The sequence below is a fragment of the Chitinophaga polysaccharea genome (genome assembly GCF_007829335.1).
Classification (GTDB): domain Bacteria; phylum Bacteroidota; class Bacteroidia; order Chitinophagales; family Chitinophagaceae; genus Chitinophaga; species Chitinophaga polysaccharea_B.
The window spans coordinates 57,672-173,014 of record NZ_VIWO01000012.1; the positions used below are offsets into that span (position 1 = coordinate 57,672).

The 115,343-nt window shown below is 45.3% G+C and carries 91 protein-coding genes (2 of these 91 cut by a window edge); 37 read left to right on the forward strand and 54 right to left on the reverse strand.

The window, feature by feature from the left end; translation table 11 throughout:
• Positions 1-658, forward strand: the 3' portion of a protein-coding gene (locus tag FHW36_RS27745) for an AraC family transcriptional regulator (protein WP_145674197.1). The gene continues 224 nt to the left of window position 1, outside the view; the window shows 658 of its 882 coding nt (coding positions 225-882); the start codon falls outside the window, past its left edge; it ends in the stop codon at positions 656-658.
• 104 nt (positions 659-762) lie between these two features.
• On the forward strand, positions 763-1,425 hold the full coding sequence (locus FHW36_RS27750) for a siderophore-interacting protein (RefSeq protein WP_145674199.1): 663 nt from the start codon (positions 763-765) through the stop codon (positions 1,423-1,425).
• A gap of 12 nt (positions 1,426-1,437) precedes the next feature.
• Here the strand turns inward: FHW36_RS27750 and FHW36_RS27755 are convergent, their stop codons facing one another.
• From FHW36_RS27755 to FHW36_RS27775, 5 genes are all read right to left on the reverse strand, one after another.
• Positions 1,438-2,040: a response regulator transcription factor gene (locus FHW36_RS27755; RefSeq protein ID WP_145674202.1), complete on the reverse strand. Its 603-nt coding sequence runs from the start codon at positions 2,038-2,040 to the stop codon at positions 1,438-1,440.
• A gap of 342 nt (positions 2,041-2,382) precedes the next feature.
• Positions 2,383-3,843 carry a sulfatase family protein gene (locus FHW36_RS27760; RefSeq protein WP_145674204.1) on the reverse strand — a complete coding sequence of 487 codons (1,461 nt, stop codon included), beginning with the start codon at positions 3,841-3,843 and terminating at the stop codon, positions 2,383-2,385.
• Positions 3,844-3,997: 154 nt separating this feature from the next.
• Positions 3,998-5,341: an alpha-L-fucosidase gene (locus FHW36_RS27765; protein ID WP_145674206.1), complete on the reverse strand. Its 1,344-nt coding sequence runs from the start codon at positions 5,339-5,341 to the stop codon at positions 3,998-4,000.
• A 36-nt stretch (positions 5,342-5,377) separates the two neighbouring features.
• Positions 5,378-7,537, reverse strand: coding sequence for an alpha-galactosidase (locus tag FHW36_RS27770; RefSeq protein ID WP_145674209.1), 2,160 nt, complete (start codon positions 7,535-7,537; stop codon positions 5,378-5,380).
• A 20-nt stretch (positions 7,538-7,557) separates the two neighbouring features.
• A complete protein-coding gene (locus tag FHW36_RS27775; RefSeq protein WP_145674211.1) occupies positions 7,558-9,351 on the reverse strand; it encodes an alpha-L-fucosidase in 1,794 nt (597 codons plus the stop codon).
• Positions 9,352-10,004: 653 nt separating this feature from the next.
• Here FHW36_RS27775 and FHW36_RS27780 point away from each other — a divergent pair.
• The 4 genes from FHW36_RS27780 (at position 10,005) to FHW36_RS27795 (ending at position 14,665) form a co-directional block, all read left to right on the forward strand.
• Positions 10,005-10,577 (forward strand): TetR/AcrR family transcriptional regulator, encoded by a 573-nt coding sequence (locus tag FHW36_RS27780; RefSeq protein WP_145674214.1) that lies wholly within the window; start codon positions 10,005-10,007, stop codon positions 10,575-10,577.
• A 40-nt stretch (positions 10,578-10,617) separates the two neighbouring features.
• The gene (locus FHW36_RS27785) at positions 10,618-11,058 is read left to right on the forward strand and encodes a universal stress protein (RefSeq protein ID WP_145674216.1); all 441 of its coding nucleotides are present in this window, start codon (positions 10,618-10,620) and stop codon (positions 11,056-11,058) included.
• Positions 11,059-11,319: 261 nt separating this feature from the next.
• Positions 11,320-13,899, forward strand: a complete 2,580-nt coding sequence (locus FHW36_RS27790; RefSeq protein ID WP_145674218.1) for a phosphatidylglycerol lysyltransferase domain-containing protein — start codon at positions 11,320-11,322, stop codon at positions 13,897-13,899.
• Positions 13,900-14,005: 106 nt separating this feature from the next.
• Positions 14,006-14,665: an AcvB/VirJ family lysyl-phosphatidylglycerol hydrolase gene (locus FHW36_RS27795; RefSeq protein WP_186452638.1), complete on the forward strand. Its 660-nt coding sequence runs from the start codon at positions 14,006-14,008 to the stop codon at positions 14,663-14,665.
• A 10-nt stretch (positions 14,666-14,675) separates the two neighbouring features.
• On the opposite strand, the gene FHW36_RS27800 is transcribed toward FHW36_RS27795, so the two are convergent.
• The 5 genes from FHW36_RS27800 to FHW36_RS27820 all read right to left on the reverse strand — a co-directional run bounded on the left by FHW36_RS27800 (position 14,676) and on the right by FHW36_RS27820 (position 22,827).
• Positions 14,676-15,368, reverse strand: coding sequence for a LytR/AlgR family response regulator transcription factor (locus FHW36_RS27800; protein WP_145674222.1), 693 nt, complete (start codon positions 15,366-15,368; stop codon positions 14,676-14,678).
• 436 nt (positions 15,369-15,804) lie between these two features.
• A complete protein-coding gene (locus FHW36_RS27805; protein WP_145674224.1) occupies positions 15,805-16,080 on the reverse strand; it encodes an HTH domain-containing protein in 276 nt (91 codons plus the stop codon).
• A 221-nt stretch (positions 16,081-16,301) separates the two neighbouring features.
• Complete coding sequence (locus FHW36_RS27810) at positions 16,302-17,669, reverse strand: TlpA family protein disulfide reductase (protein ID WP_186452639.1); 1,368 nt, start codon at positions 17,667-17,669, stop codon at positions 16,302-16,304.
• Positions 17,670-17,866: 197 nt separating this feature from the next.
• Positions 17,867-20,050, reverse strand: coding sequence for a carbohydrate binding family 9 domain-containing protein (locus FHW36_RS27815; RefSeq protein ID WP_145674229.1), 2,184 nt, complete (start codon positions 20,048-20,050; stop codon positions 17,867-17,869).
• Between the two features lie 161 nt (positions 20,051-20,211).
• Entirely contained in the window at positions 20,212-22,827 is a 2,616-nt protein-coding gene (locus FHW36_RS27820; RefSeq protein ID WP_246121243.1) for a family 20 glycosylhydrolase, read from the reverse strand.
• A 239-nt stretch (positions 22,828-23,066) separates the two neighbouring features.
• Here FHW36_RS27820 and FHW36_RS27825 point away from each other — a divergent pair, with 239 nt between their 5' ends.
• Positions 23,067-24,650, forward strand: coding sequence for an FMN-binding glutamate synthase family protein (locus FHW36_RS27825; protein ID WP_145674231.1), 1,584 nt, complete (start codon positions 23,067-23,069; stop codon positions 24,648-24,650).
• A 76-nt stretch (positions 24,651-24,726) separates the two neighbouring features.
• Here the strand turns inward: FHW36_RS27825 and FHW36_RS27830 are convergent, their stop codons facing one another.
• From FHW36_RS27830 to FHW36_RS27855, 6 genes are all read right to left on the reverse strand, one after another.
• Positions 24,727-25,491 (reverse strand): amidohydrolase family protein, encoded by a 765-nt coding sequence (locus FHW36_RS27830; RefSeq protein WP_145674233.1) that lies wholly within the window; start codon positions 25,489-25,491, stop codon positions 24,727-24,729.
• Between the two features lie 62 nt (positions 25,492-25,553).
• A complete protein-coding gene (pgl, locus tag FHW36_RS27835) occupies positions 25,554-26,279 on the reverse strand; it encodes a 6-phosphogluconolactonase (RefSeq protein WP_145674236.1) in 726 nt (241 codons plus the stop codon).
• Between the two features lie 43 nt (positions 26,280-26,322).
• The gene (gene zwf, locus FHW36_RS27840) at positions 26,323-27,828 is read right to left on the reverse strand and encodes a glucose-6-phosphate dehydrogenase (protein ID WP_145674238.1); all 1,506 of its coding nucleotides are present in this window, start codon (positions 27,826-27,828) and stop codon (positions 26,323-26,325) included.
• A gap of 24 nt (positions 27,829-27,852) precedes the next feature.
• The gene (gene gndA / locus FHW36_RS27845; RefSeq protein ID WP_145674240.1) at positions 27,853-29,271 is read right to left on the reverse strand and encodes an NADP-dependent phosphogluconate dehydrogenase; all 1,419 of its coding nucleotides are present in this window, start codon (positions 29,269-29,271) and stop codon (positions 27,853-27,855) included.
• A 154-nt stretch (positions 29,272-29,425) separates the two neighbouring features.
• Positions 29,426-32,005, reverse strand: coding sequence for a phosphoenolpyruvate carboxylase (locus tag FHW36_RS27850; protein ID WP_145674241.1), 2,580 nt, complete (start codon positions 32,003-32,005; stop codon positions 29,426-29,428).
• A gap of 269 nt (positions 32,006-32,274) precedes the next feature.
• A complete protein-coding gene (locus tag FHW36_RS27855; RefSeq protein WP_186452640.1) occupies positions 32,275-33,117 on the reverse strand; it encodes an energy transducer TonB in 843 nt (280 codons plus the stop codon).
• Positions 33,118-34,070: 953 nt separating this feature from the next.
• Here FHW36_RS27855 and FHW36_RS27860 point away from each other — a divergent pair.
• Positions 34,071-34,901: a YitT family protein gene (locus FHW36_RS27860; protein WP_145674243.1), complete on the forward strand. Its 831-nt coding sequence runs from the start codon at positions 34,071-34,073 to the stop codon at positions 34,899-34,901.
• Between the two features lie 34 nt (positions 34,902-34,935).
• On the opposite strand, the gene FHW36_RS27865 is transcribed toward FHW36_RS27860, so the two are convergent.
• From FHW36_RS27865 to FHW36_RS27875, 3 genes are read right to left on the reverse strand one after another with little or no spacing between them, the layout of a single operon-like run.
• Positions 34,936-35,391 carry a cold shock domain-containing protein gene (locus tag FHW36_RS27865; protein ID WP_145674245.1) on the reverse strand — a complete coding sequence of 152 codons (456 nt, stop codon included), beginning with the start codon at positions 35,389-35,391 and terminating at the stop codon, positions 34,936-34,938.
• Positions 35,392-35,445: 54 nt separating this feature from the next.
• Entirely contained in the window at positions 35,446-35,679 is a 234-nt protein-coding gene (locus tag FHW36_RS27870) for an RNA recognition motif domain-containing protein (RefSeq protein WP_145674246.1), read from the reverse strand.
• A gap of 31 nt (positions 35,680-35,710) precedes the next feature.
• Positions 35,711-35,986 (reverse strand): RNA recognition motif domain-containing protein, encoded by a 276-nt coding sequence (locus FHW36_RS27875; protein ID WP_145674247.1) that lies wholly within the window; start codon positions 35,984-35,986, stop codon positions 35,711-35,713.
• A gap of 323 nt (positions 35,987-36,309) precedes the next feature.
• Here FHW36_RS27875 and FHW36_RS27880 point away from each other — a divergent pair, with 323 nt between their 5' ends.
• Both FHW36_RS27880 and FHW36_RS27885 read left to right on the forward strand, forming a co-directional pair.
• Complete coding sequence (locus FHW36_RS27880) at positions 36,310-37,431, forward strand: acyltransferase family protein (protein WP_145674248.1); 1,122 nt, start codon at positions 36,310-36,312, stop codon at positions 37,429-37,431.
• Positions 37,432-37,548: 117 nt separating this feature from the next.
• Positions 37,549-38,334, forward strand: a complete 786-nt coding sequence (locus FHW36_RS27885) for an SDR family oxidoreductase (RefSeq protein ID WP_145674250.1) — start codon at positions 37,549-37,551, stop codon at positions 38,332-38,334.
• A 98-nt stretch (positions 38,335-38,432) separates the two neighbouring features.
• Here the strand turns inward: FHW36_RS27885 and FHW36_RS27890 are convergent, their stop codons facing one another.
• Positions 38,433-39,053 (reverse strand): hypothetical protein, encoded by a 621-nt coding sequence (locus FHW36_RS27890; RefSeq protein WP_145674251.1) that lies wholly within the window; start codon positions 39,051-39,053, stop codon positions 38,433-38,435.
• 164 nt (positions 39,054-39,217) lie between these two features.
• On the opposite strand from FHW36_RS27890, the gene FHW36_RS27895 reads away from it, so the two are divergent.
• A complete protein-coding gene (locus FHW36_RS27895) occupies positions 39,218-40,453 on the forward strand; it encodes a glycoside hydrolase family 88/105 protein (protein ID WP_145674252.1) in 1,236 nt (411 codons plus the stop codon).
• Positions 40,454-40,530: 77 nt separating this feature from the next.
• Here FHW36_RS27895 and FHW36_RS27900 read toward each other — a convergent pair whose 3' ends face one another.
• The 4 genes from FHW36_RS27900 to FHW36_RS27915 all read right to left on the reverse strand — a co-directional run bounded on the left by FHW36_RS27900 (position 40,531) and on the right by FHW36_RS27915 (position 46,844).
• The gene (locus FHW36_RS27900; RefSeq protein WP_145674254.1) at positions 40,531-41,967 is read right to left on the reverse strand and encodes a SusD/RagB family nutrient-binding outer membrane lipoprotein; all 1,437 of its coding nucleotides are present in this window, start codon (positions 41,965-41,967) and stop codon (positions 40,531-40,533) included.
• A gap of 13 nt (positions 41,968-41,980) precedes the next feature.
• Positions 41,981-45,163: a SusC/RagA family TonB-linked outer membrane protein gene (locus tag FHW36_RS27905; RefSeq protein ID WP_145674256.1), complete on the reverse strand. Its 3,183-nt coding sequence runs from the start codon at positions 45,161-45,163 to the stop codon at positions 41,981-41,983.
• A gap of 276 nt (positions 45,164-45,439) precedes the next feature.
• A complete protein-coding gene (locus tag FHW36_RS27910; protein ID WP_145674259.1) occupies positions 45,440-45,829 on the reverse strand; it encodes a hypothetical protein in 390 nt (129 codons plus the stop codon).
• A 181-nt stretch (positions 45,830-46,010) separates the two neighbouring features.
• On the reverse strand, positions 46,011-46,844 hold the full coding sequence (locus tag FHW36_RS27915) for an N-acetylmuramoyl-L-alanine amidase (RefSeq protein WP_145674261.1): 834 nt from the start codon (positions 46,842-46,844) through the stop codon (positions 46,011-46,013).
• Between the two features lie 153 nt (positions 46,845-46,997).
• Here FHW36_RS27915 and FHW36_RS27920 point away from each other — a divergent pair, with 153 nt between their 5' ends.
• Positions 46,998-47,888: a lysophospholipid acyltransferase family protein gene (locus FHW36_RS27920; RefSeq protein WP_246121244.1), complete on the forward strand. Its 891-nt coding sequence runs from the start codon at positions 46,998-47,000 to the stop codon at positions 47,886-47,888.
• A 39-nt stretch (positions 47,889-47,927) separates the two neighbouring features.
• Positions 47,928-48,956 carry a fatty acid desaturase family protein gene (locus FHW36_RS27925; protein WP_145674264.1) on the forward strand — a complete coding sequence of 343 codons (1,029 nt, stop codon included), beginning with the start codon at positions 47,928-47,930 and terminating at the stop codon, positions 48,954-48,956.
• On the opposite strand, the gene FHW36_RS27930 is transcribed toward FHW36_RS27925, so the two are convergent.
• Positions 48,907-49,611 carry a DJ-1/PfpI family protein gene (locus FHW36_RS27930; protein ID WP_145674267.1) on the reverse strand — a complete coding sequence of 235 codons (705 nt, stop codon included), beginning with the start codon at positions 49,609-49,611 and terminating at the stop codon, positions 48,907-48,909. The two genes, FHW36_RS27925 and FHW36_RS27930, sit on opposite strands and share 50 nt — an antisense overlap.
• Positions 49,612-49,751: 140 nt before the next feature.
• A complete protein-coding gene (locus FHW36_RS27935; RefSeq protein ID WP_145674269.1) occupies positions 49,752-50,648 on the reverse strand; it encodes an aldo/keto reductase in 897 nt (298 codons plus the stop codon).
• 1,729 nt (positions 50,649-52,377) lie between these two features.
• Between FHW36_RS27935 and FHW36_RS27940 the strand changes: the two genes are divergently transcribed.
• Entirely contained in the window at positions 52,378-53,331 is a 954-nt protein-coding gene (locus FHW36_RS27940; protein WP_145674271.1) for an ADP-ribosylglycohydrolase family protein, read from the forward strand.
• 134 nt (positions 53,332-53,465) lie between these two features.
• Positions 53,466-54,326, forward strand: coding sequence for a DUF6515 family protein (locus FHW36_RS27945; RefSeq protein WP_145674277.1), 861 nt, complete (start codon positions 53,466-53,468; stop codon positions 54,324-54,326).
• A 68-nt stretch (positions 54,327-54,394) separates the two neighbouring features.
• Here FHW36_RS27945 and FHW36_RS27950 read toward each other — a convergent pair whose 3' ends face one another.
• Entirely contained in the window at positions 54,395-56,032 is a 1,638-nt protein-coding gene (locus tag FHW36_RS27950; protein ID WP_186452641.1) for a TPM domain-containing protein, read from the reverse strand.
• 109 nt (positions 56,033-56,141) lie between these two features.
• On the opposite strand from FHW36_RS27950, the gene FHW36_RS27955 reads away from it, so the two are divergent.
• The 4 genes from FHW36_RS27955 to FHW36_RS27970 all read left to right on the forward strand — a co-directional run bounded on the left by FHW36_RS27955 (position 56,142) and on the right by FHW36_RS27970 (position 59,275).
• Complete coding sequence (locus FHW36_RS27955; protein WP_145674280.1) at positions 56,142-56,669, forward strand: hypothetical protein; 528 nt, start codon at positions 56,142-56,144, stop codon at positions 56,667-56,669.
• Positions 56,670-56,855: 186 nt separating this feature from the next.
• Complete coding sequence (locus FHW36_RS27960) at positions 56,856-57,974, forward strand: hypothetical protein (RefSeq protein ID WP_145674282.1); 1,119 nt, start codon at positions 56,856-56,858, stop codon at positions 57,972-57,974.
• A gap of 37 nt (positions 57,975-58,011) precedes the next feature.
• The gene (locus FHW36_RS27965; protein WP_145674284.1) at positions 58,012-58,476 is read left to right on the forward strand and encodes a VOC family protein; all 465 of its coding nucleotides are present in this window, start codon (positions 58,012-58,014) and stop codon (positions 58,474-58,476) included.
• A 157-nt stretch (positions 58,477-58,633) separates the two neighbouring features.
• Positions 58,634-59,275, forward strand: coding sequence for a hypothetical protein (locus FHW36_RS27970; RefSeq protein WP_145674286.1), 642 nt, complete (start codon positions 58,634-58,636; stop codon positions 59,273-59,275).
• Here FHW36_RS27970 and FHW36_RS27975 read toward each other — a convergent pair whose 3' ends face one another.
• From FHW36_RS27975 to yhdJ, 3 genes are read right to left on the reverse strand one after another with little or no spacing between them, the layout of a single operon-like run.
• Complete coding sequence (locus FHW36_RS27975) at positions 59,276-60,010, reverse strand: hypothetical protein (protein ID WP_145674288.1); 735 nt, start codon at positions 60,008-60,010, stop codon at positions 59,276-59,278.
• Positions 60,011-60,043: 33 nt separating this feature from the next.
• The gene (locus FHW36_RS30785; protein ID WP_222429205.1) at positions 60,044-60,898 is read right to left on the reverse strand and encodes a tetratricopeptide repeat protein; all 855 of its coding nucleotides are present in this window, start codon (positions 60,896-60,898) and stop codon (positions 60,044-60,046) included.
• Positions 60,899-60,958: 60 nt separating this feature from the next.
• Positions 60,959-61,774: an adenine-specific DNA-methyltransferase gene (gene yhdJ / locus FHW36_RS27985; RefSeq protein WP_145674290.1), complete on the reverse strand. Its 816-nt coding sequence runs from the start codon at positions 61,772-61,774 to the stop codon at positions 60,959-60,961.
• Positions 61,775-61,909: 135 nt separating this feature from the next.
• On the opposite strand from yhdJ, the gene FHW36_RS27990 reads away from it, so the two are divergent.
• The 9 genes from FHW36_RS27990 (at position 61,910) to FHW36_RS28030 (ending at position 76,972) form a co-directional block, all read left to right on the forward strand.
• A complete protein-coding gene (locus FHW36_RS27990; protein WP_145674293.1) occupies positions 61,910-62,941 on the forward strand; it encodes an aldo/keto reductase in 1,032 nt (343 codons plus the stop codon).
• A 117-nt stretch (positions 62,942-63,058) separates the two neighbouring features.
• The gene (locus tag FHW36_RS27995) at positions 63,059-64,153 is read left to right on the forward strand and encodes a helix-turn-helix domain-containing protein (protein WP_145674295.1); all 1,095 of its coding nucleotides are present in this window, start codon (positions 63,059-63,061) and stop codon (positions 64,151-64,153) included.
• A 207-nt stretch (positions 64,154-64,360) separates the two neighbouring features.
• Positions 64,361-66,661, forward strand: a complete 2,301-nt coding sequence (locus FHW36_RS28000; protein ID WP_186452642.1) for an outer membrane beta-barrel family protein — start codon at positions 64,361-64,363, stop codon at positions 66,659-66,661.
• A gap of 853 nt (positions 66,662-67,514) precedes the next feature.
• A complete protein-coding gene (locus tag FHW36_RS28005) occupies positions 67,515-70,742 on the forward strand; it encodes a SusC/RagA family TonB-linked outer membrane protein (protein WP_145674299.1) in 3,228 nt (1,075 codons plus the stop codon).
• 14 nt (positions 70,743-70,756) lie between these two features.
• Positions 70,757-72,283 carry a RagB/SusD family nutrient uptake outer membrane protein gene (locus tag FHW36_RS28010; protein WP_145674301.1) on the forward strand — a complete coding sequence of 509 codons (1,527 nt, stop codon included), beginning with the start codon at positions 70,757-70,759 and terminating at the stop codon, positions 72,281-72,283.
• A gap of 185 nt (positions 72,284-72,468) precedes the next feature.
• Positions 72,469-73,413 carry an SDR family NAD(P)-dependent oxidoreductase gene (locus tag FHW36_RS28015; protein ID WP_145674303.1) on the forward strand — a complete coding sequence of 315 codons (945 nt, stop codon included), beginning with the start codon at positions 72,469-72,471 and terminating at the stop codon, positions 73,411-73,413.
• Between the two features lie 29 nt (positions 73,414-73,442).
• Positions 73,443-74,339 (forward strand): AraC family transcriptional regulator, encoded by an 897-nt coding sequence (locus FHW36_RS28020; RefSeq protein ID WP_186452643.1) that lies wholly within the window; start codon positions 73,443-73,445, stop codon positions 74,337-74,339.
• A gap of 77 nt (positions 74,340-74,416) precedes the next feature.
• Positions 74,417-75,454 carry a bifunctional transcriptional activator/DNA repair enzyme AdaA gene (locus tag FHW36_RS28025; RefSeq protein ID WP_145674306.1) on the forward strand — a complete coding sequence of 346 codons (1,038 nt, stop codon included), beginning with the start codon at positions 74,417-74,419 and terminating at the stop codon, positions 75,452-75,454.
• Between the two features lie 90 nt (positions 75,455-75,544).
• Entirely contained in the window at positions 75,545-76,972 is a 1,428-nt protein-coding gene (locus FHW36_RS28030) for an MFS transporter (RefSeq protein ID WP_145674308.1), read from the forward strand.
• Positions 76,973-77,009: 37 nt separating this feature from the next.
• Here FHW36_RS28030 and FHW36_RS28035 read toward each other — a convergent pair whose 3' ends face one another.
• Positions 77,010-77,969 carry a tryptophan 2,3-dioxygenase family protein gene (locus FHW36_RS28035; protein WP_145674310.1) on the reverse strand — a complete coding sequence of 320 codons (960 nt, stop codon included), beginning with the start codon at positions 77,967-77,969 and terminating at the stop codon, positions 77,010-77,012.
• Between the two features lie 7 nt (positions 77,970-77,976).
• Positions 77,977-79,275 (reverse strand): kynureninase, encoded by a 1,299-nt coding sequence (kynU, locus tag FHW36_RS28040; protein ID WP_145674312.1) that lies wholly within the window; start codon positions 79,273-79,275, stop codon positions 77,977-77,979.
• 371 nt (positions 79,276-79,646) lie between these two features.
• Between kynU and FHW36_RS28045 the strand changes: the two genes are divergently transcribed.
• The gene (locus FHW36_RS28045; protein WP_145674314.1) at positions 79,647-82,238 is read left to right on the forward strand and encodes a bifunctional YncE family protein/alkaline phosphatase family protein; all 2,592 of its coding nucleotides are present in this window, start codon (positions 79,647-79,649) and stop codon (positions 82,236-82,238) included.
• Positions 82,239-82,301: 63 nt separating this feature from the next.
• On the opposite strand, the gene FHW36_RS28050 is transcribed toward FHW36_RS28045, so the two are convergent.
• From FHW36_RS28050 to FHW36_RS28085, 8 genes are all read right to left on the reverse strand, one after another.
• On the reverse strand, positions 82,302-82,715 hold the full coding sequence (locus FHW36_RS28050; protein WP_145674315.1) for an LIC_13387 family protein: 414 nt from the start codon (positions 82,713-82,715) through the stop codon (positions 82,302-82,304).
• 3 nt (positions 82,716-82,718) lie between these two features.
• On the reverse strand, positions 82,719-83,414 hold the full coding sequence (locus FHW36_RS28055; protein WP_145674317.1) for a class I SAM-dependent methyltransferase: 696 nt from the start codon (positions 83,412-83,414) through the stop codon (positions 82,719-82,721).
• A 58-nt stretch (positions 83,415-83,472) separates the two neighbouring features.
• Positions 83,473-84,042, reverse strand: coding sequence for a Crp/Fnr family transcriptional regulator (locus FHW36_RS28060; protein WP_145674323.1), 570 nt, complete (start codon positions 84,040-84,042; stop codon positions 83,473-83,475).
• 137 nt (positions 84,043-84,179) lie between these two features.
• Positions 84,180-86,159: a SusD/RagB family nutrient-binding outer membrane lipoprotein gene (locus FHW36_RS28065; RefSeq protein ID WP_145674329.1), complete on the reverse strand. Its 1,980-nt coding sequence runs from the start codon at positions 86,157-86,159 to the stop codon at positions 84,180-84,182.
• A gap of 11 nt (positions 86,160-86,170) precedes the next feature.
• On the reverse strand, positions 86,171-89,506 hold the full coding sequence (locus FHW36_RS28070; RefSeq protein WP_186452644.1) for a SusC/RagA family TonB-linked outer membrane protein: 3,336 nt from the start codon (positions 89,504-89,506) through the stop codon (positions 86,171-86,173).
• Between the two features lie 837 nt (positions 89,507-90,343).
• The gene (locus FHW36_RS28075) at positions 90,344-93,220 is read right to left on the reverse strand and encodes a DUF5107 domain-containing protein (protein ID WP_145674343.1); all 2,877 of its coding nucleotides are present in this window, start codon (positions 93,218-93,220) and stop codon (positions 90,344-90,346) included.
• A gap of 177 nt (positions 93,221-93,397) precedes the next feature.
• Complete coding sequence (locus tag FHW36_RS28080) at positions 93,398-94,249, reverse strand: VOC family protein (protein ID WP_145674348.1); 852 nt, start codon at positions 94,247-94,249, stop codon at positions 93,398-93,400.
• A gap of 61 nt (positions 94,250-94,310) precedes the next feature.
• Positions 94,311-95,105: a helix-turn-helix domain-containing protein gene (locus FHW36_RS28085; protein WP_145674350.1), complete on the reverse strand. Its 795-nt coding sequence runs from the start codon at positions 95,103-95,105 to the stop codon at positions 94,311-94,313.
• 468 nt (positions 95,106-95,573) lie between these two features.
• Between FHW36_RS28085 and FHW36_RS28090 the strand changes: the two genes are divergently transcribed.
• Positions 95,574-96,308 (forward strand): DUF4262 domain-containing protein, encoded by a 735-nt coding sequence (locus FHW36_RS28090; RefSeq protein WP_145674354.1) that lies wholly within the window; start codon positions 95,574-95,576, stop codon positions 96,306-96,308.
• Between the two features lie 159 nt (positions 96,309-96,467).
• Here FHW36_RS28090 and FHW36_RS28095 read toward each other — a convergent pair whose 3' ends face one another.
• From FHW36_RS28095 to FHW36_RS28110, 4 genes are all read right to left on the reverse strand, one after another.
• Complete coding sequence (locus tag FHW36_RS28095) at positions 96,468-97,217, reverse strand: hypothetical protein (RefSeq protein WP_145674361.1); 750 nt, start codon at positions 97,215-97,217, stop codon at positions 96,468-96,470.
• A gap of 140 nt (positions 97,218-97,357) precedes the next feature.
• Positions 97,358-97,750, reverse strand: a complete 393-nt coding sequence (locus FHW36_RS28100; RefSeq protein ID WP_222429206.1) for a hypothetical protein — start codon at positions 97,748-97,750, stop codon at positions 97,358-97,360.
• A gap of 5 nt (positions 97,751-97,755) precedes the next feature.
• A complete protein-coding gene (locus tag FHW36_RS28105; protein ID WP_145674366.1) occupies positions 97,756-98,415 on the reverse strand; it encodes a hypothetical protein in 660 nt (219 codons plus the stop codon).
• 1,472 nt (positions 98,416-99,887) lie between these two features.
• A complete protein-coding gene (locus FHW36_RS28110; protein ID WP_145674370.1) occupies positions 99,888-100,262 on the reverse strand; it encodes a helix-turn-helix domain-containing protein in 375 nt (124 codons plus the stop codon).
• A 113-nt stretch (positions 100,263-100,375) separates the two neighbouring features.
• On the opposite strand from FHW36_RS28110, the gene FHW36_RS28115 reads away from it, so the two are divergent.
• The gene (locus FHW36_RS28115) at positions 100,376-101,038 is read left to right on the forward strand and encodes a hypothetical protein (RefSeq protein ID WP_145674371.1); all 663 of its coding nucleotides are present in this window, start codon (positions 100,376-100,378) and stop codon (positions 101,036-101,038) included.
• Between the two features lie 381 nt (positions 101,039-101,419).
• On the opposite strand, the gene FHW36_RS28120 is transcribed toward FHW36_RS28115, so the two are convergent.
• Positions 101,420-101,716 (reverse strand): hypothetical protein, encoded by a 297-nt coding sequence (locus FHW36_RS28120; RefSeq protein ID WP_145674372.1) that lies wholly within the window; start codon positions 101,714-101,716, stop codon positions 101,420-101,422.
• Between the two features lie 293 nt (positions 101,717-102,009).
• Between FHW36_RS28120 and FHW36_RS28125 the strand changes: the two genes are divergently transcribed.
• Positions 102,010-102,366: a hypothetical protein gene (locus FHW36_RS28125; RefSeq protein WP_145674374.1), complete on the forward strand. Its 357-nt coding sequence runs from the start codon at positions 102,010-102,012 to the stop codon at positions 102,364-102,366.
• Positions 102,367-102,472: 106 nt separating this feature from the next.
• On the opposite strand, the gene FHW36_RS31105 is transcribed toward FHW36_RS28125, so the two are convergent.
• The 3 genes from FHW36_RS31105 to FHW36_RS31110 form a co-directional block, all read right to left on the reverse strand.
• Positions 102,473-102,652, reverse strand: a complete 180-nt coding sequence (locus FHW36_RS31105) for a helix-turn-helix domain-containing protein (RefSeq protein ID WP_145674459.1) — start codon at positions 102,650-102,652, stop codon at positions 102,473-102,475.
• A 119-nt stretch (positions 102,653-102,771) separates the two neighbouring features.
• Positions 102,772-103,914, reverse strand: a complete 1,143-nt coding sequence (locus FHW36_RS28135; protein ID WP_145674380.1) for a site-specific integrase — start codon at positions 103,912-103,914, stop codon at positions 102,772-102,774.
• A gap of 818 nt (positions 103,915-104,732) precedes the next feature.
• Entirely contained in the window at positions 104,733-104,969 is a 237-nt protein-coding gene (locus tag FHW36_RS31110) for a helix-turn-helix domain-containing protein (protein ID WP_186452645.1), read from the reverse strand.
• A gap of 278 nt (positions 104,970-105,247) precedes the next feature.
• Here FHW36_RS31110 and FHW36_RS28145 point away from each other — a divergent pair, with 278 nt between their 5' ends.
• The 3 genes from FHW36_RS28145 to FHW36_RS28155 all read left to right on the forward strand — a co-directional run bounded on the left by FHW36_RS28145 (position 105,248) and on the right by FHW36_RS28155 (position 106,930).
• On the forward strand, positions 105,248-105,634 hold the full coding sequence (locus FHW36_RS28145; RefSeq protein ID WP_145674384.1) for a hypothetical protein: 387 nt from the start codon (positions 105,248-105,250) through the stop codon (positions 105,632-105,634).
• Between the two features lie 632 nt (positions 105,635-106,266).
• The gene (locus FHW36_RS28150; RefSeq protein WP_145674389.1) at positions 106,267-106,503 is read left to right on the forward strand and encodes a hypothetical protein; all 237 of its coding nucleotides are present in this window, start codon (positions 106,267-106,269) and stop codon (positions 106,501-106,503) included.
• A gap of 13 nt (positions 106,504-106,516) precedes the next feature.
• Entirely contained in the window at positions 106,517-106,930 is a 414-nt protein-coding gene (locus FHW36_RS28155; protein WP_145674390.1) for a hypothetical protein, read from the forward strand.
• 164 nt (positions 106,931-107,094) lie between these two features.
• Here the strand turns inward: FHW36_RS28155 and FHW36_RS28160 are convergent, their stop codons facing one another.
• Entirely contained in the window at positions 107,095-107,451 is a 357-nt protein-coding gene (locus FHW36_RS28160; protein WP_145674393.1) for a helix-turn-helix domain-containing protein, read from the reverse strand.
• Between the two features lie 150 nt (positions 107,452-107,601).
• On the opposite strand from FHW36_RS28160, the gene FHW36_RS28165 reads away from it, so the two are divergent.
• Positions 107,602-108,312 carry a trypsin-like peptidase domain-containing protein gene (locus tag FHW36_RS28165; RefSeq protein ID WP_145674395.1) on the forward strand — a complete coding sequence of 237 codons (711 nt, stop codon included), beginning with the start codon at positions 107,602-107,604 and terminating at the stop codon, positions 108,310-108,312.
• A 226-nt stretch (positions 108,313-108,538) separates the two neighbouring features.
• On the opposite strand, the gene mnmE is transcribed toward FHW36_RS28165, so the two are convergent.
• From mnmE to FHW36_RS28190, 5 genes are all read right to left on the reverse strand, one after another.
• Positions 108,539-109,921 (reverse strand): tRNA uridine-5-carboxymethylaminomethyl(34) synthesis GTPase MnmE, encoded by a 1,383-nt coding sequence (gene mnmE / locus FHW36_RS28170; RefSeq protein WP_145674398.1) that lies wholly within the window; start codon positions 109,919-109,921, stop codon positions 108,539-108,541.
• Positions 109,922-110,057: 136 nt separating this feature from the next.
• A complete protein-coding gene (locus FHW36_RS28175) occupies positions 110,058-110,732 on the reverse strand; it encodes an energy transducer TonB (protein ID WP_186452646.1) in 675 nt (224 codons plus the stop codon).
• Between the two features lie 227 nt (positions 110,733-110,959).
• On the reverse strand, positions 110,960-111,550 hold the full coding sequence (locus tag FHW36_RS28180; protein WP_145674411.1) for an ExbD/TolR family protein: 591 nt from the start codon (positions 111,548-111,550) through the stop codon (positions 110,960-110,962).
• 64 nt (positions 111,551-111,614) lie between these two features.
• Positions 111,615-112,274, reverse strand: coding sequence for an ExbD/TolR family protein (locus tag FHW36_RS28185; protein ID WP_145674417.1), 660 nt, complete (start codon positions 112,272-112,274; stop codon positions 111,615-111,617).
• Positions 112,275-112,344: 70 nt separating this feature from the next.
• Positions 112,345-113,199 carry a MotA/TolQ/ExbB proton channel family protein gene (locus FHW36_RS28190; RefSeq protein ID WP_145674423.1) on the reverse strand — a complete coding sequence of 285 codons (855 nt, stop codon included), beginning with the start codon at positions 113,197-113,199 and terminating at the stop codon, positions 112,345-112,347.
• Positions 113,200-113,947: 748 nt separating this feature from the next.
• On the opposite strand from FHW36_RS28190, the gene FHW36_RS28195 reads away from it, so the two are divergent.
• Positions 113,948-115,343, forward strand: the 5' portion of a protein-coding gene (locus tag FHW36_RS28195; protein WP_246121245.1) for a zinc-dependent metalloprotease. It continues 1,160 nt past the right edge of the window; the window shows 1,396 of its 2,556 coding nt (coding positions 1-1,396); the start codon lies at positions 113,948-113,950; its stop codon lies off the right edge, out of view.

Here is a 115,343-nt window from a genome sequence, read left to right on the forward strand (position 1 = left end):
GGAAAGTGTGTTTCTTTTATCGCCCTGGCAGGTGCACATGCCGGGGGATATTGAAACAACAGAAGATCTTTTCCTGATTTCTTTTATGCCTGACTTTATACCGGCAGATATATCTATATCCCCGTTTACGATGAAGGAAGCCATTATTCCGCCTACAGTGGCATTCAACGAAATATGGCATCTATGCGAAGTGTTACAACTGGAAGTCAGCCACCGTTGCGCGCAACAGGAACAGCTACTGCAGCATTACCTGGCAATATTGCTGATAAAATTTATGCGTTGTTTACCCGATCAAAGCACCAGTAATACCCCGCCGCCTGCATTGCTCACCCGCTACCGGGAATTGATGGAGGTGCATTTGCGTCGCTGGATCAGCCCTGCCGACTATGCAGACGCCCTACATGTAAGCGCGGGTTACCTGAATGAAGTGGTGAAGCAGGAAACTGGTCAGACTGCATCCGCCCTGCTGGCGGCCCGGCGTGTATTGGAAGCCAAACGGATGTTATTGCATTCGGCACTTGGTATTAAGGAAATCGCCTGGCACCTGCGATTCAATGAGGTCACTTATTTCAACCGTTTTTTTAAAAAGCATACCCATCAAACACCTATGGCTTTTCGCATTACCAGCCGTGAAAAGTATAATTATAACCCGGAATAGTATAATAATGGGGACCTCCAGGTCCGGTAGCTTTGCTGCCATTAATCCCGCCGGCCCTCCTATTCATTGCCGGTGAATTATTTAATATCCAAAAAGTAGCTTACATGTTTTCAATTAAAGAAAGGGCGACCCATTTATTAATGTCGCGTATACGAAAAACCGCCCAGGTAACCACTGCAAAACGAATTGGCAATTTTCTTTTACAACTTGATCTGCAATTACCACAATCTTTACCCTGCCGTTGTACACAACATCTCAAGTGCGAGGTGGGAACGCATGCTTACCGCGATTATACGGTAGCCAACTGGAATGCTGACACGCAAACCGCCACCTTACTGGTCAATTGCGACCATGAAGGAACCGGCAGCTATTGGGCCATGGACCTGCAACCCGGGGAAGATGTATTTTATATAGGGCCTGGAGGTGGCAGCGCACAGCCAGATACCAGGCATGTGATATGCATTGGCGATGCATGTGCAGCAGGCCATTTTCATTCCCTTTATCAACATATCAGCCCGGAACAGGATTTCCATTGCTTTCTGCAGCTGGATGAGCCGAATACCACCCAGGTGTTGCAAATGCCGGTGCAGCCGTTATCCAATAACGAACATTATTTTACGGATTTGCAGGAATGGCTGTATCATTATCAATTTCCCGTAACAAACACTACTTACTATGTGGCAGGCAATCATCAGCTGGTCAGGTTGGTACGCGCGTCGTTACGTGGACAAGGGGCCTCCGTAAAGTCGCAGGGCTTCTGGGGCTAGTGCCTGGTGGCCTTACACCAGGTGTTCTTTCATCGCCTTTACAATGGCATTGGAACGGGAGTTGACATCCAGTTTGCGGTAAATATTCATGATATGGGAACGTACGGTTCCCACGCTGATATGACATCCATCAGCCACCTGTTTATAGGTGTCGCCATTTACCAGGCATCGTAAAATTTCTTTTTCCCGCGGCGATAGCCCATAAGGGTCCTGGTGCACCTGCTTTTCCTTCCGGAAATAAGCCAGTACCTTGTTGACCGCCACTAAATTCGACTGCAAAGCCGTCTCATAGACCTGAGAAATAAACTCTGACAAAGAAACCGGTGGCATATAATCCGGTTCAAATTCTTTTGTAACTGCCGACACCGTTGTTAGTTCCTGTTCCTTCTCATTCAAGGTGAGCAATAATACATTAATGTCAGGGTACGCTGCTTTTACTATGCTGGCGGCTTCTATCGCAGTCAATCCAGGTATCTCTATATCCATAAAAACCAGGTTGCAGATATCTTTTGCTAATTGTTGTAACATTTCTGATGATTCGCTGTGCAATCCAGACACTTCCAAGACGCGCGCTTCTCCCAAACTACCAGGACTTATAGGCCGCACTTTTTTCATAATATTCCTTTTGGGTTATGTATATTCATATGAAATCTCCCATTGATAACTGCAAGTTTTCGGAAGCTGGTATGGTTGATAATTAAAAATGGAAAGATTACACGGTTTCCATACCCGTAACAAATTTGAAACAATTACATGCAGCAGTCAATCGGATAACTATATGGTTTTTCAATAAATATTAATATACAATTTGTTCTATATTACAAATAAAACAAACGTATAACGTGGTACTCTTCAGTTTTTTGTTGGATTAACAGGAATGTAAAGGTTTCTCAATCAACTCTTTAAAAGTTGGCACTCTCCTCATTTAAAACAAATTATATTTAAATACATATATTACTATTGTACCTTTCCAGCCGCTCTTCGCTCTGTTCCTTTCGCGCCGGTCAGGTCATCTCCCAAATCGTTTCGGTATTTTTCTGCTACCGCCAACAGCGACTTCACCACGTCCGGAAACTGCTTCTGTACATCCAGCGTTTCTCCCGGATCACGGCGCATATCGTACAAAGCCAAAGGCACATCTACCTCTGGTTGCGCACCCGGGAAACCATCATAACCTGGCAAGTTCAACTTATAAGTTCTGGCCCTGTGCGGTAATACCAGCTTCCAGGGGCCTTTACGAATAGCCTGTAAACTATTTACCTGGTAATATACGGCCAGCTCATCGCGTGGGTTTGCATCCGGGTCATTAAATAACAATGACTTCACATCTACTCCATCAATTTTTCTAACCGGTAAACTTGCACCGCACAAGTTGGCAATGGTAGGCAGTAAATCGATGGTGGCCGCCATTTTATTACATACCGTCCCCGCAGGAATCTTACCGGGCCAGCGCATAATACAGGGCACCCTGATTCCCCCTTCCCAGGAAGTGCCTTTGCCCTCCCGCAGTCCACCGGTATTTCCGGCATGATTGCCATACGATAACCAGGGACCATTATCGCTGGTAAACACCACCAGCGTATTATCAGCCAGTCCGTTTTCTTCGAGGGTTTTTAACACCTCTCCTACCGACCAGTCAATTTCTGTGATCACATCTCCAAATAAACCATCTTTACTTTTTCCTTTATGTTTATCTGATACTGCAATAGGCACATGCGGCATACTATGCGCCAGGTAAAGGAAAAAAGGCTGCTGCTTGTTGGCTCTAATAAACTTGCAGGCCCGCTCCGTATAGATAGTCGTCAATTGCGCCTGATCATCGAGCGTACGGATATATTTCAACGGCTTATTTCCTTCTATCAAAGGTAAAGCCGGATAATTTTTACGTGAGTTGGTAGATGTGTCTGCATAAGGCTTTCCATCATAGTGTACCGGCCACATATCATTGGAATAAGGCAATCCCAGGTATTCATCAAACCCATGTTGCAAAGGCAGCCAGGGTACTTTACTACCCAAATGCCATTTCCCCACCATACCGGTATGATATCCCCGCTGTTTCAGGACGGTCGCAATAGTTTGTTCCGCTGTATCCAATGCAATAGGTGCTGTAGGCCACAAAGCACCATTAATCCCCACCCGGTTGGGATAGCAGCCGGTCAGCAAACCTGCCCGGGAAGCAGAACATACCGCCTGCGCTACATAAAAATAAGTGAATCGCATGCCCTGTGCAGCCATGCGGTTAATGTTAGGCGTATGCCAGGGCGTACCTGCATAGCATTCAAGATCCCCATATCCCATATCATCCATAAAGATGATCACAATATTCGGAGGCTTAGCGGCTGGTGATGGCTTTGTAAAACTAAACGAAACCACCGCCAATAACAGCAATATAGCCGTGCAATAATAAGCTCTTCTCATCCGGGATGTTTGACAATAAAAAATGGTGAGCATAAAAATATACATCTTCCGCATAATTTCTACAAAAATCTTTCTGCGCCGGATTTTTAAAAAAATGGGGAAACAGAAATGGCCGACGCCCTTTCCATCTCCCCGATAGCTAACAAAAAACTTTCTATTGCAATACGAGTTCTATCACTGGTATTTCATCATTAGGCTTGCGCACCGGTAAATCCAGCGCCAGGTCTCCTTTATCCGTACCATGCATTTTTATTTCAGAACCATCGCTCAGCAATTGCGCATATTTCACTTTGCCTTTTAAACCTGGCAATTCGAAACGCTGCAAGGGATAATCCAACAGGTGTACATACAACCTTTTTGTGGTAGGATTGTAGGTCAACAGGCTGTTATCCGGACGCTTAAATTCTGCCGGCGCTTCTGTACATCCATAAATAGCACGACCATTTACCTGCATCCATTCTCCCATTCCTTTCAGTCTTTCCTGCGCACGGGTATCGAAAGTGCCACGGGAAGTAGGACCTACATTCAGTAACAGGTTACCGCCTTTGCTTACTGATTCAATCAGGAGTACCAGTAATTGCTTGTTGTCTTTCCAGGAAGTTTCATCACGGTAATATCCCCAGGATCCGGAGAAAGTTTGACAGGTTTCCCAGTGAACACGCTTACCATTACGGGTGGGCCATTCAGATACCTTGTACTGCTCTGGTGTAGCAAAGTCGCCGCCATCCTCGTATTCGCCCAGGTCGAGGCGATCGTTGATGATAATGCCTGGTTGCAGCTTGCGGATCATTTTAATCAGGTCCAGTGAATTCCAGTCGTTATGATCTTTTCCATGCTCACCAGGGAAAGAGAAGTCCGTCCACAGGATATCAATCTTACCATAGTTGGTCATCAACTCTTTCAACTGATTTTTCAGGTAGGCCCGATATTTTTCCATATCACGGCCTTTGTTCAGCCTGTCGTAATCTTTCGGATCGTTAGGGCGCTGCGGATGTACACGATCAATCGTATAATCAGGATGATGCCAGTCGATCAGTGAATAGTAGAATCCAACTTTCAGACCTTCGGCACGAAATGCTTCCACCCATTCTTTTATCAGGTCTTTTTTGGCAGCTGTATTAGTGGCCTTATAGTCGGTAAATTTTGAATCGAACAGGCAGAAACCTTCATGGTGCTTGGTGGTAATCACCGCATATTTCATTCCCGCCGCTTTCGCCTGGCGGGCCCATTCCCGTGGATTGTACAGGTCGGGGTTATAGAGATCGAAATACTTTTGATAGGCACTGTCTGTTAAACGTTCGTAATTCTTTATCCATTCATGACGGGCAGGCATTGAATACAGTCCCCAGTGAATAAACATACCGAAGCGGTCATTTACCCACCAGGCCAGCCTGTCCTCTTTTTGTGCGTCTGTTTCATTAAAGATTTTCTTTTCCTGGGCCTTCCCTTGCAGGAAAAAGCTCAGCAACATGGCAACACAAATTGATAGTTTCTTCATAATGATAATTTATACAGATTTGGTTTGATACACTGTTTATTCTGCTACCAGCCAGGTATATCCACCTGCCGGTATCTTCACCTTTACGTGCGCACAGTACTCACGGTCAAGTGTATACGTTTTTAAGGCGCCTTCTTTCTCCCGGATGCGTACCTGGTTTGTTAAGCCACTGTAATACAGGGGCAATGCTATTTCCCTGGTGATATCTTCCCCGGTGGGATTATACAACATGGCCAGTGCTTTTTGGGGTAACGTTGGGCTAACATGCATAATGCCATCCCAATCGCGCCCATCCGCCCTGCGCAGGTGAATAACATCCGTGTTCAAAATATCGCGGTACTTCTTATACCAGCTGATCATATTTTTTACCAGGGCTTTTGTACTATCGGTGTCGTATAAACGTGGTCCGCGGTAACAGGCCTGTATCCCGGCGCCGTAGTATTGTGCCATCAGTTGTTCGTAGGTGCCCAGGTGATCTTTTAGCGGTTCCAGCGTAGCCGCTGCCCCACCGCCCTGGTATTCGCTGAGCGGCACAAATCCCCAGCCCATGGGAGGCGTTTTTTCCCAGGTGCCATCAAAAATATTTTGCCTGTTGAGAATGAGCTGCTCCGCTCTGGGTAATGAAAAGTTTACTTCCCGATAGCCCAATGCTATTTTGTTGGTGCCATCCAGGAAATACCAGTCAGGTGCATTAACATATACGCCTCTTTCATTCATCCAGTGGTACAACCCTTTCTGCAGCAGCATTTGCTTCCATTGGGAATCGTCCAGGTCAGTATGCCCGGGGTGCTTCATAGAAGCACATACATCGCCCGGGTAAGGGCCGTCATTTTCGAAAATGTCGAAGCCGGTGCTGCTGAAAAAGTACTTTATCTTCTCCAGGTAACTGAGGCCCCACTTACTTCCCAGGCAGGGGGCATTGCCAAAGAAAGCGCCACCTGTTTTGCCTGTAACTGGGTTGATAACATCATCTTCCTCACTGATACGCCTGCTTGAAAAGAGCGAGTAACCGCCCAACATCACATGCTTACTATGTGCATAATCTGCCAGGGCTTTAAACTTGGCGATATTGGCTGCGCTGGTATCTTCCATGTTGAGGCCGCTGCCGAAACTCAGGATTACGCCTTCGTAGCCGGTGGCTGCACATTGGTCGATAATATTTTTTACTTTAACCGGGTCGCTATTAACCAGGTGCATGAAGATGGGATTTTCGGTGGTCCATGGTGCTACGGTACGATAGAAACGGCGTTTGCTCAGGCCATTGCGTTCCCGGTCGTAACTATCCAGCAGTAATTCGTAGGTACGGATAGATTCATAGTGTTCGCCTGCTGCCATACTGATACCTACGGGTACGGTGGGATATACTTCCAGCAAACAAGGCGTTTGATAGTCGTAATTCACCTGGGAAGTATAGGTGCTGTCGGCCTTCCAATGTGTGGTTTGATCACTGAGATTGGCTTTCATGGCATTATTGAAGGCATAATTACTTTCAATATAAATGTTGTGTGGTACCTGCATTTTGGTGACGCTACCTACCACGGCCGATTCTTCTTCTGGTGTAGCCAGTATTTCATTAACCACCTGGTGCAGCTTAATAGGCTGGCCGCTGCCATTGGTAATTTCCAGCCATTTCGCCAGCAAAGGAATGCCATCGAATATTTCGTAATGCACTTTTACCTCGATCCCTTTTAATGCTGGTGCGGCGGTCTGATAACTAAAAATCAGGGCTTTTCCGGTGGGTTGATGCGGGTTGCTATTCCATCCACCTGCTTTCCATTTCAGGTACGGCTGTATACTGGTTACCTGGTGGCCGGTATACTTAAAATCTTTATCGCCTGCCGTCAGTTTGTCGAGCCAGGCGGGTAGCAGGTATGCCTGCTGTGGCTGTCCATAGGCGCCGCCAATCATATAATCATGCCCGTTCACCGTAATACGGGCTTCTGGTTTCACCGCGCGCAGCAACTGGTCACCGTTTACCAGGTTGCGATAGTCGGTGCAAACAACGTTGGGGGTGATACGAAAACTACGGCTCAGTAAACCATTGCTGAGGGTAATTGTCTGATCTTTTTCCACTACTGTGGCTACATACGGCCGATGATCAATTAACCAGTCCTTTGCAGGAGCTTTTACTTGTGCATCAGCCATCCCGGCATACAGGCTGAACGCCCATCCCAGGAAGAGAATTCTTTTTTTCATGTTCTTGTACTGCTTAAAAATTATTTCACGGGCTGCAGGATTACTTTCCTCAACCAACATAGCTCATTTTTATTACCCGATGCCGGCTTCACCGTCAGGTTTTGTTTACCCGCTTTGTCAATATGTATAATGCCAACCGAATGCTGAATAAAGGACATGGGCAGGTGACTGTTATAGGTACCGGTGGTCAGGGAGAGGAAAGGCAGCTGCTGCCCTCCTACCGTTACCAGTCCCTGCCGGGATGCATTGCCTGGCTCGCAGGCATAGTCCAGGATTACCTTATAGTCGCCTGCATCCTGTATATCGAGTGGGAATACCACCGCATCATCGGGCGTAATCATACCAGTGATGCAATTATCGTGTTTCCAATCGCCGAAATAATGTGAATAGGTAAACAGTTTAGTTTTGGCGTTGCCGTTGAATACAGCCCATACGGCGGGGATTTCTGCTGCCGGGTATTCACTGCTCACCGTTTGTGTACGGAGCTGTGACAGGTCGGATTGTTGTCCGCTGTATTCCATCACCAATACGGTATTGCGTGTATCCGGGAGTGTTGCCGGCAGCTGTACGATAGTTTCTTCCGGCAATTGTTTCCAGGAGAGCACCGTGTTGCTGCCCATTATTTTCACCGACTTCACTTTTGCAGTAATGCCGGGTACCCGTAGTTGCCTGTTGGCTGGCGTCTGCCATACATGCAGGAATAGCTTACCGGGCTTGCTGGTGGTAACGCCCCAGGGCTGAGCGGGGATAAGCCCCCAGGTAGTGCCATAAATGCTTTCGCCGTAGGTTTGCAGCCATTTGCCGGTAGCTTTCAGATAAGTGACAGAATAGGCAGGCCATTTACCGTTGCCATCGGGACCGACGTTCAGCATCAGGTTGCCTCCTTTAGACGCCACATTGGCCAGGAGGCGGATAATTTCTGTAGGGGATTTAAAGTTGAGATCGTGTTGAATATAGCCCCAGGAGTCGTTGTGTGTATAAATCGATTCCCAGGCACCGGCGATGGGTACAGGGGGCACTTCAGAGTCGCCGAAGTCCCGGTAATCGCCCAGGTCGTGGCCCACGCGGCTGCTGAACAGGCAATTGGGCTGTAGCACGCGAAGGCTATCTATCATGGTTTTTGTTTGCGCGGAAGAGAGGCCACCGGGCATATCAAACCAGACGATGCCGAGGGGGCCATAGTTTGTCAATAGTTCCTTTAGCTGCGGGATGGATTTACTGCGGTAATATTGCTGATAATCTTTCTCTCCTTTAAAATCCCAGTTATTGCCTCCTCCATTCGGCTCGTGCCAGTCGAGGAACTGGGAATAGTAGAACCCAAACTGGATGCCTTTGGCTTTGCAGGCTGCCGACAAGGCTTTCATGGGATCTTTCTTATAAGGCGATGCGTCTACGATATCGAAGTCGGTTACTTTAGAATCATACATGCTGAAGCCTTCGTGATGTTTGGCGGTGATCACCATGTATTTGATGCCTGCTTCCCTGGCTGTTTCGGCCCATTCATCGGCATCGAAGCCAACGGGATTAAAGGTTTCGGCTACTTTACCATAGACAGCTGCCGGCGCCTGGGCTCTGTACATGATCCACTCGCCGCTGCCGTAGTAGCTGCTGTCGTTCCATCGGCCGCCCAGTTTGGAGTAAAGGCCCCAGTGGATAAACAATCCGAACTTGGCACCGCGAAACCATTGCAGTCCGGGATGGGTGGCATTGGCCACGGCAGATTTATTCCACATATCAGGCATGTCCTGCGCAGTAGCAGGAAACGTAGTACACAAGCATAGTAATAACAACAACCGGGATATGTGGTGGAACATATAAAAGGCTTTATGATAGATGATTAGCCGTAAAAAATATACATATCCTCCCGGATATACAAACGACTGGAAAAATGGTATCAGGGAAAGGGAAAATGGTACAATAACGGGTACCATTAACCAACGGTTAACGAATATTACGGCCAGTATTATCTAATTTAGTTATGCAAGAGGTAAGCGCAATCATAGCATCCTCTTCCACAAAAAATTGTATAAAATAATTAACAGGCTATAATGTGTTAAAAGCATCTGACGCTATGTCGCGGATGCCATGTGAATGTTTTATCTCGCCTCTGCTGTTTGTCATCAGCAGAGGTTTTTTATTTGCGTGCCCATCTCGTTATTTCAGTTCTTGTTTGGATTCTGTTAACTCTCCCCGGACCTCTGGCGCCTAATATTGTGGTATCAGTTTCATGTCATGTTCTGGAAACTAATCATGCATACAACTAAGAAATATCTCAGCAGTCCCTGTCGGCTTTTCCAGGCCGGCAGGCTATTTTTTCCATCGACGCTTGTTTAAACAGGTACCCCTTGTTCTGGCGAACCAGGGGTTTTTGATTTAATCATCATCTAGCTATAGCGCCTTTGCAGTTTCTACTGCGGAGGTTTTTTTCATTTTTGAAAATGAATATTTATTCACTTATATTTGTATAGTGAAACTGAAAGATGATAAAAAGGTAATACAAATATTCCAGGCAGCACTCAAGCTGGTGGCTAAAAAGGGATTATCCGGCATTACGATGGGAGACATTTCCCGGGAAGCAGGCATCGCCACAGGCACGGTGTATGTTTATTTCAAGGGGAAAGATGAACTGATCAATGCCCTGTTTGCCGCCTGCAGGGAAAACTCTGTAAAGGTATCTTTTAAGGGATATCAACCGCAAATGCCTTTCAAGCTGGCCTTTAAGCATATATGGCTGAATATCCTCCGCTATAAGCTGCAAAACTTTGAAGAATGCGTTTTCCTGGAGCAATGCTATCACTCCCCTTTTATTACAACTGAAACCCGTGAAAAGGCCCTGCAGCTGTCGGCTCCCTTTTATGAGCTGATGATGAGAGGACAACAGGAACAACTCATTAAAAGTACAGACGTCGGGCTGTTACTCACCTTCATTATCGGTACCATTAATGAGCTGGTAAAGCAAACGCATTATGGCGGCATTACCCTTAACCGGAGTAAGATCAACACCTCTTTCGACCTCTGTTGGGATGGCCTGAAAGCGTAAATCAAAAATGAATAATCGTTCACAATAAATACATCGGCATATGTCAGACATTATGATCGCAGTAGACCTGAGCAGCTTTTCAGAACAATTGATCACCACCGGATTGGAATGGGCCCGTAAAATGAATGCCAACGTAACCCTTTTTTCTGTCGTGGAAATAGGGATGGGTATAGGCTTGCCGGAAGGTGGTCCTGTATTTACAGATGATATCCCTGCCCGTATCCGCGAAGTAGAAGAAAGACTGGAAACGTACAGACAACATTACCCGGACAGCGACCGGATTAAAATCCTCGTAACTGCCGGCAGCCCTAAAAATGAAACATTAGACCAGGCGCACAGCAACAACATTTCCATGCTGGTGGTAGGCACCCACGGTAGAACCGGCCTGGATCACATGCTGCTGGGCAGCAACGCCGAATACATTATCCGGCACTCCCGCATCCCGGTACTTGTGATACCTTATAACCAATATGAGCACTAATGCTTTAACACTCAACAATCAATAAAACAGTTCAACCTGTTACAACATCCCGGCTGAATAAGCAGGGATGTTGTATAGCCCCTGGCCTAACATTACAAGATAATTTCAGGAGAAAAGTATGCCGCCACTACCGTAATGCAAGGGAACCGCGCCACATTAAAATCCCCTTAAACTCTCGCCTGTATCGGATTTGCTTAAAAAAAGTTGATGTAACTTAGCTGGTTAGTTCGAACAGCTATCTACAACGAAACCTACAGACTTTTGAGAACGAAATTTTTTACTGCAGCATTTTTACGTAAGCTCCACCTGAAAGAGCTGTTAGCAGTGTTATTTATACTTTTAGCTATTTATTTCTTCCGTTCCCAACGCCACGAACTATACTCGCTGATTCCCGCTATCGAAAAAGCCGACCAGGGCTGGGTAGTGATCGGTGTGCTGGTAACGGTGGCTTATATACTATTGCAGGCGGGCATGTACGTATTTAGCTTCCGGGCTGTGGGAGCCAGACTGGATACCTTTAAGAGCGCGGAACTTTTCCTGAAACGCAATTTATTGTCTGTATTCCTGCCGGCAGGAGGCATCAGCTCGCTGGCCTATCTGCCCCAAAGCCTGCGCCGTACAGGGTTACACAAACAACAAATTCACCAGGCTTCCGGTATCTATGGATTTGTAGGCATCCTGTCGGTTTTTCTCGTAGGCATCCCGGTAGTAGGGTATGCTATGTTTCACGCTGCCACTATAAAAGACGCTGTATGGGGCCTGGTGGCCATTTGTGCCCTGCTGGCAGTGGTAGTTTGGCTGGTGCGGTCTATGCAGTCGAAAGGGAAAGCATACCAGTTGCTGGTAAAGTATTTTCCGGGCGCCGCCCACCAGGTAGACGACATCTTTACCTTTCATTTGTCGGTACCTGCTTTCATGAATACCGTGTTGGCCTCTGTGCTGATAGAAGTAGCCGGTGTGGCACATTTATACCTGAGCATGCTGGCAGTAGGAGTTACCCCTTCGCTGGAAGCGGCTTGCGTAGGCTATATTGTGGCTACCATCTTCCTGATCATATCTCCGTTCCTGCGTGGGTTGGGCGCCATAGAACTATCCCTGGCGTATATACTCAACAGTTATGGTTACAGTACATTACAGGCACTGGAAATCACGTTGCTATTCCGTCTTTTCGAATTCTGGCTTCCGTTGATTGCCGGCATATTTGCATTTGCACTGAAAGGCCGGGAGCTGGTATTAAGATTGGTCCCTCCTATCCTGATTTTCCTATTGGGAATGGTCAATATATTTTCGGTGCTTACACCGCCATTGTCTTATCGTATGCACATCTTACGGGCTTATATTCCCGGCACGTCTATACATGCCACTAACCTGTTGGTGGTTTTTCTGGGGTTGGTACTGTTGGTAACGGCTACCTTCCTGATCCGTGGACTGCGGAGTGCATGGATAGTGGCATTGTCGGTGTCGTTGCTGTCGGTAGTGGGTCACATCGGGAAAGCGCTCGACTATGAAGAAGCCTCGCTGGCACTGGTTACCAGCATTATCTTGTTGATTACCGCCAAACAGTACCGGGTAAAAAGTAATCCCCAACTGGTGAATATCGGTGTAGTAACGGCATTGGCAACGTTGCTGGTGGTATTGATCTTCGGGACCATTGGTTTTTATTTTCTGAATGTGCGGCATTTTGGCATTGACTTTACCTGGCAGCAATCTATCCGGCATGCCTTCCACTGTTTTATGCTGCTGGAAGATGACGGACTACAACCTGTAACCCGTTTCGGGAAAGAGTTTATGTCGGCGATCCGCGTATTGGGGGTCAGCTCCTGGGCTTTTCTTTTCTATACTATTATACGTCCTTATCTGCATGTAGCACAACAAACCAATACCAGCCTGGAGAAAGCTCGTTTCTACCTGAGCCAGTACGGCGATTCTCCGATGGATTATTTCAAAGTGGGGCAGGACAAATTGTTATTTATTTCCGAAAAACACGAAGGTTTTATTGCCTACCGGGTGGCGGGCAGCTTTGCAATTGTGCTGGAAGAACCCGTGTGCAGTGAAGATAATAAGCTGATGTTGCTGATTGAATTTGAACAGCAATGCCGTAAGATGGGCCTGCGGCCTGCTTTTTACCGGGTAGATGAAGACAGCACCTATTATTTCAGTCATCTGAAAAAGAAAAAGATGCTGATAGGCCAGGAAGCCATCATGGATATCCGCGATTTTACCCTGAGTGGTAAGGACAAGAAATCATTGCGTAATGGGCTCAACAGCCTGGCCAATAAAGGCTATGTGACCAATTTTCATGCGGCGCCGCAAACGCCGGCCATGCTGGCGGAACTCCGGGCGGTGAGCGATGAATGGCTGCACCAATATGAGGTGAAAGAGCTTACTTTTTCGCAGGGATTATTTGACGAATCCAGCGTTCGTGAGCAGGATATTATTACTGTGAGCGATGCCGAAGGAAAGATCGTTGCCTTTTTGAATATTATTCCCGATTATGCCCCGGGGGAATGCACCTACGACCTGATCCGCAAGCGTTCCGATGCTCCGGGTGGCGTAATGGATGCGTTGATCATTGCATTGATACAGGATGCACAGCAGAAGGAATTACAGTTCCTCAACCTGGGCATGGTACCTATGTCCGGCATTGTACAACCAGCAAATACCGCGGAAAAAATGGTAAAATATGCCTATGAAAAACTGCGTTTCTTCCGCCATTACCAGGGATTACGTGAGTTCAAGGAAAAATATGCCACCGAGTGGACCAACAAATACCTGGTGTACGGGCATGACTTTGACCTGATACAATTACCTGCTGCCCTGAGTAAAGTGATGCAGCCCTGATGACGGACGAACAATCACGGAATGGAATTTGTTTTATAGACAGGTGTTAATTTAGCGTATGTTATTACCAGGAGGATTGTCCGGATTCCGGAAATTATTGACTTGTTTGCTATTAATAACAGCTTTGCAGGCAAGTGCACAAAATGGGGCAGGCAACCTGCCCGTGGTTACCAAAGCGCCGGCTACTGCCACTACTGCCCCATTAATTCTTTACATTACCGGTGATGGGGGTATGAAAAAGTTTTCGGCCAATGTCATTGAATCGTTTCATCAACAAAACTACCCCGTAGTGGCGCTCAATGCGCTCAAATACTTCTGGAATAAGAAAACCCCTCAGCAGGCGGCCCGGGACGTTGCCAATTTGATCAGCTACTATCAATCGCAATGGGGCCAGAAGCAAGGTGTAGTATTAATAGGCTATTCGCTGGGCGCAGATGTGCTGCCATTCATTTATAACAGTTTGCCCACCAACATCGCCGCGGAGGTAAAGCATGTGGTGCTCTTATCCCCCTCACTCTATACTGACCTAGAAGTACATGTATCAGATATGTTGGGCAAGTCGAGTACCCGCGGCATGAGTGTGCCCGCCGAAATTAATAAGATGACCGGTAAGCCGTTGTTGTTGGTTTTTGGGGCAGAAGAAAAAGAGTTTAATTTTTCTGCACTGAATATACAGTATCAAAAGCTGATACTTCCAGGAGGTCATGCCTACGATGAAGATGCCAGTGGGGTGGCTGGTAAAATCCTCACTTCGCTGCAGCCCTAAGTCCTTTTCTTTAATAAGGCAGTTTATACCGTTTTCCCAGTTCATTCCTCATCTCTGTGGTGAGCGCAATCCTGGCGTCTCCTATCATTACATGATCCTGGTCGAGGTGTGTAATATGGCGGAAGCCTACCACAAACCAACGATGTACTCGCATAAAGGCGTTGGCAGGTAGTTGTGCAATAATCCAGTCAAGCGTTTCTGTTGTTACCAGTTTCTGATCTACCATATGTAGGGTGATATGGTCATCCAGTACCTCTACATATTGCAGGTCGTCATACGCTACTTTTTCGTGGCGATGTTGTGTTTTAAGCATAAAGTACGAAGGGGGTAATTGAGTGGGGGGTATAGTTGCGCTCATGTCGATGATATTATAAATGTAGTCAAATATGTTATCCAGGTCGGTTTGAGTCAGGGGTGCATGCAGTAATGCTGCAGGCAGCACATCGTAACGGAGCGACGGTGGCGCCTCATACGTCATCAGCATGATGGGTAATACATTCCATTGTACTTGTTCCCTGGGGAGCTGATCGGGATAATGCCCTACCAACAGTACATGGATAGTGCAGGTTTGCAGCCAGAATGTAGCTTCTTCGATCGTGTTAAATCGTCCGGCCAGGTAAACGTAGGAAATCCGGGACAAGTAATTTTCCAGGTCTTCAAATCCGGCAGGATCATTCCCTATTATGATGCAGTTTAGTACCATAGTGCCTTAGGTTTATTACGGGTACGAAAAAACAACGGTATCGGTTGCCCGTGATGACGGATGATTAAACAGGGCAGGTGACTGAACAGAAACCCGCGTATTATCTAAAATCTAATCTAAACCGCGTGATGAAAAAAAGGTTATTCGCATAATACTTTATTAAAGTTGACAAAATCTGTTGGCGTTAAAGGTGGATTTATTTAGGGAGGGAACAGTTAATCGAATGTTAAGTATTCCAGAAAAAGAAGGGTGAGCAGTAAAGTGGTGGCTGTAGCAGCCATACTTTCCCTGTCCACCCTTTCAGGAAGATTACATAAAAGATCCCGGAACAACTGTTGTCCAGTTGTGCAAACGGATCTAAAGCCCGGAATGGGCAACGATGGCGCAGTGGGAGCTAACGCGAAGGCCGGTTAACTGGTCAGTGCGCGGACCATGTTTACCAAATGTGCAGGAATAAAAGCAGCATAGTACTCACGGTGATCAGGCTTTTCGAAAACCTGACATTGAAACCACCTTTTTCTGAGTAATAATAACTTTCCTTGTACCGGTCGTACTCAATGGGAGCACCTAACTCCTTCATCATTTTGAGGAATTCATAGAGTGTTCTTTCGGAAATACGAAGCCGCTTGGCTAACTGAGCTGGCTTACCGGTCCCTTTGATCCTGATAAGGTAATCAATGGTCTGTAGTCTGTCAAAATAACGCTTTGGCATGTGGCATAGAGGGGTCTTAACGGTTATTTACTGAATATACGATATGTGCCTTGATTAAACCAGTATTCTCATATATATATTTTAATGTAAATATTAACATTCTGGTTTAAACGGGTTTTCTAAAATTCTAGCTGCGGAACAATGGCGCTGATGCGGTTTAGCTGCGTACTTTTACTAAACGTTTTACTCATCGTTTTATTGGATATTCCGCACAAAAATACTCACTGCGACAATGCTTCATAGATAATGTTTGCCAGCGCTGTACCGTGATCCACTGCGGGATCTGGCGGTCTGGTAGCAAATATTTTCCCATTCTTTCCTACCACAATTAAGGTAGGATATCTACTGATATTGTATTGCGAAAGTACGTCGCGATGCTGTTCATCCATATGCAGCAACCAACCTGGCAAATCCTTTACAGTATTGCCATTGCAGCAGATATTCACAAACGTTACCGTGGCTTCATCAAAGCAGTTTTTTATTTCTGTAAGGGCATGCAACAGCGGATCGGCACCACTGTAGAAATGTAACAGCACTACCTTTCCGCTGAATTGCTGCAGGCTTACCTGCCTGCCTTGCTGATCGGCGAAACTGAAGGGTGGTGCTACGCTTCCTCTGCTGATACCTTTACGTGACCGTCCGTAAAGCTTTGCCACCACCTGTTTGCAGGCATCGTCCTGCACTATTTGCAGGTAGTCGCGCACACAGCCCTCCTGCTCTTCCTGCTGGTTGCCTGCCGCAAATCCCAGCATCAGCTCGTGCGCCAACAGTTTATCACGTAACCGGCCACTGTAATGGGTTTTAAGCCATTCATAAATGGCCCGGTTACTGCACTCATACCGGTGTTGTACAAAATAATCGACTTCTGCTTTTTGCAACAGGTACCCCAGATAGCGTATAGACGTAGCTGTTATATCTGATGGAACAATATCGGGCCATGCCGGCGCCAGGGCTGTTTTATAAAACAACAGCTGCCGGTCTTCCAGGGTACTGTCGGGGTCCGGTGATAACTTCCAGAACGTGCCCGCCAGTTTGGCCGCTGTTTCGCCGTATATATGCGCACGGATCATTTGCCAGGTTTTCATATCCATACTATCGCGGTAACGATTCAGCACCAGTCCGGCCACCTCCAGTTGCTGCCGGTAAGCCGCCGCCAGTTTGCCGGCATTGGATACCACGGGCATGGATATCCGCTCCTGCTCCCGCTTTGCGTTATAAACTGCCCTGCATACCGCTGCGCCGACGCCATTGAAGGCCAGGCTATCGACACGCATTTTCATACATATACTGTCGCCACTGCGGATCAACCCATAAAAACTATAGCCCGTTCCGGCATCTGCATAAAAAAACACGGCCGCACCCACCGGCAGCGGTATCCGGAAATAAAAGGAATCAGGAACCAGTAAGGTATCCTGCGTAATGGCAGGAGAAATACCGGGGTCTGTCCAGTAAGTAAGAGATACCCGTGGAACATGGCGGTCGGCTACCTTGCCGGTAATAACTGCTGTGGTTTGTGCCGCAGCGCCACTTATCAGTACCAATAACAGGCAGCATAGCCCCAGCAGCTGCTTAAAGGGATGAGGGTTCATAAAAAATAATTTAAATGGTAAAATCCCCATGGTAAACACCACAGGGAGATAAAATTCACAACGATAGTAAATGAAAACTTCCTAATATTTAATAACAGTTATAACTGCCCTTTTTCACGCACATTTAATGCAATGATACCGGGAATAAATATTGGAAGTGTTAATGCATTCTTAACAGTTAATACAAAATCGGATAATCAGATATTAAACCAGTATACCAACTTGAGCACCAGCGCCCTGTTTTTCACATAAAATGGCTCAGGAAGGTAGTTATCCGTATATACGATAAAAAGGTCGGAAGCGGGTTTATAACGCCATTGAAAACGGGTATTGAGGTTCATGTTCTTCTGCTGACCATTGTACTGCATAAAACCGGTAAAAAACAGGGTATTGGTCATGGTAACATCCAGCCGGGGACCTACCAGCCAAAACGAGGTATTCCCCCACGGTTTGGGCAAATCAATCTGGTTGTAATTAGCGCTGAGTGCAACACTCACGTGGGGCTGGAAGCGGTAGCCCAACTCTGTATTGGTCATCAACCGGGTTCCATCTGCATAGTAGCCTCCATAGCGGGCCGACAGCGCATACGTAAATAAGCTCTGGGGCTTGGATACATAATCCACCCCCACCGTATTCCAGTTGTGGCGGGAGCCATTGGCCAAACTATCTTTATGTGAATTGGTAGGATCAAAGGGTTGCAACAGCTGGATATAGGTATTGGAGACCCATATGTTCAGGGTGTTGCGCTTACGGAATACGATGCCATAGTTTAGCATGGTTTCATTATCGGTACGGTGCAGGTCTTTTTCATCGAAGAACCAGGTGCTGGTTACCTGCGGTCCATGGCTCAACACCTGGCCCGACAAGGGGAAAAACAGGCGGGTTACCTGTGGTATGATCTTCACATAACCCTGGCGGGGCACATATCCCACTTCCGCATTATAGTTACGGCCTACATATTCATGTTGCCAGCTTACATTCCATACCTTGCTGGTGTACTGCAGGTTGGCGGCATGGGCAACGTCGTGACCGGATTTACCGGGAGTATATGATTTCAGGAACATGGCTTTACCTGTCCAGAAATTGTTAGACGAGGCCAGATTGTACTCCAGCCCTATATTCCGGTTATATTTATTATACGCCGGCATATCCGTTATTTTGCCGGGATCGTAGTTAATGGATTCCTTATTGATAAAAATGAAGCCTACATTAGACCGGGAAAATACCCTGCGCTGTAATGCCGCTACGGTGAAGTTCTGCGCCGGCAAGCCGGTTTCTTCCTGCTTACCGGTTTGCATGTTCATGATGCCTAAACGCCAGTCCTTATTCAGCTTTCCGCTCAACCTGGCTCCGAAGCGGATAGGTACCCCACCCAGGCCTATACGGCGGGAGAAAAAGGGTCGGATCGTAGCATACCCGAAATTGGACATCTGGTCCCCGTTTTCCAGGAAAAACTGCCGTTTCTCCGGGTAAAATAATTCAAACCTATCCAGGTTGGTGACCTGCTTGTCCACATCCACCTGCGAGAAATCGGGATTTACAGTAAGGTCCAGGTTCAGGGAGGAGGTTACCGCTATTTTAGCATCCAGCCCGGCATCCCGGCGGTATTTTTCGCTGTTTCCCTTTTCATAATCTTTGGCGATACCGCCCAGCAGGTAAGGTATCAGGGATACATTGGCCCCTGCTTCCGGGGGCGCAGCATCCCATACCAGGTTGCCTGTATACGCCAGGGAAGCGGTAGGAAATTGCCGGGGAACCGGCGCCCAGGCCGATTTTTCGGTTGTTTTCAGGTCATTACGGCTGAAATTAATGCCCCATTTGGTAATTCCTTTTTTATAGCGAATGGTTTTAAAGGGAATGGCTGCTTCAAATATCCATTTATCGGGATAATTTTTGACAACGGATACCCATTTGTTATCCCAGCTCAGATCTACTTTTCCACCATCATACATCAGCCCGTCCCATTGAGCACCGGCGGCATTGGCGCCGAAAGAAAAGCCATTGGTCTGATCATCGAAAGGATCCATGAATAAGAGGAAATTATCATTTTTCAGAAATGCAAAGTCTCTCCTCAGCGATTCCACCATATACGGGCCTTTCCCGGTAGTATAATTTTCCACTACCAGGTACAGGTTTTTATCATCGTAAGTCATGCGAACATCTGTACGCAGCCTGGCCATGCTGGTATCCATGGGTAATACCATATAAAAACTGTTCGCTACATCGGCCTGTATCCAGGCAGCTTCATCGATCACTCCGTCTATCTTCACCGGGGAAACAGCCTTTCGTATTTGCAGCTGATACGATTCGTTTTTCTTTTGTGCCAGTACAGTTACAGTGATGAGCAGCCCGCACAGCAATAGTGGAATTTTGCGAAACATCGGGTCCTTATGGATTTAACGAACAAAATACAAAAATCAAAAAAGCAGGGGGTAAAAAATGGATGAAGGGTAAATACGCGTGATACACCATCTCTATAAAATAAAAATGACCAGATACAGGTATTCACTGCATCCGGTCATTTTTATTTTATAGAGATGTTTTACAATTTATTATTCTTCAGCTGCGTGTCTGCTACCGGTACTTTCACGGTAGTTGTTCTGCTGCTGCGGCCGCGCGGGCTGAATACTTTCAGCTTCACTATCTTACCGCCTGCCTGCACGGGGCCATTGTATGCCGGGCTTTTCAACGTAGGCTCTTCACCGTTAGTCGTATACCGGATAATCAAACCGGGCATTTGCACGTTGGCGGTCAGCACACCGTTGTCAACAGAAGCGCCGGCTGTAGGGATGCGCCAGTTAAATCCTCCTTCATAATAATCCAGGCGGGGCATTTCGCGTTTACCCATTACATTGCTGAAAACGCTCCAGGCCTGTGCGTACATAGCATCCGCCTTAGCGGCGTCTTTTTCGGTAGCCCATGCCGGATCCTGCGCCCAGGCGCGTTCTGCCAGGCCCAATAACTTAGGCAGTATCATATATTCCAAACGATCGGAGCTGGTCACCGTTTCGCTCCATAACAGGCCCTGTATACCCGGAATATTGGAAGCGCCAAAACCGGTTAAACGATCCTTGCCTACAAATAGTTCCGGCGTTACAGGATTACCTCTGCCATCTACTTTTTGATTTTTGTAATAGTCGAAAGGAATGAAGTAAAATGGTTTATCCACATCTACGAAACCGCCCCAGTAGAAGCCTGGTTCATCGAACGATTTCATATAGGCCATGTCAAAATAAAAGTTGCTCACGCCTGATAATACCACTTTGTAGCCGGCGTTGGCCAGGCGATAGGATAAATCTTCCTGTCCTCCGCCAATCACGTTATTCCATACATTGAGCTGGAAATTGTCGTTCACGAAGTCGGGATTCGGAATGCTTTGTGCTTCACCATTGACGGATGTTTTACGCATACCTGCTTCTTCCCAACCCGCTACCGATAAGCCACGGGCCTTGAGCAGGTCGTTTACCTTACGGTAATAATAATACCATAGATCATTCACGCCGGTAAGCGATTTATCCTGCTGCATGAGTGCCAGGCAGGCAGGCGATTTTTCAAACACGCCGCCGGGCACTTCATCCCCACCCATATGTACGGCTGCCAAAGGCGCACCGGCCTCTTTGTACATGGACTGCAGCTCTTCCACTACTTTATCGAGGAAACGATAAGTAGAAGGCAGCGCTACGTTCATCACATTATCACTCCAGTTTTGTACAGAACTATAGGTTGATTTATCATCGAGATCGGTGAGTAAGTATTCTTTGGCTTCCTGCTCTTTACCTGCTGCTTTCAGCCGGTAGTAGCGCGATTCCATCGACTTCACCGCAGCGCGGGCGTGGCCTGGAGATTCAATTTCCGGTAAAACACGTATATGCCTGGCCGTTGCATAGCGTAATATTTCGATGAAGTCGTTGCGGGAAAAATAGCCGGTACCGGCGGTATTGGTGGTATCGGGGCCGGAGCCATAGGAAGGCGGCAGCATATTTTTCCAATCGGTGCTGTGTCCACGTTTTCCACCGACGCTGGTGAGTTCGGGCAGGGAAGGTATTTCCAGGCGCCATCCCTCGTCATCGCTGAAATGGAAATGCAATACGTTTAACTTATAGAGGGCCATGAGGTCCAGTATGCGCAACATATCGCGCTTGTTGTGGAAGTTGCGGGACACATCAATCATGAAGGCGCGGTAACCGAAGCGGGGAGCATCGGTTACGTCTACGCCTGGAATGGTAATGGATTTCTGTGCACTGGCCCAGGCGGTGGGCGGGATCAGCGTTTTCAATGACTGGATACCATAAAAGGCGCCAGCTTCCGTTCCTGCGGTAATTACCACGCCTGCGGGATTTACCTTCAAAGCATATCCTTCCGGCTTATCCTGCGCCATGGCTGCATCAAACACAAATTTTACGGTAGTTTTACCTGCTGTTTTTTTGCTGAGAAGTTTCTGCAAATCAGCCTTGAGCATATCGGCGCTGGCCGCCAGTTGCGGGTCGGCGCTGATCACCGGTAAATCGGTCCATACCAGGTTGCTGCCGGTAGCGGCATAAGATATTGGTGTAGGGAATACCAGCGGCAGCTGGGATACGGGAATGTCCTTCACCACGGCATTCTGTTTAAATATATCCGTTGGCGTTATAACGGCTGTTTTATCGCCCGGGTAACGCATCAGCTGTTTGGCCGTGGTAGACGGGCGGATACTATAATCCTTGATTGAAAAACCTTTTTCCGGCATTTGTTCCCATACCAGGTACAGGCCGGCCGGGGCATCGGTAAAGTTTACCGCCCAGGCATCGCCGGTAATGGCCAGCTTGAGCGAATCACCCGGCGCGATGCCGGCAAAACCTTCCGCGGGAGTAAAGCGGTACAGGTCACCATTGATATGATCCACTTTCACATGACCGGGTAACTCGCCCGGCGTTACCATCCGTATAAAGTTGAAATACAGCTGCCATCCTTTAGCCGGGAAGGGCTTATTGGAGGTATTCACAAATGTGAAGGCAGACAGAAAGTTGTCTTTTCCCTGGTAGTGGTTTTCTACCACTTCCCAGCTGGTTTTAAGGCGGGATGCATCGTAGGGGGTTTGTTGTGCCAGGGCCCCTGCTACCGTACCAAACAGGAACATGCCCGTTGCAATCATCTTACCAAGATAGTTGTATCTTTTCATGTGGTGGATTAATTAGAAAATTGGCGATTTTGAAAGATAATAAAATAATTTAAAAACTGATCGGAGAAAGGGATGATTAATTTTTTTTGGGGGATGAACGGAAGCGGGAAAAATTTCACCGGGTGAAAACTACCACGGGGTGAAAGATATTTAACAAATTTATCTGGCAGACGTTAAGTAGATTTATACACTAATGGATAAGGAAGCTATAGCATCAAAAAAACTCAAATCTCACAGCCATGGTTAAAGCATTTATCGGATTTTCATGTATTAGTTTAGGCATTGTCATCGTATTAGGTTTATTTTTCCCCTGGGTTTTCTGGTTATTAATCCTCGTAGTACCCATTGTCATCATGGGCGTGTTGGACATGCTGCAAACCAGGCACGCCATTATCCGCAACTACCCGATTGTAGGGCGTATGCGCTATTGGATGGAAGCGTTGCGGCCTAAGATTTACCAATATTTTGTAGAAAGTGATATCGACGGCAGCCCTATTAACCGGGTAGACCGCTCCACCATTTACCAGCGCGCAAAACGTGAATTGAACTCCCAGCCTTTTGGTACGCAGTTCAACGTATATGCGGAAGGGTATGAATGGATGGCACACTCTATCCAGCCCCAGGATTTCGGTAACCTGGATAAAGATCCCAGGGTCACTTTCGGGGGGCGCGACTGCCAGCAACCTTATTCCGCCAGTATCCTCAACGTGAGCGCCATGAGTTATGGCTCCCTGAGCAACAACGCCGTGCAGGCGTTAAATGGCGGCGCTAAAATCGGAGGGTTTGCACACAATACCGGGGAAGGCGGCATCAGCGACGCACATCTGGCCCAAGGCGGCGATATTATCTGGCAAATTGGTACCGGCTATTTCGGATGCCGCGATGAAGCCGGTAATTTTTCTGACAGCCTGTTTGCCGAGAAAAGCGCCCTGCCTGCCGTTAAAATGATAGAGCTAAAAATATCGCAAGGGGCCAAACCCGGCCATGGTGGTATTTTACCAGCCGCTAAAAATACCCCGGAAATTGCGGCGATCCGCCATGTAAAACCACATACCACGGTATTTTCACCACCCTACCATAAAGCCTTTGGCACACCGCGGGAAATGATGCTATTCATTCAGCGGCTGCGCCACCTGAGCAAGGGTAAGCCGGTTGGTTTCAAACTATGTATAGGACAGCCCAGAGAATTTTATGCGCTATGTAAAGCCATGATAGAAACAGATATCTACCCTGACTTCATCACTATAGATGGCGGAGAAGGCGGTACCGGTGCAGCGCCACCGGAATTCTCCAATTCTGTAGGCATGCCATTGATGGATGGACTTTCTTTTGCGCATGATACCCTTACCGGCTTTAATATCCGGCATCATATGAAGTTGATCGCTTCCGGGAAAATCCTGACCGGATTTCATATTTTACGGGCCATGGCTTTGGGGGCAGATACCTGCAACAGTGCCCGTGCTATGATGATGGCCCTGGGTTGCATACAAGCATTGGTATGCAACACCAATAAATGCCCAACAGGTGTGGCTACGCAGGACAAATGGCTGGCCGCCGGCCTGGTCATCGATGATAAAAAACAACGGGTAGCCAACTACCACCGCGATACCATTGAAAGCGCCATAGAGCTGGCCGGGGCTGCGGGGCTAAGAGATCCACACGAGGTAACCAGGCGGCATATTTTCCGCCGGGTATTTATGAATATGGTAAAAACCTTTGAAGACATCTACCCTAGCGCAGCGTCTGGCGTATTGTTGAATGGTCATATGCCCGAGCACCTGAAGAAAGAAATGGAAACCGTGGCGATTGATAGCTGGAATTAAATTTAAAGTATAGTTTATAAAAGCAAAATCCCCTTCGCTGTGAGCGGAGGGGATTTTGCTTTTATAAGTTTTTTGCTTACGCCTGCTGCCTTGGCTGGTATAATGCCAGGGCATTCTCCCTGCATATTTTAGCAGCTATATCTTCCGGAAAATTTTCAAGGATCAGCTGCAGATCTTTTATATCAAAGGGCCTGGGCGCACGGGTAGAGGGCAGATCGGTACCAAATAACAGAGCGCCTGGATTAACGGCAGTAATCTGTCGCATGGCGGTGAGCACATCAAAATCACAGCGGCTAAACCCGGTAGCTTTTACGCGGGCGCCTTTCTCCACCAACTGCAATAAATGTTTAAATCCTGATTTGGACAGCCCCAGGTGATCGATCACCACCGCCGGCAATTTGCGTAGCGTGGTTGATAATCCTGGTAACTGACGGGAATCTACATATAATTCTACGTGCCACTTTACCAGGTCATATACACGAAGTCCCAGTTGCTCCAGGTATTTTACACTTTCAGAACCACCGCGTTGTACATTAAATCTAACGGCGCGAACGCCAGCTTCATGCAGGGCTATAATCTCTTCGTCGGTTGTACTGGCGGGGATCTGTGTAACACCAACATAAGCCGGACCTAATTGTTTCAGTGCCTCCAGTAAATATTGCTGGTCAAATCCCTGGAATGATCCTGACACCACTGCGCCACCACTTACATGGAGGGGGGCTACCTGCTGCTGATAGTCTGCTACCGAAAATTCGGAAGGCAGAAATCCCTGGTTAGGTTGCAGTGGAAACCGGTGATCAATAATATGTAGGTGTGCGTCAAATATGGGCTTATCAAACATAATCTCATCGTTGTTGTTACTACCACAAGCTACTGAAAATAGGTGAGAAAAAGCCCTCTTTTTTACACTTCCATCGCCCCAGCAGCCGCTTCATCTACAAACCAATGCAATTCACCTTCTTCCGGGCGAATAAGTTGGGATGGGAACTTTTCTGCATCGAAAGTACCCTCTATTACGTTTTTAAGTGTAATGGCTTTATTGGCGCCGGTAGTCAGGAACAGTACGCAGGCTGCCCTGTTAACCACAGGGGCTGTTAAGGTGATGCGGTACATGTTCTGTGCTTCCAGGAAGAAAGAAGTGACCCACGCTTTCTTTTCATGCACTACAGGTGTACCAGGAAACAGCGACAGGGTATGTCCATCATCTCCCATCCCTAATAGTACCAGGTCGAACGTGATATCTTCTTTTCCGAAATAGGATTTCAGCGTTTGCTCATAAGCTGTTGCTGATGCTTCCGGACTGATGTCGGTACGCATTATGTGAATATTGTCCGGGTTTACGGCCACTTTATCCAGCAGTTCTTCAAACGCCATACGGGCATTATTCCGGTCATCTTCAAAGGGTACATCTCTTTCATCTCCCCAGAAAAAATGAATTTTCTCCCAGGGAATCATCATGTTATAAGGCGCTTTGGCCAGCAGGCTATAGAGCTGTTTCGGCGTATTACCTCCCGACAACACGAAAGTGAAACGTTCCTGTGTTTGTAATACTTCCAGTATGTAGTTACTGATCCATGCAGCTACGTTTTCACTGAGCTGGGCAGGATCTTTGGCGATATGTAGTTCCATAAGATAAAAGAATTACGGACCATTTTGCAATGGTCCGTAACTATTATTTAGTAGGTAAATTAATCCAGGTATGACCATCGCGGGCCACGAGAGCATCTGCATCGTCAGGGCCCCATGAATCCGGTGCATAGTTCGGGAAGTCTTGCGGTGTGCGGTTTTCCCATGTTTCCAGGATAGGCATAATCACTTTCCATGCAGCATCTACCTGGTCGCCACGCATAAACAGGGTAGCATCGCCCTCCATCACGTCCAGCAGTAATGTTTCATATGCTTCCGGTGCATGCTCCCCGCTGGCGGCATCGTAGTTGAAGGTCATATCTACCGGGTCCAGCGTCATGGTTTGTCCGGGACGTTTTGCCTGGAAACGGATACGGATATCCATTTCCGGCTGTATGCTGATGGTGAGCCTGTTAGGGCGCCATGTTTGTGCCGCCTCTATCGGGAAGGAATAAGGAGGTGCTTCTTTGAATGTAATAATAATATTGGTCGCCTTCTGGTGCATGTATTTACCGGTACGTACATATATCGGAACACCCTGCCAGCGCCAGTTATCGATGAAGAATTTCACCGCGGCGTAAGTTTCAACATTCGATTTGGGATCTACTCCCTTTTCTTCGCGGTAACCTACTACCTTATCACCTTTCATCCAGCCAGATGAATACTGACCACGTACCGCGTATTCATGCACTTTTTCGGGCGTAATACGGCGGATGGCGTTAAGTACATCTACCTTTTTATTACGTACCTCATTGGCATCAAACGACACAGGAGCTTCCATGGCCAGGATACACATAATCTGCAGGATATGGTTCTGCACCATATCACGTAGTGCGCCGGCTCTTTCATAGTAACCACCACGACCTTCCAGTCCCACGCTTTCAGCGGCGGTAATCTGGATATTATCGATGTAGTTGCGGTTCCATACCGGCTCAAACAATGCGTTGGCAAAACGGAAAGCCAGGATATTCTGTATCGTTTCTTTACCGAGGTAGTGATCGATACGGTAAATCTGTTCTTCTGTGAATTTCTTTGCCAGCAGTTCATTCAGTTCATGGGCGCTTTGCAGGTCATGACCAAATGGTTTTTCTACCACAATGCGGGTGCAATGTTTATCACTGCATAGGTTCAGTTCTCCCAGGCGGGTGGCAATATTAGGCACCAGCTGTGGCGCTACTGCCAGGTAAAAGATAACGGTAGGATGTACGCCCCATTCCTCTTCTTTTCCTGTCACAAAATCAGTGATTTTGCTATAGGCAGCCGGATCTTCTGCATCCATTTGCAGGTAGGAAACGTGGCTACTGAAATCTTTCCAGTGACCATTTTGTTCACCTTTACGGCGGGAAAATTTACTGATCCCTTCCAACAGGTGTTTATGATAATCATCGTCGGTATAAGGACTACGTCCTAAACCCGCAATGGCAAATTGTTCCGGCATCCACTCATCCAGGAAAAGGTTGTATAACGCAGGCGTTAGTTTCCGGTAGTTTAAATCGCCGCTGCCTCCGAAAATGAAGAGTATAGAAGCAGGAGGGCGCTTATGGATCTGCATATATTTAATTGAAGATGAATATTTTTAGTGCTGTTGCCATTCCGTATGGAAGGTACCCGGCATATCAATACGCTGATAGGTATGTGCGCCGAAATAATCGCGTTGTGCCTGGATCAGGTTAGTAGGCATACGGCCGGTACGGAAAGCATCGAAATAAGACAGTGCCGACATGAAGCCTGCCACCGGTACGCCGGCAGCTGCTGCTTGCGCTACTACGCTGCGGGTGTTGGCAATGACAGATTCTACGAGGTAAGCAATATTTTCATCGAGCAGGATATTGCCCAGGTCTGCATTCTTCTGGTAAGCCTGTGTAAATACCTCCAGGAGGGTAGAGCGGATAATACAGCCGCCTCTCCATACTTTCACCACTTCTGGTAATGGAATTTCCATTTTCAGGTCGTTGGAAGCTTCACGGAGCATGGCCAGTCCCTGTGCATAGCTCAGGATGGTCGCGAAATACAGCGCATCATGTACCTGTTTGATCCACATATCTGCAGGAACGTGCAGGGCATTTTCCGGCGCTTTATACAGCGTTTCTGCCTGTAAGCGTTGTTCTTTATAACCGGAGAGGGTGCGCATGGCTACCGCGGTATCAATTACGGGTACTGCTACCGGCAATTCCATGGCGTCCTGGGAAGTCCATTTACCAGTGCCTTTGGAACCGGCTTTATCAGAGATCACATCTACCAGGCGTTTGTTTGTTTTATCATCGTTCTGGAGGAAAATATCTGCTGTAATTTCTACGAGGAAAGACTGTAAAGCGCCCTGGTTCCAGTTTTTAAACACTTCGTGCAACTGGTCGTTGTTCAGGCCAGCCCCTTTTTGCAACAGGGAATAGCTTTCACTGATTAACTGCATAATGGCATATTCGATACCGTTGTGCACCATTTTCACGTAGTGGCCGGCGCCTTCTTTACCGAGGTAAGCTACGCAAGGTACTTCCTTTACTTTGGCGGCAATAGCCTCCAGCATAGGTTTCACCTTGGCATATGCATCCAGGTCGCCTCCGGGCATAATGCTGGGGCCAGTACGGGCACCCTGCTCGCCACCGGAAACACCCATACCCATAAAATGGATACCTTTCGGACGGAGTTCCTGTACGCGGCGTAAAGTATCGGTGTAGTGGGAATTACCACCATCTATCACCACATCGCCCTGCTCCAGCAGCGGCAACAGGGATGCTATCACGTCATCTACCGGCTGACCGGCAGGTACCAGCATCATCAATTTGCGTGGACGTTCGAGCAACTGAACCATAGTGGCCAGCTCTGCTACGCCTTTAACAGTAGTACCGGGGGTAGCGGCTGCTTCCAGTGCGCTGTTCTTGGCAGCGTCTTTGTCAAAGCCGATAACGGAAAAGCCATGATCTGCCATGTTGAGTAACAGGTTTCTGCCCATTACGCCGAGGCCGATCATTCCAAAGTCATATAAGCTGTTTGCCATATATAGAGAAGTTACTTAAGGAGGTGTAAAAGTAGGGAAGAATTAGGAAAAAGATTGTCTGAAGTATGTTTTTTGTCGGGAAACGGCGTTTATCCATTCCCCAATAAAAAGAGGCTATATCAGTTGTTGATATAGCCTCCAGCTATTTTTGACCCTACGCAGAATTCCTGCCAGCGTTGATAATTCCGAAAGAACAACGCATGATGAGCTTTTCATAAGTCTCGCGCTCTTTGCCATTGTCGGGGTGTGAATCAAGTTCGCGGATACGGGTCAGTGCATACTGTTGTGTCGTGAGCAATGGCAGTATCATACGTTCTCTCATCTGTATCGACAGCTGGTCGATCGGGCTGCCTGCCATCAGCTCTGATTCGTTGGTGAGGCGGAGCAGGTATTTCTTAGTCAGTTCAAATTCATCATAGATCATCTGCCATACTTCTCCATACTGTGGATGTTTGGCCAGGTAAGCAGTGAGTGGGAAATAGCTTTTTTTCATCGCCATTTCGCAGTTGTCGAGCAGGGTTCTGAAAAACAGAGAATGCTGGTACAATGCGGCTACGGCCTCCCATTTGTCTTGTTTGTCCAGTGCCTGTAATGCGCTACCCACGCCATAATACCCGGGAACATTTTGTTTCAGCTGGCTCCAGGCACCCACATAAGGCACCGCTCTCAGATCGTTCAGGTTCAGCTTGGCCGAGGAATTGCGCTTGCTGGGACGGCTGCCGATATTGGCTTCTGCATAGTAGCGCAGCGGGCTGGCATGATCCAGGTAGGCCAGGAAGTGCGGATGTGTTTTCAGTTTATTATAGGCGGTATATCCTTCGTCCGACAAAGATTGCAACAGACCTTCCTCCGCTTTGCTGAGGGTTACCTCCCGGGAAGAAAACAGTTCGTTGCTGATACCTGCATGAATCAGTTGTTCCATATTGAACTGCGCTGCATCCACCGTTCCAAAGTTGGAGCTGATGGTTTGTCCCTGGATGGTTTGCTGGATTTCCTGGTTAGCAATATTCTTTCCCATGGAAGCATAGAACTGATGCGTTTTTCCACCGCCGCGGGCTGGGGGACCTCCCCTCCCGTCAAAAAACACCACGCTGATACCATATTGTTCAGAGATGGTAGTCAGCTCTTCTTTGGCTTTATAGATGCTCCAGTTGGCCATCAGGTAGCCGCCATCTTTGGTGCCGTCGGAGAAACCGAGCATGATGGTTTGTTTGCACTGGCGGCGTTGCAGGTGCTGGCGGTAATCTGCATTTTCATATAACAGTTTCATTACCTGCCCTGCGTGACGAAGATCGTCGATGGTTTCGAACAACGGCACAATGTCTACCGTCATTTCTTCTTTTTTCCAGCCACTTAGCAGGAACATGCCGTATACTTCAATTACGCTGAGTACGCTGGTACTGTGACTGATAATATAGCGGTGGCAGCCTTCTTCCCCGTTGGCCGCCTGTATTTGTTTAATTGCCGCGATGGTTTGCAGGGCATCCTGGTGCAGGGAACTTTCCAGTAGCTGTGGATCTATGGCTTGTTGAATGTTCAACAGCGCCTGGATCTTGTCCGCATCGGCAAGCGAGGCGTAGTTGTCCGGAAGGGCAGTTGTTTTAGCTGCCACGGCTTCGAGTAAGGCTTCGTGCACAGAGCTGTCCTGGCGGATATCCAGTGATGCGAAGAAGAGGCCGAATATTTCTACTTTACTGATCAGGTTTTCTACCAGGTGCACAAATAGCCCATTGTGTTCTTCGAGGATTGTTTTTCGTATGCCCGCCAACGTATCCAGGATTTCCTGTCGGCTGATATCGGCTTTATGGCCAGGAACAAAGAGATTGCGGGATAATTTGGCTTCCAGTGCGGCCACCACATTTTCCACCCCTTTAAAGGTGAGGCGGCGGCGCAGGTTGCGGACTTCGCGGAAATAGCATTTCATCACGGAAGAACGCAGGGCGGCGGCCACTTCAATGGTGGTAGGCGCTTTCACAAAAGGATTGCCGTCCCGGTCGCCACCTGGCCAGAAGCCCATGCGGATCAGTGAATTATCGCTGCTGATGGCCCCCGGAAACTGTGCCCGTATAAAGGACAGGATACGGCCGGCGGACTGATAAAATATATTTTCGAGGAACCACACCAGGCTGATGGCTTCATCATATGGGGTGGGTTTTTCTTTTTTGAAGAAAGGTGTTTTTCCCAGCTGTTGCAGGTACATGTTTACCTGGCTGGTGTTTTCATCGATGAGTGCTTTAGACAAATCATTGATGATACCTAACACCTCGCCGGGATAAAACTGCGTAGGATGCGCGGTGAGCACCAGTCGTACAGAAAAGTCTTTCAGCTTTTCTTTCAGCGCATCCTGGGCCTGCTCCTGGATAACTTCCGACTGGAGGTGGCGCAGGGTACCGCTTCCCTGCAGGTCGCGGATATTCCGGAAGGCGGCGTCTTCAAGTGCATCAAACAATACCACCTGTCTTTCTGCATACTGCACAAACCGGAACAGCAAATCCATTCGCTGTTTATCTTCTGTATAGGTAGTATACTGTTTAAAGAAGGAGTCCATGATTTCCTGGGGGCTGTTGCCTTTGGCATATCCTTCTTCGCAATGAAGCAGGAACAGTGACAGGAACACCCCTGTCTTTTCCACCCGGTGGAAAGGCAATGAAGTGAAGAGGCTGTTGTATAGCTGAAACTTTGTACCAACGAGGTTCTTGAACTGTTGCAGCGAGTTATTTACCGGCGCTTCCATACTAATTATCCGTTTATAGTGCTAAAGAAGAAGACTAAGCGGCCGTTAAATTAATAATTATTATATTAATTTCTTAGTTTTTTGATTTTTGTTTTATATAAATAGATAAAATTTAAATATTATCTAACAAATAGCTATAAAAAAGGCAATCCCGGCCACTTTTGGTGAACCGGGACTGGTATTCAGGATTAGAATGCGCGGTTAAATGGATGCAGGCCGGGGATAAACAGGCATTGACAAATTTTAACGGGGTATGATATAATGATGGATTATTGCTGTCCCAGCACAAACCGGATGGGCAGATTAAAGAGTACGGGAACATTTTGACCATTTTGCCGGCCAGGTTTCCATTTAGGCATGGCATTCACCACCCGCTTTGCTTCTTCTTCCAGGCCGGCGCCTTTGGTAGCGCCTACTGTTTTCACATCTGTGATGCTGCCATCGCGGTTTACCACAAACTGAACGAACACCGTGCCTTGTACATCATTGTCCTGGGCCTGCGACGGGTATTTCATGTGGTTTTTGAGATATTTGGCTAATGCCACGTCTCCTCCGGGAAACTCGGGCATAATTTCCACGAAGATCCGGGGACCTTTATCCTCTTCTGCGGGCGCTTCCACTTTTACCACGCCGGAGCCGCCAATACCGCTGGCGCCCAGGTCTACCTGCGCTCCATCTTCCACGCCATCAGCTGTTTTAAAACCGATCACTTTATTTTCCATGTCGGTTTGTTTTGGAGGCATTTCATCCGGTGGCACATCTTTATCAACAATCACCAGTGTGGTGTTTCTGATAGCGTTGGCCATAGGCGGCGGCGCAGAGGTTACCGGCGGAGGTGGCGGCGTAAACTTTTTTTCTTCGGGGATGTCGATGGGTTTCAACACGGCCGGATCTTTGGTGATCACAAGTGGACGTGTGTTATCAGCGGCTTTCAGGGTGTTGTCCAGTACGTAACCACCTATTACGACCAATATAACAGAGGCGGTGCCGATGATTGAATTACGAACGCGCCTGTCGTAACGGTTGCGCAATTCATAGGCGCCATAATCTTTATTCCTTCCGGAGAAGAGAATGTCAAGGAACGGTGTTCCCTGGATTTTAGTTGAGTCCATGGCAATTTGTTTTATAATTAGATGTAGCAGTAAAATATTTTCCATACGCTTCCGGAAAATATTTTTTTGGAGAGAGGGAGGTATATAAAATAGAAGTCCCGACGTTCAGTCGGGACTTGCTGGCACTGGGGACCTTACCTGGAAACAAGTGGTTCCTTTTTTCAATCAGGCTTTCCGAAAATAGTATATACGTGTACGTTAGTATACCCCGATTCCGGATCAATGTTTTTATTGTAACAGCTATATCAGCCGGTATTTATTTTATGTTACTTCAGTCGCTGGGGCCACCGACCAACAAAACCCACCAGAATTTTTTGAGGCAGCGCCCCTTTGAACTGAAGTTGATTTTACATTTTCATTGGATAGTAATACGTTTATTCGTTTACGTTATATTTTTAAGAACTGTTATCAACAGTTGCCTGGTATTCTTTTATACGATTAAAAAGGAGAAGGTATCTGATACAGATGTTGGTTGAAATGCCAGGAGGATGCGGGTAGATATGTTACGGATAAATTTACCACCAATAAATTTTGGCAACACACCTATCCCGCAGGCCCAACCAGGCATTCTATTTACAGCTTACAGAACGCAAGATCTTTTCAACAACAGCCCGGGGCTGTTTTATAATAACGGGAACAGGTGGTATATATCCTTGACAGTTGCGTTTGGGAACGCTCTCCACTTAATAGCGTGTGCCTTTTCATAGTGTATGTTTATTTACACGTTTTCAAAAATGATGGCAGCAACACCTTGCTGGTGGATCAAAGGATGCCGGAAGCGTTTGCCTGATGCTTCCCTGACGGCGGTAGATTTTATTAGTCTACTGAATTGGTAGACAAATATACATCCAGTTTTATTATTTCCAAATAATCGGCCTGTTTTTTTTCTGTTTTTATATAGCCAGCAGGGTTAGGGAGTGATGGGAAGCAGGACAAAAGCTTATTTTTGCGGCATGAAAGAGCATGTAAAAAACATTTTACTCCTCATGGCAGGTGCGCTGATTTTTGCAGCGGGTATTAACTACCTGGCCATTCCCAACAAATTATCGGAAGGTGGCGTGATTGGTATTACCATTGTAACCTATTATTATTTTGGATGGTCGCCGGGCATCACCAATCTGATTATCAATGCAGTGCTGATTGTAACGGGGTATAAGCTGCTGGACAAACGAGGCATGCTTTATACGTTACTGGGCATATTTTTTTGCTCCCTGTTCCTGTATCTCACGGAAAACAAACTGACCCCGGTAACAACCAATCCCCTGCTGGCAGCCATCTTTGCCGGATTACTAGTGGGTATCGGTATTGGCCTGGTATTCCTTTCCGGGGGCACCACAGGCGGCTCGGCTATTGTAGCCCGCATGGCCAACAAATACCTGGGCTGGACCCTGGGTAATGCCATGCTTATTTTCGATATCGTTGTCATCCTCGCCTCTTCCTTCATTATCGGCATTGAAAAAACCATGTATACATTTATCGCAGTATACATCGGCGCGAGGGCTGTAGACTATATTGTAGACGGCCTCAATACTAAACGGGCTATCACCATCATTTCCAATCATACCAACGCCATTGCTGATAAAATTACCGGGGAAATGAAACGGGGAGCTACGGTATTACATGGCCATGGCGCCTATACGAGGGCCACCAAGGAGGTATTGTATGTAGTGATTGGTAAGCAGGAACTGATGCGGCTTAAATCGCTGGTACAGGAAACAGATCCTGAAGCCTTTGTTGTCATCCATGAAGTACATGAAGTACTGGGACGAGGGTTTTCTATGTAATAGTTCCAAAGGTGGGTCAGTGATGACCCACCTTTTAAGACTTTTTCGTTCTGGGGTCCATTTTCTTCACTTCCGCTGCACTATAACCTCTCGCACTCTTTTCTTTTATAAAAGATACTTTATCTCTCTCCTTTACAGGCTCAGTTAACTGGTTAATATGAAAGAATATACTTTCCCCTGACTTATCATCAGTGATAAACCCAAAGCCTTTCAAGGTATTGAAGAAAGTAATCATCCCGGTTCTGGTGGTATCTTCCGGGAGCCGGGGGGTAGCACCGATCCGGATGTCTTTCGAATCAATTTCTGTTTTCCTGGTTTGCTTTGGTGGCTCGGTACTAAGATTACCATCTTCATCTACATAGGCCAACATATCTTCAAGGCTCTTGCCCTTATTATTGTTCATTTTCCGTTCTTTCTTCCTTTGTGCTTTGTCTTCTTTCGCTTTGACTTTTTTATTCCTGTTTTCTTTTTTTGAAAAAGATTCCCCCATAGTTGTTTTATTTTAGTGATGCCGCGTTATTGCGTAAAGTTATCTGCTATCAAATCATTCAATCTCATATATATTCAAAAACTGATTCATGAAGTTCAGGTTATTCAATTTCGTGATGGCTGATTTGCCATCATTACTATCTTTCATGTATACATAACCATATCCTGACGACTTTCCATTTCCACTGGTAAATATCTCAATCAACAATACCATACCGAATGTTGCAAAAAGATTATATAGCTCTTTTTCAGAAGCCTTATCATGCAGGTTCCCAACATAAATTTTCATCGTACATAAAAAGTGAAGTTTAATAAATGGCTCAATATCTTAGCCTGGGAAAACGTTCCCCTTCTGTTCTTGGCCTTGCTTCATTGACTACGATCACCTGTGTGTCAAACGAAGTGCTGTTCAGCTCCCGGATAGCACGTTCCGCTTCCGCGTCGTCTGGCATTTCTATAAAACCAAACCCCTTGGAACGGCCGGTATAATTATCCATAATTACTTTGATACTCCGTACAATGCCAAATGGAGAAAATAGCTCAGCCAACTGTTGTTCAGTTGTTTGGCGATTTAGGTTGCCAACAAAAATGTTCATAAAATAAAAGCTTTAGATGTGAGAAATAAGGGAGCTGGGAGAGCGAAGACTGAGGGAGGAGAGGAAGAATCCAGACTAAATCAGAAGAAGCTAAGGCAGAGCCCAATGTAGTTAAAGATAGGCTTTAAAATTGAACAACCGTGGTATTATCTTGATAATTGTCGAAATATTCCGGAAAGCCGGCACAAATTATGGCGATTTGCATTTATTTATTTTCCCGATACCAGGAATATTTGGATTTTGAATTTTAGATGTATATATTGTAGGCAGCTCAATGCTCTTTCATTCCTTACCATCTTATCAACCAACATAATTAAAGGGAAATGACACAAAGCCCACAACGCTTTTTACCGCTGGATGTACTCCGCGGCATGACCGTTTGTTTCATGATCATTGTGAATACAGGCGGCACAGGCGGTACCTATTGGCCCCTGGACCACGCAGCCTGGCATGGCTGGACCCCCACCGACCTCGTATTCCCTTCCTTTCTCTTTGCTGTAGGAAATGCCATGAGCTTCAGCATGAGAAAGTATGAGCAGCTGGGGAATGCTGCTGTACTGGGAAAAATTTTCAAACGTACCTTGATTATTTTCCTGCTCGGCTTCCTCATGTATTGGTTCCCGTTTGTGCACCTAACTGATCATGGATATGAACTAAACCCTTTTGATCATACCCGTATACTGGGCGTACTGCAGCGTATTGCCCTCTGTTACTGCATCGCCTCGCTGCTTATTCATTACTGCTCAAAAAAAGTGGTATGGGGCATCAGCGCCCTGTTCCTGCTGGGATATTGGCTGGTGATGTGGCAGTTTGGCGTTCCTGGCCAGCAATATACTATAACCGGCAATGCCGGCATCCTGCTCGACAAATTAGTGATGGGAGAAAACCACATGTATCATGGCGAAGGCATTGCCTTTGACCCGGAAGGTATTCTCAGTACCATTCCTGCGGTAGTAAATGTGGTAGCAGGTTATTATACCGGGCTGTTTGTACAACAGCAGGGCCGCACCAAACAAGGTATTCAACGCATGGTATTGGCTGGCATCGTATGTTTTGCCCTGGCCTATGCATGGAATACCGTTTTCCCAATTAATAAAAAGCTTTGGACCAGTTCCTATGTATTACTAACTATAGGCATAGATTTACTCCTTTTAGCACTGCTCATCTTCGTTGTTGACATTCTTGGTTTTACAAAAGGCACTGGCTTCTTTACCGTATTCGGTAAAAATCCGTTGTTCCTTTACCTGCTATCAGAAATACTGGCCATGCTGTTCTATTTCTTCCGGGTAGGCAATGTATCACTGTATCAATGGATCAACGATAGCTTCTTCCAGACATTGTCTCCCGGTAAATTCGGGTCGCTGTTGTTTTCACTGGCCTTCATGCTTACTTGCTGGCTGGTGGGCTTTATCCTCGACAAAAAGAAAATATACGTCAGGGTATAAATAGCATTGAGCAGAAAGCTATTGTAGCGAATGACCAATACGATTTTTAGAATTCGCTGAGGTCATTCGCTACAATAGCTTTCTGCTTTTTCCCTAACTTGTCCTTTAAAAAATAGCATGGACCTTTCACTCAAAGGGAAAACGGCACTGGTGTGCGGCAGTACCCAGGGCATAGGCCTGGCAACAGCAGTAGAGCTGGCCCTGCTGGGCGCTACCTGCGTGTTATTAGCCAGGAATGAAGACCGGTTAAAAGCAGTATTACCTACATTGGCCACAGCGGAAAGACAACAGCATCGTTATGAAGTGGCTGACTTTTCAGAAATTGCGCAGGTGACAGCCGTTGCGGCAAAACTAGCTGCCAGTGGGCCTGTACACATACTCATTAATAATACAGGCGGCCCCCCAGGAGGCCCCCTCATCGAGGCTAATATTACCGCTTTTACGGCAGCTTTTTCCCAGCATTTGCTTTGTAACCAGGTGTTGACTCAGGCACTGGTACCAGGTATGATACAGTCCCGCTTTGGCCGGATTATCAACATCATTTCTACGTCTGTAAAAACACCGATAAAAAACCTCGGCGTATCCAATACCACCCGCTGGGCAGTAGCTGCCTGGTCTAAAACCCTGGCTACAGAGTTGGCGCCGCATGGTATTACGGTCAACAATGTATTGCCCGGATCTACTTCTACGGCGCGACTCGAAGGATTATTCAACAGCAGCGCCGCTGCCAGGAATGTCTCACGGGAAGTGGTGGAAGCAGAATGGCTGAAGGAAATCCCCATGCAACGGTTTGGAGAAGCTAAAGAAATAGCCGCTTTAGCTGCCTTCCTGGCCTCTCCGGCCGCTGGGTATATTACCGGCACCAGTACCGCGGTAGATGGAGGAAAAACACCAGTGATGTAATGATACCCAAGCTCGCTTAAGAAGTAATTTTCTTGCCTGCGCGAGAAAAAATACATCATAAGCGAGCCTGTCATTTAATGAATGTATCCCTGTAATTATCAACAGGGGATAAAGTTGACTACGCGGGCCAGTTTGCCGTTTTCGAAATACAATTGCACCTGGCTATCCTCATCTTTCAGAAAAGAGTCTCTTAATTTAATCACATCTGTTCTGCCTTCATTCTCTGCCTGGATGGCCGCACGAGGAAATATCTTCCGGATATCTTCCCAGGTGGTATTCTGGGTCAGCGTAATATTATCCACTGTCAGCGAGTTGCCGGTAGTAAATATAAACTCGTCGCAGGCGAGCGAATCACGGCAAAGCTCAAATGTGGCGCCGTCTTTATAAAAATAGTGGAAGTCTCCTGCAAACTGTGAACCGCTTACATCATTACTGGCAGTAGCAACAATACTGTCGGCCTTTCCAATGGCCGCCTCCAGGTGTTGACGTGTCGTAAACAAGGGTACCTTATGATTAATGAGAGCACGGGAAAGAGGGAACACTTCAATCTGGTCCCAATTAATATCCCGACGAGGTTCCGGCAGGGAGTCATCATCTTCCATCAATGGTTTTACAATGTCACCCGGTGCCGCTACCGCGATGGTGTCTAGCTCATCTTGTTTCTGTTGCTGGCAGGCTGTGAGCAGGGCTACTGCACACGCCAAAAGGACGTTTTTCATAGGCTGTATAGCTTTGTATGGCTAATACCGTATAGGATAGTTGTTAAATCACATGCTAACACATAGTTAAAATAAATTATATTAATTCCAAAGAAAAATTTATGCAATCGTTTGCATTACAGCAGGGATATTGTTATATTGTTGGAATAAACCACGTACCCGTTATGAAAAAACTCAACTTCCTGTTAGCCCTTGGATTGGTGCTTCCATTTTCCGGTTACACACAGGCTCTTCCTGCCGATGCCGATGTGGTAAGAAAGATGGCCGACTACGTTATAGCCCATGCCGCCTTTACCTTTACCGGCAATAATCAAACTTATGCTACCAGCAAAGAAATCCCGGCTGGCGTAAATGCCACCATTTCCGACCATCTCAGCGCCTGGCACTATCCCAACGGGGTTTTAAATATTGCCATGATAGACCTGGGCAACTATCTCAAAGAAGAAAAGTATAGCGCCTTCGCAAAGAAGCATGTAGCGTTTGCTTTCGACAATGTGGCCTATTTTGAAGCGCTCAGCAAAAAAGGTGTGAAGTATAAAGAATTTCCGTTCAACCAGTTAATCCACACCCGGGTGCTGGACGACTGCGGCGCCATGGGCGCCAGCTTACTGGACGTATATCAAACGGTGAAAAGAGCTGATTACAAGGCATATATCGATAAAGCCGCCAATCACATCAGCAAGGCACAGGAAAGACTGCCGGATGGCACGCTATGCCGCCCTACTCCTTATAAGTGGACACTCTGGGGCGACGACCTCTACATGAGTGTGCCCTTCCTGGCCCGTATGGGAAAACTGACGGGCGACAATGCTTACTTTGATGATGCAGTAGCGCAGATCAAACACTTCACCCATTATCTCTGGGACCCGGGAGCCAGCCTGTATATACATTACTATTACGAAGACCTGCAACGGCAGGGCGTAGCCCACTGGGGCCGGGCCAATGGCTGGATCATGCTGGCCAAAGTACAGCTGCTCAATGATCTCCCTGCCAATCATCCTGGCAGAAATGAAGTGATTGCCGATCTGACCCAGCAAATACTGGGCGTAGCCCGTTATCAATCTGCCTCCGGCCTGTTTCACCAGGTACTCGACCGTACCGACTCCTACACGGAAACCTCCTGCACCGCCATGTTTGTGTATTCCATTGCCCGCGCCGTCAACGAAGGCTGGCTGGACAAACGCTACATCTCCATCGCAGAACAGGCCTGGAATGGGTTGGTAAGAGAAAAAATTACACCTGATGGTCAACTGAAAGATGTGTGTATAGGCACTAATACCGCTGCCGATCTTACAGCTTATTATAAGCGTCCAGCTGAATTAAACGACTTCCATGGATGGGGGCCTATGATAGAAGCAGGTATTGAAATCATGCGGTACAGGGAGAGCAAAAAGAAATAACCATACATTCATAAAATGACAAAGGAGCAAAGTAATGTGGTACTTTGCTCCTTTGTCATTTTATATACCAGTCTGACCTAATACATATCAAACCATACTTTAGTCGTCAGTAAATCCGCACCCTGGCGGGCTACCGCTGCTTTGTAGTTGGCGCCGTTAAGTGCCTGTTCGCTGGAAGGATAAGTTAAGCGCAGGGGCATCTTACCTTGCAACGCGCCGGTATAAGCCGGTGTAAGTTTAGGATAATCCAGTCTTCTCCACTCTGCAAACGCTTCCAATCCTTCGCTGAAAAGGGCCAGCCATTTCTGCTCACCAATAGATTTCTTATAATTAGTGGGATCGTAGGCCACAGCCGGCTGCGCCAGGTAGTCATCTACCGGCTTACCGGTAATGCCATACTGTTTAAAGGAAGCACGGATGGCCTGTGCATACAGATCTGCGGCGTTGCCACTGATCAGGCCACGCTGCGCGGCTTCTGCCAATATAAACAGCTGCTCGGCATAGGTAAATACCCAGGCAGGTGATTGAGAAGCGGTAAAAGCAGCCCCTACATCGGAGGTTTTGCTAAAGCCCAGCCTGGACGCTGAATCGGCCGACAGGCCATTGGTTACACCTACGTAATCGGTGGAACCAGGTTCAGTAGGCAATGCTGCGTATATACTTAACCGTGGGTCTTTCAGCGCCTTCAGTTTATCTACCACCGTTTTGCTGATACGATAATCATTACGCGTTTCGCGGTTACGTCCTACGGGGTTCTGGTTAGGAGAAGTGAGATAGTTCAGCTTCGCTTCCCGGTCGCCCGCACCCAATAAAATATTTCCTTCAGCGGCCAGTTCAGTAAATACCGCTTTGGCAGCTGCGGGATCGCGGTCGGCGATACGCAGGGCTATGCGGGTACGCAGGCCATTGGCAAATTTCTTCCAGCTGTTCATATTGTTGGCCAGCAAAGAATCTCCCTGTATGGCATTACCAGCAGGAGAAATAATTTGTACAGCGCCTTTCAGCTCCGACAGCAGCCCACGATACACGGTAGCCTGGCTATCGTATACCGGCGTCAGGTAACGCTGGATATTAGCTGCCTGGGTGTAAGGAATATCGCCGTATAAATCGGTGAGCACCTGGAATATCCATGAGCGCATAATAATACCTACCGCTTTGTAGTTGGGATTATGCAGGCTATCTCCCAACTGCGCCAGGGTAGTAAAATCCTCTATCCCCTGGGCATAAAAATTATTCCATACGTTTTGAATGTTGGTGGTGGCCGGGATGTAACGATCCGGGTCGGGATACTGGATTTTAGCCCAGTACTGCACATAGAGCAGCGATGTTTCCATAGTGGCATCGGTCCCCCAGTAGGTATCCACATTGGCCTTGATACCGTTGCTCAACAGGTAATCCGGTTGTACTTCGGTGGGCTCATTCGGGTTGATATTAACACGCTCCAGTTCTTTCTGGCAGCTCGCCAGCAAGGTAGCAGCAAATATGATATAGAAAGGAATCAGCAACTTTTTCATGATCGGTCAATAGTTAAAATGAAACATTCAGGTTAAAGCCAAAGCTGCGGGTGGTGGGTATTTGCAGCGTTTCCAGCCCCTGGCCGTTGCCTGTATTAAAGGCAGTTTCAGGATCGATATTAGGCGTGTTCTTATGCAGATAAGCCAGGTTGCGGCCTACCAGCGCTACATTCACCGCCTGTAACCCCCACTTCTTCACCAGGGATGCCGGCAGGGTATAACCCAGTTTTATTTCTCTCAGCTTGATGAAGGAGGCGTCATACACCGCACTCTCATTCAGGTTGCTGCTGTATACCGCCTTGTAATAGTTTTGTGCAGAAAGAATAGCGGTATTCTTTTTCCCATCAACAGTATAACCATCGAAGATGATACCATCGTGCTTTACCGTAGCGCCACCGGGTGCGGTAGCGTTGTGATCGGGCAACGGAATATTCTGTGTGCCGTTATTGTAGTATGGTAACCCGCCATGTTCCTGGTCACGGCCCGGCATGGTAGCAGCCAATACACCGGTACTCATCCCTGTGGCGTTGGTTCCTGACCAGATAGAACCCCCTTGTTTGGTATCTACCAGGAAACTCAGGTTAAAGCCTTTGAAAGAAAAGTTGTTGTTGATGCTACCCGTCCATTTCGGCGTATAGTAGCCCAGTATTTTCTTACTTGGATCTACCATCGGCGTACCGTCTGTATTTACGAGGATACGGTTTTCGCTGTCTCTCTTATAGGCAGTGCCATACAGCGCACCATAGCGTTGGCCCTGGCTGGCCAGCACCTGTATGTTACCGGAACTACCAAGTACATAATTGGTAAGGAAACCATCGGCATCCAGTTTTACCACCTCGCTTACGTTACGGGCGTAGTTCACGTTAACATCCCAACGAAATCCGGAGCGGGTGCTGATGGGTGTTAATCCCAGCATAACTTCCACACCACGGTTACTGAGTTCGCCTGTGTTCAATGTTTTCTTCAGGTAACCGGTGGTAGCGCTCACGTCGGCCAGGAGGATCTGGTTACGGCTGTGGGAGCTATAATAGGTAAGATCCAGTCTTACCCGGTTATCCAGGAATCCGGCTTCCACACCCACTTCGGTAGAGGTGGTGATTTCCGGGCGGAGATCTTTATTTAAAAATTTATCCGATACGGTGAGCAGCGGCAATGAACCGAATGGCTGGTTAAATGGATACGTATTTACCAATTGGTAAGGGTCGGTATCTTTACCCACCTGGGCCCATCCACCACGTACTTTCAGCAGGGATAAAGCGGGACTTTGTATATGTAATGCTTCTGTTAAGATGAGGCTGGCATTGGCAGAGGGGTAGAAATAAGAATTGCTGCCCCGTGGTAATGTAGAAGACCAGTCGTTACGTGCGGTTAAGTTCAGGAAAGCGTAATTGCGATATCCTACCTGTGCGGCTGCAAATCCACTATATACTTTCTGCCGGGTCAATAAGCTGGTAGAAATCAGCGGATCGCGGGAGTTGTTGAGCGTATATATCCCTTTTACAGCCAGGCGCGGCGCCTGTTGGTAGTTTTGCTCAAACTGGTTGGTGCGCAGGTTAGCGCCCGCCAGCACATCGATATCAAAATCGCTGCCTAGCTTCTTTTTAGCATTTAGTGTAAATTCTCCATTGGTTTCACTTACTGCATATGCATCTTCTGTGTAGGAACCAAACGGTGTACCGTTAGTGTAATAAGCTACGCGGTATTTACGCCTGTCCTGGTAGTAGTCTGTTCCTATGCGTAAGTTAGCAGTGAGCCAGTCGAGCACCTGGTAAGAAAGGCGGGCGTTACCAAGGAAACGGTTACGCTGCATCCCTACCGTGTTTTCGTATTGAATCCAGTAAGGATTACTATAGTAGCTATGATTCCAGTTATAGTCGGTGCCATCGGCATTCTTATAATTTTTCAGCCTGCTCACATCTACCTGGCGGCCAAACCAGATGAATTGCAGGGTAACGCTGTTTCCTCTTCTTCCATCTACACCAGGCAGGTTGTCTGCACCGCTGCGTACATAGTCGGCATATGTGCTGAGCGTGAGTTTAGGAGTAATACGGAAGGTATTGCTGGCGGTAAAAGTATTCCGCGTGATACCGGTATTAGGTAATATGCCTTGTTGTTTGGTATTATTATAGGAGAAGCGATAGTCGATTTTATCGGTGGTACCGCCTACAGACAAACCGTTATTCAACGTATAGCCGGTTACATAGAAGTCCTTTACATTATTGGGATGGGCCACGAATGGTACCGCTTCACCATTGGAAAAGAATTGTGGGATCAGTCGTCCATCCAGTTTTGGTCCCCAGCTTTCATCTACGCCATCGTTGATGCCACCGCCTTTGCCATCTTTATAGGAGAATTGCCCGCCGGTACCTTGACCATAGGAGTTCTGGAAATCAGGCAGGATCAGTACTTTATCGAAGGTAGCACCTGAATTAAGGGTAACCCCCATGCCTCCTTTTGTATCTTTGCCGGTTTTGGTTTTGATTACGATAACACCGCTGGAAGCCCTTGAGCCGTACAATGCGGCAGCGTTGGGGCCTTTCAGCACACTAACGGATGCAATATCGTCGGGGTTGATATCGGAGATGGCATTGGCAAAGTCGCGACCGGTGCCTACTCCCAGTTGACTGTTATCCACTGGCACACCATCCAGTACAAACAGTGGTTGGTTATTGCCGGCAATGGAGGTTTCGCCACGGATAATGATACGGGATGATCCCATATTACCCTGGCTATTGGTTACCTGCACCCCTGCTATCTTTCCGGAAAGCGCATTTACCAGGTTGGTTTCTTTCGCTTCCGAAATATCTTTTGATTTCAGCTCCTGTACAGCATATCCGAGCGATTTCTTTTCCCGGGAAATACCCAATGCTGTAACCACTACCTCTTCCAGTTTCCGGTTGCTGTTTTCGAGAGAGATATTAATTACTTTATTGCTTCCTACGGCTACCACTACCGTCTGGAAGCCGAGAGAAGAAAATTGCAAACTATCATTCGCTTGTGCAGTGATAGCATATTTACCATCCGGATCCGACTGGGTACCACGATTGGTTCCTTTCACCTGGATGATCACACCTGGGATACGTTGTGCATCTGAGCGGGCAGTAACTACCCCATTGATCCTGATTTCCTGAGCAATACCCTGCTGCAGCCACAGTAATCCTGGCAGCAGGTATAACAGCCTTTTTACGTAATTCATGCTGAATACTTGATTTAATAATTGAGTCTGATCTCGCGGAGAATGGTTAGCCCGTTACACCCGTTTTGATTTTGGCATATTGTTGTTGGTGCATAATTAGCGTGTATTTCCGGGGGCAAAAGTAAGGCAGAAATATTAATCTACAAAATTTATAGACTAAATAGGCATTCAAAAAATAAGGTTTACAGGTAAAGGAGCAAGACGCAGAGAAGTTAAAGAAAATGGAAGCGGATAAAATGCTTTTTTTGCTTCTCTGCGTCTTTGCATGCCGGGTATTTACTGGTTGTTCAACAGTTTTTTCAGCGCTGCTTTACAATCCTCCACGTTCTGCCATATCAGGCGATCCCGGCATACGGTGCCTTTGTAATGGATAGTGACTTTTGTTTTACGCAGGATTACCTGGTAGTATTCCGGGGCATCGGGAGAATTTTCCCAGGTTGTTTTGCCGCCTTCTTCAATGCCGCCGGCAAATTTGTCTTCAATCACATCCGTCACTTTCTTTCTCATATTGTCTGCAAAGTCAAAGCTGACATCTGTTTTTACGAGGCAGGACGAGTCTTGTACGGGGAACTGACAGTTGCCCGCGCGGACGTGTTGGCGGGGCATAGTTAACAACAGGGCGCTGGCTGCTAACAGCAATAACGGGAATAGGTATGTGTATTTCATAACAAGTAGATTAAGATAACAAGTAGAAACAGGTATATAACAAGTCCGGGAAGATGATTTATGCTATTGATTCGATTTTGGTTTGCGCTAACTCATTATTAAAATAACGTATTTATCGCACTTTACAAAATAAAGTGTGAGCGCGTAGGGGTAAAGGTAACCAGGGGTGTCTTTATTCAGGTCATTGATATTGCTGCTGCAGGTTAAGAAGAATTTTCTTACCGGCATCGCTGAGTCCGGGCAAACTGTCGGCTGGCATAAAATGGCGTTTAAAGGCCATGATGGCAGCGGAAGAATCTTTTACATCGTACCCGATAATGCGAAGCGCTAGCAGAGGATCGAAAGATCCAGGCACTACCGTGGCGCTGGTGTCTTTATACCAGCGGCCAAAACCTTTATCAGCTAATTGTTGCCAGGGGAAAAATGCGCTGGGATCCACTTTCCTGCCGGGAGCAATATCACCATGCCCTACAAAATTAGCAGCGGGAATATTATAGCGATGTTGGAGGGTATCCAATAACACCAGCAGGCTGTTGATCTGGGCAGAATCGAAGGGTTCTTTCCCGTTATTGTCCAGTTCTATTCCGATAGAAGAAGAGTTGATATCTGTGAGATTGCCCCATTTGGCAACGCCTCCATGCCACGCACGGAGATAATCATTCAGCAGGTGATGAATGGTACCATTACGGCATATCACATAATGTGCACTTACCTGTGTTTTTTGCAGGGTAAATGTTTGCAGTGTTTGTTCACATGAATTCTGAGCAGTATGATGGATAATCACGAGGTTGGGTTTACGCATATTAAAGTTTACCGTTCCCACCCAGTAGGGAGCGCTGGCGCCATTGGCGCCAGCCAATGCCCCTGGTTGCTCCCGCAATACTTTCGCGTAAGATTTAGCAATATGCCGGTATTCCCTGTTAGTACTGGCATAAGGGTTACGGGCGCAATGGGTGGCGCCCAAAACGACTGCCGCCAGGCAACTGAATCGTATGAAAAAGAAGATGGTTTTCATATACTTATGTTAAAGTTTAACAAACATGCCTGGATAAAGATACTAAATGAATGGAGGAATCGTTTTTTTCACGGATACTATGAAAAGTGTGCTTTAAACCATATATTTACGTTTTCAGTAATACTTTTCGAAGTATTAAAAATCTATACCATATTGTCTGCTATCGCCTACTACTTACTGTTACCGCTGATCTACGCGTTATCGCTACTGCCATTTCGTGTACTTTACCTGGTTGCCGACACGGTATACGTGTTGTTATATTATGTGTTGGGCTATCGTAAAAAGGTAGTACTCGCTAATCTCCGGAATTCATTCCCGGAAAAAAGTGAAAAGGAAATCCATCGTATTTGCAAGGATTTTTATCATTATCTCTGCGATCTTTTCCTGGAAACATTCAAAACGCTGACCATCAGCAAAACTGCGATGGTAAAGCACTGCAGTTTTACGCCGGCAACGGTGGACCTGTTTAAGCGCCTGGCGGCCGAAAAGAAGAGCGTTGTGCTGGTAATGGGCCATAAAGGTAACTGGGAATGGGCTGGTAATACCTTTAGTATAATGTGCCCGCAACAGTTGTATGTAATCTATCATCCGCTGGCTAATAAACATTTCAACGGTCTCATGTACAGCATGCGCACCCGTTTTGGCACTAAGCTGATTGCCATGCAGGATACGTTCCGCGACATGGTGCAAAACCGCCATGAAGTAAACGCTACCGCTTTTATTGCAGACCAGTCGCCACAGCCTAAAACAGCGCAGTGGCTTACCTTCCTGCACCAGGACACACCTGTATTTAAAGGCACGGAAAAAATAGCGCAGAAAATGAACTACCCGGTAGTGTATGTGACCGTTATACGCGAAAAAAGAGGTTACTACACCGTATCGGCTCAAATATTAACGGCTACACCAGCCGACGAAAAAGAAGGCGCTATCACCATAGCGCATACACGTAAACTGGAAGAAGATATTGTAGCGCAACCATCTACCTGGCTGTGGTCGCACAAAAGATGGAAACATAAACGGGCAGCCGTTACAACAGAATTATAAGCAACACTATAAACACGATTATTTTAGAACGACATTGTTATGCTGGAAGGGAAAGAACTGATCCTCGCTACCAAGCCATATGCCTGTGAAAACAGGGCTCAAAGCTGGCTATTTACGCTCTCTACATTAGCACTGCTGATCGTATCGCTTACCGGTACATTGGCATTGCCCTACCTGGCATTGAGGATACCGGCCAGCATACTGTCTGGGCTTCTGATAGTACGAATGTTTGTGATTTATCATGATCATCAGCACCATGCTATTTTACACCACTCCGCAATCGCAGAAGCGATTATGGTAACTTTTGGCATTTATGTACTGGCACCTTCCAGTATATGGAAACGCTCGCATGATTATCACCACAAACATAACTCTAAATTATTCAGTGCCAGTATTGGTTCGTACCCGATTATTACCCGTAAAAAATTTGAATCCGCCACCGCCGCAGAGCGACGCAGCTATCTTTTCAGCCGCCACCCGCTTACCATTGCAGCAGGCTACCTGTCAATGTTTATGCTGGGCATGTGTGTACAGTCGTTTGTAAGCAGCCCCAAAAAGCATATCGACTCTTTAATAGCGCTGCTGATCCACCTGGGCGGTAGCGTGGCTGTGTGTTATTTCTGGGGATGGGAAAGCTGGTTGCTTTTTATTGTAGTACCATTTACCATTGCCTGTGGACTGGGCGCCTACCTTTTTTATGCCCAGCATAATTTCCCCGGTGTTACGTTTAATGTGAACCAGGAATGGTGTTATGATAAAGCGGCTTTATTGTCTTCCAGCCATATGGTGATGAACCCGGTAATGAAATGGTTTACTGGTAATATTGGCTACCACCATATTCATCACTTGAACGCCCGCATTCCTTTTTATCGCTTGCCGGAAGTGATGCAAAACATCCCGGCTTTACAGCACGCCAAAGTAACGTCCCTCGGGTTTCGGGATGTATGTGCCTGTTTCCGGCTCAAAGTATGGGATCCGGAACAAGACAGGATGATCAGTTTAAGGGAGATACGTTCTATCAGATCGGCGTTACGGATGTCGAAGCCTGATCCTGTAATAGTTGCCTGATAATTTTCTTCCTGGTTTCCAGCATCGGCTGGGTCAGTTCTTTCGCTTTTTGTAACACCGGCAATCCTGCTGTATGTGGGGAACCAGCTCTGAAAGGCGGTTCAGGGTTATATTCCAATTGCAGTTGTATCATCTTGGCCATTTCCTCACCGCCTACCAGGGCTGTGAGCACTAATCCGAAATCGATGCCGGCGGTAACACCACCGCCGGTGATCCGGTTGCCATCCCGTACTACCCGTGCCTCCACAGTTTCCACCCCAAACATCCGCAATAGCTCCAGCGATCGCCAATGCGTAGTAGCTTTATAGCCGTTCAATAAACCTGCCGCTGCCAGTACCAGCGCGCCGGTGCATACCGACGCGAAATATTTTGCTTTCCCTGCCTGCTGTTGTAAAAACTGCAATACGTTGTTATTAGTCAGCAGCGCGTTGATCCCGCGACCACCCGGCACAAAAATAATATCCAGCTGAGGACAATCCGCTATCGCTACTTCGGGCTGCAGGGTTAATCCACCTTCTGCCCGGAGCGGCGCTGTATTTTCCCCGATGATAATCACTTCAAAACACGGCGCCTTCACAAATACATCGTAAGGGCCTGTAAAATCGAGGATAGTCAGATCCGGGAAGAGGAACATTCCCACTTTTAATTTTTGCATACATGGAGATTTAAACGCCATACAATAATACTGCGGCCTGCTGTAAAGAGGAAGCAGCCGTTGCTGCAAGATACCATGGCCACCATTCATTGCAAAGGACAAATCCGGGAAGCCCTGTATCGCAGTAGCATTGGCCATTTCTACCGGTGTTGCTCATATTTATTGATGGGAACTGCCAGACGTAATGCTGCCAGCTCACTGTCGGATAGCGCCGGCGCTGATACCGCCCGGATGGCATCTTCCAGTTGTGCGGGGGTGCGTATGCCAACAATGGCGCTGCTCACCGCAGGTTGTTGCAATACAAAGCGAAGCGCGGTTTGTGCAGCGTCTCTCTCCGGAGTGCTTTCCTGCCGGATGGCTGCCGCAGCCCCGGCCACCTCTTCTGCGGAGTAGTTGAGATAAGGAGCAGCCGGCTTATTCACCAGCAAGCCCTTAGCGACGCTGCCCCTCGCCAGCACGCCAATATTATTCTCCAGCAACAAAGGGAATGCACTTTCTTCCGGACGCCGGTCCAGCAAGCTATATTGCATCATTACACTCACGATATGCGAACGTTGTACGTATTCGCGGATTACGTTCGGCCGGATAGATGAAATACCGTAATACCTGATTTTCCCTTGCTGCAATAACGTTTCAAAGGCTGCAATGGTGTCATCGATGGGGTCTTCGAGGGTACCTCCATGCAGCTGGTATAGGTCGATATAGTCTGTTTGCAGCCGCTTCAAACTGGCTTCTACGCAGCTGATGATATACGCTTTGCCTGGGTTCCAGTCCCAGCCACTTCCATCTGCCCTCCATTGATTCCCTACTTTGGTAGCAATCACTACATTGGATCTATGTCCCTGTAGTGCTTTTCCTACGCTCACTTCATTTTGTCCGTGATCATAGAGATCGGCTGTGTCAAAAAAATTAATGCCTTGCTCTATTGCCTGATGAATAAGGCGGGCATTGTCGACATCGCTGCCTGCAAGCGACATACAGCCAAATCCGATTTCGCTGACGGAGAGCGTTGATTTTCCGAGGAGATGATATTGCATGATAACCGGTTTTTAATCTTGATACCTTAGCTAAAGTAAAGTTTTTAATGCTAAGGTTAGGTCTTCCCTGGAATGAGCATCCTTGCCTGGATTACGGATGGTGATGTTCTCCTGGGTGGTAAACGGGTAATGGGCTGTTTTGACAAACAGCCCCCATGTTAATTGTTACGTCCACCTCAAAAAAAGAAGTTGTGCGTCGTCGCCTATGCATCTGCATTTTGCAACCAGTTAAAAAGTTTGGGCTGTCTGGAAAAACAGCCCGCCGTTTTTTTAGTATGTCCGATCCATCGTATTCACTTCATGAGTAGTGTGTTTGGTTAGGAAAAATGGGACCAGCTAGACAGAAGGTCCCTTCCATTCCCAAATCAAATTCGTACTTATGAAAACTCGTTCCTATATAGAAGACTACCTATGGCAGTCTGATTTTTCTATAGAAAGGGACCGTCTGGAAAAACAGTCCCTGACTTCCGAATCAATCGCAGTATAAATAGTGATTTGTATCTACACTGGGATGTTAACATATGGCGATTACGACTATATAATTGACAATATGCCCGGCATATTGATGTTTTCCTGATAGGGACCGCCTGGAAAAACGGTCCATCAGCTAAGCTTCCATTGTATATTGTTGCACTCCAATAAATATTGCTGAGGGGATGATAAAACAGGGGGACTACCTGGATAAGTGGTCCCGGTCAGCAAGCGTCGCAAAGACTATTTCCTTTATCTCAATTTTCAGAAAAAGTCGGACTGCCTGGAAAAACAGTCCCTTTCAGTTGTATGTACTATTTCCCATTATTGAAAGAAATTAGTGGTTAACAAACAATGAGGATCTTGTTGATTACTGCATGGCAGCATGCCTACATTTTGCTGTCGGTTAACAGACAGTAAAAAGTATATAAGTATATTCCCGGTTAGTTGCCGGTTGTATATAAAAGATTCCGGTAAAATCAGTTCAGTTCAAAAAAGAAAAGTTGATGATGATAATACCCTAGAAAAGTGCATGTTTGAAAACGTCGGCTGAATAAAAAAGACTGCATATGGGTTACGGTTTTTCGAGTAAAAAAAATGGTCAGCTGTTAAAGAGTGATGTCCCATCACAATAGGTGCTTGTAATGCCGTCCTGGTACATGCTTTTAAGGCTATCCTGGTACATGCCTGTAATGCTACCGTGGTACATGCTTTTAATGTTACCCTGGTACATGTTTATGAGGTACTACACAGCATATTCCTATGTCACTGCGCAGCGTTGCTACAATACATCATTGTAATATTTCACTGTAATGCTTTACAACGACAATGTCCAGGAAAATTTCTGTTTGAAACACACTTGCAATAAAGTCTGCATTGGGGTTGATATCGCATATTAAAAAGCATTTTTCGGTCAGTTATTCACTATAAAATTGGTTGGTTAACCTTTGTGATAATACCGTCAATAACGATAACAAAGGATTTTTCAATGGCTACGGACAGTCTAAAAAAATAGATTTCGGGGTAATCTTTCAACGATTAATATCGTTATAATGCAAAGGTAAGGAGGAATAGCACCTGGAAAACACTTATCAACGTTATTATTTCAATGAACGGGAATGAATATTTTCAAAAATGCTGAATAAAATGGTGATAACAGGTAAGAGAAAAAATTGTATACAGCAATACCTGGTTCTGGCAAATGAACCGTATATTCAATGATATTTCATATGTACCTTAACGTTAGTGATCCTATCTCATGCAACAACAAGTAACAGGCGCCTTTTATGGTATCGCCATAGGCGATGCGTTGGGCGTACCGGTAGAATTCAAAACGCGCAGCTATCTCTCTGAAAATCCTATTACCACATTTACAGGTTATGGTTGCTGGAATCAGCCTCCCGGCACTTTTTCAGATGATGCTTCCCTTACTTTTTGTACTGCGGAAAGCCTGATCAACGGTTACGACATTCATGCGATGGCCCAAACATTTGTGCAATGGGCGCAACATGGATACTGGGGCGCCCACAACGAAGTATTTGATATTGGCCATACCACCCGCAGGGCGTTGCAACGCGTGGCTGCCGGCACCGATCCGCTGATCAGCGGCGGCTTTGAAGAATTCGAGAATGGCAACGGATCCCTGATGCGCATGATGCCGATAGCCTTTTACCTGTTAAACGAAAATGACATTCACCTGCGTTACCTGCTGGTAAAGGAAGTATCCGGCATCACCCACCAGCATTTCCGGTCGGTATTGGGTTGCTTTATATACGTGGAATTCCTCCGTGCCCTGGTTACCGGTAAAAGCCTGCCTGATGCCTATATCCAGATGCAACGGGCGGTGAATGCCTATCTGAGCAATCAGTCATTTAACCCCGCTGAAATCAAATACTATGAGCGCGTTTTACAACAAAACATAGCTACCCTGTCGAACGAATGGCTATATAGCTCTGGCTATGTGGTACATACGCTGGAAAGCGCTCTCTGGTGCCTCTTACGGACAGGCAATTACCGCGACTGTGTACTAACCGCAGTCAACCTGGGCGGAGATACGGATACTACCGCCGCAGTGGCTGGCGCTGCTGCTGGGTTGTACTATGGCATCGACCGGCTACCGGCAGCATGGGTGCAGCAGGTGGCAAAGTCAGGGGAAATAGGGCAGCTCGCCCAACGCTTTGCTGCCACCATTAATACCGCCAGTACCCAGTAGTGTCGACCGGCGGAAACCGGCCGCATTTTTGCTTACTATCGTTTACCAGTTAAACTTTCCTCCTGTTTTCAAGTCTAATAATTGATTGAAAAATAGGAGCATTGATGAGACGATTACTACTTAATGTTAAGAAAATGAAAAACAGATGCTATATACTGTTTGTGCTGATAGGCCTCTTAGGCACATTTTCAGTAAGCAGCGCTTACGCCCAGCGATATGGTGGCGGCCATGGTGGCGGCGGAAGTCATTTTGGGGGTGGTCGCTCCGGATTTGGCGGAAGTGGACGGGTATATGCCGCTCCACGCATGTCTTCTCCCCGGATTTCAGCTCCTATTAACAGAGGTTATTATCACGGTTCCGGCTATACCGGACGGGTATATGTAGGAGGACATTACTATGGAAGACCTTACTACCGCTACAGGTACAGGTATCCTTACTATAATCCGTTCTTTCCCCCTTTAGGCTTGTATGTATCTACACTGCCTTTTGGCTATTTCTCACTGGGTGCCGCTTTCGGCCCTATGTATTACTACGGCGGTACTTATTACCAGTCTACCGGCGATGACAGGGGGTATAAAGTAGTGGAAGCCCCGGTAGGCGCAGCAGTGCCTAACCTTCCTGAGGGAGCCCAGGAAATACAGGTAGACGGAAATACCTATTATGAACTGAACGGCACCTATTACCAGGAAACCATGACAGACAACGGCAGACGTTATGTGGTGGTTGGGAAAAATGGTAAAATAGGCGACAAAACAGTGACAATCACGAACGATCAGGGAAATAATAGCAATACAGCCCCAAACAACAACACCGGCAATAACAACAATCCAGACAATGATCTGATTTCCCAGTTGCCGGACAACTGCCACACCGTGAATATCAACGGTCAACAGTACTTTTTATCACCAGACGGCATGTATTATCAACCTGTTCTAAACAGCGATAATTCTGTAGCGGGATATAAAGTGGTTGGTAAAATGAATGCCGATAATTAACTACAACAGTTATACCCTATAACAAGGAGCCGGTTATTAAACCGGCTCTTTTTTTTGTAGTATACCGGCTACCAGCTGCTGCTGGCCCCTCCTCCTCCCGACGATCCGCCTCCCCAGCTGGAGGAAGAAGATGACGAAGAAGAAAAAGATGATCCGGAAGACGAACTGCCGGAAGAGGAAGAAGATACCTTAGGAATAATAAACATATAATCGTGCTTAAACTTACAGGCCGCACAGGAAAACTGCTGCGATCCCATGCCCTGTGAGGAAGTAGTAGCCCGTTTCAACGTGACGGTTTTATCACAGCGGAAGGTGTAGTGGTGACAAGAAGGACATTCCGAACAAGCAGAACGCATGTTGGTATAATTTAATACCAGCTGGGTGCTACAGCTATCGCACCGCCATATATCATAATCTACCGACTCCAGGTGCTCTTCTACCACCTGCGCTTTATCCAGGTAATCATTGTCTTCTACATCGTTCAGCCTGTGCATGGGATGATTACATTTAGGGCATTCGTATACCTCATTGCGCAGGCGATCCATCCGCTTTTTCAGCGCCCACACATATAATCCGAGCAATGGCAATGGAAATGCATAGGTGGCCGGTCCTACGTCGCGCTTTACCATAGCCAGGCAGGCCCACTTTTCGTGCCTGTCTTTTCCATGAAGCACAGCGGCAGCACGTAACCACAGTATGATTACTACACCAGACATAAACAAACACCAGGCAAGATAGAATATCACAAAGGTTTTGAGGAAACCCACATCGGTGTGCCGAACGGAGGCCATGTATCCTACCCCCAACAGGCCCAGGCCGTATACCAGTATGAATCCCAGGGTACCTGGCCGCAACAGCTCATTGGGCGCATCTTTCAATTGTACCGGCGCCTGGTCTTCTCCCTTCCTGGTTTTTATTTTCCGGCTGAAGAAAACACGTATCATCACTAAAGATGCGATAAACCAGAAAATGAGGCCGGGAATAGAAGGTTCCCCTATATAGGAAGAGCTAATCGAAGAAGTATTGCCAGCGAAATAGCTGGGCGGGGCTTCCACCAGCCCCGGATCTTCCGACGCAGCATTGTCGGCCACTGCGCTATCGGCCACCGCGGTTAAACCGGGATAATCGGCGTTAACCGGGCCTGCAACTGCTGCATCTGCCACCACCAGTGAACTATCCACCACGGGAGACTCCGGCAGCTGATCATAAGCATAATTGCCTTTATTAAATAATGAGGCTACCGACAGGATACCATCCCGGAAAGCGGCATCATAGTCGTGCTCTTTGATGCGCGGAATCATATACTCCTGCTGAATGCGGAAACAGATAATGTCTGGCATATCTGCTTCGATGCCGGTTCCCGTTTCGAACTCCAGTTTACGGGCATCTTCTACCATCAGGATCAACAAACCATTGTTCTTCTCCTTACTTCCTATCTTCCAATAGTTAAATAACTGGTGAACAAAATCGCGGGTATCGTTATTTCCTATGCTGTGCATCACTACTACGCCTACCTGCACTTTCCCGGCCCGGTCGAGGATGCCCAGCTGCTCATTCAGCGAGCTTACGGCGGCATCTGACAGCAGATGATCGGGATTACTGACATAACCGCCATCCGTCTTTTTGGGATCTGGTATGTCGGCTACAGTAATTTTTTTTGTTGTACTTTGATCACATGACGCCAAAAATGCTAACAGTAACAACATTAACAGGCGTTTCAATGGAAACGGACAAACTTTCATGGGGATAATTTCTGGCCCCAAGATATGTTTATTTAACTTTTTTTTAAAACAGAATAAGGTACTTTAATCACCCATGAAACCCTTGCTAAGCATATGGATAATGTTGTTATGCGGGATAGCCGGCCGTAGTTTTGCACAAACCAAAACATCTACCGACACGGTAGTAAAGCCCCCGGTACAATTAAAAACCGTGCATATTGTGCAATACAACTTCTTTAAGGATTCCCTTGCTTTCAGGGAGGAATATGCAAAATCCCTTACGTTTCGGCGGCTCAAATGGTATGAGGTATACGGAGGGCTCAGTGTAAACATCAATAACCTGTACCGGGTAACACAGTTTAAGAAAAATAAAAAGAAAATAACGTTCAAACATATGCTGTTAAATAAGGAACAGGAGATGTTTGTAAGCCGTGTTTACACGCCTTCCCTGGTCAACAAGGTAACCCACCTGGATGGCGACAGCCTGCAATTGTTTATGCAGCATTACCAGCCCGACTATGCTTTTATTAAAAATGCTTCGGATTATGACCTCTACCTGGCGATAAAAAAGGAATACGAGGCGTTTATGAAAACCCGCGACAGTATCCCCGTTCAGCCGTAAATGAAAGTGGAGCGCTATTTCTTTAGCTTTCCGGGCGCCCAAAAAATACTATATTCCGGTATCGTTACGTTTTACTAATTACCGTTATAATTGGCTGTAATAGTATGCCTGTAACAAAGATTACATAAATTAGTGATCTCAAACCAGTTAATGTTGTCAGTTTTTAAGATGATCAATACAGCTCACATGAAAAGGTTTTTCATATTGGCGGCCCTATTCGTCCCGGTAATGCTGAGTGCGCAAGCGAAACTCAGTCAAACCGTTATCAACGATTTTTCCGCGAGGGTAGCGGCACACTATCAGCTCCCGCATGATTCCATTACAGGATACATCGCAGAGCAGCTCACCCGCAGCGGCAATGCCGGACTGGACATAGACTCCACCGTATTTGACCTGAAGAAAGACCCGGTAGCACTGGATGCTGCCCTGAAATACCTGTACCAATACAGTGATTGCAACCGGCAACGGTTTATTGCCAACCTGCGTAGCATGAACCTGGAAACCAACAGCGTGTTCCCGTTGGCCACCTATACTGCCAATAAATATAAGAATGATACGAAAGCATTACTGGACGATAAGAAAGACTTCCTGGCTACCTATACCGGTCCGGTTACCGGCAAGAAGCCACCGGCCAGCATTGCAGATGTAGCTGCGGCCAACCAGGCTGCCGCTGTGGCCGAATCTAATGCCAATGCAGCCGCAGAAAGCAATACTGCCGCTGCCGGCAACAGCAATACCGGTACAGAAAATACCGCGGCTCCCGCAGCTTCCACTGCCCCGGCTACGGATACACGTAACTGGGAAGTACACCCATTATTCCAGGTACGTACTCCTGAACAACTGGTAGAAATGTATGGCGCCAATAACGTTACCCAACACGATGCCATCAACCTGGCAGGTAATAAAGACGGAGAAGCCTACGTTATTTATCCGGATACCGATAATGAACTGGAAGTACAATTTGACGGTGAAAATGGAAATATTGTCACGTTTTCTCATTTCCCTTCCAAATGGAAGTCGCCCTACGGTATTAAAGCTGGCGACCCGCTGGACAAACTGGCCAAAGTAAATGGCCGTCCCTTTAAGTTCAACGCATTTGAGTGGACTAATGGCGGTACGGTATCCAGCTGGAATGGCGGCGCACTGGAAGGCAAAAGTGTGATTGTGGTGCTGAAAGCCAATAATACCGGCGATCCTAAACAATACGACCAGGTTACTGGCGATAAAACACTACGCTCCGACCTGCCAGCCCTGAAAAAGCTGGACGTTGTTATCGAATCTATTGCGTTTAAAGCAGCAAATTAAGCTTGCACTTTTCAATCCGGCTGATTATCTTGTTAGTATGAAACAAGCTATATTAGCCGGTTGTCTCCTGATATTGGCACTGACCGGGATTTCCACTAACATGAATGCACAAACGAAGAAATATCCATCGCTGAACCATATGGCGTTATACGTGGTGGATCTGGATAAAAGCACTGCCTTTTACCGCGATATTATAGGACTGGAGCCCATGGAGGAACCGTTTAAAGATGGCAGGCACAGCTGGTTTAAAGTTGGTGCACATAGCCAGGTACATATTATTTCCGGCGCCGCCAGCGCCACCACCCATGACAAAAACACCCATCTCTGTTTCAGCGTCCCTTCTATGAAGGAATTCCTGGCCGTATTACAGGCCCATCATGTTGCCTGGGAGGACTGGCCAGGCAAAGCCGGCGCAGTAAATAAGCGGGTAGATGGCGTGCAGCAGATATATCTCCGTGATCCGGACGGCTATTGGCTGGAAATTAACGACGATAAATACTAACTATATTTCAGCTGGGTAACCAGTATTGACACGGCATTGGCGGAGAAATCTACCAATGCCGTTTTCGTTATAGATACGGCCTATGTGATAAAGTTAATACCAGAATCCCCGTTTTTTCCTTAAATTCCATAAAGAGCGTCACTCATACCCAAGCATTATGTCATTATTACTGAATGTTCCTCCAACAGAGAAAGCATATGCCATGTCATTGGGCGTCCTTTGGGATCAGGTAGCCCAGACCTGCTATTTGCCGGAAGGGCAATATGACCGGTTAACAGCGGTAGAACAATGGATTCCGGAGAAACATCCGGCCATCATTCTGCCCAGCGAAATTACCACTGTGCATGCAGTGGCGTCTTGCCCTAAATGCCAGCGCGATAACCGCGTGATAGCTCTTGCAGGCAACTATTTCTTCGAAAAAGATGTAAATGACCGGGATGAAGCGGTGTGGCTGGCACAGGATTTTTTCACGCTCTTTCAACAGGTATCAGCGCTCTCTGATAATTTACGGGTATTCCTGGAAGAGCACTATCCACATTTTAAGCAAAGCTGGTCCGACACCGCAGAAGGCCACTTCTGGTATAATCACTGCGAACATTGCCAGCATATACAGGACGACTGGTTCCTGTTTGAAGAAGCAGGGAGCATTTTCCATCCGGTGGAAAAAGAAGCTGCAGGTAAATTGCGCCTACGGCATTTCACCCTCAAATACGCACCCATTATAGATGCCGTGTATTCCCTGGGCGATCAGCTAAGATTGATCAATGAATTTGCCGAGCGTACCCCTGCTGTTGAATGATTATTCAAACAGCGAATACGGTCTTTCCACATCGAAAAAAACACGCTTCAGCACCTGTTGCGTTCCATCGGTAAATGTAATCGGGAATACGCCCGACAAGCGGGAATCTTCCGTTTCTTCCTCTACTGTGTATTGCAACAATTGTGGATCAGTATCTATCATACGCCGTATAGTGGTATCCGTAGTATTGGCTACATAGTACCATACGGCAGCGTCTATTTCCTGTTTACCGGTATTGCTCAGGTCTTTGTGCCGGTAGATGGCCTCCAGTGCGGGCTTCTTGCTCTTCAGCAAAGTCACCTTACCGGGATGCAGCAAACGATAATCGACTACAAACTCCCTGGGAAGCGGATTTTCCGGATCGCCCGCAGGTTCATACACATCCATATTCCACTGCACCAGTACCTGATCGCCGTTATTTAATTCCGGGGGATTGTTGGTATTAAAGATCAGGAAAGCGGTATCGCGGTTCCGGGCGCAAACGAACAGGCCATCGTCGCCATTTTCGTTATAATTGATGAAGGACAGGGTGTCGATATAGGTCTTTCCTTTTACGAGCGTATCCCCATTTCTCAGGTTACTGAGGAATACAAACCGGGTGGTATCTGTTACAGGTGTTGTGACAATGGTGCTGTCAGATTTTTTTTCCGGCGCTTTATCTGCGTTGGTAGTACTTTGGGGGTTGTTGCAGGCTGCAGCCATCAGCAAACAGGCTGCAAGGTGAATCGGTTTCATTTTGGATGTCATTTGGATGTTTAAGACGGGCGACTATAATTCCACGCGTCCTTTCAGAAAGTCAAAATACCGGCTATCTTCTTCTGCAAATATTTCGGGACCTTCCAGCATATATGCTCTCAGTAAATGCTCTACTGCCTTTTCTTCCTGCTTAATTTCGTACAGGCATTCTCCCAGGCGTAGGTGTACAAACCCTACGGCCTGTGCATCCGGGCCGTTTAATGCCTCGTAAAACTGGTGTGCTGCGGCGGCATAATCGGCTTTGAAGAAATACATGTCGCCGATGCTGGCATACAGCCAGGTACAGGCTTCCCACTCATGCCTGGGATCGGGCAACAGCTGCAACGCAGCGGTGAACTTCGCGATGGCGGCATCGTATTGTTCGTCATCTGCCAGTTCATTGCCTTCTTCCGATAATACCTCCACCTGCTGGTAAATTGCTTCGGGGAGTTCTTCTTCTACCACGGACCTGACACCCTCAAATACATGCAGGTATTTTTCGTCCTCACCCTCAAACACACGTCCTGCGGAGGCTTGCATGGCAGTAGCAAAGTATTCTGTGGCTTCTGTTATCATCCCATTCTCAAACAACGCTTTTCCCAGCATAAAGGTTCTCTCCCCTTCGTCGTTGCGGTCGCGGTCGCAGTGTTGTAAGGTTTTGGCCCATTTCAGCATGTTGGGGTAATCTCTCAGGGCGAAATAAGTATCGGCTATGCTAAAGGCTATGTCATAACTTTCTTCGTAGCTTTCCCGGGGCCAGGGCAATACATTCCAGGCTTCTTCGAGTTTCAGTACATAGCGGGCCGGATCCTGCTGCTCATAGAGCTTTTCTGCTTCCTGCCAGATGGTTTCCAGTGCCGTAATAATTTTCTGATCCCGTAATTGCATATCTCGGTATTAAAAGTCAATGTACAGTGGATGCCTGCACATTGGCAAAAATAGGATGGATTATTCAAAGGACCGGGATTCCCGTTGCAATTTTTGTCCCTTATATTCCGTAGCGAGTTCCAATCTCCTTAAACCAATTTTAATATATTCTTCCTCTAACTCAATACCAATGCATTTTCTGCCCAATGCTTTGGCTACGGCGCAGGTGGTAAAAGTGCCGGAAAAAGGATCCAGTACCAGGTCGCCGGCATTAGAGCTGGCCCTGACAATCCGCTCCAGCAGGGCCTCCGGTTTCTGTGTGGGGTGATGTTCATATTCATCCATCCGATACCGTACCCTGGGAAATTCCCATACATTGCCGGGCACTTTTTCGGTATTGTAGGTGGTGGGTATGGGCTTGCGGTAATCGATCAGCTTACGCCGGGCGCCGGTTTTAGCTTCAATGAGTATATCCGTAGCATTGAAGGTGTAATTATTTTTGTCCTTTACGCAAAAAAGAATGGGCTCATACATAGACCCAAAATATTTCCTGGCTTGCACGCCGGAGCTGTCGTAGTGCCATATAATGCGGGAAAGGATATTTATTTTATGTCGTAACCAGATATCAAAGTAGGGCATAAACTGGGTGGCAGTCATCACGTAGAAACTACCGCCCGGCCTGAGCTTCCTGATACAGATTTCCAACCACTGGTAGCACCATTCCAGGTAGGCATCTTCCGTATCCCATTTTTCAACATGTCCATTAAAATTCTTTCCTATGTTGTAGGGCGGATCGGCAAAGATCAGGTCCACCGTTTGATCCGGCACCATGGTTTCCAATGCCTGTAGGGCATCTCCATAAATGACTTTATGATGATCTGTGCCGAAAACTTCCATGCTCCTGTTAGTTGCTGCTGATAAATTTACTCAAAAAAAGGCCAGGATTTTAACTTATTCCCCTATCGCTACATAGATTAATAACAGATGGTTTTGCGATAAAAATTTTACATTCGGCATCCATTTGTTACTCATATGAAATATACCACACTCGGCAACACTGGCCTGGTTGTATCCAGGCTTTCTTTTGGCGCTATGACCTTTGGCAGCGACCCTTCTATTCCCAGTGTTTACAAAGTATCGCTGGAGGACGCCCGGAAAATGATAGACACTTCATTGGCGGCAGGCATTAACTTTTTCGACACGGCTGATGGTTATGCCGGAGGGCAATCGGAAGAAATGCTGGGCAGGCTGCTGGCCGATCGCCGGCATGAAGCGGTCATCGCCACTAAAGTAGGCTTCCGCAATGGTGCGCCTATCACGCAATCCGGCCTTTCCCGGCGGCATATCCTGTATTCCTGCGAGCAAAGCCTGAAGCGCCTTGGCACCGATTACATTGATCTCTACATTGTACACCGGGAAGATCCGGTTACCCCGCTGGAAGAAACATTGGAAACGTTGGACTCCCTGGTAAAAAGCGGTAAGGTAAGGTATATCGGTTTTTCTAACTGGTCGGTATGGAAATCGGCCCTGGCATGGCAGATGCAGCGCGATAACGGATGGGCCACCTTCTGCAACGGGCAAATGAATTATACCCTCGTGGGCCGCGATGCCGAACATGACATCACTCCCTTTATGTTGCATGCCGGAATTGGAATGACCGTATGGGGCCCGTTGGCCGGCGGTTTCCTCAGCGGTAAATATACCCGGGAAAACCTGAAGGATGAGAACAACCGCCTCTCTGGTTTCGATTTGCTGCCATTTGATAAAGAAAAAGGATTTGTACTATTAGACCGGCTAAAGGAAATAGCGGCAACGCATGAAGCTACCCCCGCCCAGATATCGCTGGCATGGCTGCTCACCAAACGGGTAGTATCCAGCGTAATTATTGGCGCGAGCAAACTGCACCAACTGGAAGACAACCTGAAAGCCGCGGCTATCAATCTTACGGCGGCTGAAATAGAGATCTTAAACAACCTCTCCCAACCTACGCCGATGTATCCGCAATGGTTTAACCAGCAACTGGCAGATCCTGCACACAAGGCCGCCGGGTTGGTAGGCGCTTAATTCAAACAGGCGGAGTGCGGGCATTCCGCCTGTTTTTTTTTGCTACCGGTTGTCAAAATTCCAGCTCCATAAATAAAGCGTTACCTTAGTCAGGTAGCAACCGCTTCCCTGGCAGGCATGACAAGATTAACTATGAATATCAGTCAGCAAATACTATTTCTGGTCGGTACACTAGGTGCTGTAAATGGGCTAATGGTGAGTATTTATCTTTTTCTGAGTAAGAAAATGAAGTCGCCTGCAGCCTTGTTTCTCGCGATTTTCCTGTTGGCCATCAGCATCCGTGTCGGAAAATCTGCCTTCCTGTATTTTAATCCTAAACTGGCAAAGATATATCTACAGATTGGGCTTTCGGCCTGCTGGCTGATTGGGCCATCACTCTTTTATTTCTATAAATCAGCTTTAGGAGGCGTTAAGACCATCCCCGTTTCCTGGAAGTGGATCTATGGTATACTCGTGGGCACTATCCTACTGGCAGGTGTAATATGGCCTTATAGTTTATACGCTTTCGCATGGAGAACGCTCATTGCACCACTCATTTACCTGGAATGGTGTATTTACCTGCTAGCTACCGGCGTTCTTCTAAAAACGGTATGGCGCAAAGCCTTCTCCGCCGACGCTCAGCTACAGCCTGCAGAGAAATTCTGGTTATTGCTATTCGTGAGTAACTGCATCATTCATCTGGCATACCTGCTGTCTTATGCCGCCGTGATACATGGTATGTATATTGTTGGCGCCGTATCATTTTCCTTCTTCCTGTACCTGACCTTTTTCTTCCTGTATAACTCCAATCTCCAAAGCATATACCTGGATGCTCCCATAGGAACAGGTGAAAAGTCAGCCAAAAGAAAGATTCCGTTACCGGATGCCAGCAACTGGATAGATAAGCTTGAAAGAGTTATCCATGAAGAACAACTTTACAAAGACCCTCAGCTTAAACTGAGCGACCTGGCTAAGAAGATCCAGATTTCCAGCCACCAGCTTTCACAATTGCTCAACGACAATCTCGGAAAAAGTTTTTCTACCTACATTAATGAATACAGGATCAGGGAAGCTTGTCAGCTGATTACTACCGACGACCGGCTCACCCTGGAAGCCATTGGCTACGAGGTAGGTTTTAATTCCAAGTCTACTTTTTATACTGCTTTTAAAAAGATAAAAGACACGACACCAGCCCTATACAAAGAAAATCTAAAAATTCGCAACAACATATAAATCAACAGTTTACCATTTTAAAAGATATGGATTTATAAATCCGGACAACCGGTTTTAAAAATCCGGACCTTGCTCCTACCCGGCTATTTTAGGTTTGCAGGAAAGCCTTTACGCATGCCGGATACCATAAAAAAATCCCTGATGATTACCTGCGGGATTCTGTTAAGTTTGTCAGCCCAATCCCAAACATTGGTGACGGGAAAGATAATGACTACACATGATCAACCTATCGGTTATGTTAGCCTAAGTCTACTCACTCATCCCGATTCCACTATTGTTACCCAACAGCTAACAGATTCGACGGGCACTTTTACTTTCAACCATATCCGCAACGGCCGGTACTGGTTACGATGCCTGGCCATGGGCCATGAAATAATATACCGGGAAATTTCAGTTGCCAACAATACCCCGGTGCATACCGGCAATATTACCATGATGCCGGTCAGTAGCCTGCTGGGCGAAATTGTGGTAAGCGGCAGCCAATCACCCATGCAACGGGTGAACGGCAAACTGGTACTTAACATATCCGGCAACCGGCTTTTTAAAGCAGACGCCAATGTATTATCCATCTTAAAGAAAGTACCCGGCCTGGAAGTTGATGGAGAAGGGGTCATCCAATTATCAAGTCGGGTAACCCCAGCCATTTTCATCAATGGAAAACCCACTACTATGAACGCTGCTGAGCTGCAACACTACCTATCCAGCCTCTCCCCCGACATGATATCCTCCATTGAAGTAGATGCCACTCCTTCCGCCAGGTATGATGCTGAACATAAAGCCATCATCAACATTCAACTCAAACAAGATATCAACAGGGGCTGGAACGGTAGTATCAGCAGCAGTGTACAACAAAATGCCTATACACAGGCCAATAACAACCTGCTATTGCAATACAACACATCCAGGATAACCTTTACAGCGAGGTTAGGCTATATCAATGGAAATACGCACCGGCGATACCAGGCTTTGCAACACCTGGCCAGTACAGATGTGCTGACAACCCATACCCATACCGTTACCAGGTATAACGATGTCAGTTACCAGCTGGGCGCCGCCTACCATTTCCGAAAAAATCAGCAACTGGAAATAACCGGGCGGGCGTACCAGGCTAACCAGGGACTCAACTCCGTTAATACGCTGCTTAGTACCGATGCCGCCGGGAAAAAGGTGGTATTTAGCAACTATACCAGTAACAACGCCGCTCCCAAACGTACCAACTACGCGGCAGACATTTACTATACCGGGCAGGCAGGCAATAATAGCTGGCAAGTATTGACTACCCTGGCCCAGCTAAAAAACTACAATGCAGAAGAGATACAAACCTATGATGCGCTTAGCTCGCAGTTAGAGCACTATTGGAAAACAAACCTGTACAACGATATTCTTATCCGTAGCATTCAGGCAGATTTTACGCACCGGGCAGGTAGTGCAAAGCTCAATGCAGGCGGCAAATTTGCCTATACCACTACGCAGAATAACATTCGCTATGATACCATGAACACGATCAATCAATTTGAATGGGACAGCAGCAGAAGTAATAACTTCCTGTATCGCGAATACATCAGCGCCGGCTACCTATCGTATGAGGGAAAGTTCCGTAAATTCAGTTATTCATTCGGCCTGCGGGCGGAGTACACCCACAGCGTTGCCAACAGTATGACCTCCTCGCAAATTACCACCCGGAACTACCTCACCTGGCTACCCAGTGCTTCCATCACCTTTACGGTTGATGAACAGCAACAATACCAACTCTCTTTTATCAGCAAAATGACGCGACCCAACTTTGCTCAATTAAATCCCTTCCGGTTTTATAACAGTCCGCTGAACTACTGGATTGGCAATCCATACCTGCTGGCATCTACCACGCGCACGTTTAACCTCTCCTATAGCAACGGGGCATTTAATATTTCCGCGAATATCGGAAGGGAATTATTACCCATGGCCCGTTACCCGGAATACAATCCTGTTACCAATGTGCTGGAATACCTGGGTACGAACTTACCTTACAGCGATTTCGCCGATATCGAAGCCGGCTTTCCCATCAAGGTTAATCAATGGTGGCGTATGAACTACAACCTGGGCGGACATTATCGAAAAGAACTTAACCCATATCACCAGGTAACTTATGCGATTCCTATACTGGATTATACGATCAACAGCAGCCAGGTATTCTCCCTCCCTTATCGCTTCACCCTGGATATTTACTACTATTACAAATCTGTTAGTGGAAATAGCTTATACATTTCCAGGCCTATGTCAAATTTTGATATAGGTTTACAGCGCACCTGGTTGAAAGGAAAGTTGAACACCAAATTCAGCGTCTACGACCTTTTCGATACCTATCGGGTGCGATTTATCTTCCGTGAAAAAAGCATTATCGACAATCAACTCTCTCATTGGTTTGGTACAAGACGGGCGGTGTTTACCCTCAGTTATCAACTTGGTAAAGCAACAGGTAAATCGCCTAAAAACACTAAAAATGAAGAAGAAGGGCGCGCCAACATGTGATGCATGGCTCATCTCAAAAAAACGCAGCACACATTTTTTTCTAAAGGCTAGAAAAGTTTAACTTTTTTATTATTTTTGTTGCAGCGCACTAATATCTGTGCAACGTTGAAAAAAGAAAACCGAGCGAGCGATCAATATTTATTTTATCTGCATACTTTTTTTGCTATAATGAGAAACAACGTTGCAACGAACTAAAACCAAAATGTAGAATTAAAAAACGATAGATTTTACTTAACAACAAACATCTGAACTGATAGCCCAAACCTATACCTGATAGGCCTGTGCATCATTTATGTATCAAACAAAAATAGAGACTGTTAACTATAAAGCCCTTCGCTTTATACTGGTATATTTTTGTGTTTTAAGATGGAAATTTAAAGATCAAAATCTGAATTAAAGGCGGTAAAAGCAACAACTTTTTCGCCGGGTATTTTGCTATGTATGAACACTTAAAATCTGTATTCAAACTGGTGGCCATATAGGTATGCAGCCTATGGCAGGAAGTTTTTTATGTACTGAAATTTTCAATCCGGCATCCGGCATAGCTGCTGTAAGCGCGTAAATCCTTACAGACAGGGAATTGTATGCCTCCTGGTCAAATACGGAAGTTTGTACTCAACGCCATAAAGAACCACTTCTTTTATGGTGATGGAATTTCTATGACCATTAAAGTATGGATTCCTTACCAAAACTATACACGAAAAAACACTGCATATAGTTAAGGGGCTTGCCATGCCCGGTAAATAAGATCACTATCAACATGACATGCAGAGGGCTACGGTCCTCACGGCTAACTATTGCCTGCATATGGCGACAATTATCTTTTTATCTCTAAAATCTAAATCTGAACTTCATGGGAAAAAGATCACTTATTTTTTTCTTTCTGAGCCTCCTGCCAACACTGCTTGTTGCGCAGGAAAAAAAAATCAGCGGCAAAGTAACCAACACCGTTGATGGAAGCGGCATACCGGGTATTTCTGTCATCATCCAGGGCACTTCTTCCGGTACACAAACAGATGCGCAGGGTAATTATACAATCCAGGTACCGCCGGGAAAAGTATTAATATTCCGCGCTGTCGGATTCAACTCCAAAACCGCAACAGTAGGCAATGGCAGTGTCATCAACGTATCGTTGAACACACGGCCCGATGATCTGAGCGAAGTAATTGTAGTTGCCTACGGCCTGTCTAAGAAAGAAGCCCTCACCGGATCGGTAGCGGCTATCAAAACAAAAGATATCGAGAAACGTCCCGTATCAAACGCCATCAGCGTACTGGAAGGAGCTGCCGGTATCCAGGTAAACAATACCACGGGTACTCCGGGTGCCACGCCAAGCGTACGTATCCGCGGCTTTACCTCTGTGAATGGTGATAACTCGCCGCTGTATGTTATCGACGGCGTACCCTTTGCGGGCAATGTTACCGATATCAATCCCGCAGATATTGAATCTGTATCTGTGCTGAAAGATGCCGCCGCCGGCGCATTGTATGGTAACAAAGCATCCAACGGGGTGATCATCATGACCACCAAAAGAGCCGCCAAAGGTAACAGCAGTGTGAACTTCATCATGAACCAGGGCGTATATACCCGTGGTATCAAAGAATATGAAGTACTGAACGCCAATGAATTTATGGAAACAATGTGGAAAGGATACCGTAACAACCTGTTATCTACCAATCCCACTACATATCCTACCAAAGAAGCTGCCGGCGCCAAAGCTACCAGCAGCCTCATTTCCGACTACCTGTACCTCAACATCTACGACAAACCAGCTAACCAGCTATTTGACGCCAACGGTAAAATGGTAGCCGACGCCAAAATCTTACCCGGATATGCCGGCGACCTTAACTGGTTCCGCGACATTGAGAAAACCGGCTATCGCCAGGACTATGCCCTGAATGGTAGCGCCAATAATAAAAAGAATAGTCTTTATTATTCCGTTGGTTACCTGGATGAAAACGGGTATATCACCAACACCAGCTATAAAAGATTTACCGGAAGAATTAACGCCGACATACAGGCGAGAGACTGGTTCAAATACGGATTTAACCTTTCCGGTACCCACCAGATCACCAGCAACGTTTCCGCAACTTCTTCCAGCGCGGCTTCTTTCGTGAATCCATTTATGTATGCCAGGAGCATTGCCCCTATCTACCCGGTACATCTGCATGATGCCACCACCGGCGATTTCAAACTGGATCGTAACGGCCAACTGCAATACGATGATGGCAGCACTTCCCGCAACCAGTATATAGGCAGACACACCATCTGGGAAAATGAATTAAACCGCGACATGATATACCGGAATACGGTAAACGGACAGGTATTCCTCGACTTCAAATTCCTGAAAGACTTTACGTTCAGCGTAAAAGGCGACCTGAATGTGCGCAACAGCGACGAACATGTATATAACAATGCTGTTATCGGTGACGGCGCCGGCAACGAAGGCCGTGCCTCCCGTACCAACTATCGCTATAAAAACTATACCGGCCAGGAAATCCTTAACTGGAACAAGTCCTATGGCATTCATAGCATAGAAGCACTGGCAGGACACGAAAATTACTACGACAATTACAATTACCTCTACGGTTATAAAACAACGGAAGCATTTGCCAATGCCACAGAGCTGGTGAACTTCACCAAGATCACCAATTTAACTGACTACCAGGTAGACTACCGGTCAGAAGGCTATTTTGCCCGTGCACGTTATAGCTATGACGAAAAATATTTCCTGGATGGTTCCTTCAGAAGAGATGGTTCTTCCAAATTCTACAAAGACAACCGCTGGGGTAATTTCTGGTCGCTGGGCGGCAGCTGGCTGATATCCAGGGAAGCATTCTTCGCGCCCCTCTCCAGGTACGCGGACTATGCCAAGCTTCGCGCCTCTTACGGTCAGATCGGAAACGACCTGAGTGCCAGCACCTACGCCTACATGACACTCTATACGCTCGATCAGAACAGCAATCGCATTGCGTTATATAAAACACAAAACGAAGCCAGGGATCTGAGATGGGAAACCTCCTCCTCTATCTCCGCAGCGTTGGAAACCCGCTTATTCAACCGTGCTAATTTAACTGTTGAATACTTCGACAAACGTTCCCAGAACCTCTTATTTGACTTCAACCTCCCGTTATCTGCCGGCGCTACCTCCAACAGCAATGCAGAAGCTATCATCAGCAAAAACCTGGGCACTGTTTCCAATAAGGGCGTTGAACTATCGCTGGATGTAGACGTACTGAGGAAGAGAGACTTTAAATGGAACGTAGGTGTAAATGCCACCTGGCTGACCAACAAAATCGTTACCCTGCCGGAACAAAACAGGGAAAAAGGTATCGTAAGCGGCAACTACAAATACATGGAAGGTCACAGCATTTATGATTTCTGGACTTACCAGTATGCCGGGGTAGACCAAATGACCGGTAGCGCCCTGTATCTGGCCGATGATGCGAACTTCGATCCTAAAGATACCAATGGCGCCCATTATAAATACCTGGTAAATATCAACGGCACCAACTATACTACCTATACCACCTACGCTAAGCGCGACTGGTCAGGTAGCGCGATTCCGAAAGTATTTGGCAGCTTCTCCACAGGTATTACCTACAAAGATTTTACCCTGTCTGGTATCTTCACTTATTCACTGGGCGGCAAAGTATACGACGACTCTTACCTGAGCCTGATGACGATGTCGGGCAGCGTAGGTCAGATGCACAAAGATGTACTGAAATCATGGGATGGAGCGCCGGAAGGCATGACCGCCACCTCCGCAGACCGGATCAATCCCAAAGGAGTGCCGGTAATGGATTTCTCCAAGAGTACCTTCAGCAACAGCATGTCTACCCGGTTCCTGCAAGATGGCTCTTACCTGGTTATCAAAAACATTGCATTAGCTTACCAGATGCCAGGATCATTACTGCGGAAAGTAGATATCAAGTCTGCCCGTTTAACAGCCAGCATTGAGAACCTGGCCACCTTCACGAAATTGCAGGGTATGAACCCCCAGCAATCTTTCAATGGCAGAAGTCTCAATGCTTTTGTAACACCACGTGTGTTATCCTTTGGTATCAACATTGGCTTATAATTAAATTGAAAAGAATGAATAAAATATATCAGGCAGGTTTGTTGGCATTGGCATTATGCGCCGGCTCCTGCAAAAAAGATTATCTCAACACGACGCCCACCAGTTCTACCAATCCGGCCGTTACCTTTGAATCTACCACCAATGCAAAACTGGCGGTAAATGGATTGGCTAAGATGATGACCACACAGTACCTGTCTTCCCAGGGATTTAACGGGGAAGGCACCATTAAAATGTATTATGGTAACTATCCGGGCAATCACTTCTTTGTAAACCTTTCAGGATGGGCCACCCTCATCAATGGTACACTAAATGAAAATGTGAGCAGTATTTATGACTATTATCCCTGGTATTATTACTACAAGATCATAGCCAATGCCAACGCTATCATTACCTTCATTGACGCCGCGTCCGGAACAGATGCAGATAAAAGCTTCATTAAGGCACAGGCCTTAACATACCGAGCCTACAGCTATATGATGCTGGCACAGTTATACGGCAACCGGTGGGCAGACTCCGACAATGGCAGCGCTCCGGGACTGGTGCTCAGAGCCGATATGTCTGATGGTGATCTTAAAAGATCCACTTTATCAGAAAGCTATGCTTTTATTTACAAAGACCTGGACAACGCCATCGCGCTGTATACTTCTTCCGGCAAATCCCGGGCACAGAACTTTGAAGTAAACGTCAATGTGGCTTATGCCATATATGCCCGGGCAGCCCTCAACCGCCAGGACTATGCAACCGCTGAAAGCTATGCCGTTAAAGCCAGAACAGGGTATCCGCTGATGTCGGTGGCAGATTATAAAGCAGGATTCTCCAATCCCAACAAGGAATGGATCTGGAGCAGTTACGGTGCCTCCGATGAAACGCTGTACTTTTACTCCTACCAGGCCTACATTGCTTACAACGCCAGCGCGTCGGCTGTAAGATCTACGCCTAAATGCATCAGCCGGGAATTGTACAATAAAATTCCGGATACCGATATTCGCAAAGACTTGTTCCTGGATCCAAAAACAGATCCTTACACTACCGCTACGGGCGCGGCTGGCGCAGCATTGAAGGCCAGGGCCTTTAAGCTGTACCCTGACATCTATCCCACATCAAACGTGTTCGCCTATATGCAGTTTAAGATCAAAGCCAATGATCAGCCAGGCGTGGGCAATTTAAACCACTTCCGTTCCTCCGAAATGTACCTGATCGAAGCAGAGGCTAAATACTTCCAAAACAAACCTGCCGCTGAAATTCAGCAGGTGCTTACCAATCTGACCCAGGGCTCTGGCCGGGATGCCAACTACACCTGTACAAAAACCGGCACCGATCTGCTGGCCGAAATTAAAACCTACCGCGCTATAGAATTGTGGGGAGAAGGATTCGACTGGTTTGACATGAAGCGTTGGGGCGATACTATTGTACGGCACAACTACGCTGCCGGCGGTAACTTCCTCACTGCGCTGGCAGTTACCATCACGCCGCAAAGTAATAATAAATGGACCTGGAAGGTGCCATTAAAAGAAACTGATTACAATGGTGCGTTAGAATAGGGTTAATTGTTTATTTGTATTTGGAACTGGCAGCCAGGCTTAAAGTCTGGCTGCTTTTTTTTAGATAGGCATTATCCAGGAAATGTATGCCCCCAACACTCCTGATCCGCATAATGATTGATTTGATTCGCATAACTTTCAAAAAATCTGCCGGCTTAATTTTGTGCGATCAAGTATTCTTTTATATGACCAGCATCCAACAACCCATTCACTCCCATTTTAATGCCAACAGCACAGCCGCTGAAATAGCCGCCGGGCATGATCTCAAAGGAAAAACCATTTTGGTGACCGGGGGCAATTCCGGGATCGGATATGAGACTGTAAAAGCTCTTGCCAGCGCCGGCGCCAGAGTAGTCGCGACGGGGAGGGATGCCCACAAGGCCAATGACCGGCTTTCGGCGCTTCCAAATGTATCTTTTATGCCGTTAGACCTGGCTGATCCGCTGTCGGTTGATACGTTTGCGGAACAGTTTCTCGCCGCCTACCCTGATCTGCACTTACTTATCAATAATGCGGGGATCTTTCGTCCACCGCAGCTGCAGAAAGATCAGCGCGGCTATGAGTTGCAGTTTGGCGTTAACCATCTCGGACATTTTCAGCTCACCGGACGACTATGGCCGGCTCTAAGAAATGCCGGCGGCGCCAGGGTGGTTGTGCTCTCTTCTGTTGGGCACCGGCGCAGTGAGCTCGAACTCGATGACCTTCAATCTAAGCATCATCCCTATGACAGCGCCAAAGCATATGGGTTGTCGAAAACCGCCAATGTACTCTTTACTGTGGAATTGGACAGGATAGGTTCACCGCACGGCATCAGGGCATTTGCAGTGCATCCGGGCGCAGTACACACGGATATCTTCCGCTATATGACGGATGACGAGCGGCAGATCTGGGACCTGCAAATAGCCCACTTCAAAAGCCAGGAACAAGGGGCTGCTACCACGGTTTGGTGCGCGCTAAGCGATCAGCTGAATGATATAGGCGGCGTTTACTGTGAAGACTGCAACATTGCCCCCATTGTTCCCAACGATGCACCACCCGGACGCGGCGTTCGCGGTTTTGCGCTTGATCCCCGCACAGCGGGGGAATTATGGCAGTTCAGTGAAGCGGCTACCGGCATATCATGGCCCTGACGCCTTTTTTATTTTCATACCTTAGCACAATGAACTCCCACGAGCATATAACGCAGTTTTTCACAAGGCATGGCGTTCCCCACAGCCCCACTGAAATATTCCAGGTGCAGCTGGTGGAGGGCGATCACCCACCCCGCCGTTCTTCATTGATGCGGAGGGATTATTATAAAATAGCGCTCCTGCTGGAAGGCGAAGCTATTATTACCTATGCCGACAGGAGTATCCAGGTAAAAAGTGGTACGCTGATATTTAGCAACCCGTTGATACCATATGCCTGGCAACGTATTACTGAAAAACAGCGCTATTATTACTGCCTGTTTACCGAAGCATTCCTCCATAACCGGTTAAAACGGGAGATTCCCGCGGCCGCATCCTTCTTTAAGGTGCAGGGCGATCATATCTTGTTTCCCGACACTACCGCCCAGGAAAGAATCATCCGCATCTTTGACCTGATGCTGCAAGAAGCAACAGGCGACTACGCCCATAAACATGATGTATGGCGCAGTCACCTGCAACTGCTGATACACGAAGCGCATAAGATCATGCCTCCTGATTCGGAATATACGAGGACTACTTCAGCAGCACGGATCACGGAGTTATTCCTGGAACTGCTGGCACGTCAATTTCCATTAATTGACGCCCGTCAACAGGTAGGGCTTAAAACGGCCGGTGAATTTGCTGCACAGCTCTCCCTGCATGTCAACTACCTAAACAAGTCTGTAAAGGCAGTTACCGGTCACACCACCACTGAACTGATTGCACAACATATGGCCAAAGAAGCCCGGGCGATGCTGCAAAACACCCGCTGGGATGTGGCACAGATTGGGTATTGCCTGGGATTTGATCATGCCTCCAACTTTAATGCTTTTTTCCGTAGAATGACGGGGGAAACGCCTCATCATTTCCGGGAGAAATCTACCCGATAGCCTCTCTAAAAAAATAGTTGTCAATTTTCCGGTTGTCCGGCCCTGCCGTGGTGCTTTATTTTTGTAAAAAAAAGATTATGCTTACACATCAAACGATGTATAATGCCATCGTCGCCAAGGATGCTTCTTTTGAGGGAACGTTTATCACCGGCGTAAAAACTACCGGTATTTTCTGCAGGCCTACCTGCACCGCCAGGAAGCCAAAAGCCGAAAACGTCGAATTTTTCAAGACCGCAAGTGAAGCCATCAGCAAAGGATACAGGCCTTGCAAGATATGCCGGCCGCTGGAGCTGATCGGTGAAACACCCGGCGATATAAAACAACTACTGCAAGAGCTGGAAAAAGATCCCTCTACAAAACTGAAAGATGAAGACCTGGTAGCAAGGGGATTGGAACCACATACTATCCGGCGCTGGTTCCTGAAAAATCATGGCCTTACCTTTCATGCTTTTCAGCGGATGAGCCGTATCAACGCCGCCTTCAAAAAGCTGCAGGAAGGGGATACGATTACCGCTGTAGCATTTGAAGCCGGTTATGAATCATTGAGTGGCTTCAATGATTCGTTCAAATCCATTTTTGGCATGTCGCCATCGCATCGCAGGGATAAGCGACTAATTAACCTCCACCGCCTGGAAACGCCGCTGGGCACCATGATTGCCTGCGCTACGGAAGAAGGTATCTGCCTGCTGGAATTCAGTGACCGCAAAATGTTGGAAACAGCATTGAAAGACCTGGCCAGGCGATTAAATGCCGATATTATACAGGCCCCTCATCCTCACTTCGAGTCGTTAAAAACGGAGCTGGGAGAGTACTTCCAAGGAAACAGGCAACAGTTTTCCATACCGCTTTTCACACCGGGGACAGCATTTCAGCAACTGGTATGGCAGGCCCTTCAATCCATTCCTTATGGAACAACAGCGTCTTATAAACAACAGTCACTGCTTATCCGCAAGCCGGAAGCCGTTCGTGCTGTAGCCAATGCCAACGGTATGAACCGGGTATCTATCCTGGTTCCCTGTCATCGTGTTATCGGTGAAAATGGCCAGCTTACAGGCTATGGTGGCGGTTTATACAGAAAGCAGTGGCTGCTGGACCTGGAAAAAGCAAACAGGTAGCCTTTATCATCTCTCCCTTATCATTCAACTATTATTCCCCTAAATACTTTTATCCTCAACGGATAAAGCCGAATACGCCTGCTTAAGATTATGAAAAATAACCCGACATCTAACAAATGGTTTGCGCTGACCATTGTGCTGACAGCGCCTTTACTGTACGTTATTGACATCTTTATTATCAATATGGCCATACCTGGCATCCAGCAAGGAGTACATGCCACCAACGGAGAAATGCAGTTAGTAATAGCCGGCTACCTGCTGGGGAGCGCCTCCCTGCTAATCATAGGCGGACGGGCCGGCGATTACCTGGGTAAAAAGAAGGTGTTCTTATGGGGCATGATACTATTTACGCTCACCTCCTGTTGCTGTGGATTATCACAAACTGCGATGCAGCTGAATAGTATGCGCTTCTTTCAAGGGGTAAGTTCGGCCCTGATGGTGCCACAATCTATTGCCTATATCCAGGTATTATTTACAGATTCTAAAGAAAGGGCTAAAGCAATTGGCTGGTATGGGGCTACGCTCAGTATCGCCGCCATTATTGGTCAGATCCTGGGTGGCTGGCTGGTAGATACTCACCTGATAGTAGCAGGTTGGCGGCTCATCTTTTTTATTAACCTGCCAGTAGGCATAGCTGCTACCTGGGCCATTGCGCGGTTCCTCCCGGAAACCAATAGGGTAACCACGGGTACCTTTGATTACACCGGAGCAGGAATACTAACCACGGGCCTCATCTGTTTAATTTATCCATTGACTAAAGGCAGGGAGCTTGGCTGGCCAGCATGGAGCATCTGGTTGATGCTGTTATCATTGTTCACATTCACTTACCTGTGGATAGATCAAAAAAAGAAGAAACAGCATCTCAAAATCCCGTTGCTCGACATTTCTCTTTTCACCATGAAGGAATTTAATCTCGGTTTGTTGGCAGTGTTGTTCCACTTCATGATGCATACCGCCTATCTGTTGATGATCGCCGTTTATTTACAGGATGGCCTTCACCTTAGCGCATTGGAATGCGGAATGTACTTCCTTCTTCATGCCGTTTTATTTATGATTACTTCAATGCTGGCAGGGAAACTGATTCCCCGGTATGGCAAGCGGGTTTTGCTGGCGGGAATAATGATTATACTTTTCTCTTTTTTATTACAGGTAAAAATCTATCACCCTCAAATGCAGCGTTGGTGGCCCATTGCACTTATTGGGGTGTATGGGCTTGGCAATGGAATGGTATTGCCATCTCTCCTGACAATTGTACTAAGAAGCATCCCTGTAAAATTTGCAGGCACTGCCTCCGGCGTGTTCTCTACGTTCCAGCAAACAGCTTCCGCACTCGGCATCAGTATTATTGGGGGCGTGTTCTATCATATGATTGATATTCAGCCCCATCCTGATTACCTCATTGCTTTTAAAAGCGGGATGGCTGCAGATATAGCCTGTTTGATCATGGTAGCGATTATACTCTGGCTATTGCCGGTACCGGTAAACGACGACAGCCCTGAAACTATAGCCCTGGAATAACATCGGGCAGGAGCAGCTTCACTCCTACCCGAAACAGCTATACTCGATATGATTTCAGCACATTCATCACCCACGACCTACCCCATTGATCAACCTGCTCTTCTGTCCACAGGTAAGGAAAGAATATCCTTTTCTGGAATCTGGGAGGAAGGTATTTCTGCCAGTTGGTGCCACCAGTAGCAGCAATGTCTACCGGATCGCGTTCCAGGTAACGAACGGCAGATTTATAGTGTGACAATGGCCATTCTACATTCACAAATAGATCCAGCTTCCGGAGCTCTTCTTCTACGGCTTCCATGTTTTCACCGCGTTGGCGCAGCGCCTGGTACAAGGAAGAGAAGTTGGTATGCACATTGTCTTCCGCGAGTTGCAGGAACTGTGCTGCATATTTGGCGATAAACTGTTGCAGCGTGAGGGTTTGCTTGCCGGTAGATAATTCAGAGGCGCCGGACTTCCAATAAATATGTTCAAACTTTTCTTTGATGGTAGCGTGTTTCAACTCTTCCCGTTTGGCCAGGCTTACCAGCTGTGTGAAATCCGTAGCATAAATTTCTATCATACGGTATTGCCCGGACTGGAAGCCACTGGCGGGAAGGAGCGACATCCTGAATTTCAGGAACTGTTCTTTGTCCATACCATCTACCATGATATCAAAAGAAGATACCAGGGCGGTGAAGTAAGCATTGATCCGCTTCAGCTTTGTGGCAAAAATATCGGCTGTCAATGAAGTATTGCCGGCTATTTGTTTGCACTCATGCAAGGTGAGTTTAAAATACAGCTCTGTGATCTGGTGATACATGATAAAGATTTCCTCATCGGGATAGGACGTCTTTGGATGTTGCAGGCTCAACAAAGTATCAAGGTGGATATAATCCCAATAGGTAAGGTAGTCGGCGTAGAGCAATCCGTCGAGATAAGCGTTGAGATCCTGCCCCATGGCGGCATATTTCTCCTGTAACCTCAATAGTCTATCTTTAATTTCTGGTGTTATTTCCATCGTGTGCTTAGTTTCGGTGCGTGATGATTGTTTTGCTGATGGTCATTAAGCGCTCTCCTGCCAGGAATACGTCTTCAAAGCTATTGTACAGTGGTACAGGGCTGAGCCTGATTACATTGGGCTCGCGCCAGTCGCCCAAAACATGATGGGCCATTAAAGCATTAAATATTTCTTTGGCGTTGTGCTTAGCCACAATAGATACCTGGGCTCCTCTGTCTTCAGCGGTAGCAGGTGTTATGATCTTATACTGTTCAAACCCCAGCTGTTTATTTACTTCGCCGATGATATAGCACAGGTAGGCGGTGAGCTGTTCACTCTTTTTCCTTAGCGGCTCAATGAAGCCGGCTTTCTCAAAAATTTTCAGGGAGGCATGATACAAAGCCATTGGGATCACCTGGGTGCAGCTCACCTGCCAGCCATCCGCGCCAGCTTCCGGGATAAATCCTTTCTCCATCTTAAACCGTTGTTGCTCATTATAGCCCCACCAGCCGGCAAAGCGATGCAGGGATGTATCGGAGAAATGTTTTTCGTGCACAAATATCCCGCTGATACCACCAGGGCCTGCATTCTGATATTTGTAGGAACACCAGCAGGCGAAGTCAATATCCCAGTCGTGCAGTTTTACAGGTACATTGCCAGCAGCATGTGCCAGGTCGAAGCCTACCACTGCGCCTGCAGCGTGTCCCGCCTGGGTAATGGCTGGCATATCGAACCATTGACCGGTAAAGTAATTGATGCCACCGAAGAGTACCAATGCAATCTGTTCGCCGTTATCGGCAATAGCAGCCAGGATATCTGCGGTGCTCAACGTGTTTTCCCCCGCTCTGGGCGCCACTTCTATAATCGCGTCCTTCGGATCGTACCCATGAAACCTTACCTGGCTTTCTATGGCATATTGGTCAGAGGGAAAGGCGCCGGCTTCCATGATGATTTTGAATCGCCCGGCTGTAGGCCGGTAAAAGCTCACCATCAGCAGGTGCAGGTTAACCGTTAACGTATTCATAGGGCATACCTCTGCGGCACTGGCGCCTACGATAGTACCCATTAACCGTTTCAGCTCTTTATGATAATACATCCAGGGAGTATCTCCTTCAAACCATCCTTCTACGGCCATGTTTTCCCAGTTGTTGAGCTGTTGATCTACATAACTCCGCGCCGTTTTAGGTTGTAATCCCAGCGAATTACCACATAAATAAATGAAGGGTATTCCATTTTGCTGCGGGAACAGGAATTCATGCCTGAACGCATGTAATGGGTCTTGCTGATCCAGGCTTTGCGCAAAAGCCCGCTGATTTTCAAAAAGCATCACGTAAAAAATAATTTTAAATGGTCAGTGATTACCTCCATGTTGGTGTATCATGGGTGCGATATATTGAATAATAAAATGAGTGGTAAGTAGCAGAAAGGAGTATCTGCTAATGGGAGGACCTCCTACTAGGATGGCCTGTTAATAATATTTTTGAAAATATTTCCCATTGGTTGGAACGGTAAACAAAGCAAGGTTAATTTGGGGAAATTGCCAAAAAAAAATGTTGATATGAGGTGGTAGTTAACGCCATAAAGCAGGCAACGTTAATTAACGATATGTTTATCTACAGATTAAACCGCCCAGCGTACTTTTAGTATATATTAATCGGTGTTTAGTATATCTTACACTGGGTTTATAACTATCGAAATATGAATACAGGACCACATTTTTTTCTAAAAACTGCTGCAGTTTGCCTTTTACTGGCTGCGCAAAGCTTGCAAGCGCAGGTATCAGATCCTCCGGAGAAGCATAAGGATATCAGGAAGCCGGTAGATACCTCGTGGCACCAGTCTCTGGCAGGTGACAAGCTATTGCCAAACGGGCAAATATTAACGCCAGCAGGGCAAGGACTTAATCTGGCAGAGGGTACCCGGGTATTAAACCTGGAATGCGCTCACCACCAAAATGTGCTCATTGCAAAAACCAATAGGCGCCTGGCCTTTATTGATACCAGGGAATATAACATACTTAAATATTACGACTACCCCAATAAGGAATCAGGCTCCATGAATGGCCTGGCAGTAAGTGAAAATGACGCTACTGTCTATTTTACCGGGCTGCAAAAAAATCTATATGTAGGAAATGTGAGTCCTTCGGGAACGTTTACGCTGACAAACACCATCGACCTGTCTGTTAATAATAAAAGTACCAATCCTTTGGGCATTGGGTTATGTCCCAATAACATGGCGTTTGTAGCCCTGGCCATCACCAACGAAATTGCTGTGGTAGATCTTTCCAAAGGCAAGCTACTAGGCAGGATCCCCGTGGGGGTTTGTCCTTATGCCGTTGTTATCAGTAAAGATAAAAAACTGGCTTTCGTCAGTAATTTCGGAGGACCACATGCTAAAAAAGGCGACAAAACAGAAAAATCGGCCGGAACAGATGTGGCGGTAGATGACCGGTCGGTAGCGCTGCGCGGCTCTGTTATCGTTATTGATATTCAATCGAGGAAAAAGATAGCCGATATCGCCACCCGTATTCACCCCGAGTCCATGGTATTATCGCCCGACGGCAAATCATTGTATGTAACAGATGATAGTGGCGATGGCATTAGCGTGATAGATGTAAAGAGCCTGAAAGTCATCAATACCATGAGCACCAAGCCTGATCCATCTCTTCCCTATGGTAGCCTGACAACGGCGCTGGCATTCAGTGCCGACGGAAAAACATTATTGGCTTCCAATGCCGGTAACAACTCCATTGCGCTTATTGATCCGCATCACCCGCAAAAAGCTCCTTACGGCTTTATTGCTGCCGGCGGCTTCCCTGGTACTATCTGCACTGCAGGCAATAATCTATTTATTGGTAACGTGACGGCACTGAAAGGGCAGGTGCAGAAAGTTGAACTCCCCGGCAGTAAGGCTGAAGTTGAAGCCTACACCGCGGAGGCCAAAAAAGGATTTCACTTTATAGATTTATTAAGAGCACAGGCTGCCGCCAATTCAAATGCAATGCCTAAGCCTATTCCTGATAACCCGGGTGAACCGTCGTCCATCAAGCATGTAGTATATATCATTAAAGAGAATAAAAAATTTGACCAGGTACTGGGAGACATCGGCAAGGGGAATTGTGACCCTAAGCTTGTTGAATTTGGGAACGAAACAACGCCCAATACCCACGCACTGGCAAAGCAATTTGCACTGCTGGACAATTACTACTGTAATGGCGTTAACTCCAGCGATGGCCACCAATGGGCTATCCAGGGGATTACTACGCCTTACCATGAAAAAGATTTCTCCAATGGGCATTGCGCCTATGATTTTGGAACAGATCCCCTCTCCTACGCCGGCTGCGGTTTTATCTGGAATCACCTTTTGCGCAAAGGCATTTCATTCCGGAACTTTGGAGAAACAGACCTCGCTGAAATAACCAGGGGAAAAACCTGGACCGATGTGTATAATGCCTGGAAAAATAAAAACGATTCCGCCCAGTATAAGTGTTCCTACGCCATGAAAAGCCTGGAGAAGTACAGCGACCTGCGTTATCCCGGATGGAACATGAATATTACCGACCAGGTCAGGGCCGATGCATTTATCAATGCGCTGAAGGAATACGAAGCAGCAGGCAGCCTGCCCGAATTCCTGATCATCTATTTACCTAACGATCATACCAGCGGGTACAGTGAGGAAAATCCTACTCCCCGCGCTTATGTAACAGATAACGACTGGGCTACCGGCCGGGTGGTAGAAGCGCTTTCCAAAAGCTCATTCTGGAAGGATATGGCTATCTTCATCAATGAAGATGATCCTCAAAGTGGAACGGACCACGTGGATGGGCATCGTTCATTCTGTTTGATTGCCAGTCCTTTTGTAAAGCATGATGCCACCATCAGCAATTTTTACAATCAATCATCTGTACTGCACACCATCTGCCAGATATTCGGGGTACAGCCTATGAACCAGTTGGTAGCAGCCGCTCCGTTAATGACCGCCTGCTTCCAGGAAACACCCGACTATACCGCGTATAACAGCCTGACGCCTACTATTGCGATCAATGAAATGAATCCCGGCAAGGATAAAATTAAAAGCAAAACCACCGCCAGGTTGGCGCCCATGACGCAGAAAATGGATTTCTCCAAACCGGATCTCATTGACAGAGATGCCCTGCTGTTTAGTGAATACGTATGGTCAACGATACATGGCGATAAGCCGTTTCCGAAACAATACTTCGGTGCGCATCAAAAAGGTTTAAAAGCCCTCGGCCTGAAAGTAGATGCTAAGCAAGATGATGATGACGATTGATGCTGAGATAAATATATCCCGTCCTGGAATGGTTTTACTATTGCAGGACGGGATCATTACCCGCTATATAAACATCTGTATATAAGCAGTTATAAAAGCCCCCCATGCCACACTCAGCATTACCAATACAACCCTAAGCCAGTACCTCCATGCCACCCACACATAAAACCCTACCGTAAGTATTGTTAATAACAGCAAAAATTGATTGGACCTCAAAAAAGTAAAACAGTTCAGCGCCAGGTAAAAGTTCACGATTCCGATAAAAGCAATACCGCTACTATGTGTGGCATTGAATCCTATCCATGATTTCCACATCATCAGTTTTTCTGAAATCAGTAGCGAAGCATCTTTCATTTCTTCTATCAGTTTTTCATTGCGGGGAAACAATTTATTGGTCCACAGCGTAGCACGGAGGTGAGAAAGGCCCATCAGTCCGATAATGGCCGACCCTGTCTCCCAGAGATATTGAGCTATCATAGATTAATATATTTTCTGTCCATAAATAAACAACACACTTCCTACCCGATAACTTTGCACCTGTAACTGCTCACTGTCAAATAGCGCCAGGGTTTGCCGTTCAGACCAAATTTCGCCGAATTCACCGATAGTACGGAACAGCAACATAAAAACACGACCGATGATCTTCTCGCCTGTCATGGTGTAACAATAGAACCTTCCCCCCTTTTTCAACACCCGCAGGATTTCATTAACAAAATCCTGCTTATTGTCAAAAAGGTGAATAGTTCCAAAGCTGCAAATGGTATCGAAAGTATTGTCGGCAAAGGGCAGATCAAAGGCATTGCCCTGTAATAAACTGATGTGAGTGGGCAGGATACCCTTTTCTCCCAATAGCCGGGACTGAGCTATCTTCAACATTTCTAGTGATCTGTCGAAAAGCGTACAATGATTGGGGGTAGTGCTATATAATAGCGCTGTTTGCGCCAGGCCGCCACAACCGATGTCCAGCACTGTTCCACGCGAATGCAGGATAGCCTCTGCGGCGAATCTTTGTAACTCTCCTCTACTGCAATCCCAAATAGTCCGGTTGAACATTTCGGTGCCTACCAGGCGTTCATAATACTTTGCTTTGTTATCATACCTGGCTCCTTTAATATTTTCCAGAGATGTATAAATTCCCTGGCCGCTTATCAACTTAAATTTATGTGAATAGCTCATCTCCCCTGTTGTTCCTGCAAAATTAGCGGACAACCTGCTCCCGAAAAATGAACCTGGGTTAAGAAATGCGTTTCCGGATCCTGCTCAGTGCCTGGGGTGTAATACCGATGTAGGATGCCAGGTATTTCTGGGGCACCTGCTGCAATAAGTGAGGGGCTTTATGAAAGAGGTCGAGATAACGCTCTTCGGCAGATTTTAAGAGAAAGGAAAGCTCCCTTTCCGATTTCAGTAAAAGTAGCTGTTCTGTGGCCAGCCGCCCTATTCTTTCCACGATCTTCAACCGGCTGTACATCTCCTGCAAATCGTCATAATGGATGCGCCACAGGGTCGTTTCGGCCAGTGTTTCACCATAATAGAGGGAAGGTTTACGGGTATAAAAAGAGCTGAAGACGGTCATAAACCAGCCTTCAAATGAAAAGCCGATAGTAGTATCGTTGCCTTCCTTATCTTCTATATAAAAACGCAGCAATCCCTGATCAACAAATGTCAGGTAGTTTTCCGTTTCTCCGGCTTTCAGGTAAAAGGTTTTCGCAGGGTAAATTTTCTGCTCAAAACGGGAAGAGAAAAGCAGCCAGTCTTCGTCGGAGATAGCTACCTGTTTCAAGAGGAATTGATGCATGAGTTGCATAGTACGTCATATTATACAATGAAGATAAGCGCTAAAATTCGGACCAGGTAATTTCCGGAGGGTGTACTAAAACAACAAAGCCGCCCAAAGGCGGCTTTATTGTTGTCTTCACTTTTCTACTAAACTATTGCCACGCTCTATTCTAATACATTCTTCCATTTGGTAGTACGACCGGTAAACCATACAGGAAGATCCGGGTTATTAGTAGGACTAATAATGGACCAACCTTCCGGATCAGCAGCCTGAACGCTACTTGGATAAGTCATTCTTTCTTTCCACTTGTATACATCATACATAGCAGCCGGATTGGTACCCAGGTATTTAATTAACCTACGAGCAGCGGTATAGGGCACTTCAAAGTTCAACATATTGTAGTGCAGTTGAAGCTGGTTGAAAATTGCCTGAACCTTCTGCGTGCTTGACATGGCATCAAATTTCTGTGCTGCATTTTCTGCATAAACACTTGCATTATACTCCATGGCAGGCTTGGCATTGATTCTTGCATCATCCATGGTGGTTGGCATGGCCGGTAAAGTTGTCTTGGAATATTGGTTCGAGTTATTCAGGTCATACCAATATTTGCAGGATAAGATAATCGCATTCTTATAGTGATCGCGGGCAGCACCATTCAGCTGACCGAAACCTCTTACTGCTGCTTCAGCCAGTGACAGCTCGGTTTCAACCGCATGGATGGTTGGATATTTTAGTGCAAAGTTAAATTGCGCGCGAACATTGTACTCAGCAACCAGGTTGCTTGCTGTACCTACGTTTCCATCATTGTCATCGCCATTGGCAACGGCACTGCGAAGTGCATTTAACAGGAATGACTCCCGCTTACTCAGATCTGCTTTTGACGCTGCATCCAATTGGATGGACTTATTTACGCCGTAGTATAAGGTTGTTTTGGAAATATCGGTCAAAATAGGATCGTTGATATAGAAGCCACGCAAAACCTGGTTTAAATAACTATTTGGATCCTTATTGCCATCCCATTTTGTATCAGCCCCCAGGTATCTGCCACTCCAGTCCGGAGCGAAGATATAAGCAACACGTGGGTCAACAGTACCATTTACTAAACCTGCTGCGGAATTATCACCGCTAAAATAGGATAGCGTTTGTCCGTTTACCACTTTACTGCCTACGGTTGGTTGACAATTCATCACGTCCTGCAGGAATTTCTTTCCGGCGCGGCAATCAAGCCCTCTTTCCCTGAACGCACGTGTAATACCTAATTCATTACAAATACGGTTCAGTGCAATAACAGCGATGTCGGCTACGCCAGCCACGTCGTTATAGTCGCTCATTAAAGGCTTGCCTTGCAACTCGGTAAGCACCTGCCGGGTAAGTGTAGGGGTAACCTCACTTACATTCATTGCACAACGCAATCTTAATGAATTAACATACTTACGCCATTTCAGGATATTTCCTCCAAAAAGGATATCCTGTTGGTTGAATGCTGCCTGCTGGGTAGGTGTCAGCGTTATCGTTGCTAACGCGTCATCGGCAGCTTTGAAATCACTGATTATTTTCGGATAGATATCTGATTGGCCCAGGTATTTCGCTTTAACACCATCAAGTCCGCCCGCTGACCCTGTTTCAATGTACGGAACCTTATCGTACATGTCGGTTGCTCTCTGGTAAGCATAACCTTTTAAAACATGCATTAAGGTAATGTATAGGCTATCTAAATTGGTTCGTTTAGCTTGTGGTGTGTTATTGTATTCACGTTGTGCCCAGAGTATGGGTGTAATCCATTGCGTATTAACGAAGTTAAAAATAGATTCGTTAAAACCGCCGGTACCCCAGTCATGTTCAACATCTTTGAGCGCGTAAGCGCCCCCTTCGGTAGTGGTGTTATAAATCTGGACAGCACTGGCCGTAATCCTCTCTCCGCTTCTTACCTGGTGGTAAACAGAACCATAGTCACCAGTCAGGAAGAATCCCTGGGTTAGCTGAGACGTGAAGAATCCGGAGATAACGCTTACTCCCGCTTTATCAGCCATATCTTTCGAATACCCATCAGGATTTTGATATAAGTCCTCCAGTTTCTTCTTACATGCTACAGAGGACAGTAACAACGTAAGTACGAAAAATGATTTTATTTTGCTGTATTTCATCTTAGTTGTTTTTAGAATTTAGTTTTGATAGAAATACCTATTGAACGCTGAGCAGGCAATGCAGTTGTTCCGTAGGAACCTACGCCCCAACCTGTTCCGTTGGTTGATTCAGGTATTGAATTCGGAGCAGCTTTGTAAAGGTAACCTACATTGTTTGCAAAAACCGATACTACCAGGTTGCTCATACGTACCTTGCGGGCAATACTTGAGCTCAAAGTGTAGTCGATAGCTACGTTACGCAGTGCTACGTAATCACTTTTAAAGATCCTGTCTTCAGGGAAGAAGCCATTAGAAAAATAAGAGTCGTAGTAATAGCTATCTGCAGATACCACTTTTGTGTTTGGTTTGCCATCCGCGGTAACGCCATCCAATATCACACCGTCGTGGAAGGTTGGTCCGCCATTAGGGTTTGTACCTGCCACTTTGTTAGAATTTGCATCTAAATAATACGCAGCCCCGCCATGTGCCTCATCTCTATACTTCAATGTTTCTTTCAACGCACCGGCAGCCATCATATAAGTTTCCGAACCTGACAGGAAAGTAGCGCCAAACTGGTAGTCTAAATTGGCAATGAGGCGAACATTTTTGTAGGCAAAAGAAGTGAAAAATCCGCCTGATATGTCAGGAATTGTTTTGCCGATCAATTTTGCAGTACTCTGGTAGTCATAGGCAGAACCAGCAGCATTTACAACTTTCTTGCCATTGGCCGGATCATTGGCATTATTTGGATTGTTGTAAGTATAAGTTGACTTAGTCAGGTAAATCTGGCCATATTCCTCTCCAATATTCGCCACTGTATTCACTGCACCGAAGGAATTCCACAAGGTGAGAGATTGTAACTTGCCATCAAGTTTCTTAACAACGGTTTTGCCGCGGGCAAACATTAAATTGACATCCCACTCAAAATCTTTCGTCAAGATTGGTTTGGTTTTAATAGCCAGTTCCCATCCCGTGCTCATCACATTACCAGCGTTCATACGGATATTTTTAACACCCATTCCCGGAGGAGCAGCTACCGCCATGATCTGGTCATAGATATTGGATCTGTAGTAAGATAAATCTACACCAATTCTTCTGTTTTGGAATAGGTAAGTTTCAAGACCGAGTTCGAATTCACGTTTACGCTCAGGTTTTAAGTTTGGCTTACCATTGGCATCCATTGGAGGAAGATCAGCAGGAGGAGTCAACACGTAACCACCACCAGTTTGAGAGGTAGTATAGTTCACGTTACTGAAATAGCGTGGGCCAGGACGACCTACTGTAGCAAATGATCCCCTCACTTTGGCATATTCGAACACGGCAGGTAATTTAAAGCTTTCGCTTAAGATCCACGCCGCACTTATACCAGGATAGAAATAATGATTATATCCCGGAGGCAAAATAGATGACCAGTCTTCTCTTCCCTGTGCTTCAATATACACCTGGTTTCTCCATGCTAACTGTGCTGATCCAATTAAACTATACAGCAAATCCTGTCCGTTTGTAAACTGGTACTGAGGTTGTACGCCTAATGGTAAGTTATTAAAGGAGAAATAGTTAGGAATAACAAGCTGTCCATAACCATTCACGGATGCACCTTTTCCTTCTGTGTAGTTCTTTCTGACTACACCACCCACAAAACCAGATAAATCAAAATCAGAATTTATTTTGGTATCGAAGTTCAACATGCCCTGTCCATAGGTAGTCTTGTAGGTGTTGGTTACATCACTGTACATGAAACCACTATTAGGCCCTAATAACTGGGGATCCAATAATTTACCTTTATACTCATTTCTCTCCGTACTGTAATCCATACCACCCATTAATGTGGCGCTGAATATCTTGGTGAGTTTTATATCAGCAGATAAAGACTGGATATTATGTAACCTGGTAAAAATAGATTGATTCTCGAGCTGATCCCAGAGAAAGCCTACTACTCCCTTCCGGCCATTGGAAATTAAGTTTCTCAGGCTAGGGTTGGCAAAGTAATTATACCCGTCAGGTGTCAGTAAATGCGACTTTAACAAGCCTACATTGATATCGGCACTAAATGCTCCAATTTCCGCCTGCTGACCTTCTCCGTTCATGGTACTCAGGTTGGCAGCATTCAGGTTTTTGGATATAAAAAAGTTGCCGGTATATTTAAGGGTGATGTTATCGTTTAACTTATAAGATGAGTTAAGGCTAAACGTATTTTTGTCAAACCTTGACCCTGGCCTGATGGGGGTCATATTTGTGTTAGTGTATGAAAAACGGATCTGTCCCTGGTCATTACCGCCACTTAAAGCCACGTTGGTGGTGTTTTGATGCCCTGTTTGGTAAAGATCATTGTAGATATTTTTGGTTTGCGCCACCCATGGTCTTTCTACACCGTCCCACCACATCACTTTCACGCTTGGGTCGAATTTTGGTCCAAATGCCTGTGCACCAGTACCATCGCCCAATGTAGTGGCCAATGTCCTTTTTCCATCCACCAAATAATATCCCTGCGCATCATTCCTGGAGTTGCTGGGGCTGGAACCTGTTCCATATTCATTTTGCAGTTTAGGCAGGAACGCCGCACGATCCCATGAAGTGGTAAAAGACGCTGCCACTCCCAGTCCTTTTCCTTTAGCACCGCTTTTGGTAGTAATCAACAGCACACCGTTGGCGCCTTCGCTACCGTACAGTACCGATGCCTTAGCTCCTTTCAAAATTTCCATAGAGGCAATGTCATCAGGGTTGATATCGTTAATACCTGTTCCGTTATCGCGATCTGTAGCACCGTAACCCATTTGCGTATTCTGGTCGTGAATGGGAACCCCATCTACAACGATCAGCGGACGTGTGGTAGAATTTTGGTCGAAAGATACCGCATTACGAATATTGATTTTCATCCCCGCAGTAGGACCTGCTGCTGTAGCTCCCACCTGCACGCCAGGTGCGGCCCCATAGAGTGCCTGTAAAGGATTGGAGGGTGTACCGCTGACCATAATCCTGTCGGCATCTATTTTGGATACCGCATAACCTAACGCCTTCGCTTGTTTTTTGATACCCAAGGCCGTAACTACCACCTCATCAGCAGTTCGAACACTTGGAACCAATTTTACCTGCATAGAAGCGGTGGCGGGCAATTCCTGGGTAACAAACCCAATATAAGAAATGACCAGTTTTGCATCTGGTTTAACATTGATGGTAAAATTACCTCCCTTGCCGGTCAGCACTCCGTTGGACGTTCCTTTTTCGCCCACGGTAGCACCTTCAAGAACTGCGCCGGTAGCGTCCTTGACAGTTCCTGAAACCGTCATTTTTCCCTGCCCATAGGCAAACATGCTTCCTATGCAAAAGAGCATAAAAAGCAAGAGACATCTTTTGGTTGACTGCATCATTTTTTTGTTTTTAAATTGAATAGAACTTATTTGGTATAGATTATAAGTGGAAAAGTATACTTGGCTGAAATCACCGAAGGTGCTCAGCTTGTTCATGGTTTCAGCACTATAGCCTGGAACGCCGTTACCCGCTCGCCTACGCAATTCAATTCCTGCTGCTGATAATGGCCGGATTTATAGGAGTACCGTTTTATGTGTTTAGTACTCATACTTTTGATTAATATTTTTCTGCAAAGCGGTAGCTGTTGCGCTATTCATAACATAAATGCCAATATTCAGGTGGCTTGATTTACTGAAATGGAATAAAGGTATCTTGCCTGCAAGGCATCACTCATTGCTTGACAACGCTACTTTGTGATAGAAACATTTTGACGTACATATGCTTACGAATGACAAGTGATTGATAAAAACGCCCGATTTAGTAAAATTCTGGTTGATTGCTTAAAAACAATCTAATCCTTTTAATTGTTGTGATCCTGATTGAATTTATAGTTTAGGAAATAAATTGTTGTAGGTTGATATACCTTGTATGAAACAGGCTATCAGTTTTCTATAAAACGTTTTAGCTTTTCCAAAATGACGAAACGACTCGCATGTCCTCCGGTCCTAACGCTTTTTTTCCTCTTCTCAAACCTAGTCAAAGTTTTTTTAGTCGCCCAACTTTTTGAAAACTTTTTTAAAGAAATGTTAAAATAAGATCATTATTTAATAAAATAAAATCAAAAACGCTTGTTAACCAGCGATTTCTCACTATTTTATAAGATATGGCGACCGGCCAAACGAGGCTCGTTAAACCTCGTTTGTACCTGTGAGGATTTATTCAGCAAAAATGGGGTTTTACATTGCTTCAATAGCTTGTTGCAGCTCCGCAGGAACGGTATGCTTACCGCCCGCTACTACTTCATCCAGTGCGTCTTCCTGCTGTTCATGACGTTCCGAAGGATAGGGTGCGCCGGCTCCCAGGTGCAATGGCCATAACCGCGCCTCCGCGATCTTTTGCCGGGCAATGCCATAGCGCTGCTTTCCAATAGCATCTATAGCGAGTAATAATTTCACTTTGCGATACAACCGTTGCCCTTCCATAGCGCCTTCATAAGGCAACACCCTGCTATCGGCCAAAGCCCTTTCTGCTGCCGCATACTGCTTATTTAAAACCAGGCAGCGTATATACAACATGCCAATAATATAATTCTCCGGCGTACGGCGATGATATGTAGTAATCAGTCCAAGGGCCTTATCATATGATTTTTCGGCTACCTGTTGTTCCGTCAACATTTTTCCATAACGCCATTCCTCTGGCGCTATCTGCGCAGCCCGCGCCAGATCGGCATGTCGTTGTGCAGCATCTTCCGGGGCGTATAGGCGTGCACGTAAGGCATACATAGGTGCGAAATGCACAGACGCCGGAACGGCCTTTAATAGCTTCATGGCTTCCACACTGTCATTCCGGAAGAGGTAGATCAGTGCCAGGTAATACGACGGCTTCCAGTTGCGACTATACGCCATAGCCCATTGCATCACCGGCACACTTTCCTCCCGGAATGGAAATACCATCATGGCGCTGCTGCTATCTGCCGCAGCGATATAGTGCGATACATCGGCATCTCCCTGGTGCAGGTAAGCTTTCCAGTAAAGGATTTCTGACTGCGCGGGCGCCAGGTCCAGCAAAATACGGGCGTCATCCGTCAGGCCCATTTCGCTGTACCACGCAGCCATTTCCAGGTAGGTTTCATGCGGCAACTCATTCCGCAACTGCAAGCGGAAAGCCGCTTTGTGGGCTTCATCTTTATGCTGAAGGTATTGCTCAAAATGGGCAAAATGACATAAGGGATCGATCGTGAGCAGGCTATCACATGCTGCCCTGGCCTCCTCCAGCTTACCAGAACGGCGGCTGGCAACTGCCCGCAATAATAGTCCACTGATGTTCCGGCTATTATCCACGCAACTTTTCACAGCATAAGCAATGGCTTTCTCCCCGTCATTTTTTTGCAGGTACATTTTTGATAGTGCGGTATAGGCAGCGCTGCGGAACGAGGGCGTAAGCGCCGCTACCTCCAACCCGTCCAGCGCATCATAAAACCGGCCCAGCTTTGCTGCAGCGAGGGCATAGTGATAATTGGCACCGGCATCGTAAGTATCAATAGAGAGCGCTAGTTTAGCGCAATAGAAAGCGGAATCGTACTGCAACTTACGGTAGTGGATAAACGACATTTCTGTCAAAGCAGGAACAAAATATGGATCTATGTCGAGAGCTTGCCTGATCTTACTTTCTCCGCCGGCATAGTCCCTGAACCGTAGCTGGTCGCGCCCCATCAGGTAAAGACCATATGCTCCCTGCTCATTGAATCCTTCCGGCCGCGCCAGCGGGCGTTCCAGTGCTACCGGTGTTGCAGTGCCGTCGGGCGAAGTCTCCATATCTCTCAATACAATCTTCACTGCACGTGCACCCTCTGGCAGCGGACATACATAGCGCGCTGTCTGCAAAGGTTGCAGTTGCACCGCCTGGTGGTACAAGAGGTGATTGTTGGCATCATATACTTTCAAAGTATCTATAAGAGATACCACAGGCGAAAACACTACCGACAATTCACTACCGGCTTGTTTAGCATGTATTACGCCCTGCAAGCTGGCATCCGTAAAGCCATCGGTGCCACTGAAAGGATACCAGTATTCTTCCCAGCTGTCGGTTGCATAAGGCTGAAAGCCGGTCTGGCGGAATGGCGTATGACTACTACCTACAACATTCTGGTTGAAGAGGCGCCCACTCTGTATCTCGCAATACTGGCCGCTCTTGTCAGTCAGCAACTGTTCCCATATCTTCCCCTGGTCCGACAGTGCCCACAGAAAGATCTTTTTACCCAGCTTGTCTTCCCGGCTGGCGTAACGGATCATACCGGCATCCTGCTGTTTCCAGTAAGCACCGAAATAATTACTGTGCACACCCAGCACATGGAACGATTTATCTGCCCCGAAATCATTCTGCGCATATAACGACAGCTGCTTTCCGTGAGCACTGTCGACCGGCCATGGTCCTGGTTTTCCATCATGCCCGATATAATGATTGCCCGGATACAGGAATTCCAGGTCATTTCCCACAGGAATACCTACATTCGACCAGGAATAATAAGGTTGTACAAAAGGCGTAGCATTGTGCCAGGTGGAGCGGGTTGTGAAATAAGCTTTATCAGCAGGCAGGCGTATCTCAACGGTCCATTTAGTACGCGTAAGCAGGTCCAGTGTGCTGATAAAGCAACTGGCGCTGCCGTCGCTGTTTTTACGCACCAGGTAATCCACCGGCGTGGCACAGTTAGGCGTATGGCCGATGATCCCGTAATTGGATTCTATTCCACCACTTGTCCAGGGCCCTCGCATGGCAATATCCCGGAACTTCACCACGTCATTTTCATAGAGGAAAGATTTCCCCGTTTGTTTGTCAATGGCTGTCCATATCTTTCCTCCTATCTCTGGCATAATCATCAGGCGGATATAATCATTTTCGAGTTCTACTACCTTCCAATCTTGCTGCTGTGACTTATCGGTGAAGCCGTCGTACCGAAAGTACGGGTATATCCGCTGCCCAGCCACGGGATCGGGATCGGAAAACGGGTATGTCTTATAGCTCTTTTTATACTCTTTTATAGATGCTATATGCTGCGCTGTCGCAAATAAAGGCAGTAACGCGAATAAAAGTATCCGACGGGTGAGAAGAAGCATGCCTTGCTGATTTTGGTGATAACCAAATTAGGCTGTTTTAAAGACATTGTCAATAGGATAGCTGAATTTCCCTTCTCTACAATGAGAAGTAATCCCAAATTAGGTGACAGCCAGCCAGGCGGCAATGCTTATAAAGCAAAGCCACCGGGCCTTAGTTGCTTTGGCTTTTATCAAGATTTACTGAAGCGTTGCCTGTATAATCTGTTCAATGTCAAATTTTCGCATTTGCATAAATGCCTGGGCTGCCTTACCGGCCTTATTGGGATCGGTCATTAATTTTCCGAGAATAGTAGGTATTACCTGCCAGGAAACCCCAAATTTATCTTTTAACCAGCCACACCTGCTTTCAGCACCGCTCTCGGTTAATTTTTCCCAATAGTGATCTATTTCTTGTTGCGTGTTGCAATGGATCGTTAGGGAAACGCCTTCGTTAAACGCAAATTTGTGAGCATGTGCACTTTCCATTAACATGAACTTCTGCCCACCAAGGGTTATCACAGCATGCTTTACTTTTCCCTCAATGTCGGGCTGCTCATTTTGTGAGTAACGGAGTATCCCATCTGTTGCTGAATCCGGGAATATCGAAGTATAGTGCTGGATAGCCTCTTCCACACGGCCATACTGATCTCCAACGAACATCAAAAAAGGAGTGATCTTTTGCCCAACTGCTGCTATTGTCCCCAGGCTAATCTGCCATGAAATACCAAACCGGTCACTCACCCAGCCGTATTTTTCACTCCAGGGATACTTATCCAAAGGCATCAATATAAAGCCGCCGCTGGATAATTCCTCCCAGATACTGTCTAATTCTGCTTCTGTTTCACAGATGTAATACAATGAAATGGATGGGTTGGGTCTGTACATAGGACCTCCATCCAGTAACGTGATATGTTGTCCGCCTATTTCTATTTCGGTAACAATAGGCGATTGCATTACTATTTTTGCGCCGGGAATTATCTTGCAATACAAAGCGGCGGCTTCTTTTGCCTGGTTATCGAACCATAAGCAAGGCGTGATTAGTTCTTTCATACATTTAAATTTTATGTAAAGGTGAACCAGCCACCCAATGTGGCATTGTATAAAACCGACATTATTTTTTCTTTAACCCAAATTGCAAGTAGTCATTGGGCGTAGTTGCAGTGAATTCCTTAAAAGAACGGATATAATGGCTCTGATCGAAATAACCGTTGGCATATGCTACGTCAGTCAATTTATCGAACTGGCCAGACTTTAACTGGTAAAAAGCCAACTGGAACTGACAGATCCGCCGGTATTCACCGGCCGTTATTCCTACATATTTTTTAAAGATCCGTTGAAAGGTTCTTTCTGTGAGATTGAGTTCCTGCAGCATCTGAGCCAACACATCAGCGTCAGGGTTTTCCAACATTTTGTCGGTAGCATATCGGATGATCGCACATTCCCGACGATTGGCGGTAACCTGGGAGAGAATAAACTGATGTAGAATCTCTACTTTTTCTGTTGTTGACGAAGCATAAGCTAGCTGAATGTTCAATGCCATTGTTTTTTGTGGATTCCAACAATTCAGCTCGATGGGTTCATTTTTTAGTTGCTGGGCAGATAGCTTAAAAACCGGACCAATGGCAAATGGTTTGAAGAAAAATGCGATCAGGGATGCGCTTCCCCATTCTGCCCATCTTTCTGTTGGAACGGTCTTTCCGAACAGTGACAGGCGATTTTCCTTATTTTGTGATGTACATAATAAAGCAGACATGCCGTTGGTAAATATTGGCAAATCTTCCGGCTGAGGGGGATCGGAACTTTCAAGAATTAAGACGGTTTGAACAGCGTCTTTTAATACCGGGTCTATTTTATTATACCATTGTTGCATATAGAAATCAATCGTAACCTTTAATAATCCGGACACGTTATTATCCGTTTTATTCACTCTGGTATCTATACTTGACAACTAAAAATAGGACAATAGATGACGCAAATGTGGAACTTCCGAATTTCTTCATAGTTAACTATTGATCAGCCTATTTTATTTTATATATATTATTAATACATTCATTAATAGTGAACTTTCCCTTCTGGAATAAAAGGCCCGTCTGGTTTTGAGTAAGCTAAATGGTATCCCTTATCTGGCCTCACATCAATTCTTAAATCGCTATGACCCTATGTGCAGATACACCATATACGTTCTTTTGACCTCACCCGGACCCGAAAGGGAACATCCTTGACTTGTTCGAAGGTTGTCATCGTCTATAGGTTAACTTATTGATTAGATACTTGAATATACTAAATAAGGGGGATATTTGGAAGATATGGGAGGAGCCAATATTTTAGCATTACCCAAATAAAATATAACTAATAAACAGTAAAATCATAACCCTTGACTCAAGACCCACTCGACCACGGCCCCATCTCCCGTGAAGAAATACAAAATAAAATTGATCAATATGGATGCTATACCGTCTTGGTAGAACCTGACGAGTACTTGCCAGGATACGCGTATACAATTGGATTGTATCAAAAATTCAACCATCCGGAAATTATCTGTTTTGGTTTATCAACAAACTCATTAGGGGATTTGTTAAATAATGCCTGCGTGTCAATAAGTAATAACAGCCCCTTAAATACAGACATATTTTATGATGAGTTTATAAAAAATTATCCTGTACAGTTCCTGTCAGTAGATAAATCATACCATTCTGATTATATGGCGATAGGTAATATTTTCTATCGTACTGCTAACTATCCTTCATTACAAATGGTATGGCCCGATAAACAATCATTGTTTCCGTGGGAGCAAGGATTTAATCCTAACTTGAAATTTAAGCAACCTCTTCTTGACAGAAATACAGATTTCAAGTTTTATGAGGAAAGAAACGCGGGCGTATATACGACCAGCCACGTTCTGAAGGGCAAGCTTATTTTATACGTTTATCATAATGACGATGGTGCCTGGCAGTTTCATAGCGAGCAAGAACCCAATTTTACAGATACTAAATTGGTAAGCCTGGAACAAATAACAAAAATTGACCCGTCAATAAATGAACTTTACCATTTGTCTTTCGGACAAAAAGCCTGGCGCGAATCCTCTAATCATCCCTGGGATTGGAAGTAATATCTGGAAAACTATATCCTTTGTAGGATTCAATCAACTGTTCCGAAATTCCAAACAGTTGATTGAATTCAAATAAATTGATTCGATCAAAAACTGCATTGAGCCTTAAATATCAAATTTGTTCAATACAAACGCATAAACTCTGAAAGAGTTTCAATTTTAAAATCTAACTCCAGCTCCCAATTGCAAATTCAGCGATGCCAGCGAGTAATGCTTCCTCGCCGAGGTTAAATTTGATAATTCCGGCCAGTTAGGATAATAGCTGTATTTCATCGTTGGCGCCGCACCGAAGTAATTGACGTCAGACAGTAAATAGACTTTTTTGCTTAATTTATAACTCAAAGCCAGCGAAACGTCATAGCAGAATGTTATCGGTAACTTTTCTTTGTCTTTAATAAAACCCCCTCTTGGACCGGATAAAGATGGAGAATCATATGCATATCTAAATCCAGGTACACTTGTTTTGCAGATACCCACTGATAACATCGGTGTAAATTCAAACTTAGAATTAGACGAAAATAGAATAGAATAATATACACCAGGCATTACCTTAAATACCTTCCAACTTTCGGTCTTAACATTTACGATCATTTGATCTGTACCTTGCTTTTTTATTTCATTCATCAGATACGCTTCATCTTGTTTATTTATTGATCCACCAATCATTAAGGAAATACCAAGTGATTTTTTTAACTGATACTTTATCAGGACATCAGCAGAAAATCCGGTTAATGCGTTACCTGAAGTATCATGAGGGGAAGCTGAAAATGATTTATGGGCAAAACGTCCCATTGGAATAGCAACACCTGCTTTAAGCTGCACTGAAAACTTTCCATTTGGATGCTGAGTCTGTGAAAAGCATGAAACAGACACAACAAACAGCGATAAAAGGACTAAAAACTTCTTCATAATATGGTTGACTATATTATTTATACATTAGTGTAGACGGTAATCGCATTTTTATACTGTGTTCAAAATTTTTGCGGAATTTCCAAAACTATTCAATAGACCCTATAACCGATAACTGAAATTCGACAAACTGGCATCTGCTACCATTTTTCAAAGTCCGTTCCCTTTAACCAATAGTCATAAAAATCAATCATTTCATTTATTCCCTTTTTCTTAAGAAGATACTCCTTCGTTTCTACCTGATGATTTTCTCTACGTAAATTCAATTCCTTCATTTCCTGCCTCTTCAAGTGTCGTTTTTTGACGTTTTCATAATGCTCAAAGATTTTCTCCTGGGCCTCGATATACTCTTTGCTTGACAGTAACCCCTCAAGGTCTGGCTGATTCCATTTAAATATATAGTCAATATCAAATTCAAGGTCTTCCTTTAAGGCCATTTTATATATCTGGGAATCATGCCAGCTCATAACTTCAAAATCCTCCTCTGTCCAAATACTCTTTTCTAGTTCATAAGACATACCTATCATACTCATAATTATTAGATCATTTTCTTCTCTTTATCAATTTTTCGGAGTCTGTCAATCCAAATTCTAGTCATGGCATTTCCAATGCCTGCAAATTCATTAATCGAAAACTCATCAGTTTTTGCATTATTGCACCAATAGCAACAAAGAGCCACATTATCCTTTGTATACGGTAAAAAGGGATCTTTCCTATCTAATTCCATTGTCCTCCCCCTTGTAAGATGGCGCTTAGTCCTGATCCAGCCATGTTCCGCCAGTTCTTCAATTTCAGATTCAAGAACCTTACAATAGGTGCAAGACCGATCAATTTCATCAGCACCATAGAATTTAATGAATTCCTCTTTTGAAAAGAAATGCTGTTCCTGAAAGACCTTCTCTAATGCAGACGTGTGCTGAGTATTTTTGTCATACCAATTCTTATACAATTTATCCAGCTCCCCAATTTTAATATGGGGATAATGCGGTACAACAAGTGAGGAAGGCATCTGGTGGCAACGCCCGTATAAATCATACATTTCTTTCTGAATAGAAAGCTTAATCAGTTCATCAATGTTGGGCTCTGGAATAGCCGGATTCTGTATAAAAAAATGGAACAAGCGAATATTAATGAAATTCTCAAAGGCCCGTTTTCGTATTTCGTTATATTTCCTTTGGGCAATATTTGTTTGGGGCATACTATTGCTTTATAGTAATAGAATTAACAAGTTGTTGCATTTTTAGCAACAACTCAATTTACAAATTAATAACTTCTCCGCTATATAGCCTTTGCATTTAAAATGACAACAAGCACCTGAGCAATATACCGGATTCAATTTCATTTTTAAATGCGATCTGGATACAATCCAATCGTTTTACAGTATATTTTATCAAAATAATCTGTTTTACAGTAGACCAAATTCGTTTTACAATAAAATCGAACACCTGAAAAGCTTGGTCAAGACTATCTGAGGCAAATTGATTAAGTGTTTACTTTTTTCTGGTGTTTACGAATCGTAAACACCAGAAAAAAGTAAACAAACATAAAATTCGGGAATTCCGAATTTCTTAGCTTCCATAGGACTTTCTTCCTCTCACCAATCAGACATCTGAACTATTTCCAAAACGGAAATAGTTAACCGTTCGGAAATTCCGAACAGTTCAAACTAACTCTTAAAAACCTTCTGCTGCATATACCAGGTAACATATTCATCCACTGAACAATCCAAACCATTCTCCAGTCCCTTTACCCAATCCACGATATCCACACAATGCTCGGAGGGCTTCCTATTGCATTTAAAGAGTCGTATAGTCAACAATGTAATATATCAACCCCCACCTACTACCGGTAGATGCGACCATCTTATAAAATAGTAAATAATACGAAAGTTGAAATTCTGCAAAGCTTCTCAAACGCCGAGAAATATATGATTCAGAAAGTTCTTGATGATGTATTTAAAGCATTTTTTGACTTCTATGCAGAAGTCCGGAAATCCATTGAATAATAACATCTCACATATAAATATGTATTTAGCCTAATCCCATTAGGCTTTTTTTATGCTTAATCGATTTGATGTAGCATAACACTAAAAACGGGTTTGACATGATAAAACACGCTTACGATCAGCAAGAATACATATTCAAGGATAAAGGGCTATGAGCACAATGTTACTGTATTAAGTCTTGCCAATAAAACAGGATTTTTTCACCAAGATGATTGTAGTCTTTTCTATCTCCAATACTGCCTTAGCTATCCTACAATGCACAACGAAAATTCTCACACCTTATTAGCAGAACCATGACAAACGAAGAATGTCTTTCGCAGGCATACAGCGATTTAAAAGACAAGCATATTATGTTGAAGCGCTATTGTAATCACTTAAATGCGCTCCGAATGCAGACAGAAGTACATCAATTACAAAAACGACATGAGGACTTAAAAAGGCAGTACAACGCCTTGCAAATAAAATATAAGGAAGTCTATCAGAAATATATTGAAACAAACGATCAACTCAATCGGTTTTTGAATAAAAACCATGATACGCTGTTCTAAAGTGTAAACATGGATATTTTTCGATTTTTCATCTTTCCGGTACGATCAGCCTTAAAATATATTTGAATCGAAAATAACACGATTTCTCACAGCAAAAGACGCATTTCTGATAAGCAGCTATGAAGAAGCCGCCAGCTTCATTTTAATTTCTACCCGATCAAATAAATGCTTTTTACCCAGCCGACTACTTGTAATAATTCCGTCTTTTAGCCATCTACGAAGCGTTAGAGGACTGATATTAAGCAACTGCGCTGCTTCTTTAAGATTTAAGAGCAGTTTATCTTCCAGTGTATGCCAGGAAATAGCTGTTGACAAAATAGTTGGCTGTACACTTACGTCATGTATAGCGGATTTCAGCTTTTCCTCCCGCTTCGCCTGTTTATACGCTTTTCTATTGCAGGCATGGGAGCAATACCGGGTAAGCATCGTTTTAGCGATAAACTCCTGTTGGCAATGCTGGCAAACCTTATTCAGTCGTATATTGCTGCTCATTGTACATTTTCGATTTTTAGGTTCCTATATAAACTGATAAAGACCTCAATTTTTATGTAGAAAACAATCGATAATTTTAAATATTATTTGATTCTCTAAAATAAAATATAAGTATGCGTCGCAAAAAAAGGGGGTACTTTGAGCTACTTAATGAGGCATTAAAGAAATATCAATATGCAATAAATTTTCTCACTATTGTAATTGGCTTTAGCGGCTTAATCCTTACTTTTTCCCAGATTATATCCTCAAATATTGCACTCAAACAAAGCATATACACATTCCAGGGAGAGCAATATCCTATATTATCATTTAAACTTCATGATAAAAGCAATGGTTTATTTAAGGTGGATAACATAATCCCTGGTGATATGTTATTTCAATTTGCAAATGTTTACTGGCATCCACTTTTAAAAAATGAAGTAAGTAACCCAAGAATACGCATTCACGACAAAACATGGTTTGTAACTCCTATGACAACATACTTATCCTATAAATACAATTTTGATTCATTGTTTATTAAGTATAACAAGACCGATTATCTCACTTGCGAAATGCCTGTGGCACTAGGTATAAATTATGTGAAATATGGCGAGTCAAGATTGATTTACGCCATTTATGACTTAGAATTTACTGTCCAAAGAAATATAGATGATAATCTTCCAAAATATAAGGTTGAGCCACTGGGCGTATATTTATTGAGGTACTTGAAACCCGAAACAGATATAGATAAAGCACTGCTTGAAAGCGATCTTATTAGCGTTGTTCCTGATCACTAATCAGAAGAGGCAAAATGTATCATTGCGTATCATACCGTATCGTTTGAGTATCATTACGTATCATTCCACCCCCGGATTCATGACACGAATTCCCAAACTTTTCCATTAGTAACCAACATCACAACAAGAAAACGATAATTAAAGGCAAAGAAAGCACTACCATTAGCAGGCAAAACCCGCTACCATAGCACTAAAGGCAAGAAAAAGTATATTAAAGGAAACTATCTTACTTCCCGATACAGAAACGGCCCGCGGGTGTTATGTCGCCTGTTATTTCGCGGGTTTCAGGGGAAATAAAAGTGGGGGGGTGAATGAATCGTAACAAAACTGTGAACAGATTTCCATCACATACTATTATTAATAATACTTAACTAAGCGATTTCACTCTCTTATGTCAATATCAAAATGAAGTCGAATAAAATGTGTAACGTGGTTACTGGCATCTGAAATAACATCCATAGTGCCCTTCGTTAATTCATTTTGATCAGCCCCCTCCAATAGGCATTGTTGCATATATTTATTTACATCCTGGATTAGATCACCTTTGAAGGCTTGAAACTTTAGTTTCAAATCATTTATATTTAAATCTCTCTTGGGCTCATTCTCTGCAATAAAATCCTGAACCACCTTATTGGCAACTAATGTCATTTTGCTTATGCAATAGGCAACTTTATCCATATAATATTTATATATAAGCCACTAAATTATAATTAATTCTGCTGAATTTAAAGTATTTGATTTCACTTTATTCAAAGACTACATAAAATTCTGTTACTGGAAACTACTTCAAATCGAAGTTTTGTGTTATTCAACAATAACTATCATAGTTTTAATAAGATAATGCAATAAGGATAATTAAAAATTACATATGTAACACATTAAATTATAAAATCAAACGCAATATACTTATCTATCCTTAACAAATGACTTGACTATACATTGCAGGTATACCTTTGTGAAAAACAAGGTGTATGAAAAAGCAAATTATCAAATCAGTGCTGATTGAAACTGCAAAGGCTACTGGAAAAATCCGCTATTATCAAGTTTTACAGGCAATCGGGTTTGAGTACAGCAAAGAAAATCTGAAATTGCTTGAACCAGTTTTAACCGCTATTGGCAAAGAAGAATTTGCTGCTGGTAGACCTTTAATAAACGGTTTGGTTGTAAACCCAGAAGGCATCCCTGGTAAGCGATTCTTTGTTAACTACTGGAAACTAACAAACCAACATGGTAATCTACATGATCATAAAAAGATGGCAGAGATATACGAACGAATTAAAAATCAATGCATTGACTATTACAAACGCGAATATATCGACGCCAATTAAAGACTGCATTATTTAATATGGGAAGGCAAACTATCGCACCTTCCCATATTTTAATAATTCTACATTAAATACCTTCAGGCGGCTGTCATAATAGATGTTTGATTCCTTATCGGCAATCAATGGACTCAACTGAATTCTGTTTCAGAAGTGAAACCACATCTTCAATATCAAAATAAATCAACTTGCCAAAAGGACGGTAAAACTTGATTTTCCCTGAAGAAGTCAATTTATATGCATAGCTTTTAGCAATACCTGTATAGCTACAAAACTCTTCAAGTGTGAGCATCTTTTTATTCAAAAGAAGGCTCCTTTTAATTTCACGTAATTCGTGCAATATATCAACCACGTTGCATGTATATTAATTGAAACGGTCTGCATTTACGATCTTTTTAATGGTAAAACTGATTATTTATTAGAAGTTAATAGCGGAATCTTATTCGCCGCCTCAATTTTTCTTTTGTTTATGACCTTGCCATATATTTCAGTAGTTTTCAGGTTTTTATGTCCAAGCAGCTTTGAAACAGTATATATATCGGTATTCATACTCAGCTGTAAGGTCGCAAAACTATAACGTGCACAATGAAAGGTAATCTTCTTATTAATTCCGGCAGCACTTACCCATTCCCGCAGTTTTACATTGTGCCATGCACTATATTGTAGACCTTCAAACACTCTGCCATCATCAATACGTTTTTCTTCAAGCAGTTCTACCGCCTGCTCGTGGATAGGCAACGTTTCCGCGCTTTTTGTTTTCTTCTGAGTGAACTGTATACACCAACCATCAGCTTCGCTGTATTGAATATTATTCCATCTCAGGGCGTGTATATCAGAAAACCGAAGGCCAGTGAGTGCACTAAATAAAAATGCTTGCTTCAAGATCGGCACATCGCATTCCGTATTCATAAGTACTTGCAATTCTTCAAAAATTAGATACTGCCGATGTGTTTCAGCCGCTTTAATGCCTTTTACTCTCGTTACTGGATTTTCACGCAGAAGCTTTTTGATATGTGCTTCTTTAATCGCAGCTTTAACTTTCGTATAATATGAGAGTGCTGTATTTACAGCCAACTTCCTTTCTTTATTTCCGCGTCTGGCCTTAGTGGTTAACAGATATTCTTTAAACCGTTCAAGAAACATTTCATTCACCTGGTCCATGATAATGTCTTTACCATTGGAAAAAGCAAGAAGGTGCTTATATGCGCTATCCCAACAACCTTTATTACCTTCAGAATCAGTCTTCGTTTCCATCACTTTTTTGAAAAATCCAATAAAGCTGGTTTTCCCTAATATTGGGCTGATAAATCCGTGCTGGCTGCTATTAGCTACTAGTATCTTTTTGGCTTTTATCGTTTCGGCGAGAAGTGTAGTTTGCTTATTATGATCTCTTTCTAGCTGTGTTCGGGGCTTTTCATAAAGATAAAGGTTCAGAAATTCATACTCACGTGGTTGATGAGGGCCATAATGATAAGCAAGGTATAAACTTGTCTTACGGACTTTCCCACTTTCTTCGGAAATAGTGCTTTTACGCTTCAGCAGATAAATCTTCATGTTTAGTCGTTTTTCTGGTTACGAATTATAACACGACTTTCAGCTGACTTTTTCGTTCAAACAACATGAAATGCATTCCATGCGTAGGTTTAAATAGTAGATATTAATTACCGCACTTCCTTTACTTCGGAAGTAATCACGAGAATAGGAAAGAAAAGGAAGTATTTAAATTTACCGTTGCATTATGCAATTTTTCGATTCAAAATGCTTTCCGGTATCATCCATCCGAAAATCTATTTCAAACGAAAAAAAAATGGTTTACGACATTAAAAAAACAGCATTCAAGATTATGCTGCGAATCATGGTAATGAATCTGCAAAAGGGGAGATTAGATTTCTATGGGCAGCCATTTTCAACAAAAAAAATCGAGTGTGCTCTTGTTTTTTTTACTTTTTTTTCGTTTTTTTTATTTTAAAAATCTAAAAAGAGTCATAAATAAGAATACAAGTATTCTTATTTATTCCTAGAGAGGGAAACAAGTATAGCTACGCTATCCTCATTTCCCTTTCTTTATTACTAGTATATACTCTATATAATTAGTAGTAAAAAAAGAAGAGGAATGAAGTATGAACACGAAGTGTGAATACTTTATTCCTTAGCACCAAACGAAAAAATTTTCGCTATACACTTTCTCGTTTGAGTATATCTCGTGTAAAACAGAATATGCCATTTCTTACTGTTGCATAACGCGATTTTCCGATTTCAAATACGTTTCCGGTATCATTCATCCCAAAATCCGTTTGAAGCAAAAAAAACGCGTTGACATCTTTAAAAAACGACATTCAGTATTCAAGAGGTGAACTCATTTCACATTTGAATCAGAACTTAAAGTTGAGAAGTTCATGCGGGGCTACCTCCAAAGCCTTTGACAAGGCTAACAACGTGGAAATCGTAGTATTGATCTTCCCCGTCTCAATTCTATACACTTGCATCACTTCAATCTCAGCATAGGCAGCAACCGTCTCTCTCGACAACTTTTTTGCGTTGCGGAGCTGTTTAACATGCTTACCAAAGGCGTCTATGTATGCTTGATTTCTTACATTACCCACGGCCACGAAGATGCCGTTATATCATACATGTTACCATAACATATATGATATGTTTTAAGAATTTACCATATATTAGCGACGGATATTTGCTATACGATAAATGCGTGATTTTACTGTTGTCAAAATGATAATTACAGTGGAACTTTAATTAATAAATAATTGACAATCAATTAAATAACTTCAAATCCATTAACCATGAAACAAAAAAAGCGAGTATCATCTATTACTGTCTGCTTGCTAATAATAGGCTCTTCTCATATGCGCAAACTGGCCCCCAAACTTACATGTCTGATTACCGAGTTTCTGCTCAAAATGATAAAATTGTATACAGATTAACCGAACTAGCTAGAATAGTCATTACTGCCCCTCCACCAGAAGATAACAACGATTTCACACGCGGTCCCATTGGGCTTGTGTATGTCACATCGGCGAGTTTAACCGGGCCGTTTACTATAAAGTACATGAAGAAAACAAATGAAAAAGACGGACCAACGTTTTGGTACGTCGTAGTAAACAATAATGCAGTCTTCGATGTAATTAAAGTGTGTAATCTAAAGAAAGCAACAACTGTAAAAGGTAAAGTGTGCACTACTGACATTATTTTATCAAAATATGGTGGTGAAAACTACCCTCAGTTTGAAACACATTTTCTTTCACAAAAAATCAATTAGTGATTGTTGTACTACCAAAATCATAAAATTCAATCTCCGACATGGCAAACTGTTATTTATGCGGCCAGCGTAACGCCGATTACCGGCGCACCGTCAACACCGGATCATCCGTAGGGACTTATTACGGTAAACGCAGCACATCAACCAGTACAAGAAAATATTACGGACTTCGGAGTTTATGCGATAAATGCGCATCGGAACTCGATTTAGGCAATGCAAAGGGCAGACTTGTATCCGTTATCATCATTACTATAATTCTACTGTTCATCTTATTCCATTAATCCATGACACCAAAAGAAAACTGGGAAACTGAAAAGCAGATAAAAACGATAACTAATATCCTATACCTAATAATAACAGGCCTTTTAATAGCGATATTCTTTGTTAAATGTCGTCACTGACCACAACATTATTAAAGCAGAATGCCCCACCACGGGGCATTTTTCATTTATAAGCATCTCATTTAAAAAATAATCCAAAAATTATTAAAAATCGTTGCCTAGTTCTAAAACAGCAGGGACCTTTAGCATAAATGCTTTCATCCATATCACACATATATAATGCATTGGGGCATACAATAGAACAAAAAATCAACCGGGAGTCTCTACTCCCGGTACCTTTAAAACGTAGTTATGCAAGAACATATAATAGCAATTAAATCCTTCGTGGAATGCTTTGAAGCGCCTGATATCGTTCCGAAGCTAATGTGGGAATTACTAAGTGCTGCTATCACCAGTGATTATGCTGATGACTGGGATAAAAACAAAAGAGCCGATATGCTACTGTTATATGAACAAATCTGTGCACTATCAAATGCAGCACACGGCATTTCCACTCCCCTGCTACTTCTGATGCAAAAACAACCTTAAAAATCGATCTACTATGACACATAAACATGACAACTCGCTTGATGAAGCGTTGCATCTCAGACAGATACTAGGCAACGATAGTAAACAGGAAGAAGCATTTGCTGCATTTATTGATGGAGCAAGAAACGGTAGTACTAAACCAAAATCAGAAACGGTTGCTAATCCCGGAAATATGCTTTACGATATTCATACGCTGTTAAATGGGTTATCAATTGCATTCAAAGAGTCATACAGCCAACAATGCAATATCTCAACTCCTACCTATTACCGGCAGATGCGCCCCTCTTATAAAATAGTAAATGATAAGAAGGTTGAAGTTCCGCAAAGCTTTTCAAACGCCGAGAAATATATGATTAGGAAAGTCCTTGACGATATATTCAAGGGGTTCTGCGATTTCTATGTAGATTTCCGGGCAGCCACAGAATAATGGCAGCTCGCAAATAAATATACGTTTAGCCTAATCTCATTAGGCTTTTTTTATGTTTAATGATATTCTGGCAGCATAACACCTCCAGCCGACTTTACTCCGATAAAACACGTTTGCGATCAGCAGAAATACATATTCCTGGATTACGGTCGATGTGCACAATATTAAGGGAGTAAGTCTTGCTTTTTAAACAGGTGTTTCTTGCCTATACGATTGCTACTGACCCGGCCTTCTTTCAACCATCTACGAAGGGTTAAAGGGCTGATATTTAGTACCTGCGCTGCTTCTTTAAGATTCAAGAGTGGCTTATCATCCAGTCTACGCCAAGAAGTAGCTGGCGGTGCAGTGATTGACCGTACACTTACGTTATCAATTGCTGATTTCAGCTTTTCTTCCCGCTTTGTCTGTTTATATGCCTTTCTATTGCAGACATGCGAGCAATACCGGGTAAGCATCGTTTTCGCGACAAATTCCTGTTGGCAATGCTGACAAACCTTATTCAGCCGAATATTACTGCTCATGTATGATATTTTTTTTAAAAATTGTGTTAGCTAAATAGAAGTTATAAAGCCATTACCATTACTAAAGTACAAGCATTTAGACGTGATATCCCGCGATAAATAATGCACTCATGTAGATAATTGCTATCTTTAAAAAAACAACAGTCAACCATGTTTCAGCAAGATGATAAAATTGTAAACTACTTTATTGCATTGGTGAAAGCGAAAAAACCGGTTCCTCCTTCCAAAGAATATGCACTTACAGAACTTATCGGAACAGGCTTCCTTATTGGAAATAATGGCTATGCTCTCACAGCTGCTCACGTAATTGAACAACTATTGGAGAATCATAATTCTGCAACAGATGCTATCGCTGGCACCTTTGTAGATACCCACTGGAATGTCATCGAGATTGAGAAATACGAAATGCACCCCACAGAGGATGTTGGCATTGTTAAATTCCGCGGCTCTGGATGGAAATCCATAGTCAAAATTGATCCCGTTGCTAAACACTCGGCAGTTGAATATGTATGTTGGGGATATCCTCATGAAACAGCGAAAGAAATACAAAAGCTAGATCCTGCTGCCATCATTATTCCCGAACTGATTTATACTCAGGGATATGTCCGAAGAAGAATAAGTCGTCAGCTTTACCCAACCATGATTTTTCGAGGTACGAAATTCTATGAACTAAGTGAAATAGTTGGAGGTGGTAACTCAGGCGCCCCTGTTTTACTCAAAGGTACCGAAGCCCCTTTTAACGTTTTTGGCGTATACATTGGAGAGAATGAACACGTCAGTTATGCGGTAAGACTGGCCGATATTTGCGACTGGGTCCCCTCAATTTTAGGAAAAGCAATTATTGATGAGGCAAACCTATAGTAGTCTATACAATTGCCGTGCATTGCGTATCATACTGTATCGTTTGAGTATCATACCGTATCGTTCTACTCCTGGATTCATGACACGAATTCCCTAACTTTTTTATTAGTAACCAACATCACAACTAAAAAACGCTAAATAAAGGCAAAGAAAGCATAACTATGAGCAAGTAAAACCCACTACCATAGCACTAAAGGCAAGAAAAAGCATATTAAAGGAAACGTGATTACTTCCCGATACAAAACTTACTAAAAATATAATCCAGCCTATCTTCATTCGTCACCTCTCCTGTAATCTCACCCATGTAATGCAGGCAAAGCCGGATATCCAGCGCCAGCAAATCACCTGGCAAACCGTTGTCCATACCGGTCTTCACATCATTAAGTGATTTATGCACTTCCAGCAGCGCGGCATGGTGACGGGCATTGGTGATGATGGTATCTTCTGTGTTGATGTCGCCGGCCATTACTTTGTGTACGAGGGCATCTTTGAGGTCCTGGATGTGCGCGTGATTTTTTGCGGAGATGAAAAGAATATCGGGGAATTCGGCAAACTTAGTTTTGATAGCGTCCTCTCCGTTAATGTCGGTCTTGTTACCTACGAGGAGGTAGTTGACCTGGTCGCTTTCAAAACTCTCAACCTGTCGACGTATATCCGTAACAGTTAGTTCATTTACATCAAAGAGGTATACGACTACGCCGGCTTCTTTAATTTTCTCCATGGTTTTTTGTACGCCGATACTTTCGATGGTGTCGATGCTTTCGCGTATGCCGGCGGTATCTATGAGGCGGAAAAGGATACCGTCTATGTTGAGAACTTCTTCGATAGTGTCGCGGGTGGTACCGGCGATATCGCTCACGATGGCCCTGTTTTCGTTGAGGAGGGTATTCAGGAGAGTTGATTTACCGGCGTTGGGTTTACCGACGATGGCGGTATTGACCCCGTTCTTGATCACATTACCCATGCGGAAGGAATCGATCAGGTGCTGAACAACAGCAGCGGCATCGATTACAAGCGAATACAGGCCACTGCGGTCGGCAAACTCCACGTCTTCCTGGCTGAAGTCCAGCTCGAGTTCAATAAGGGCAGAAAAGGTGATTAATTGCTCTCGGAGAGTATGTAGTTCTTTAGAGAATCCGCCTCTCATTTGCTGCATGGCCGTCTGGTGGGAGGCGGCGGAGTTGCTGGCGATCAGGTCAGCAACGGACTCTGCCTGGGTGAGGTCCAGTTTACCATTCAGAAAGGCCCGTTGGGTAAATTCGCCTGGCTTGGCCAGGCGGGCGCCGGCTTTAACGGTGGCATCTATGATTTGCTGCTGGATATAGGGAGATCCGTGACAGGATATTTCTATCACATCTTCACCGGTATAGGAACGGGGGCCCTTATACAAGCTGACCACTACTTCATCAATGACATGGCCTTCGGCAACGATGCTACCGAAGTGGAGGGTATGGGAGGCTTGCCGGGTGAGATCTTTGGCAGGAAATAGGCTATTACAGATGGGATAGGCAGCGGGGCCGCTCAATCTTATTACAGCAATAGCGCCGAGGCCTGGTGCGGTGGCAACGGCCACAATAGTATCATCAAATCCGGTTAATTTACCCAGCATACCTTATTTCATTTATGAATAATCCCAAAGGCCACAAATTTACGCACAATAGCGGCGATCACCAATTCTGCTAAAATCAAAGGTCCCGTTCCAACGATGTTGAAACGGGACCTTTGAAAAACTATGTTATACAGTACTACTCTTGCAAAGTAAAGCGGATAGGGAGGTTGAACTGTACAGAAACCTGGCGGCCATTTTGCTTACCAGCTTTCCATTTAGGCATGGTTTTCACCACGCGAACAGCTTCTTCTTCCAGGCCACCACCTTTTGCAGCACCTACTGTTTTTACATCTTTAATGTTTCCTTCAGAATCTACTACGAACTGAACGAATACAGTTCCTGAGATACCATTTTCCTGCGCAACGCGTGGATAACGGATGTTTTTGCTCAGGTATTTTGCCAGTGCTTCCTCACCACCTGGGAAGGTTGGAGGTTGTTCTACGAAGGTGAAGATCTCTTCTTTCGCAGGAGCAGCTGGAGCGGTTACCACACCGGTACCTTTACTATCTTCCAGTAATCCTGGATCGATACCGTTCGGATCACCTTCCACAGTTTTAGTACTGATGGCTTTATCCTTAATATCCTCGTGTTTAGGAGGTTCCTCATCCGGTGGTACTTCGTTATCTTTCTTGATAACCGGAGGAGTAAATTGTACTGACGGCTTTACTGGTGGCGGTGGCGCAGGCGGAGGTGGAGGCGGAGGTGGCGTCTTCGGATCATCCGGTAACTTCACATCCTCCATCTTAATTTCCTGTATCACCGGCTTCTTGAGGTTATCTCCCTCGGAAGCTTTTACCCACTGTGATATCATGTACGTTGCAAAGAATATTACAAACAATGACGCGGTTCCCAAAATAGCATTCCGCACACGCTTATTATACTGTCTCCGCAAATCGTACGCCCCATATTCTTTATTCCTGCCGTCAAACAGGATATCAAGAAAATCGGACTTTAAGACTTTAGCAGAATCCATTGTTGTTGTTTTATGATGGATGCAAAAAAATAATTAATTCCACAAAACTTTTAGCAGCTGGCCGATTATTTTACACCGTTTGCAGCTTCAGTAGACTGTATCCATTTTTTATCCTGGTCACTGATGTCTACAGTTGCATAACGTTGTATTCTATTGATAGCCATTTCGTCGAGGATGTCAACGAAATTCTTATAATTGGCATCGTTATCTGCCTTTATAATTACTACCACGTCTTCTGGTTCACCTTTTGCATTTCTCAGTTTAGCAACTTCGTCCCTCTTCTTAATGATCTCATCTCTGATTCCTCCGGTATTAGCAAAGCTGGTTGCTTTGAAGAAGTCAGGATTAGCAGAAGCATTAGGGTCTTGTGCCAAACCTTCGTAATAGTAAACTCGATTATCTTTTCCGAGTAAGATAGTCAGGGCCGTACTTTCTTTTACTTTATTCTGGTCCTTTTCGTTCTCGGTATCTTTTGGCATGATCAAGTCCATTGTTTTGGGCTTGGACATGGTAGTGGTCAGCATGAAGAAGGTGATCAACAGAAAACCTAAATCCACCATGGGCGTCATATCTACACGGGTAGACTGTTTCTTGGATTTCGTCCCACCGTGTTTCTTCCCTTTTCCACCACTACTACTGGTATCCATTTCTGCCATAGTAGCCAATTTTTTTTAGTTCTTAAATCAACAGCCTTCCAGGTCAGGAAGTAGTTGCTGTCGTTTACTTTTTGTGGCCTGCGGTCTGTTGTTCTTCCCAGGCTGCAGTGCCTTTAGGTGCTTCTTCCAGGTTAGTAACCAGGTTCAGCTTCTGAATTTTCTTCTTTTTGAAAGTATCCAGAATTTCCTTGATCTTAGGATAAGGAGTTTGGTTATCCGCCTTGATACAGTACTTTACCTTATTCAGGTTAGTACCCTGTGCCGCGTTACCATAATCAATCCATGCTCCTAATTCACCATTAGCAGAATCTGTAGGGATACCTTTATCCAGACCGGCAGTTTTACGTTGCTCTTCACTGAGAGACAGGTATTGCTTCAGGTCTTTGATTTGTGCTCCTACGCTGGCTCCAACTACAAAGTTTCTCATTTCTTTTTCGTCCAGACCCAGATGATACTGCGTATTCAGATCTTCTATCAGCTTTCTTCTTTTCGGCTGGCCATCCATGCTGAAAAACACTCTTCCGTCCTTATCTACTGTGAATAACAACACATCAGAATCAGGTAAAAGGGTTGTGTTTATGGAGGATGGGGTAACTACTGTTACCGGCTCATCCGGCTTGAATTTAGTTGCCAGCATAAAGAAAGTTAATAGCAGGAAGGCCACATCACACATCGCCGTCATGTCGATGTTGGTGCTTTTCCTTGGCATTTTAACTTTAGGCATCTTTACTCTTTTTTATGGTTTACTTTAATTAGATTCAAAACCGCTCAAATTCCACAAAATAATCTCAAAATTATTTGTGGTTAGCAGCGAAACTCTGTGTTAAAGTAAAGCCAGATTCGTCAATAGCGTAAGTGATGCTATCGATATTGGTAGTAAAGTAGTTATACATGATGATCGCTACAGCGGAAGTACCGATACCCAGAGCGGTGTTGATCAACGCTTCAGAGATACCACCTGCCAGCTGTGCAGAGTCTGGTGCACCACCGGTAGACATCGCCGCAAACGCACGGATCATACCCAATACTGTACCGAACAGACCTAACAGGGTAGCTACGGAAGCAATGGTAGACAGGAACACCAGGTTCTTTTCCATCATTGGCAGTTCCAATGCAGTTGTTTCTTCAATTTCATTTTTGATAGTCAGGATCTTCTGCTCAGTATCCAGTTCGGTGTTAGTCACCATTTCTTTATACTTTTTCAGACCAGCTTTCAATACGTTACCTACAGAACCTTTCTGTTTGTCACACTCAGCCAAAGCTGCATCTATATTGCGGTTAGCCAGGTGATACTGTACTTTACGTACCAGCTCAGAACCACTGAATTTACCTTTAGCTTTAGACAGGTAAAGGAAACGCTCAATAACGAAAGTCAGACATACCAGTAATACGGAGATCAGGATAGGTACGATCAATCCACCTTTGTACACAGTACCAAACCATTTACCAATACCAGAATCAATCGGATGTCCCTCTGGATTGTTACCCTGGAAGTTGGCTGGGTTACCTAATACAAAAAAGTAAAACAGAAAACCTATCACTAAACAGATAGGCACAGCCAACGCAGCGAACAGGTTGGATGACTTTTTAGGTTGATGAGAAGATGCCTTAGCTGTAGCTGCAGTCACAGTTGTTTTAGTCTCAGCCATGTTGATTGAAATTTTAGTGTTAAAAATTAAACTATTGTTTGTTAGAAGTTACTAAATACGATTGTTGTTACCATGGAATGCCCCTCAGCACTCAATTTACTGTTTTATTCAGTGATTCGCAAAGTTATAAGGTTGGTCCAAAAAAACAAGTGCAGCTCAAAAAAACCCACAAAAATTAACTTTCACACGTAAAAGCCCCATCACAGGGCTTTTTGACCACTCATTTTTTTAGAGCAAACACTTACATAAGCGAATAAACCAATATTGCAGTTCTCACAACTGATTGTTACTGTCCCAATTATTGAAATCGTTTGATTTTTTTCAAAGTTGGACGCACAATTTAAGAAAAAATTCAAATGTTCCAACAGAAATCTTACAATTCCGGGAACTTATTTCTTCCCGCGCCAGTCAACACTTTCAGCCGAAGCTAATTGGATTTAGCAATAAAACATCTGGAAATTCTGTCCTCATAAGTGGAAACTCAATACCGCCGCGGAAATTAATATACCATCTCCCATCACTCCCATATGAAATTATTATCTGCTATAACAATAAATACTTACATAAAAAAAGTTGCCACCACAACTAGTGTTTAAACGCTTAGCTCCCGGTTTTGCTCTTTTTTTTCCATTCCTACAGTCTTTACTGCGCTTATGGATTTTCCTGATAAGTTAATACTTAATATACTTACTTGCAAAGGTTTTTAAAAAAACATACCAAGTTATCAAAAACCAATTATCAAACTGTAATGAGCCAACCAATTCAACACAAACTGATACTCGCCATGGCAGGAGCACTCTGCCTGAGTACCGCAGTTTTACAGCCCGCCGCAGCACAGCGGAAAAAACATTCGAAAAATGCTTCGCCAACTACTCCTGCTCCCGCAAAAGATACAACCGGCAAAGCACCCATGATTAAACCTGGCCCCAAACAAGGCCCTAAACCTTTCGCAGAAGTTATTACCGATAAAGCAAAAAGCGACTCCGGATTATTCAATATCTATAAGCTGGACGACCGCTTCTTCTTCGAAATCCCCGACTCCCTCCTCGGCAGGGATATCCTCGTGGTAAACAGGATCTCCAAATCCGCAGCAGGCCTACGCGCCATGATGATGGGATTCAGCGGCGACATTATCAACGAAAATGTGATCCGCTTCGAAAAAGGACCCAACAACCGCATCTTCCTCAAAAATATCTCCTACTCTGAAGTATCCAAAGACTCTACCCAGCCAATGTTTACTTCCGTAAGGAACTCTAACCTCCAACCCATCGTGGCCGCTTTCGATGTGAAAGCACTGTCTAAAAACGAAAAAGGTTCCGTGATTGATATGACGGAATACCTCAGCGGCGATAACGAGATCCTCTTCTTCGATGGCCAGGTAAAAAATATGCTGAAACTCGGTGGCGTTCAACCAGATAAGTCTTACATCTCTGATGTAAAATCCTATCCGTTAAACACCGAAATCAAAACCGTAAAAACATACAGCAAAAGCGGCGGCTCCGCAGGCCCGGGTATGCCTCCGGCTCCAGGAGGTAATGCTACTGTGGAACTCAACAGCTCCATCGTATTACTCCCTGAGGTGCCCATGCAGCCTCGCTACTTCGATCCACGTGTAGGCTACTTCACTACCAGCGTAACTGATTTTGATGCCGATCCGCAAGGCGTGAAAAGACTCCAGATGATCACCCGCTGGCGCCTGGAACCAAAACCGGAAGACATGGAGAAATATAAACGCGGGGAACTAGTAGAACCCAAGAAACCCATCGTGTTTTATATAGACCCTGCTACCCCTGAAAAATGGCGTAAATACCTGATAATGGGCGTAAATGACTGGCAATCTGCCTTCGAACAGGCCGGCTTCAAAAATGCTATTATTGCTAAAATGGCACCTACTCCCCAGGAAGATTCGACCTGGTCTATTGAAGATGCCCGCTTTTCTGCTATCGTTTATAAACCTTCTGATGTTCCCAACGCCAGCGGTCCTCACGTACACGACCCTCGCTCCGGAGAAATCATCGAAAGTCATATCAACTGGTACCACAACGTAATGCGCTTACTCCGCAACTGGTACTTTGTACAGGCCTCTCCCAACGATACCCGCGCCCGAAATATGCAGTTCAGCGATGAACTGATGGGTGAACTGA

Bases quoted from the DNA above. Each gene is read 5' to 3' on its own strand.
- FHW36_RS28190 (WP_145674423.1), bottom strand. From the start codon at position 113,199: ATGGCTGAGACTAAAACAACTGTGACTGCAGCTACAGCTAAGGCATCT.
- FHW36_RS27765 (WP_145674206.1), bottom strand. From the start codon at position 5,341: ATGAAGAAACTATCAATTTGTGTTGCCATGTTGCTGAGCTTTTTCCTG.
- FHW36_RS27850 (WP_145674241.1), bottom strand. From the start codon at position 32,005: ATGGAAGCGCCGGTAAATAACTCGCTGCAACAGTTCAAGAACCTCGTT.
- FHW36_RS27825 (WP_145674231.1), top strand. From the start codon at position 23,067: ATGGTTAAAGCATTTATCGGATTTTCATGTATTAGTTTAGGCATTGTC.
- FHW36_RS28010 (WP_145674301.1), top strand. From the start codon at position 70,757: ATGAATAAAATATATCAGGCAGGTTTGTTGGCATTGGCATTATGCGCC.
- FHW36_RS27875 (WP_145674247.1), bottom strand. From the start codon at position 35,986: ATGAACATTTTTGTTGGCAACCTAAATCGCCAAACAACTGAACAACAG.
- FHW36_RS27975 (WP_145674288.1), bottom strand. From the start codon at position 60,010: ATGAAACCGATTCACCTTGCAGCCTGTTTGCTGATGGCTGCAGCCTGC.
- FHW36_RS27830 (WP_145674233.1), bottom strand. From the start codon at position 25,491: ATGTTTGATAAGCCCATATTTGACGCACACCTACATATTATTGATCAC.
- FHW36_RS28075 (WP_145674343.1), bottom strand. From the start codon at position 93,220: ATGCTTCTTCTCACCCGTCGGATACTTTTATTCGCGTTACTGCCTTTA.
- FHW36_RS28180 (WP_145674411.1), bottom strand. From the start codon at position 111,550: ATGGCAGAAATGGATACCAGTAGTAGTGGTGGAAAAGGGAAGAAACAC.
- FHW36_RS28165 (WP_145674395.1), top strand. From the start codon at position 107,602: ATGTTTCAGCAAGATGATAAAATTGTAAACTACTTTATTGCATTGGTG.
- FHW36_RS27815 (WP_145674229.1), bottom strand. From the start codon at position 20,050: ATGTTTCGCAAAATTCCACTATTGCTGTGCGGGCTGCTCATCACTGTA.
- FHW36_RS28045 (WP_145674314.1), top strand. From the start codon at position 79,647: ATGAATACAGGACCACATTTTTTTCTAAAAACTGCTGCAGTTTGCCTT.
- FHW36_RS27760 (WP_145674204.1), bottom strand. From the start codon at position 3,843: ATGAGAAGAGCTTATTATTGCACGGCTATATTGCTGTTATTGGCGGTG.
- FHW36_RS27860 (WP_145674243.1), top strand. From the start codon at position 34,071: ATGAAAGAGCATGTAAAAAACATTTTACTCCTCATGGCAGGTGCGCTG.
- FHW36_RS28160 (WP_145674393.1), bottom strand. From the start codon at position 107,451: ATGAGCAGTAATATTCGGCTGAATAAGGTTTGTCAGCATTGCCAACAG.
- FHW36_RS27970 (WP_145674286.1), top strand. From the start codon at position 58,634: ATGTCATTATTACTGAATGTTCCTCCAACAGAGAAAGCATATGCCATG.
- FHW36_RS30785 (WP_222429205.1), bottom strand. From the start codon at position 60,898: ATGCAATTACGGGATCAGAAAATTATTACGGCACTGGAAACCATCTGG.
- FHW36_RS28000 (WP_186452642.1), top strand. From the start codon at position 64,361: ATGACTACACATGATCAACCTATCGGTTATGTTAGCCTAAGTCTACTC.
- FHW36_RS27935 (WP_145674269.1), bottom strand. From the start codon at position 50,648: ATGCAATATCATCTCCTCGGAAAATCAACGCTCTCCGTCAGCGAAATC.
- FHW36_RS28150 (WP_145674389.1), top strand. From the start codon at position 106,267: ATGCAAGAACATATAATAGCAATTAAATCCTTCGTGGAATGCTTTGAA.
- FHW36_RS28080 (WP_145674348.1), bottom strand. From the start codon at position 94,249: ATGAAAGAACTAATCACGCCTTGCTTATGGTTCGATAACCAGGCAAAA.
- FHW36_RS28105 (WP_145674366.1), bottom strand. From the start codon at position 98,415: ATGCCCCAAACAAATATTGCCCAAAGGAAATATAACGAAATACGAAAA.
- mnmE (WP_145674398.1), bottom strand. From the start codon at position 109,921: ATGCTGGGTAAATTAACCGGATTTGATGATACTATTGTGGCCGTTGCC.
- FHW36_RS27880 (WP_145674248.1), top strand. From the start codon at position 36,310: ATGACACAAAGCCCACAACGCTTTTTACCGCTGGATGTACTCCGCGGC.
- FHW36_RS28100 (WP_222429206.1), bottom strand. From the start codon at position 97,750: ATGAGTATGATAGGTATGTCTTATGAACTAGAAAAGAGTATTTGGACA.
- FHW36_RS27960 (WP_145674282.1), top strand. From the start codon at position 56,856: ATGAAAAGGTTTTTCATATTGGCGGCCCTATTCGTCCCGGTAATGCTG.
- FHW36_RS28185 (WP_145674417.1), bottom strand. From the start codon at position 112,274: ATGCCTAAAGTTAAAATGCCAAGGAAAAGCACCAACATCGACATGACG.
- FHW36_RS28025 (WP_145674306.1), top strand. From the start codon at position 74,417: ATGCTTACACATCAAACGATGTATAATGCCATCGTCGCCAAGGATGCT.
- FHW36_RS27955 (WP_145674280.1), top strand. From the start codon at position 56,142: ATGAAACCCTTGCTAAGCATATGGATAATGTTGTTATGCGGGATAGCC.
- FHW36_RS27870 (WP_145674246.1), bottom strand. From the start codon at position 35,679: ATGAAAATTTATGTTGGGAACCTGCATGATAAGGCTTCTGAAAAAGAG.
- FHW36_RS27810 (WP_186452639.1), bottom strand. From the start codon at position 17,669: ATGAACCCTCATCCCTTTAAGCAGCTGCTGGGGCTATGCTGCCTGTTA.
- FHW36_RS27965 (WP_145674284.1), top strand. From the start codon at position 58,012: ATGAAACAAGCTATATTAGCCGGTTGTCTCCTGATATTGGCACTGACC.
- FHW36_RS28070 (WP_186452644.1), bottom strand. From the start codon at position 89,506: ATGATGCAGTCAACCAAAAGATGTCTCTTGCTTTTTATGCTCTTTTGC.
- pgl (WP_145674236.1), bottom strand. From the start codon at position 26,279: ATGGAACTACATATCGCCAAAGATCCTGCCCAGCTCAGTGAAAACGTA.
- FHW36_RS27950 (WP_186452641.1), bottom strand. From the start codon at position 56,032: ATGTTGTTACTGTTAGCATTTTTGGCGTCATGTGATCAAAGTACAACA.
- FHW36_RS27855 (WP_186452640.1), bottom strand. From the start codon at position 33,117: ATGGACTCAACTAAAATCCAGGGAACACCGTTCCTTGACATTCTCTTC.
- FHW36_RS27800 (WP_145674222.1), bottom strand. From the start codon at position 15,368: ATGGTACTAAACTGCATCATAATAGGGAATGATCCTGCCGGATTTGAA.
- FHW36_RS28035 (WP_145674310.1), bottom strand. From the start codon at position 77,969: ATGGAAATAACACCAGAAATTAAAGATAGACTATTGAGGTTACAGGAG.
- FHW36_RS27990 (WP_145674293.1), top strand. From the start codon at position 61,910: ATGAAATATACCACACTCGGCAACACTGGCCTGGTTGTATCCAGGCTT.
- FHW36_RS27930 (WP_145674267.1), bottom strand. From the start codon at position 49,611: ATGCAAAAATTAAAAGTGGGAATGTTCCTCTTCCCGGATCTGACTATC.
- FHW36_RS28120 (WP_145674372.1), bottom strand. From the start codon at position 101,716: ATGGATAAAGTTGCCTATTGCATAAGCAAAATGACATTAGTTGCCAAT.
- FHW36_RS27925 (WP_145674264.1), top strand. From the start codon at position 47,928: ATGCTGGAAGGGAAAGAACTGATCCTCGCTACCAAGCCATATGCCTGT.
- FHW36_RS27885 (WP_145674250.1), top strand. From the start codon at position 37,549: ATGGACCTTTCACTCAAAGGGAAAACGGCACTGGTGTGCGGCAGTACC.
- FHW36_RS27785 (WP_145674216.1), top strand. From the start codon at position 10,618: ATGTCAGACATTATGATCGCAGTAGACCTGAGCAGCTTTTCAGAACAA.
- FHW36_RS27895 (WP_145674252.1), top strand. From the start codon at position 39,218: ATGAAAAAACTCAACTTCCTGTTAGCCCTTGGATTGGTGCTTCCATTT.
- FHW36_RS27900 (WP_145674254.1), bottom strand. From the start codon at position 41,967: ATGAAAAAGTTGCTGATTCCTTTCTATATCATATTTGCTGCTACCTTG.
- FHW36_RS27915 (WP_145674261.1), bottom strand. From the start codon at position 46,844: ATGAAAACCATCTTCTTTTTCATACGATTCAGTTGCCTGGCGGCAGTC.
- FHW36_RS27755 (WP_145674202.1), bottom strand. From the start codon at position 2,040: ATGAAAAAAGTGCGGCCTATAAGTCCTGGTAGTTTGGGAGAAGCGCGC.
- FHW36_RS28095 (WP_145674361.1), bottom strand. From the start codon at position 97,217: ATGAAGAAGTTTTTAGTCCTTTTATCGCTGTTTGTTGTGTCTGTTTCA.
- yhdJ (WP_145674290.1), bottom strand. From the start codon at position 61,774: ATGGAAGTTTTCGGCACAGATCATCATAAAGTCATTTATGGAGATGCC.
- FHW36_RS27805 (WP_145674224.1), bottom strand. From the start codon at position 16,080: ATGCCAAAGCGTTATTTTGACAGACTACAGACCATTGATTACCTTATC.
- FHW36_RS27865 (WP_145674245.1), bottom strand. From the start codon at position 35,391: ATGGGGGAATCTTTTTCAAAAAAAGAAAACAGGAATAAAAAAGTCAAA.
- FHW36_RS27775 (WP_145674211.1), bottom strand. From the start codon at position 9,351: ATGTTCCACCACATATCCCGGTTGTTGTTATTACTATGCTTGTGTACT.
- FHW36_RS31105 (WP_145674459.1), bottom strand. From the start codon at position 102,652: ATGCTCACACTTGAAGAGTTTTGTAGCTATACAGGTATTGCTAAAAGC.
- FHW36_RS28065 (WP_145674329.1), bottom strand. From the start codon at position 86,159: ATGAAATACAGCAAAATAAAATCATTTTTCGTACTTACGTTGTTACTG.
- zwf (WP_145674238.1), bottom strand. From the start codon at position 27,828: ATGCAGATCCATAAGCGCCCTCCTGCTTCTATACTCTTCATTTTCGGA.
- FHW36_RS28175 (WP_186452646.1), bottom strand. From the start codon at position 110,732: ATGATATCACAGTGGGTAAAAGCTTCCGAGGGAGATAACCTCAAGAAG.
- FHW36_RS28060 (WP_145674323.1), bottom strand. From the start codon at position 84,042: ATGCAACTCATGCATCAATTCCTCTTGAAACAGGTAGCTATCTCCGAC.
- FHW36_RS27945 (WP_145674277.1), top strand. From the start codon at position 53,466: ATGAAAAACAGATGCTATATACTGTTTGTGCTGATAGGCCTCTTAGGC.
- FHW36_RS28135 (WP_145674380.1), bottom strand. From the start codon at position 103,914: ATGAAGATTTATCTGCTGAAGCGTAAAAGCACTATTTCCGAAGAAAGT.
- FHW36_RS27910 (WP_145674259.1), bottom strand. From the start codon at position 45,829: ATGAAATACACATACCTATTCCCGTTATTGCTGTTAGCAGCCAGCGCC.
- FHW36_RS28115 (WP_145674371.1), top strand. From the start codon at position 100,376: ATGCGTCGCAAAAAAAGGGGGTACTTTGAGCTACTTAATGAGGCATTA.
- FHW36_RS27995 (WP_145674295.1), top strand. From the start codon at position 63,059: ATGACAAGATTAACTATGAATATCAGTCAGCAAATACTATTTCTGGTC.
- FHW36_RS27750 (WP_145674199.1), top strand. From the start codon at position 763: ATGTTTTCAATTAAAGAAAGGGCGACCCATTTATTAATGTCGCGTATA.
- FHW36_RS27890 (WP_145674251.1), bottom strand. From the start codon at position 39,053: ATGAAAAACGTCCTTTTGGCGTGTGCAGTAGCCCTGCTCACAGCCTGC.
- FHW36_RS28110 (WP_145674370.1), bottom strand. From the start codon at position 100,262: ATGAGCAGCAATATACGACTGAATAAGGTTTGCCAGCATTGCCAACAG.
- FHW36_RS28055 (WP_145674317.1), bottom strand. From the start codon at position 83,414: ATGAGCTATTCACATAAATTTAAGTTGATAAGCGGCCAGGGAATTTAT.
- FHW36_RS28015 (WP_145674303.1), top strand. From the start codon at position 72,469: ATGACCAGCATCCAACAACCCATTCACTCCCATTTTAATGCCAACAGC.
- FHW36_RS27770 (WP_145674209.1), bottom strand. From the start codon at position 7,537: ATGAAAAAAAGAATTCTCTTCCTGGGATGGGCGTTCAGCCTGTATGCC.
- FHW36_RS27905 (WP_145674256.1), bottom strand. From the start codon at position 45,163: ATGAATTACGTAAAAAGGCTGTTATACCTGCTGCCAGGATTACTGTGG.
- FHW36_RS28020 (WP_186452643.1), top strand. From the start codon at position 73,443: ATGAACTCCCACGAGCATATAACGCAGTTTTTCACAAGGCATGGCGTT.
- FHW36_RS27940 (WP_145674271.1), top strand. From the start codon at position 52,378: ATGCAACAACAAGTAACAGGCGCCTTTTATGGTATCGCCATAGGCGAT.
- FHW36_RS28155 (WP_145674390.1), top strand. From the start codon at position 106,517: ATGACACATAAACATGACAACTCGCTTGATGAAGCGTTGCATCTCAGA.
- FHW36_RS28005 (WP_145674299.1), top strand. From the start codon at position 67,515: ATGGGAAAAAGATCACTTATTTTTTTCTTTCTGAGCCTCCTGCCAACA.
- FHW36_RS28145 (WP_145674384.1), top strand. From the start codon at position 105,248: ATGTCTGATTACCGAGTTTCTGCTCAAAATGATAAAATTGTATACAGA.
- FHW36_RS27820 (WP_246121243.1), bottom strand. From the start codon at position 22,827: ATGAAAAGATACAACTATCTTGGTAAGATGATTGCAACGGGCATGTTC.
- FHW36_RS28125 (WP_145674374.1), top strand. From the start codon at position 102,010: ATGAAAAAGCAAATTATCAAATCAGTGCTGATTGAAACTGCAAAGGCT.
- FHW36_RS28030 (WP_145674308.1), top strand. From the start codon at position 75,545: ATGAAAAATAACCCGACATCTAACAAATGGTTTGCGCTGACCATTGTG.
- gndA (WP_145674240.1), bottom strand. From the start codon at position 29,271: ATGGCAAACAGCTTATATGACTTTGGAATGATCGGCCTCGGCGTAATG.
- FHW36_RS28050 (WP_145674315.1), bottom strand. From the start codon at position 82,715: ATGATAGCTCAATATCTCTGGGAGACAGGGTCGGCCATTATCGGACTG.
- kynU (WP_145674312.1), bottom strand. From the start codon at position 79,275: ATGCTTTTTGAAAATCAGCGGGCTTTTGCGCAAAGCCTGGATCAGCAA.